General features: G+C 45.3%; 123 protein-coding genes, 1 tRNA gene and 1 riboswitch (1 of these 125 only partly in view). Of the genes, 44 read left to right on the forward strand and 80 right to left on the reverse strand.

Annotated elements, in window-relative coordinates; all coding sequences use genetic code 11:
* Positions 1–527 precede the first annotated feature (527 nt).
* From AOB49_RS12340 to AOB49_RS00010, 3 genes are all read right to left on the reverse strand, one after another.
* On the reverse strand, positions 528–656 hold the full coding sequence (locus AOB49_RS12340; RefSeq protein WP_082783992.1) for a DUF3149 domain-containing protein: 129 nt from the start codon (positions 654–656) through the stop codon (positions 528–530).
* A gap of 113 nt (positions 657–769) precedes the next feature.
* Complete coding sequence (locus AOB49_RS00005) at positions 770–1,150, reverse strand: rhodanese-like domain-containing protein (protein WP_062306413.1); 381 nt, start codon at positions 1,148–1,150, stop codon at positions 770–772.
* A 63-nt stretch (positions 1,151–1,213) separates the two neighbouring features.
* On the reverse strand, positions 1,214–1,549 hold the full coding sequence (locus AOB49_RS00010; RefSeq protein WP_062306415.1) for a hypothetical protein: 336 nt from the start codon (positions 1,547–1,549) through the stop codon (positions 1,214–1,216).
* A gap of 151 nt (positions 1,550–1,700) precedes the next feature.
* Between AOB49_RS00010 and AOB49_RS00015 the strand changes: the two genes are divergently transcribed.
* On the forward strand, positions 1,701–2,012 hold the full coding sequence (locus AOB49_RS00015) for a hypothetical protein (protein WP_062306418.1): 312 nt from the start codon (positions 1,701–1,703) through the stop codon (positions 2,010–2,012).
* Positions 2,013–2,035: 23 nt separating this feature from the next.
* Complete coding sequence (trxC, locus tag AOB49_RS00020; protein ID WP_062306420.1) at positions 2,036–2,455, forward strand: thioredoxin TrxC; 420 nt, start codon at positions 2,036–2,038, stop codon at positions 2,453–2,455.
* 25 nt (positions 2,456–2,480) lie between these two features.
* Here trxC and AOB49_RS00025 read toward each other — a convergent pair whose 3' ends face one another.
* Positions 2,481–2,789 carry an ArsR/SmtB family transcription factor gene (locus tag AOB49_RS00025; protein WP_062306422.1) on the reverse strand — a complete coding sequence of 103 codons (309 nt, stop codon included), beginning with the start codon at positions 2,787–2,789 and terminating at the stop codon, positions 2,481–2,483.
* Between the two features lie 100 nt (positions 2,790–2,889).
* On the opposite strand from AOB49_RS00025, the gene AOB49_RS00030 reads away from it, so the two are divergent.
* The 4 genes from AOB49_RS00030 to AOB49_RS00045 are packed head-to-tail and all read left to right on the forward strand — an operon-like array spanning position 2,890 to position 8,448.
* Positions 2,890–6,108, forward strand: a complete 3,219-nt coding sequence (locus tag AOB49_RS00030) for an efflux RND transporter permease subunit (protein ID WP_062306423.1) — start codon at positions 2,890–2,892, stop codon at positions 6,106–6,108.
* 19 nt (positions 6,109–6,127) lie between these two features.
* Entirely contained in the window at positions 6,128–6,337 is a 210-nt protein-coding gene (locus AOB49_RS00035) for a YgaP family membrane protein (RefSeq protein ID WP_062306426.1), read from the forward strand.
* Between the two features lie 15 nt (positions 6,338–6,352).
* Entirely contained in the window at positions 6,353–7,735 is a 1,383-nt protein-coding gene (locus AOB49_RS00040) for a TolC family protein (protein ID WP_062306427.1), read from the forward strand.
* Between the two features lie 38 nt (positions 7,736–7,773).
* Positions 7,774–8,448 carry a class I SAM-dependent methyltransferase gene (locus AOB49_RS00045; protein WP_062306431.1) on the forward strand — a complete coding sequence of 225 codons (675 nt, stop codon included), beginning with the start codon at positions 7,774–7,776 and terminating at the stop codon, positions 8,446–8,448.
* 43 nt (positions 8,449–8,491) lie between these two features.
* Here the strand turns inward: AOB49_RS00045 and AOB49_RS00050 are convergent, their stop codons facing one another.
* The 4 genes from AOB49_RS00050 to AOB49_RS00065 all read right to left on the reverse strand — a co-directional run bounded on the left by AOB49_RS00050 (position 8,492) and on the right by AOB49_RS00065 (position 12,458).
* Positions 8,492–9,211: a Crp/Fnr family transcriptional regulator gene (locus tag AOB49_RS00050; protein ID WP_245640573.1), complete on the reverse strand. Its 720-nt coding sequence runs from the start codon at positions 9,209–9,211 to the stop codon at positions 8,492–8,494.
* Positions 9,212–9,314: 103 nt separating this feature from the next.
* Entirely contained in the window at positions 9,315–10,331 is a 1,017-nt protein-coding gene (locus AOB49_RS00055; RefSeq protein ID WP_062306434.1) for a cytochrome d ubiquinol oxidase subunit II, read from the reverse strand.
* 3 nt (positions 10,332–10,334) lie between these two features.
* Positions 10,335–11,699, reverse strand: coding sequence for a cytochrome ubiquinol oxidase subunit I (locus AOB49_RS00060; protein ID WP_062306437.1), 1,365 nt, complete (start codon positions 11,697–11,699; stop codon positions 10,335–10,337).
* Positions 11,700–11,813: 114 nt separating this feature from the next.
* Positions 11,814–12,458, reverse strand: a complete 645-nt coding sequence (locus tag AOB49_RS00065) for a peroxiredoxin (RefSeq protein ID WP_062306440.1) — start codon at positions 12,456–12,458, stop codon at positions 11,814–11,816.
* A 133-nt stretch (positions 12,459–12,591) separates the two neighbouring features.
* On the opposite strand from AOB49_RS00065, the gene AOB49_RS00070 reads away from it, so the two are divergent.
* Entirely contained in the window at positions 12,592–13,083 is a 492-nt protein-coding gene (locus AOB49_RS00070) for a hypothetical protein (protein ID WP_062306442.1), read from the forward strand.
* Positions 13,084–13,346: 263 nt separating this feature from the next.
* Here the strand turns inward: AOB49_RS00070 and AOB49_RS00075 are convergent, their stop codons facing one another.
* Positions 13,347–13,595, reverse strand: coding sequence for a helix-turn-helix domain-containing protein (locus AOB49_RS00075; protein ID WP_062306446.1), 249 nt, complete (start codon positions 13,593–13,595; stop codon positions 13,347–13,349).
* 144 nt (positions 13,596–13,739) lie between these two features.
* Here AOB49_RS00075 and AOB49_RS00080 point away from each other — a divergent pair, with 144 nt between their 5' ends.
* Positions 13,740–14,105, forward strand: a complete 366-nt coding sequence (locus AOB49_RS00080) for a hypothetical protein (RefSeq protein ID WP_062306450.1) — start codon at positions 13,740–13,742, stop codon at positions 14,103–14,105.
* A 7-nt stretch (positions 14,106–14,112) separates the two neighbouring features.
* Here the strand turns inward: AOB49_RS00080 and AOB49_RS00085 are convergent, their stop codons facing one another.
* The 6 genes from AOB49_RS00085 to AOB49_RS00110 all read right to left on the reverse strand — a co-directional run bounded on the left by AOB49_RS00085 (position 14,113) and on the right by AOB49_RS00110 (position 21,100).
* A complete protein-coding gene (locus tag AOB49_RS00085) occupies positions 14,113–14,538 on the reverse strand; it encodes a hypothetical protein (RefSeq protein WP_062306454.1) in 426 nt (141 codons plus the stop codon).
* Positions 14,525–16,513: a hypothetical protein gene (locus tag AOB49_RS00090; RefSeq protein ID WP_062306457.1), complete on the reverse strand. Its 1,989-nt coding sequence runs from the start codon at positions 16,511–16,513 to the stop codon at positions 14,525–14,527. The genes AOB49_RS00085 and AOB49_RS00090 overlap by 14 nt, the downstream gene beginning before the upstream one ends.
* Positions 16,506–18,014 carry a site-specific integrase gene (locus tag AOB49_RS00095; RefSeq protein ID WP_062306458.1) on the reverse strand — a complete coding sequence of 503 codons (1,509 nt, stop codon included), beginning with the start codon at positions 18,012–18,014 and terminating at the stop codon, positions 16,506–16,508. Before AOB49_RS00095 ends, AOB49_RS00090 begins: the two co-directional genes overlap by 8 nt.
* Positions 18,007–19,266 carry a site-specific integrase gene (locus AOB49_RS00100; protein WP_062306460.1) on the reverse strand — a complete coding sequence of 420 codons (1,260 nt, stop codon included), beginning with the start codon at positions 19,264–19,266 and terminating at the stop codon, positions 18,007–18,009. The genes AOB49_RS00095 and AOB49_RS00100 overlap by 8 nt, the downstream gene beginning before the upstream one ends.
* 144 nt (positions 19,267–19,410) lie before the next feature.
* Entirely contained in the window at positions 19,411–19,866 is a 456-nt protein-coding gene (ssb, locus tag AOB49_RS00105; protein ID WP_062306461.1) for a single-stranded DNA-binding protein, read from the reverse strand.
* Between the two features lie 49 nt (positions 19,867–19,915).
* Positions 19,916–21,100, reverse strand: a complete 1,185-nt coding sequence (locus tag AOB49_RS00110; RefSeq protein ID WP_062306462.1) for an MFS transporter — start codon at positions 21,098–21,100, stop codon at positions 19,916–19,918.
* A gap of 37 nt (positions 21,101–21,137) precedes the next feature.
* Between AOB49_RS00110 and uvrA the strand changes: the two genes are divergently transcribed.
* Positions 21,138–24,026 carry an excinuclease ABC subunit UvrA gene (gene uvrA, locus AOB49_RS00115; RefSeq protein WP_062306464.1) on the forward strand — a complete coding sequence of 963 codons (2,889 nt, stop codon included), beginning with the start codon at positions 21,138–21,140 and terminating at the stop codon, positions 24,024–24,026.
* Positions 24,027–24,045: 19 nt separating this feature from the next.
* Here uvrA and AOB49_RS00120 read toward each other — a convergent pair whose 3' ends face one another.
* On the reverse strand, positions 24,046–26,025 hold the full coding sequence (locus AOB49_RS00120) for a monovalent cation:proton antiporter family protein (protein ID WP_062306466.1): 1,980 nt from the start codon (positions 26,023–26,025) through the stop codon (positions 24,046–24,048).
* Positions 26,026–26,036: 11 nt separating this feature from the next.
* Between AOB49_RS00120 and AOB49_RS00125 the strand changes: the two genes are divergently transcribed.
* The 9 genes from AOB49_RS00125 to rapZ all read left to right on the forward strand — a co-directional run bounded on the left by AOB49_RS00125 (position 26,037) and on the right by rapZ (position 32,483).
* On the forward strand, positions 26,037–27,029 hold the full coding sequence (locus AOB49_RS00125; RefSeq protein ID WP_062306470.1) for a KpsF/GutQ family sugar-phosphate isomerase: 993 nt from the start codon (positions 26,037–26,039) through the stop codon (positions 27,027–27,029).
* A gap of 29 nt (positions 27,030–27,058) precedes the next feature.
* Positions 27,059–27,631 carry a KdsC family phosphatase gene (locus AOB49_RS00130; RefSeq protein ID WP_062306473.1) on the forward strand — a complete coding sequence of 191 codons (573 nt, stop codon included), beginning with the start codon at positions 27,059–27,061 and terminating at the stop codon, positions 27,629–27,631.
* 8 nt (positions 27,632–27,639) lie between these two features.
* A complete protein-coding gene (gene lptC / locus AOB49_RS00135) occupies positions 27,640–28,281 on the forward strand; it encodes an LPS export ABC transporter periplasmic protein LptC (RefSeq protein ID WP_062306475.1) in 642 nt (213 codons plus the stop codon).
* Entirely contained in the window at positions 28,281–28,838 is a 558-nt protein-coding gene (gene lptA, locus AOB49_RS00140) for a lipopolysaccharide transport periplasmic protein LptA (protein ID WP_062306478.1), read from the forward strand. Before lptC ends, lptA begins: the two co-directional genes overlap by 1 nt.
* Positions 28,835–29,602 (forward strand): LPS export ABC transporter ATP-binding protein, encoded by a 768-nt coding sequence (lptB, locus tag AOB49_RS00145; protein ID WP_062306480.1) that lies wholly within the window; start codon positions 28,835–28,837, stop codon positions 29,600–29,602. Before lptA ends, lptB begins: the two co-directional genes overlap by 4 nt.
* A 187-nt stretch (positions 29,603–29,789) precedes the next feature.
* A complete protein-coding gene (hpf, locus tag AOB49_RS00150; protein ID WP_062306483.1) occupies positions 29,790–30,113 on the forward strand; it encodes a ribosome hibernation-promoting factor, HPF/YfiA family in 324 nt (107 codons plus the stop codon).
* A gap of 33 nt (positions 30,114–30,146) precedes the next feature.
* The gene (locus tag AOB49_RS00155) at positions 30,147–30,605 is read left to right on the forward strand and encodes a PTS sugar transporter subunit IIA (RefSeq protein WP_062306484.1); all 459 of its coding nucleotides are present in this window, start codon (positions 30,147–30,149) and stop codon (positions 30,603–30,605) included.
* A complete protein-coding gene (gene hprK / locus AOB49_RS00160; protein ID WP_062306488.1) occupies positions 30,605–31,591 on the forward strand; it encodes an HPr(Ser) kinase/phosphatase in 987 nt (328 codons plus the stop codon). Before AOB49_RS00155 ends, hprK begins: the two co-directional genes overlap by 1 nt.
* Before the next feature lies 1 nt (position 31,592).
* Entirely contained in the window at positions 31,593–32,483 is an 891-nt protein-coding gene (rapZ, locus tag AOB49_RS00165) for an RNase adapter RapZ (protein WP_062306490.1), read from the forward strand.
* Here rapZ and mutY read toward each other — a convergent pair.
* Complete coding sequence (gene mutY / locus AOB49_RS00170; protein ID WP_062306493.1) at positions 32,428–33,600, reverse strand: A/G-specific adenine glycosylase; 1,173 nt, start codon at positions 33,598–33,600, stop codon at positions 32,428–32,430. The two genes, rapZ and mutY, sit on opposite strands and share 56 nt — an antisense overlap.
* Positions 33,585–34,421 (reverse strand): bifunctional DNA-formamidopyrimidine glycosylase/DNA-(apurinic or apyrimidinic site) lyase, encoded by an 837-nt coding sequence (gene mutM / locus AOB49_RS00175; protein WP_062306495.1) that lies wholly within the window; start codon positions 34,419–34,421, stop codon positions 33,585–33,587. The genes mutY and mutM overlap by 16 nt, the downstream gene beginning before the upstream one ends.
* A gap of 35 nt (positions 34,422–34,456) precedes the next feature.
* Between mutM and AOB49_RS00180 the strand changes: the two genes are divergently transcribed.
* The 6 genes from AOB49_RS00180 to pth all read left to right on the forward strand — a co-directional run bounded on the left by AOB49_RS00180 (position 34,457) and on the right by pth (position 39,401).
* Positions 34,457–35,944, forward strand: a complete 1,488-nt coding sequence (locus AOB49_RS00180) for a lipoprotein insertase outer membrane protein LolB (RefSeq protein WP_062306498.1) — start codon at positions 34,457–34,459, stop codon at positions 35,942–35,944.
* The gene (gene ispE / locus AOB49_RS00185; protein WP_062306500.1) at positions 35,937–36,827 is read left to right on the forward strand and encodes a 4-(cytidine 5'-diphospho)-2-C-methyl-D-erythritol kinase; all 891 of its coding nucleotides are present in this window, start codon (positions 35,937–35,939) and stop codon (positions 36,825–36,827) included. Before AOB49_RS00180 ends, ispE begins: the two co-directional genes overlap by 8 nt.
* 5 nt (positions 36,828–36,832) lie before the next feature.
* Positions 36,833–36,909 (forward strand) — tRNA-Gln (locus AOB49_RS00190).
* Between the two features lie 72 nt (positions 36,910–36,981).
* Positions 36,982–37,938: a ribose-phosphate pyrophosphokinase gene (locus AOB49_RS00195; RefSeq protein WP_062307290.1), complete on the forward strand. Its 957-nt coding sequence runs from the start codon at positions 36,982–36,984 to the stop codon at positions 37,936–37,938.
* Positions 37,939–38,075: 137 nt separating this feature from the next.
* Positions 38,076–38,714: a 50S ribosomal protein L25/general stress protein Ctc gene (locus AOB49_RS00200; RefSeq protein ID WP_062306502.1), complete on the forward strand. Its 639-nt coding sequence runs from the start codon at positions 38,076–38,078 to the stop codon at positions 38,712–38,714.
* Positions 38,715–38,804: 90 nt separating this feature from the next.
* The gene (gene pth / locus AOB49_RS00205) at positions 38,805–39,401 is read left to right on the forward strand and encodes an aminoacyl-tRNA hydrolase (RefSeq protein ID WP_062306504.1); all 597 of its coding nucleotides are present in this window, start codon (positions 38,805–38,807) and stop codon (positions 39,399–39,401) included.
* Positions 39,402–39,404: 3 nt separating this feature from the next.
* Here the strand turns inward: pth and AOB49_RS00210 are convergent, their stop codons facing one another.
* Genes AOB49_RS00210 through AOB49_RS00230 form a run of 5 tightly spaced genes read right to left on the reverse strand, consistent with a single transcriptional unit; the run spans position 39,405 to position 43,555 of the window.
* Complete coding sequence (locus AOB49_RS00210) at positions 39,405–39,671, reverse strand: YfhL family 4Fe-4S dicluster ferredoxin (protein WP_062306506.1); 267 nt, start codon at positions 39,669–39,671, stop codon at positions 39,405–39,407.
* Positions 39,672–39,688: 17 nt separating this feature from the next.
* Positions 39,689–40,186: a pantetheine-phosphate adenylyltransferase gene (gene coaD, locus AOB49_RS00215; protein WP_062306509.1), complete on the reverse strand. Its 498-nt coding sequence runs from the start codon at positions 40,184–40,186 to the stop codon at positions 39,689–39,691.
* A 36-nt stretch (positions 40,187–40,222) separates the two neighbouring features.
* Positions 40,223–40,858, reverse strand: a complete 636-nt coding sequence (rsmD, locus tag AOB49_RS00220; protein ID WP_062306512.1) for a 16S rRNA (guanine(966)-N(2))-methyltransferase RsmD — start codon at positions 40,856–40,858, stop codon at positions 40,223–40,225.
* Positions 40,836–42,182 carry a M16 family metallopeptidase gene (locus AOB49_RS00225; protein ID WP_062306514.1) on the reverse strand — a complete coding sequence of 449 codons (1,347 nt, stop codon included), beginning with the start codon at positions 42,180–42,182 and terminating at the stop codon, positions 40,836–40,838. Before AOB49_RS00225 ends, rsmD begins: the two co-directional genes overlap by 23 nt.
* On the reverse strand, positions 42,182–43,555 hold the full coding sequence (locus tag AOB49_RS00230; RefSeq protein ID WP_062306517.1) for a M16 family metallopeptidase: 1,374 nt from the start codon (positions 43,553–43,555) through the stop codon (positions 42,182–42,184). The genes AOB49_RS00225 and AOB49_RS00230 overlap by 1 nt, the downstream gene beginning before the upstream one ends.
* Before the next feature lie 41 nt (positions 43,556–43,596).
* On the opposite strand from AOB49_RS00230, the gene ftsY reads away from it, so the two are divergent.
* On the forward strand, positions 43,597–44,487 hold the full coding sequence (gene ftsY, locus AOB49_RS00235; protein WP_062306519.1) for a signal recognition particle-docking protein FtsY: 891 nt from the start codon (positions 43,597–43,599) through the stop codon (positions 44,485–44,487).
* 93 nt (positions 44,488–44,580) lie between these two features.
* Entirely contained in the window at positions 44,581–45,516 is a 936-nt protein-coding gene (gene rpoH / locus AOB49_RS00240; protein WP_062306522.1) for an RNA polymerase sigma factor RpoH, read from the forward strand.
* A gap of 21 nt (positions 45,517–45,537) precedes the next feature.
* Here the strand turns inward: rpoH and AOB49_RS00245 are convergent, their stop codons facing one another.
* From AOB49_RS00245 to AOB49_RS00265, 5 genes are read right to left on the reverse strand one after another with little or no spacing between them, the layout of a single operon-like run.
* The gene (locus tag AOB49_RS00245) at positions 45,538–46,122 is read right to left on the reverse strand and encodes an SCO family protein (RefSeq protein WP_062307292.1); all 585 of its coding nucleotides are present in this window, start codon (positions 46,120–46,122) and stop codon (positions 45,538–45,540) included.
* A gap of 7 nt (positions 46,123–46,129) precedes the next feature.
* Positions 46,130–47,023, reverse strand: coding sequence for a heme o synthase (cyoE, locus tag AOB49_RS00250; RefSeq protein WP_062306525.1), 894 nt, complete (start codon positions 47,021–47,023; stop codon positions 46,130–46,132).
* Positions 47,020–48,147 carry a COX15/CtaA family protein gene (locus AOB49_RS00255; RefSeq protein WP_082783994.1) on the reverse strand — a complete coding sequence of 376 codons (1,128 nt, stop codon included), beginning with the start codon at positions 48,145–48,147 and terminating at the stop codon, positions 47,020–47,022. Before AOB49_RS00255 ends, cyoE begins: the two co-directional genes overlap by 4 nt.
* A complete protein-coding gene (locus AOB49_RS00260) occupies positions 48,147–48,803 on the reverse strand; it encodes a hypothetical protein (RefSeq protein ID WP_062306529.1) in 657 nt (218 codons plus the stop codon). Before AOB49_RS00260 ends, AOB49_RS00255 begins: the two co-directional genes overlap by 1 nt.
* Positions 48,800–49,588, reverse strand: coding sequence for an SURF1 family protein (locus tag AOB49_RS00265; RefSeq protein ID WP_245640574.1), 789 nt, complete (start codon positions 49,586–49,588; stop codon positions 48,800–48,802). Before AOB49_RS00265 ends, AOB49_RS00260 begins: the two co-directional genes overlap by 4 nt.
* Before the next feature lie 15 nt (positions 49,589–49,603).
* Between AOB49_RS00265 and AOB49_RS00270 the strand changes: the two genes are divergently transcribed.
* Positions 49,604–49,816 (forward strand): twin transmembrane helix small protein, encoded by a 213-nt coding sequence (locus AOB49_RS00270; RefSeq protein WP_062306532.1) that lies wholly within the window; start codon positions 49,604–49,606, stop codon positions 49,814–49,816.
* A 50-nt stretch (positions 49,817–49,866) separates the two neighbouring features.
* Here the strand turns inward: AOB49_RS00270 and AOB49_RS00275 are convergent, their stop codons facing one another.
* The 7 genes from AOB49_RS00275 to AOB49_RS00295 form a co-directional block, all read right to left on the reverse strand.
* A complete protein-coding gene (locus AOB49_RS00275; RefSeq protein WP_062306533.1) occupies positions 49,867–50,721 on the reverse strand; it encodes a cytochrome c oxidase subunit 3 in 855 nt (284 codons plus the stop codon).
* 29 nt (positions 50,722–50,750) lie between these two features.
* A complete protein-coding gene (locus tag AOB49_RS11800; protein ID WP_082783995.1) occupies positions 50,751–50,915 on the reverse strand; it encodes a DUF2970 domain-containing protein in 165 nt (54 codons plus the stop codon).
* A 26-nt stretch (positions 50,916–50,941) separates the two neighbouring features.
* On the reverse strand, positions 50,942–51,526 hold the full coding sequence (locus tag AOB49_RS00280; RefSeq protein WP_062307299.1) for a cytochrome c oxidase assembly protein: 585 nt from the start codon (positions 51,524–51,526) through the stop codon (positions 50,942–50,944).
* A gap of 14 nt (positions 51,527–51,540) precedes the next feature.
* Positions 51,541–51,756 (reverse strand): cytochrome oxidase small assembly protein, encoded by a 216-nt coding sequence (locus AOB49_RS12405; RefSeq protein WP_407070220.1) that lies wholly within the window; start codon positions 51,754–51,756, stop codon positions 51,541–51,543.
* Positions 51,656–53,275: a cytochrome c oxidase subunit I gene (gene ctaD / locus AOB49_RS00285; RefSeq protein ID WP_062306536.1), complete on the reverse strand. Its 1,620-nt coding sequence runs from the start codon at positions 53,273–53,275 to the stop codon at positions 51,656–51,658. The genes AOB49_RS12405 and ctaD overlap by 101 nt, the downstream gene beginning before the upstream one ends.
* 42 nt (positions 53,276–53,317) lie before the next feature.
* Positions 53,318–54,475: a cytochrome c oxidase subunit II gene (gene coxB, locus AOB49_RS00290; protein WP_062306538.1), complete on the reverse strand. Its 1,158-nt coding sequence runs from the start codon at positions 54,473–54,475 to the stop codon at positions 53,318–53,320.
* 180 nt (positions 54,476–54,655) lie between these two features.
* The gene (locus tag AOB49_RS00295; RefSeq protein WP_062306540.1) at positions 54,656–55,456 is read right to left on the reverse strand and encodes a methyltransferase domain-containing protein; all 801 of its coding nucleotides are present in this window, start codon (positions 55,454–55,456) and stop codon (positions 54,656–54,658) included.
* Positions 55,457–55,980: 524 nt separating this feature from the next.
* On the opposite strand from AOB49_RS00295, the gene AOB49_RS12225 reads away from it, so the two are divergent.
* Positions 55,981–56,223, forward strand: coding sequence for a ComF family protein (locus AOB49_RS12225; RefSeq protein ID WP_245640575.1), 243 nt, complete (start codon positions 55,981–55,983; stop codon positions 56,221–56,223).
* Between the two features lie 11 nt (positions 56,224–56,234).
* The gene (trmL, locus tag AOB49_RS00305; RefSeq protein ID WP_062306545.1) at positions 56,235–56,705 is read left to right on the forward strand and encodes a tRNA (uridine(34)/cytosine(34)/5-carboxymethylaminomethyluridine(34)-2'-O)-methyltransferase TrmL; all 471 of its coding nucleotides are present in this window, start codon (positions 56,235–56,237) and stop codon (positions 56,703–56,705) included.
* A 7-nt stretch (positions 56,706–56,712) separates the two neighbouring features.
* Here trmL and AOB49_RS00310 read toward each other — a convergent pair whose 3' ends face one another.
* The 4 genes from AOB49_RS00310 to AOB49_RS00325 are packed head-to-tail and all read right to left on the reverse strand — an operon-like array spanning position 56,713 to position 58,967.
* Positions 56,713–57,735, reverse strand: coding sequence for an NAD(P)H-dependent glycerol-3-phosphate dehydrogenase (locus AOB49_RS00310; RefSeq protein WP_062306548.1), 1,023 nt, complete (start codon positions 57,733–57,735; stop codon positions 56,713–56,715).
* A 24-nt stretch (positions 57,736–57,759) separates the two neighbouring features.
* Complete coding sequence (gene secB / locus AOB49_RS00315; protein WP_062306550.1) at positions 57,760–58,263, reverse strand: protein-export chaperone SecB; 504 nt, start codon at positions 58,261–58,263, stop codon at positions 57,760–57,762.
* A gap of 22 nt (positions 58,264–58,285) precedes the next feature.
* Positions 58,286–58,540: a glutaredoxin 3 gene (gene grxC, locus AOB49_RS00320; RefSeq protein ID WP_062306552.1), complete on the reverse strand. Its 255-nt coding sequence runs from the start codon at positions 58,538–58,540 to the stop codon at positions 58,286–58,288.
* A 13-nt stretch (positions 58,541–58,553) separates the two neighbouring features.
* Entirely contained in the window at positions 58,554–58,967 is a 414-nt protein-coding gene (locus AOB49_RS00325; RefSeq protein WP_062306555.1) for a rhodanese-like domain-containing protein, read from the reverse strand.
* Positions 58,968–58,989: 22 nt separating this feature from the next.
* Between AOB49_RS00325 and gpmA the strand changes: the two genes are divergently transcribed.
* The 3 genes from gpmA to AOB49_RS00340 are packed head-to-tail and all read left to right on the forward strand — an operon-like array spanning position 58,990 to position 61,908.
* Positions 58,990–59,679, forward strand: coding sequence for a 2,3-diphosphoglycerate-dependent phosphoglycerate mutase (gene gpmA / locus AOB49_RS00330; protein ID WP_062306558.1), 690 nt, complete (start codon positions 58,990–58,992; stop codon positions 59,677–59,679).
* A 14-nt stretch (positions 59,680–59,693) separates the two neighbouring features.
* Positions 59,694–61,127 carry a S41 family peptidase gene (locus AOB49_RS00335; protein ID WP_062306560.1) on the forward strand — a complete coding sequence of 478 codons (1,434 nt, stop codon included), beginning with the start codon at positions 59,694–59,696 and terminating at the stop codon, positions 61,125–61,127.
* 25 nt (positions 61,128–61,152) lie between these two features.
* Entirely contained in the window at positions 61,153–61,908 is a 756-nt protein-coding gene (locus AOB49_RS00340) for a HesA/MoeB/ThiF family protein (RefSeq protein WP_062306561.1), read from the forward strand.
* A gap of 19 nt (positions 61,909–61,927) precedes the next feature.
* Here the strand turns inward: AOB49_RS00340 and ptsP are convergent, their stop codons facing one another.
* The 8 genes from ptsP to AOB49_RS00380 all read right to left on the reverse strand — a co-directional run bounded on the left by ptsP (position 61,928) and on the right by AOB49_RS00380 (position 69,470).
* A complete protein-coding gene (gene ptsP, locus AOB49_RS00345) occupies positions 61,928–63,679 on the reverse strand; it encodes a phosphoenolpyruvate--protein phosphotransferase (protein WP_062306564.1) in 1,752 nt (583 codons plus the stop codon).
* Positions 63,680–63,681: 2 nt separating this feature from the next.
* A complete protein-coding gene (locus AOB49_RS00350) occupies positions 63,682–63,951 on the reverse strand; it encodes an HPr family phosphocarrier protein (RefSeq protein WP_062306567.1) in 270 nt (89 codons plus the stop codon).
* Positions 63,952–63,959: 8 nt separating this feature from the next.
* On the reverse strand, positions 63,960–64,394 hold the full coding sequence (locus AOB49_RS00355) for a PTS sugar transporter subunit IIA (RefSeq protein WP_062306570.1): 435 nt from the start codon (positions 64,392–64,394) through the stop codon (positions 63,960–63,962).
* A 2-nt stretch (positions 64,395–64,396) separates the two neighbouring features.
* Positions 64,397–65,338: a glutathione synthase gene (gene gshB, locus AOB49_RS00360; protein ID WP_062306572.1), complete on the reverse strand. Its 942-nt coding sequence runs from the start codon at positions 65,336–65,338 to the stop codon at positions 64,397–64,399.
* Between the two features lie 27 nt (positions 65,339–65,365).
* The gene (gene gshA / locus AOB49_RS00365; RefSeq protein ID WP_062306575.1) at positions 65,366–66,664 is read right to left on the reverse strand and encodes a glutamate--cysteine ligase; all 1,299 of its coding nucleotides are present in this window, start codon (positions 66,662–66,664) and stop codon (positions 65,366–65,368) included.
* 107 nt (positions 66,665–66,771) lie between these two features.
* Positions 66,772–68,196: an ammonium transporter gene (locus AOB49_RS00370; protein WP_407070222.1), complete on the reverse strand. Its 1,425-nt coding sequence runs from the start codon at positions 68,194–68,196 to the stop codon at positions 66,772–66,774.
* Positions 68,197–68,248: 52 nt separating this feature from the next.
* Entirely contained in the window at positions 68,249–68,587 is a 339-nt protein-coding gene (locus AOB49_RS00375; RefSeq protein ID WP_011903792.1) for a P-II family nitrogen regulator, read from the reverse strand.
* 25 nt (positions 68,588–68,612) lie between these two features.
* Positions 68,613–69,470: a TorF family putative porin gene (locus AOB49_RS00380; RefSeq protein WP_062306579.1), complete on the reverse strand. Its 858-nt coding sequence runs from the start codon at positions 69,468–69,470 to the stop codon at positions 68,613–68,615.
* A 262-nt stretch (positions 69,471–69,732) separates the two neighbouring features.
* Between AOB49_RS00380 and AOB49_RS00385 the strand changes: the two genes are divergently transcribed.
* Entirely contained in the window at positions 69,733–69,993 is a 261-nt protein-coding gene (locus tag AOB49_RS00385; protein ID WP_062306581.1) for an accessory factor UbiK family protein, read from the forward strand.
* Positions 69,994–69,998: 5 nt separating this feature from the next.
* Here AOB49_RS00385 and AOB49_RS00390 read toward each other — a convergent pair whose 3' ends face one another.
* Genes AOB49_RS00390 through AOB49_RS00425 form a run of 8 tightly spaced genes read right to left on the reverse strand, consistent with a single transcriptional unit; the run spans position 69,999 to position 75,982 of the window.
* A complete protein-coding gene (locus tag AOB49_RS00390) occupies positions 69,999–71,297 on the reverse strand; it encodes an MFS transporter (RefSeq protein ID WP_062306583.1) in 1,299 nt (432 codons plus the stop codon).
* A gap of 2 nt (positions 71,298–71,299) precedes the next feature.
* Positions 71,300–71,917 (reverse strand): hypothetical protein, encoded by a 618-nt coding sequence (locus AOB49_RS00395; RefSeq protein WP_216634586.1) that lies wholly within the window; start codon positions 71,915–71,917, stop codon positions 71,300–71,302.
* A complete protein-coding gene (lipA, locus tag AOB49_RS00400; protein WP_062306586.1) occupies positions 71,880–72,890 on the reverse strand; it encodes a lipoyl synthase in 1,011 nt (336 codons plus the stop codon). The genes AOB49_RS00395 and lipA overlap by 38 nt, the downstream gene beginning before the upstream one ends.
* 2 nt (positions 72,891–72,892) lie before the next feature.
* Positions 72,893–73,531 (reverse strand): lipoyl(octanoyl) transferase LipB, encoded by a 639-nt coding sequence (gene lipB, locus AOB49_RS00405; RefSeq protein WP_062306588.1) that lies wholly within the window; start codon positions 73,529–73,531, stop codon positions 72,893–72,895.
* A 9-nt stretch (positions 73,532–73,540) separates the two neighbouring features.
* A complete protein-coding gene (locus tag AOB49_RS00410) occupies positions 73,541–73,810 on the reverse strand; it encodes a YbeD family protein (protein WP_062306590.1) in 270 nt (89 codons plus the stop codon).
* Between the two features lie 18 nt (positions 73,811–73,828).
* Complete coding sequence (locus AOB49_RS00415) at positions 73,829–74,545, reverse strand: alpha/beta hydrolase (RefSeq protein ID WP_062306593.1); 717 nt, start codon at positions 74,543–74,545, stop codon at positions 73,829–73,831.
* 21 nt (positions 74,546–74,566) lie between these two features.
* On the reverse strand, positions 74,567–74,875 hold the full coding sequence (locus AOB49_RS00420; protein ID WP_062306594.1) for a (2Fe-2S) ferredoxin domain-containing protein: 309 nt from the start codon (positions 74,873–74,875) through the stop codon (positions 74,567–74,569).
* Between the two features lie 12 nt (positions 74,876–74,887).
* Positions 74,888–75,982 carry a VanZ family protein gene (locus AOB49_RS00425; RefSeq protein ID WP_062306596.1) on the reverse strand — a complete coding sequence of 365 codons (1,095 nt, stop codon included), beginning with the start codon at positions 75,980–75,982 and terminating at the stop codon, positions 74,888–74,890.
* 37 nt (positions 75,983–76,019) lie between these two features.
* Between AOB49_RS00425 and AOB49_RS00430 the strand changes: the two genes are divergently transcribed.
* Together AOB49_RS00430 and AOB49_RS00435 are read left to right on the forward strand one after the other, a co-directional pair.
* The gene (locus AOB49_RS00430; RefSeq protein ID WP_062306599.1) at positions 76,020–76,820 is read left to right on the forward strand and encodes a biotin--[acetyl-CoA-carboxylase] ligase; all 801 of its coding nucleotides are present in this window, start codon (positions 76,020–76,022) and stop codon (positions 76,818–76,820) included.
* Positions 76,817–77,638: a type III pantothenate kinase gene (locus AOB49_RS00435; protein WP_062306602.1), complete on the forward strand. Its 822-nt coding sequence runs from the start codon at positions 76,817–76,819 to the stop codon at positions 77,636–77,638. The genes AOB49_RS00430 and AOB49_RS00435 overlap by 4 nt, the downstream gene beginning before the upstream one ends.
* A 24-nt stretch (positions 77,639–77,662) precedes the next feature.
* Here AOB49_RS00435 and rfaE2 read toward each other — a convergent pair whose 3' ends face one another.
* A complete protein-coding gene (gene rfaE2, locus AOB49_RS00440; RefSeq protein ID WP_062306604.1) occupies positions 77,663–78,154 on the reverse strand; it encodes a D-glycero-beta-D-manno-heptose 1-phosphate adenylyltransferase in 492 nt (163 codons plus the stop codon).
* An 89-nt stretch (positions 78,155–78,243) separates the two neighbouring features.
* Here rfaE2 and AOB49_RS00445 point away from each other — a divergent pair, with 89 nt between their 5' ends.
* Entirely contained in the window at positions 78,244–78,822 is a 579-nt protein-coding gene (locus AOB49_RS00445; protein WP_082783996.1) for a glutathione peroxidase, read from the forward strand.
* A gap of 22 nt (positions 78,823–78,844) precedes the next feature.
* Here the strand turns inward: AOB49_RS00445 and AOB49_RS00450 are convergent, their stop codons facing one another.
* From AOB49_RS00450 to argS, 3 genes are read right to left on the reverse strand one after another with little or no spacing between them, the layout of a single operon-like run.
* Complete coding sequence (locus tag AOB49_RS00450; protein WP_062306607.1) at positions 78,845–79,501, reverse strand: thiol:disulfide interchange protein DsbA/DsbL; 657 nt, start codon at positions 79,499–79,501, stop codon at positions 78,845–78,847.
* Positions 79,498–80,112: an SPOR domain-containing protein gene (locus AOB49_RS00455; protein WP_062306609.1), complete on the reverse strand. Its 615-nt coding sequence runs from the start codon at positions 80,110–80,112 to the stop codon at positions 79,498–79,500. The genes AOB49_RS00450 and AOB49_RS00455 overlap by 4 nt, the downstream gene beginning before the upstream one ends.
* A 52-nt stretch (positions 80,113–80,164) precedes the next feature.
* Positions 80,165–81,910 (reverse strand): arginine--tRNA ligase, encoded by a 1,746-nt coding sequence (gene argS, locus AOB49_RS00460; RefSeq protein WP_062306612.1) that lies wholly within the window; start codon positions 81,908–81,910, stop codon positions 80,165–80,167.
* Positions 81,911–81,945: 35 nt separating this feature from the next.
* On the opposite strand from argS, the gene AOB49_RS00465 reads away from it, so the two are divergent.
* Positions 81,946–82,263, forward strand: a complete 318-nt coding sequence (locus AOB49_RS00465) for a DUF1840 domain-containing protein (RefSeq protein ID WP_062306614.1) — start codon at positions 81,946–81,948, stop codon at positions 82,261–82,263.
* Positions 82,264–82,295: 32 nt separating this feature from the next.
* On the opposite strand, the gene metH is transcribed toward AOB49_RS00465, so the two are convergent.
* The gene (gene metH, locus AOB49_RS00470; protein ID WP_062306616.1) at positions 82,296–85,043 is read right to left on the reverse strand and encodes a methionine synthase; all 2,748 of its coding nucleotides are present in this window, start codon (positions 85,041–85,043) and stop codon (positions 82,296–82,298) included.
* Complete coding sequence (locus AOB49_RS00475) at positions 85,040–86,104, reverse strand: homocysteine S-methyltransferase family protein (protein WP_062306619.1); 1,065 nt, start codon at positions 86,102–86,104, stop codon at positions 85,040–85,042. The genes metH and AOB49_RS00475 overlap by 4 nt, the downstream gene beginning before the upstream one ends.
* Before the next feature lie 115 nt (positions 86,105–86,219).
* Between AOB49_RS00475 and AOB49_RS00480 the strand changes: the two genes are divergently transcribed.
* Complete coding sequence (locus AOB49_RS00480; protein ID WP_245640576.1) at positions 86,220–86,627, forward strand: PhaM family polyhydroxyalkanoate granule multifunctional regulatory protein; 408 nt, start codon at positions 86,220–86,222, stop codon at positions 86,625–86,627.
* Here AOB49_RS00480 and AOB49_RS00485 read toward each other — a convergent pair.
* The gene (locus AOB49_RS00485) at positions 86,539–87,618 is read right to left on the reverse strand and encodes an MBL fold metallo-hydrolase (RefSeq protein WP_062307306.1); all 1,080 of its coding nucleotides are present in this window, start codon (positions 87,616–87,618) and stop codon (positions 86,539–86,541) included. The genes AOB49_RS00480 and AOB49_RS00485 overlap by 89 nt on opposite strands.
* A 61-nt stretch (positions 87,619–87,679) precedes the next feature.
* Here AOB49_RS00485 and AOB49_RS11805 point away from each other — a divergent pair, with 61 nt between their 5' ends.
* From AOB49_RS11805 to AOB49_RS00500, 4 genes are all read left to right on the forward strand, one after another.
* Complete coding sequence (locus AOB49_RS11805) at positions 87,680–87,850, forward strand: DUF1289 domain-containing protein (protein ID WP_082783997.1); 171 nt, start codon at positions 87,680–87,682, stop codon at positions 87,848–87,850.
* A gap of 107 nt (positions 87,851–87,957) precedes the next feature.
* Positions 87,958–88,251 carry a hypothetical protein gene (locus tag AOB49_RS00490; protein ID WP_062306624.1) on the forward strand — a complete coding sequence of 98 codons (294 nt, stop codon included), beginning with the start codon at positions 87,958–87,960 and terminating at the stop codon, positions 88,249–88,251.
* Between the two features lie 10 nt (positions 88,252–88,261).
* Positions 88,262–88,765 (forward strand): flavin reductase family protein, encoded by a 504-nt coding sequence (locus tag AOB49_RS00495; RefSeq protein ID WP_062306627.1) that lies wholly within the window; start codon positions 88,262–88,264, stop codon positions 88,763–88,765.
* Positions 88,762–89,424 (forward strand): glutathione S-transferase family protein, encoded by a 663-nt coding sequence (locus tag AOB49_RS00500; RefSeq protein WP_062306629.1) that lies wholly within the window; start codon positions 88,762–88,764, stop codon positions 89,422–89,424. Before AOB49_RS00495 ends, AOB49_RS00500 begins: the two co-directional genes overlap by 4 nt.
* A gap of 81 nt (positions 89,425–89,505) precedes the next feature.
* Here the strand turns inward: AOB49_RS00500 and AOB49_RS00505 are convergent, their stop codons facing one another.
* The 12 genes from AOB49_RS00505 to AOB49_RS00560 all read right to left on the reverse strand — a co-directional run bounded on the left by AOB49_RS00505 (position 89,506) and on the right by AOB49_RS00560 (position 103,529).
* Positions 89,506–92,541 carry an efflux RND transporter permease subunit gene (locus AOB49_RS00505; RefSeq protein ID WP_062306633.1) on the reverse strand — a complete coding sequence of 1,012 codons (3,036 nt, stop codon included), beginning with the start codon at positions 92,539–92,541 and terminating at the stop codon, positions 89,506–89,508.
* 8 nt (positions 92,542–92,549) lie between these two features.
* On the reverse strand, positions 92,550–93,689 hold the full coding sequence (locus AOB49_RS00510; protein ID WP_062307309.1) for an efflux RND transporter periplasmic adaptor subunit: 1,140 nt from the start codon (positions 93,687–93,689) through the stop codon (positions 92,550–92,552).
* Between the two features lie 169 nt (positions 93,690–93,858).
* A complete protein-coding gene (locus tag AOB49_RS00515; protein WP_062306634.1) occupies positions 93,859–95,394 on the reverse strand; it encodes an efflux transporter outer membrane subunit in 1,536 nt (511 codons plus the stop codon).
* A gap of 143 nt (positions 95,395–95,537) precedes the next feature.
* Positions 95,538–96,401, reverse strand: coding sequence for a pirin family protein (locus tag AOB49_RS00520; RefSeq protein WP_062306636.1), 864 nt, complete (start codon positions 96,399–96,401; stop codon positions 95,538–95,540).
* Positions 96,402–96,432: 31 nt separating this feature from the next.
* Positions 96,433–96,990 carry a flavodoxin family protein gene (locus AOB49_RS00525; protein WP_062306639.1) on the reverse strand — a complete coding sequence of 186 codons (558 nt, stop codon included), beginning with the start codon at positions 96,988–96,990 and terminating at the stop codon, positions 96,433–96,435.
* 24 nt (positions 96,991–97,014) lie between these two features.
* Complete coding sequence (locus AOB49_RS00530) at positions 97,015–97,425, reverse strand: DoxX family protein (protein ID WP_062306641.1); 411 nt, start codon at positions 97,423–97,425, stop codon at positions 97,015–97,017.
* Between the two features lie 25 nt (positions 97,426–97,450).
* Positions 97,451–97,867, reverse strand: a complete 417-nt coding sequence (locus tag AOB49_RS00535) for a MarR family winged helix-turn-helix transcriptional regulator (RefSeq protein WP_062307311.1) — start codon at positions 97,865–97,867, stop codon at positions 97,451–97,453.
* Positions 97,868–98,026: 159 nt separating this feature from the next.
* Positions 98,027–99,859, reverse strand: coding sequence for a glutamine--fructose-6-phosphate transaminase (isomerizing) (gene glmS / locus AOB49_RS00540; protein ID WP_062306642.1), 1,833 nt, complete (start codon positions 99,857–99,859; stop codon positions 98,027–98,029).
* Positions 99,859–101,334 carry a bifunctional UDP-N-acetylglucosamine diphosphorylase/glucosamine-1-phosphate N-acetyltransferase GlmU gene (glmU, locus tag AOB49_RS00545; RefSeq protein ID WP_062306643.1) on the reverse strand — a complete coding sequence of 492 codons (1,476 nt, stop codon included), beginning with the start codon at positions 101,332–101,334 and terminating at the stop codon, positions 99,859–99,861. Before glmU ends, glmS begins: the two co-directional genes overlap by 1 nt.
* Positions 101,331–102,239, reverse strand: coding sequence for a tRNA 2-thiocytidine(32) synthetase TtcA (gene ttcA, locus AOB49_RS00550; RefSeq protein ID WP_062306645.1), 909 nt, complete (start codon positions 102,237–102,239; stop codon positions 101,331–101,333). Before ttcA ends, glmU begins: the two co-directional genes overlap by 4 nt.
* Positions 102,240–102,266: 27 nt before the next feature.
* On the reverse strand, positions 102,267–102,662 hold the full coding sequence (locus tag AOB49_RS00555) for a dihydroneopterin aldolase (protein WP_062306647.1): 396 nt from the start codon (positions 102,660–102,662) through the stop codon (positions 102,267–102,269).
* Between the two features lie 45 nt (positions 102,663–102,707).
* On the reverse strand, positions 102,708–103,529 hold the full coding sequence (locus AOB49_RS00560; protein WP_062306651.1) for an SDR family oxidoreductase: 822 nt from the start codon (positions 103,527–103,529) through the stop codon (positions 102,708–102,710).
* 25 nt (positions 103,530–103,554) lie between these two features.
* Here AOB49_RS00560 and AOB49_RS00565 point away from each other — a divergent pair, with 25 nt between their 5' ends.
* Complete coding sequence (locus tag AOB49_RS00565) at positions 103,555–104,742, forward strand: class I SAM-dependent methyltransferase (RefSeq protein WP_062306653.1); 1,188 nt, start codon at positions 103,555–103,557, stop codon at positions 104,740–104,742.
* 5 nt (positions 104,743–104,747) lie between these two features.
* On the opposite strand, the gene AOB49_RS00570 is transcribed toward AOB49_RS00565, so the two are convergent.
* Genes AOB49_RS00570 through AOB49_RS00580 form a run of 3 tightly spaced genes read right to left on the reverse strand, consistent with a single transcriptional unit; the run spans position 104,748 to position 108,782 of the window.
* Positions 104,748–105,887 (reverse strand): polynucleotide adenylyltransferase, encoded by a 1,140-nt coding sequence (locus tag AOB49_RS00570; protein WP_062306656.1) that lies wholly within the window; start codon positions 105,885–105,887, stop codon positions 104,748–104,750.
* A 4-nt stretch (positions 105,888–105,891) separates the two neighbouring features.
* The gene (locus AOB49_RS00575; RefSeq protein WP_062306658.1) at positions 105,892–106,800 is read right to left on the reverse strand and encodes a complex I NDUFA9 subunit family protein; all 909 of its coding nucleotides are present in this window, start codon (positions 106,798–106,800) and stop codon (positions 105,892–105,894) included.
* Positions 106,801–106,823: 23 nt separating this feature from the next.
* Positions 106,824–108,782: a lytic transglycosylase domain-containing protein gene (locus AOB49_RS00580; RefSeq protein WP_062306661.1), complete on the reverse strand. Its 1,959-nt coding sequence runs from the start codon at positions 108,780–108,782 to the stop codon at positions 106,824–106,826.
* A gap of 55 nt (positions 108,783–108,837) precedes the next feature.
* On the opposite strand from AOB49_RS00580, the gene AOB49_RS00585 reads away from it, so the two are divergent.
* Positions 108,838–109,455 carry a 5-formyltetrahydrofolate cyclo-ligase gene (locus AOB49_RS00585; protein ID WP_245640578.1) on the forward strand — a complete coding sequence of 206 codons (618 nt, stop codon included), beginning with the start codon at positions 108,838–108,840 and terminating at the stop codon, positions 109,453–109,455.
* An 8-nt stretch (positions 109,456–109,463) separates the two neighbouring features.
* Here AOB49_RS00585 and metF read toward each other — a convergent pair whose 3' ends face one another.
* From metF to metK, 3 genes are all read right to left on the reverse strand, one after another.
* Positions 109,464–110,294, reverse strand: coding sequence for a methylenetetrahydrofolate reductase [NAD(P)H] (gene metF, locus AOB49_RS00590; RefSeq protein ID WP_062306666.1), 831 nt, complete (start codon positions 110,292–110,294; stop codon positions 109,464–109,466).
* A gap of 48 nt (positions 110,295–110,342) precedes the next feature.
* Positions 110,343–111,794 carry an adenosylhomocysteinase gene (gene ahcY / locus AOB49_RS00595; protein ID WP_062306668.1) on the reverse strand — a complete coding sequence of 484 codons (1,452 nt, stop codon included), beginning with the start codon at positions 111,792–111,794 and terminating at the stop codon, positions 110,343–110,345.
* Positions 111,795–111,855: 61 nt separating this feature from the next.
* Positions 111,856–111,961: riboswitch (S-adenosyl-L-homocysteine riboswitch) on the reverse strand.
* 79 nt (positions 111,962–112,040) lie between these two features.
* Positions 112,041–112,374, reverse strand: partial view of a methionine adenosyltransferase gene (metK, locus tag AOB49_RS00600; RefSeq protein WP_062306671.1) — the 3' end only. 833 nt of this gene lie beyond the right edge of the window; the window shows 334 of its 1,167 coding nt (coding positions 834–1,167); its start codon lies beyond the right edge, outside the window — the gene reads right to left on this strand; its stop codon occupies positions 112,041–112,043.

Genomic DNA, 112,374 nt, shown 5'->3' on the forward strand with positions numbered 1-112,374 from the left:
GCCACCGCTCCCACATTAAAGCCTTCTGGGTGGCCGTGTAATAGATTCGAGGTCGTTGTTTCATGAGCAACACTCCTTGCGCTTACGCAGTTTGTAGTGTGTTGCATCGATCGGTTGAATTCAAGGCCGATATGAGACTTTGGGCCAGTTTCTAGCGTTAGGCAGCTGCCGACCCATAAGAGACGGTCGCAGATAATAAAATCAGCCGAAGATGGTTTAAGCGCTTCTTAGTGGCCCGTCATGACTTGAACCTGGGACCAAAGGGTTATGAGAGCAGAAATCCAAAGAAAAACACTGGGATTTTGTGTGGTTACGCCTCCAAAATATCGGTGCGTGTATTTGTGTGACTAATTTGATAAGAGGAGAAGAAACTCAAGTTCACCCATTGGATTTCAAAAAAAGTGCTTTGGAGCAATGATCTCAATACCTCGCTACTCCAGAGCACTTTTAAAGAATGCGCCAGGCGTTACTTAAAGTAATGCTTCTTTGAAGTCTGGCAAAAACCCAGACCGATGTTGGTAAATAATCTATCCGCCCTCAGCACTTTTTTTAACAAATAGTCTGATAAAGAAAATAGCCATCCCAATCATAAATAAAATTACAGCCAAACTTAACTGACCAGCAAAAGATCCAAATAGTTCTATCCACATTTTCATTTTGACCTACCTCCTACTTTATGACTATAGAACTTTCAAATAAAGATCAATTTGACTGATATCAAAAAAATTGCCTATATCAACATGAGAGTGATAAATATTTTATGATGGTATTACTCGAATTTAATGGCTTCTGGCTTTGCAATAGGTTCGCCTGCTGCTGCCCAAGCATCGAATCCACCTGATATAGACTGCACATGAAGATAGCCCATTTCATGAAGGGCCTTAGATGCAAGTGCTGCCCTACCGCTATTCTTGCAGTACAACACAATTTTCATGTCTCGAGCGCTAAAACTCGGATCATTGCTTAACTTAAACTCCAGTAGCCCTCTAGATATATGGATTGCACCTGGGATATGGCCACTTGCATACTCATCTGTCTCACGGACGTCTAGCAATACATCTGCATCCTGAATAGCCTGCGTTGCATCAGCTAATTCAACTTCCTTTATTTCAGACTTTGCTGCTGCAACCAAATCATGTGCCGTCTTCATCTCAATCCTTATTAAATGGTGTAATTATCATTATATGATAATATATAATGATAAGCAAGAAGGTTAGACCTGAGGAAGTTCAACATCTTCCATTGGATAAGCATCAGCAACATATGCTGGTCCCTTCATCACCTTCACCAAAAATGCCCCAATGGCTATAGTAAGGATTGTGAGCCAATACACCACTAGGGTACCAATCACCAAAATATCAATTAACTTGATAGTCGATCCTGTAACCTGAATATAGTCATATGCAACTAGGGCCCTGGTCACAATAGATGGAAGGAGAATGATTAAACTTCCGATGCCCAATATTGCAGGCACGCCATGAAGAATCTTTCGCTCAACCCCAGGAGGGCATGTTACAAAGCCAGGAAGAATATTTAAGAGAGTATTCATAGGCTCTTACTCTAAGCTCAATTCATTCACGCCACTTTGTTTTAAATCAAACATATTTCACCGCCACCCATTAAGAGCGCCAACCCCACTAAGAGGAGAATTTGATCAAATACCCTATAAATTCATTCCCTGCCCGCTACAATAAAAAAATATGAATACAATTTCAGGACCAGTACAAGAAAATGATTATGAGAAAACAATTCATGAGCTTAATCGTGAAATTGTCAGACTTGCCTTTGCCTTGAATTTGGATTTATCCAATCATGCGTACTTGCATGAGTTCTTAACGGCCGATATTGATCGCACGCACGATCATTTTCATAAACGCGAAACATTGAAAGGTCTGATTGTCTTAAGAGGACAAATCTGCATGCAGGTCGGAGACGCTGGTATGGAGCCCCTACCTGGACCAATTCACGAATCAATTTATAAACTACTGCAAGTACATCAATCTATTGGGTGATTCAATAATTAAAAGGTGAAATCATGCTGATCAAGTGCCCTAGCTGTCATAAATTTAATCGCTTACCACTAGATAGAATTAATCAAAAGCCCATTTGCGGGATTTGTAAATCGAGCCTACTCTTAGGGCCTATCGACGCCGACCAAGCGAGCATTAAGGAAATCTTGAGCCAAAGCAAGATGCCTGTCCTTGTTGATTTTTGGGCTCCTTGGTGCGGTCCCTGCAAAATGTTTGCCCCCACCTTTCTATCTAGCGCTAAAAAGCATGGTGAAAGTATTCTTCATATCAAACTAGATACCGAAGCAAATCCAGCTATTGGCCAGGAATTTTTAATTAGATCCATTCCTACGCTAGCAGGCTTTAAAAATGGCACTGAAATAGAGAGGCTGAGTGGAGCGCTTTCTCCCCAACAGTTAGATCAGTTTATTTTGCGACTGCTGTAAAAAATCACATTAAACCAATCACTTACTACTGATTGCAGTAACTCTTGTAAAGAATACCCATTACATCAAGTGCAACCTCACTAGATAGCGAGTAATAAATCTGCTTGCCTTCTCTCCTAGTTCGAACCAAACCCTCATTGCGCAATATAGTTAATTGCTGAGAAAGTGTGGGTTGATGTATTCCTAAGGCACTCTCAAGATCTCCAACACACTTTTCACCCAGACTTATCTGACACAACAATAGCAATCTATCGCTATTTCCTAGCGTTTTAAGTAGCCTACAAGCCTCATTTGCAGATTCCTGCATTCTTTCCAGATCCATATTCACACCCATATCAGGCCCCAAAATTTTTGTAGAACAAACTCACACACATCATTCATTTTACTTTATTATATAATATAATTAAATAAATTAAAGAACAGAGTGCAGAGTCATGGATAACAAACTAGGGATTTCAGGCCGAATTGCAGCATTCTTTCAAGGGGCACAAATTACACCCTTGCTAGCGATCCTTGCTTTGCTTTTAGGTCTATTTGCCATTATCGTGACTCCGCGTGAAGAAGAGCCTCAAATTAATGTCACGATGGCTAATGTCATCATCCCCTTTCCCGGTGCAAGCGCTAAAAACGTAGAGGAGATGATCTCGATTCCAGCTGAGCAAGTGCTATCGCAGATTGCCGGCATCGAACATGTCATGTCGATGTCTCAAACAGGTCTTTCAGTGATCACCGTTCAATTCAAGGTTGGCGTCCCAAGAACAGAAGCTCTGGTAAGGCTGCACGATACCGTAGCAGCCAACTCAGATTGGTTGCCAAAAGGTCTCGGGGTCATGCCCGCCATCATTAAGCCCAAGGGAATTGATGACGTTCCAATACTCTCACTGACGCTATTTTCAAAAAATCCTTCAATCACATCGTATGAGTTGGAAAAAATAGCCAATGAAATTGAAATTGATTTAAAACGAGTGAAAGGGACGCGAGAAGTCACCACAATTGGCGGCCCAAAACGGGCAATCCGAATTGAGGTCAGCCCTGAGAAAATGGCACTCAAGGGTGTCACCATTCCAGAACTCAGAATGGCGCTAGAAACTGCCAATCTAGGCATGCCAGTTGGCGATCTTCTTACAGAACAAGGGACCGTTGCCATTGAAACTGGCCCTTTTCTAAGAAACTTAATAGATGTGGAGAGCATTGCCTTAGGAGTTCGCCAAGGCAACCCCGTTTACGTCAAGGATGTGGCTACAGTCATTGAGGGGCCAATGCAAAATCGACGCTTAGTTTGGCATGCGGACGTTGCTGATAAAGGCCCTGCAGATCATCCAGCGGTCACGATTTCAGTCACCAAAAAACCTGGTGAGAATGCCGTCGATGTTTCCAATCAAGTACTCAGCCAATTGCAATCCCTAAGGTCCACCCTAATACCCAAAGATATTGAGATAGCAGTCTCGCGTAATTATGGTGAAACTGCTAATGAAAAAGCTAGCAAACTCATCCAGAAACTCATTTTTGCAACATTGTCAGTAGTGGCTTTGATTTTCTTTGCATTAGGTCGTAGAGAGGCGATGATTGTTGGATCGGCGGTTGTACTTACCTTAGCCGCAACATTATTCGCCTCCTGGGCTTGGGGATTTACCATCAACAGAGTCTCCCTATTTGCCTTGATATTTTCAATTGGAATTTTGGTGGATGATGCCATTGTGGTGGTTGAAAACATTCATCGACATCAACTGCTATTCCCCAATAAACGCTTAAAAGAAATTATTCCTGGCGCAGTGGACGAAGTTGGCGGGCCCACCATTTTGGCAACACTTACCGTGATTGCTGCACTACTACCTATGGCCTTTATTAGCGGTCTGATGGGTCCATACATGAGCCCCATTCCTATTAACTCGAGTATGGGCATGCTGCTATCACTTGCAATTGCCTTCATGGTTACACCTTGGATGGCAAGAATTTGGCTTGCTCAACACTCAGATAGTCAAAAGGCACACTTTAATCTCGCTCAGTGGATCAGCCCAAAGTTTAAGAAAATATTTGATCCCCTACTGAGTGATCAATCTGGAAAAAGAAATAGGAAACTTCTCGCAGGCGGGGTGATCGGAGCAATCTTGATTTCACTCTCACTACCAATGACAGGCTTGGTGGTATTAAAGATGTTGCCATTTGATAACAAATCAGAATTTCAAGTGATCTTGGATATGCCGCCAAGTACTAGGGTCGAAAAGACCTCAGAGGTTTTGAGAGAAATGGGTGTAGCCCTATCTAAATCTCCTGAAGTAAGCAGCTACCAGATTTATGCAGGCACTTCCGCCCCGATAAACTTTAATGGCTTGGTACGCCAGTACTACTTTAGGCAAAGCCCAGCATTGGGCGATATTCAAGTTAACCTCGTAGATAAGCACCATCGGTCAGATCAAAGCCACCTCATTGCAAGCCGCATTCGTCCTGCATTGCAAGAGATAGCAAAAAAATATAACGCCAATGTCAAGGTGGTAGAAGTACCTCCAGGACCTCCAGTGCTTTCTCCTATCGTTGCTGAGATCTACGGCCCTACCCCAGAGGGCAGACTGAGTGTAAGTAAATCAGTGAGATCCGCTCTTGAGAAAACCGATGGCATTGTCGATATTGATGACAGTAGCATCGCAAAATCGCCAAAGCAGTTCTTGCTAGTTGATCGTCGGAAGGCAAGCTTAATGGGCGTTTCTCAACAAGCGATTGTGACAACCTTAAGGGCTGGTCTTGCTGGAGAAAATGTTGCTTACGTTCATGACGAATCCAAATACTCTGCGCCTACAGAAATCAGACTCCCAGAAAATAAACAGGACTCATTAAAAGAGTTGCTGAAATTGACTGTCAGAAACTCACAACGGGAGGCAGTGCCTCTTAGTCAATTAGTTTCTATCGTAGACGCGGACAGAGAGCAAACCATCTATCGCAAGGATCTTCTGCCGGTAAGCTATGTTATTGGAGATACCGCCGGAAAAGTGGATAGCCCTTTGTATGGCTTATTTAAGGCCAGATCGCTGACCAAAGAAATTAAAGATCCAAACGGCAAAGAAGTGGAAGAATTCTTTACTGCCGCCCCAAGTGATCCCTACCAAAGCTATGCCATCAAATGGGATGGTGAGTGGCAAGTTACTTATGAGACCTTCCGTGATATGGGCGCTGCTTATGCGGTTGGCTTAATACTCATATATCTACTAGTTGTAGCGCACTTTGGCTCCTATCTCACGCCACTCGTCATCATGGCGCCGATTCCCCTCACGATTGTTGGGGTGATGCCTGGGCATGCTCTGCTCGGCGCGCAATTTACAGCAACCTCCATGATTGGCATGATTGCACTGGCTGGCATCATTGTGCGTAACTCAATACTGCTGGTTGATTTTATTAACCTTCAGGTTCGCCAAGGCATTGCATTTAAGGATGCCGTGGTGGATGCCGCCATCACGCGAGCCCAACCTATTGCACTTACAGGGTTAGCAGCAATGCTGGGGGCATTCTTTATATTGGATGATCCGATTTTCAATGGCCTTGCAATCTCATTAATTTTTGGAATTCTGGTATCAACAGCGCTCACTTTGGTAGTGATTCCCCTGCTCTATTACTCAGCTTATGCACATCGAGTAGACAAAATTCTCCAATCAACCCATTAATTCATTTAAGGAATTCATCATGACATCTTGGCAAATTGTTCGCATCATTGCAGGCACATTTATTTTCATCTCAGTAGCGCTTGGCGCTCCCGGAAGTCCATGGTTTGCAAATGAATGGTTCTTAGCCTTTACCGCTTTTGTTGGCGTCAACATTTTGCAAAGTGGTTTAACTCGCTGGTGCCTCATGGAAACAATTGTTCGCAAGTTGGGCGCTAAAGCTGGCGCATAAATTCAAAGGTTACCAATGAAACTCCTCGATATAAAACCTTTTGCAGCGGCTGCGATGGCATTGCTAACCATTTCATCCAATTCGGCTATGGCAACAAGCTTAATGGAGGTATGGCGTGAAGCCCAAAATAGAGACCCAGAATTCATTGCCAGTCGCTATGAGCAGATGGCTGGAGAGAAGAGACGCGATCAGGGAACTTCCTTATGGCTTCCAAGCGTTAACTTAACCGCCCTCACCGGCAGCATGAGCTACAACACCTCAACCACTGGCGCGCAATTCTATGCACCAGGTATGGGCACCTTTAATGGGGCTAATTTCAATACCTCAGTCAATAATGGTTTCGTTAACCGATATACCGTCGGCGCTACCCAATCAATTTATAACCGCGAGCGCCTCGCCCAAAGCCGACAGCTCAATCTCTCAGCCGATGCCTCCAATCTTGGTGCTCAAGTAGCGAACCAAAATCTGATCTTGTTGGTTGCCGAACGCTATTTCGATGTCCTTAGTGCCGAAGAGTCTGTTAGATTGGTCAAAAAACAAGAAGCAGCAATTGCCAATACGCGCCAACAAATTGAGAAGCGCTTTAGGCTTGGCGATGCCAGTCAAACTGATATGCAAGAAGCAAACGAGAGATTGGACACGGTAAAAGTACGCGCTCTAGATGCAAGTAATAATCTTGCAGTCAAAAAACTTGCATTACAGGACTTATTCGGGGGCGTAGTTAATATTGAGAAATCAAAAATCAACTTAAATGTTGCGCAACTATCACTTCCAAACCTCGAAACTCATGTAGGAAAGCTTAAGTCCCAGAATATCCAACTGCAAATGCTTTCAACGCAAGAAAAAGCTGCGAAAGAAGAGGCTGAAAAGTACGGTGCAGCAGCCTCACCTAAGTTGGATGCGGTTGCACAGTCCTCTAAAGATAGTTTAAGTGGATCTGGCAATTTTGGCCCCGCTAACAATACAGCAACCAATAATTATCTCGTTGGATTACAGCTTTCAATCCCTCTATATACCGGCGGCTACCGCACGGCTAAGCAAGAAGAGTCATTGCTCTTGGTTGAAAAGATTAAAGCCGAGTACAACAAGTCTGAGCAGAATCTAGAGAGAACCTTAAGATCAGTTTGGTATTCACTCAATAGCGCAAAGGATAAGCTGACGGCATTATCAAGTGCCCAAAAGACTGGCGAAGCAAGGTTAAGCTCTACTCGGGTCGGGTATGCGCATGGTTCTCGCACCACGATGGAACTTTTGGGAGCCGAAAGCGACCTTATTGCCAATGACTATGCGCTTTATATGGAAAAAGTGAACTATCTTCTTAATCGATTACGCCTAGCTGCGCTTACGGGTGAAATCTCAGAGCAGGATCTTTCAATGGTAAATGCATACCTTAATTGATCCAACAAAAGCAAACTTAGAAGAACGAAGGAAATCAGATGAAGAATTTAGAAGCTAAAAAAATGTGGGATGACCGCTTTAATAGCGAAGACTTTCTATTCGGAACTGAAGCAAACACATTTTTACAAGAGATGGCCCCAAAGCACCTCAAAGAAAATGCCCGAATTTTGTGTATTGCAGATGGCGAAGGCAGAAACTCTACTTGGCTAGCCCAGCAGAATCACCAAGTTGATGCGTTTGACTTTTCTGATATCGCAATTGAGAAAGCAAAAAAGTTTGCGAGCAGTAAAAATGTAGAGGTCAATTACGTTGTATCTGATTGTCAGTCAATAAATTGGGAGGCGGGCGATTACGATGCAATCATTGCGATATTCATTCAATTCTCAAACCCCAAAGAACGCTCAAGATTATTTAAAGATATGCTATTAGCATTAAAGCCGGGCGGCGTCTTAATCCTGCAGGGTTACACGCCCAAGCAATTGGAATATAAAACCGGTGGGCCAAGTCAGATTGAAAATTTGTACACAGAACGAGTTATAAAGAGTTTGCTTAAGAATACAAAAATTGAAGTCTTAAAAAGCTATGAAGCAGAATTAAGCGAGGGAAAAGCACATTCTGGAAAATCAGCGCTAATTGGGGTGGTGGCAATTAAGAAGCCAGTATCGATATGGCAGTTCGCCCTATCAGCAATTATGATGCCGATGTTTTCATAATCAGCGGTGAATTATTTTCTAGCTATTAATTACTATCAGCGAATTACATTCCTCGTTTTGCAAAATCCTTGAGCGCATTCATATTGGGAATTTGGACTGAAAGCCTTGTAACATCTGAAATCAACCCCTGCTCTGACATAGATGCTAAGGCTCTACTAATTGTTTCAAATTTGACATCCATCATCAAACCCAGATCCTCACGTCTAAAAAGAGGTGCGACTGTGTGGGAGCTCGTTTCCCTTGCCAGTTGAATAAAAAATCTGGCTAGGCGAATTTCAATGCGCCCAGTATTAATCTCTGAAAACCATGCTTCAGATTCCGAGAGCGCCTCACCCCATTTCTTCACTATCTGACGATGCAATCTTGGAGATTCCTCCCCCAGACTTGAAATAACATTTTTAGGAATCTTACACGCACGAATATTAGTAAGCGCAGTAGCAGCGTGCTTGTAATGATCACCCAATAGTGCCTCCATCCCAAATAAATCTCCCGGCTTTACAAGCCGTACAATCCTGCTGGTGCCATCAGGATTGAGATGGAGTAACTTTAAATAACCTTGACGCAAGGTATAAACATGCTGAGCAGATTCACCCTGGGAATAAATCAAAGAATTTGCTTCATACTTTAAATCGTCTATTGGAGAATGAATTTTAGAGAAATCCTCCTCATTTAACTCTGCGAACAAAGCAGAGCTCCGGATAGAGCATGACTCACAGTCGCTCTGACCCTGCCAAGCAATCTTTATATCTACAGGCTTCATCATCGCGATATTCTCAAGTTAACTCTATAGACATTATTTTATGCGTACATTTGTATATACGTTTATACGCATATACATGCTGAATAATAAATGGGGTAAAACGTTACTAATAATAAGTGAGTACGCTAGCTTTACCCTTAAAGATTCTGTATGAAAAAAGGGTATAACCAAGAATGGTAGGCAGAACTACGATTGCACCCCAAAAAATAAACCATAGGGATTCAGTAGCTGCAGCCGCTTGCCACAACGTCATTTTCCCAATAATGACATATGGAAAAATACTATAAGCAATACCAAAAAATGCCAGCCAAAAAATGGCAACAACACAGGCAAAAGGTAACCACTCCCTCTTGCTGGAGCCTTTTTCTAATGCACAAATAAAATGATTGGCGAGAAAAAATAAAATAGCGGTCGCAATGGGAATTGGGGAAAGCCAAAGAATTTGTGGCCAAGAAAACCATTTATGCATAATTTCAGGACTGAAGTATGGAGTAGCAGCAGAGACTAATGCGACCCCAAATCCAGTGAGCCATAAACTTGTTTTAGCCCATCGAAATGATTGTTGCTGAAGGGTTCCTTCAGTTTTTAAAATTAACCAGGCAGATCCCAAGAGAATATAACCTGCTGGTAAACATATTCCAACAAGGAGTGAAAAGACCCAGCCCAGAATTCCTGAATCAAAACCCACAATCAGCCGGCCGATCATGATGCCCTGAGAGACCGAGGCGATCAAACTGCCGACGTAAAACAATAAGTTCCAAAGTGGCTTTTGCTCAATATTGACCTTGACCCTAAAGTCAAATGAGACGCCTCGCAAAATTAATCCAATCAACATTGCCGCTACAGGCAAGTAAAGCTCTGTCAGTATTACCCCGTGAGCCAGAGGAAATGCAACTAGCAATAAGCCGACACCCAAAACAATCCAGGTTTCATTAGCATCCCAGAATGGACCAATCGATGCAATCATCATGTCCTTATCATGATCCGATGCCCGATTAAGGAGCATTCCGATTCCCAAGTCGTAACCATCCAGAACTACATATGACAGCATGGCAATACCCATCGCGACAAAGAAAAATAGTGGCAACCAGACTGATGCTTGGGTGAAGTCAATTGGCGTCATAACTTAAGTCCTAAAGGGGCTCCACGAGGATTCGGATTTTTTCTCAATTTGAGCATTGGGATTTTCTTTATCATCAGCCTGACGAGCCAGATAGAAAACCACCCAAATGTATGCGCTCAACAAACCTACATAAAGAGTTAAATAAGCAAAAAGTGTAGAAAAGACCATGCTTGTTGGCAAAGTTGTTGCGGCTTGAGCAGTTGTAAGCACGCCAGTAACTAAGTAGGGTTGACGTCCAATTTCGGTCACATACCAACCAGCTAAGACTGCAACCCAGCCAGAAAAGGTCATCAACACCAAACCTTTGGCTATCAACCTTGGTAGATGTCGATTTTGACGTAACTGCCACCGCCCTAACCATGAAAATAAGAGCATTAAGATACCCATGCCAACCATGATCCGAAAAGCAAAAAATACAGGGGCGACAGGAGGAATCTTCTCTCCAAATTCATTCAAACCCTTAACCTCACCATCCCAGCTATGAGTTAAGTACAGCGATGCCAACTTAGGAATACTGATCTCATAATCATTGGTGCGAGTTTGTTGATTCGGTATTCCAAAGATCACTGCAGGTACACCAGTACCGCCATTCCAAATCCCCTCCATGGCAGCTAACTTTGCAGGCTGATGATGAAGGGTATTGAGGCCGTGCAAATCTCCAAGCATGATTTGAATAGGCGTTAAAACCATGGCAACAGTGAGAGCCAACTTCATTACCAGTAAGTTTGCTGGTGAGCGACTATTCCGCAGATATCGATATGCAGAAATTCCAGCCAAGAAAAATGATACCGTCAGAAAGGAGGCCAGAAGCATGTGAGCAAGCCGATAAGGCATCGATGGATTAAAGATAATAGCCATCCAATCAACGGCATGTGCCCTACCGTCAATCATGGTAAATCCCTGCGGGGTTTGCATCCATGAATTTAAAGCAATGATCCAGAAGGCAGAAAGACTGGTTCCAAAAGCCACGAGAAAGGTGGCCAATGTATGGACTCGTTGCGAAACACGCTTTGCGCCAAAGAGCATGACTCCTAGAAAAGTTGCCTCAAGAAAAAATGCCGTTAAAACTTCATAAGCTAGTAATGGGCCAGCAATATTGCCGACTGTTTCCATATAGCCGGGCCAGTTTGTCCCAAACTGAAAACTCATCGTGATGCCACTTACGACACCTAAAGCAAAAGTTAAAGCGAAGATTTTTATCCAGAACTGATATGCCTCTTGCCAGCAATCTAATCCAGTTCGGTTATGTTGAATCTTGAAGTAAAAAAGAAACCAACCTAATGCAATCGAAATTGTCGGGAAAAGAATATGGAAGGAAATATTCGCACCAAATTGAATGCGACTATAAAGCAACGAATCGAGCACGATATCTCCAAATTAAAGTGATGCAAATATTGTGTCACTAAATTGACTATGGCGCTGGAAGGACATATTCCAAATCCTTTCGTATTAGCAAGGATTTGGAATGGTTAAGATACCAGGTTAATTTAACTTTTTAGTGCTGTAATACCAATCCACCGTGTTGTAACCTTCACTAGCGCGCTTATCAGCTGCCTCAGAAGTTTTTGGCGGAGGCACGATGACATCGCAACCTGGCGTCCAACCTTCTGGAGTGGCTACTGAATTCTTATCACTGGTTTGCATCGCTTGTAATAAACGGACAAATTCATCAATAGATCGACCATTACTCATTGGGTAGTAAACCATGGCACGCAAGATACCTTTAGGATCAATAAAAAAGGTAGCGCGTACTGCCTGAGTATCGGCTGCACCTGGATGCACCATGCCGTAGGCAGAGGCCACTTCCATCTTGATATCTTCAATGATTGGAAAGGTGATCTTTTGACCAAATTTCTCTTCAATATTTCTAACCCATGCTAAATGCGAAAAGAGGCTATCGATTGACAAGCCTAATAGCTCACAGTTCATTGATTTAAATGTCTCCGCTGCTTTAGCAAAGCCAATAAACTCCGTAGTACATACTGGCGTGAAATCTGCTGGATGAGAGAAAAGAATGAGCCACTTACCTTCATAATCAGCAAGCTTTTTATCTCCAAAAGTAGTTTTAGCGCTAAATTCTGGCGCCCTCTCATTTAATCTTGGGAACTGCATTACGATTTCACTCATGATTTTGTCCTTTGTTTATTGAACTTTAATCATACACTTATTTTATATTTTTATATAATGTATATTTATATTTGATGCTGCTGATAAGGCTTCTAGCTATCGTTACCCCTTAACCATTACCGAGAAATCTACCGTGCTGATATCCAAAAGGCTTTTTACGCTCCTAACCCTGATTACGATCACCATTAGTCCATTTTCAAACGCGCAGACCAATCCTATTCAAGTCGGTGGCTCGATTCCGCAGATGACCCTTACAGATCAGCATGAAAAGCCCTGGACAGTTCCTGCAGATACCAAGCTAGTTTTATTTAGCGGCAGTCGCGATGCCAATACGATTGCTCAAGGCCTGCTGAGCCAAAAGCCAGCGGAATACCTCAAATCTATGAATGCGGTGTATCTATCAGATATGAGCAAAATGCCGGGCTTTATCACCAGAAACTTCGCCCTTCCCTCTATGAGAGAGCTTCCTTATTCGCTAGGTGTCGTACTAAATGCCGATGAAACCAAAACATTTCCCCGAGAGGATGGAGCCCTGACAGCGGTATTTTTAAAAAAGGGAAAAATCACCCACATCGAGTTTGTGAAAACTACCGATGGTTTAGCTCAAGCCTTAGAAGCTCAGTAATTAAGGCCTATTCAATTTATGCTTAATGGGGTTTTGAAAATAAGGAAAAAAACCAGGCAGATATTGCATTCATGCTTAAATTGGCCGTCTCCTACTGGCCGGACTCGGCCGATCAAAACCCTAAAAATAGTCTCATTTGACTGTCTGCAATAGGTCAAGAGGAAGACGGCGAATAGGAGTTACAACGCCCCACTAGATTTCAATGGGCGGCTCTTTTAAATAATTACAGGTAGCCCTTTTCGCCTTAATACTCACAAGTTTGATTAAAGCTTATCTGAATTAAATTTGAGCAACTCTGACGGATCAAGCTTCAATGCTTCAGCTAATTTGCAAATATTGATGATTGCAATATTTCGTTGACCTCTCTCAACCCCGCCCAAATAACTTCTAGCGATTCCACTTTCCAGCGCCAACTGCTCTTGAGAGATGCCAATCTCTTTCCGTAATTTTGCAAGGTTTGAGCCGAATAACAGTCGGGGGTCTTTTTTGCTGACATTAATTTGTTTAGCCATGTTTTGATGCTATGACTATGATTACTATAAGACCACTCTCTATGAGTGACAATTTAGCCAAATTAGTTTAAATTTGTGGCCAATCAGGCGCGACTTTTGAAGCCCTTAATAGGAGCCCTGTAGATCTAAGTCAGGAGATGGGTTATGGAAAAAAGCAATATGGAGAGACTAAGTAAAGAAGTCTTAAAGCAAGGAGCAGAGGCAGCTTTGCCATGCAATCTCACCGATGAATGGTTAGATTTACTTGAGAGGGATTTGGAGATGATCCTACAAGAGGGGGATCACAGCTACTTAACTGCGCCATTGGCGATGGTTGTCCATCTTATATTTCACAAGCATGGCGGGAAGGGCAAGAAGGTCACCTTTTCCGAGGAAGATCTATTTAACTACCTGCGGTATCTTTACTTTGAGATTTCACTTGAGACGGTGCGGCGCAATACAAACATTGCTCCAGCGCCTGCAACACTGGAAACAATTCTTACAAATCGAGACGTGAGTTGGGAAGAGTAACTATCAACTATCTATGCACTTTCGGTAGTGCTCTATTTAAAATCTCTTCTGGGATTCCTTGGGTATGGGCGTTGTATGCCCACCTAGTAAATTGCTCTAAAAGTCGTTGATTCTCACTTTCAAGCCTTGCATTTTCAGCAACCAGCCTGGCGTTACGCTGACTTTCTGCAATATCTTCAGGGCTATAGAGTTTTTTTGCCCCCTCCTTTAGATAGGGCAATCTGCCTTTTTGCAATTGAAAGGCACCCTTAACTCTCTCATAAGAAGATAAGGCCTGCCTCGTGTAGGTCTGATGAAGCCTCTTTGAGACCTCGTCTATTAAGAGTTCCCAAGTTAACTTCCCTGACCAGCCATCGAGTATTTTCACGATAGCCTCAATTGTTTCAGAGGTTAAATTCTTGGATCTTTTGGATGCCGTGTTAATTTTTCTCATTCTTAATCTCCAACTTTAGCGCCTCTTGCTCAATTAAGGTTTTTGGTTTTGATAACTGAATGACTGTGCCATTGGGAATGGTCGGATTATCCAACAGCTCATTAAGCTGTGCATACCGCTTATTCACTTCCATTTGATGCGATAGCCATCGGTCAGCTCCAAAGAAGCCCTCATCAACAGCGGCCTGAGATTGCTTTAATAAAGTATTTGATTCTTCCAGCCTCAATCGCAAACTATCTTGAGCTTTCTTATCGCCCTTGATGCAGACCATCTCCTGGCAGTTAATGCAATCGAGATGAAGTTGGCATGGCGATGCTACAAAGTTATGCAAGCAATATCCAATATCAGTGGTATGCACCGTTTCCACAATAAGCTGCGATATCTGGTCCCTCGTAATGAGGTTGCTTCGACCTAATCTAGAGATTGGGCCGAATGACTTATCTGGGTTACCTATTGCACCCCTAATTTGCTGCACTATCTCAGAGCTAGTTCGGTGATCATACGCTGAAGTTTGTTTTACATCTTTTCTACCGGACCATTTAGAAACTTCAATTTCGCTCATGCCGCCAGCCAAAGCCAGAGTATTTAGGTAGTGCCTAAATTGGTGGGTCTTAACTGAAATTGGCCCTCCATTTGGCTCAAAAAAATCAAAGGCATCAAAAATTGAAGGGATTCCACTTAAGCTTCTTGTGCCTAAATATGAATTAATTTTATTAACATCAATACATTCAAATAGGCATATATATGTAGCCTTCTTAGGCCTAAATTGATTTCTTAAGGCAATATAAAGTGCCTCACTATATTTCAGATCAGAATCTTGATCATAAAATGGAAATTCGCTTGGCAGCTGAGATATCACCCAATTTTCAAGGGCTTCAAATTCAACATAAAGCTTTCCATCAATTTTTTTAGTTTTAAACGGAAGCTGGGACTCCCGCTTGGGTCGATCAGTACCCCATAAAATATGCGCAGCCTCTTTAACGGATAACAATTCCTTAGATCTTAAGCACTCCATCTCCGGTCTTAAAAATACTTTTGCAGGATTATCTTCATACCATTTAGCAATTGCTCTTGCCGTTTTGGTTTCATATCTAATCTTATTTAAAGCCTCTTTAACAACATCAACCATGGAGCTAATAATCTCTTTGATCGTTGAGTCCCCTCCTTTTGAGCCTCGCCACCGCAGTCCGTATATATCTCCACCCTGCTTGTTTTTCCGAATGACCTCACACTTATCCTCGAGCCTAAGCACCTCATTAATTCGATCAGGAGATGCCAAAAGAATTGCAGTTGTTGCACTAACGATGACATGAATATCTTTTGTTGCCATTCTAAAAATCTGCGGCAATGCGTCTAATGCTGCTGGTGACGGCATTTTTTCTTCACGCCTTTTATCCGCCTCCTCACCAATTCTCTGGCTGTCAGATGGTCTTTTAATTGGATTTCGCCACTGAAATGGTGTAGCAAGCAACTTATTTTCCGATATGACAACAACCAGCCTCTCCAACTGAGCGCCAAGCCTATACGTAAGACTTTTGGAGTAGTTCTCAACAGCTAATTGAGACGCTCTATTCATAATGTCTTGATTGATATGGATTGGACTAAGAAAGCCATATTCGGATAAAGCCTGTTCCACAAGCCTCAATACCGCCAACCTATGATTTATTGCCTTCTTAGGGCTTAAGCCATGCATATAACGTACATAGGCCTTAGAAAAACTTAAATATGACTCCTCCATGATTGTTCCGGCTCTTGAACGATTGCCAATACTCGTTTTGAAATTATTAAAGATACAACGCGTCTTTGAGGCTCGAGCTTTAATATTCAGGGTCTCAGTGACATCCCATGAATTCGAATCAAAATCTAGATCTACGCCAAATATAGTTAAATCCTCCCTAGCGAATCGAATAAATTCATCTAAATTTTCTTGAGCATTTGCATTTTGAATAGGGATAAAGAGGGCAAGATCATTCATTTGAAAACCCCAATTGCTTATTGCAGATTAGGATTACTTGAGATACCGCAAGGATTGTCTGATCATTCACAGCAGCAATACGTGCATCACCCCTTCCTGAAAGTCGCTCCCGTTCACCCAATAAAAAATCTAGGACTTTTTCATGGGGGCCGTCCAACCAAGGCTCAAAATTACTACATGTGTAGCAAGATAGCGGAGCCATTAAATTACAAAAACCGAATTCGCCGCAGCTTCCCATTGGCTTATATGCTGGATCAAACCTCGGGGAACGAATCAAGCTACTTGGATCTGCCCCTCTTGTAGCTTGAGAGACTCCTTCAATTAATTTACCTTTAAATGCCTGCGCCATTGGGGCCAACTTAAAAGCTACGGCCTTATCAATCTTATCAATCATTGTTGAGGTTGCTTCTACATAAACGCCCACATTCTGGGTATCTTCATGGTCTAGCAAGGCCGCTACAGTTAATAATCCGTGGCCCTCTTCTACAGCCCGAGTACCAATAGATCTTCTGAAACGAACTCCAGAGATGTTGATTGTCTTCCCAGTTCTTTCGGAAACTACAGCCAGTTTTTTCTCGATCCCACTTAAAATGCATCCAATTTGCGCTGACGTTGAATGGCCATAAAAATCATTCACTTGATCAGAGGTGAATCTGCCTGGAAACAAAGGCAACAATTCGATATCTTGCAGCTCGTCACTAAATTTGGATCGAACCTGATTTGCATATTCGAGAATCATGGCACCCGCCTCTGGGTTTAATCTCATTTCTAGGAAAGACGACCTTGGAATAACCCTTTTCTTTCCCCTAGGAATTTTTACCAAGTAAGTGTCCGCACCATCTATGCCATTGATATATTGAATATCGCAAACCTTCATTTGCGCATATTGAATATTTCTCATCCCAAAGGCCAAAAAGAGAGAGAACAGCGAATACTCCTTGAGGGAAATTTCTTTTGAATGAAACTTATTCTTGAGCTCTCGGAATAGTGCCTGGGTTTCAATTTCGGTATAGGCACCAATATCTGGATCGGCAGTACGTACTGCCTCACCCTTTTTATTGCCTTTGATTTTTATTTGAGAAAGAAGGTCAACCACTGATTTTTCAACACCAGGATAACCAGATCGATGAATCTTTTTGAAAAATCCACCCAAAGTTCCAAGATACCAAGCCGTGGAATCATTCAATACACCTCTGTAATTCAATATGTCTGCGCTAGTTATATATTCACGCTGCGAAGCTTGCCAATTCTTAACAAAATGCCTAAAACGCATATAGATGTTAGTTACATGTCCAAGGGAATGGTTTTCGAGGTACCAGGCGAGCGTTTTTTTAATTGACCCCCTTAACTCAACACCTATAGCTAAATCATCAAAAGAAAATTTAATATTTTGTCCAACACCACGAAATATCCATGGATCAGCTTCAAAAAAGATAACTCCGCCACCCTTAACCTGGATAACCCTCTGAGAGGAAGCTAGCAGATCTATCTCTTCACTCATCGCCGACCCCCCAATGTTTTCTCTGCATTCCTTCGGAGGCTTTTCTTGCAGCCTCTCTAGTATGTCTTTTTGAGTATCGTGCAGCCATCTTTGAGTTCGGACTCCAGCCCATTATGCTATTTCGTATGCGCTCTTCTTCAGATTGGCCTGTCTTCTTTGAGTCGCAATAGTCAGAAAAATTATCGTTCCATGTGTGTCTAAGTATGTGAGGGCTAATCTGCTCATCCACATCTTGCAAAGCAGCTTTTATGACTTTAAAAACCTTGCTTAAGCTATTGATTGCCATTGGTGAGCCTGTGCCCAAAGCCGTAAATAGAAATCCATGTTTTTTTGCTTGAAAATCTTTATTTCGATTTGTGCTTATATATTCTCTTATAAGCAAACAAAGCTTATCGGAAATAGGAATCTCTCGACTTAAAGTTTTGACTACAGGCTGATCTAATCTAGGATCGTTAGGGTTATCAGGCCTTCTAACAACCTTAACCGTATGACTTTGAAAGTTGATATCTGGCACCATAATGTTGAGCATCTCACCACGGCGCATTCCCGTCTCCAGCAAGAACCGAATAATCAAAAAGTTTCTAAGTTGTACTCGGCTATTTACCCAAGGATTACTTTTTCCACCCACTTTAATTAATTCGTTAATTTTTTCCTGCACTTCCTTACTTAGCCCCAATCTCTCAGATATGGAGGCTTGTAATTTCGGGGCTCGCTCTTTTAGGTATTGATCAATAAGCTCTTTTGAGCGACTTAAATCGTTCGCCCGAGATTGATTGCCTTGTGTGCGGTGAATCTGATGCATACAGCAATATTGAAGGAAATCACGAACATAGGTAATTCGTGTAAGGGCAGTATTAGACGAAATCTCGACCCCCACCTTGGGGCTTCCCATCCTTACGGATTCCCCGCCTTTGAAACTCTTTTTCCTTTGCCCTGCTGAATGCTTTTGTTCTTGCCTAATATCCGCAATTGGTTTTTTTAAAAAGCTAAGAAGGTCGTCTAACTCTGCGTTTGTAAAGAGAGGGCCTTGAGATAACCGATCGTCCAGATCTATGCCTTTGTTTGAAAGGTAGGTGTATAGAACCTCAATTGACTGAACGGCCTGGTAGAGCGTGTTGAAAGCAAGCCCCCTGCCTCTATACGAGGTTAATAGCCATATTGTCGGCAAAAACAAAGGAATGCCAGCTTCGTTAACCAAATTAACAAAACGCTCTCCACTTTCAAACCTTATCTTTTTGATTGAATATTTCATCTTTATTTACACTTTTATTAAGGGTATTTAACTTCACAATAGTACGCTTAATTAAATTAATGTAAATAAAGCTAAAAAGCCTTATAGATTATGAGTCTATAAGGCTTTTATTTGATACTTGTTTACAGTATTCTTGGGGACTTCCTAGAATGGAATATCGTCATCCATTGCGCCAAGCGATGCAGCACTTGAAGATGCTGGAGCAGATTGCTCAGCCGGCTTTGAGCGACTATAGCTCTCGCCACCATCACCGCTTCCGCCTACTGGCTTACCACCAAGCATTTGCATTGTTTCTGCAACGATCTCGGTTGAGTATTTTTCTTGACCGCTTGCATCAGTCCATTTACGCGTACGCAAACGACCTTCTACATAAACCTGCGACCCTTTTTTGAGGTATTGACCAGCGATCTCAGCAAGCTTCCCAAAGAACGCAACGCGGTGCCATTCTGTGGTTTCCTTCATTTCGCCAGTTTGCTTATCTTTATAGCGATCTGATGTCGCCACTGAAATGTTCGTGACGGCGTCGCCACTTGGCATGTAACGTGTTTCTGGATCGCGCCCTACGTTACCTACGATGATGACTTTATTTACCGAAGCCATGTTGTCTCCCGAAGAAAAATGATGATATGAATTAAATGTACAGCTAAGGTTATGTCTTTGCAGTTAAATCTTTTGAATCTACTACCTTTGCAGGTAATTCGCGCATCGACCAAGCAATTATAAGCCAGCATAAAAGCAATATCGCCCCCATAACAAAGACTGATAAATCACCATGACTATCCATCAGCCAACCCCCAATAACAGCCCCTGTAAAGAGGCCAATCGACTGAGTGGTGTTGTAAACGCCTAAGGCAGTACCCTTGGATTCTTTGGCAAAACGGGAAACTAAGGAAGGCTGTAAAGCCTCCAGCAAGTTAAATCCTACGAAATAAATCAATAAAGCAATTGCAATGGACAGAACCGAAGCGGTGTTCGTAAACAAAACTTCTGCAGCAAGCAATAAGATGATTGCCAATAAAAGAATGGTGCGCAATTGCTGCTTCTTTTCACCAAAAATCAGAATAGGCGCCATCAAGAAAAAAGAGAGTAGCACCACCGGCAGATACACCTGCCAATGTGATGCGAGTGGCAAGCCTGCCTGCACCAGCAAACGAGGTACCACTAAGAACATCGCAACCTGAGTTGCATGCAATACAAATACACCCACATTCAAGCGCATCAGCTCAGGACGAAAAAATACCTCTTGCAAACACGCCTGCTGAGTTTTGATTTCTGGCTTAGTGCTGGGCAGAAGGTAGTAGGTTACGAACATGGCCACTACACCCAACGCCGCCAGAACGACAAAAATTCCACTCAAACCAATCACGCGGTAGATCGGCGCTGCAATAACTAACGACAGTGCAAAAGAAAGAGCGATGCTACCGCCTACTAAAGCCATGGCGCGGGTGCGAACTTGCTCTCGAGTCAGATCAGCAACCCAAGCGGAAATCGCTGCTGAGACCGCTCCAGCGCCCATCACCCCACGCCCAACAGCAATCCATAAGAGATCGTCTTGGGCGGCGCAAATTAGGGCTCCTGCAATAAATAAGGAAAGTCCCCATAAAACCACTGGTTTTCGACCAATTCGGTCAGAAAGCCGACCTAAAGGAATATAGAAGCAGGCCTGAACAATGTTGAAAATTCCTAAAGCCAATCCCACCCACAGAGCGTGCTCACCACCCGGTAAACCACGTGCATGAATGCTAAAAACGGGCAGAAGCAGGAAAAGGCCCAACATACGGAGGCCAAAGATGCCTGCTAAGGCTAGAGTTGAGCGAAGTTCAGAAGGATTCATGGGAAAGGGCTATATTAACAAGTTACGCTAAAAAATCATGAATAACGAAATTAAGATCCGTGGTGCACGTACGCACAACCTCAAAAACATCAATCTAGACATCCCTAGAGAGAAATTGGTCGTCCTAACAGGGCTGTCAGGCTCAGGCAAAAGCTCACTCGCTTTTGATACTCTCTATGCCGAGGGCCAACGTCGCTATGTGGAATCACTCTCTGCTTATGCCCGCCAATTCCTGCAGCTCATGGAAAAGCCAGACGTTGATACGATCGAGGGTCTATCACCCGCTATTTCGATTGAGCAAAAAGCGACTAGTCATAATCCACGCTCTACTGTAGGTACAGTCACCGAGATTCACGATTACTTGCGCTTGTTATTCGCGCGGGCAGGCACACCCCACTGTCCTGAGCATGACCTACCACTGGAAGCGCAAAGCGTTTCTCAAATGGTTGATACCGTTTTAGCAATGCCCGAAGACACTAAGCTCATGATTCTGGCACCCGTAGTCAGTGAACGCAAAGGTGAGTTTGTTGACTTGTTTCAAGATCTTCAGGCCCAAGGTTTTGTGCGTTTCCGCGTTCGCTCTGGCGGCGGCACAACTAACACTGCTAAAGCAGAAATTTTTGAAGTCGATCAACTTCCCACACTCAAGAAAAATGATAAACACTCTATTGAAGTAGTTGTTGATCGCATCAAAGTACGCCCTGATATTCAACAGCGCTTAGCAGAGTCTTTTGAAACTGCGTTACGCCTTGCTGATGGTAAAGCCATGATTGTCAATATGGATACGGGTAAAGAAATGATTTTCTCAAGCAAGTTTGCTTGCCCGATTTGTTCATATTCATTACAAGAGCTTGAGCCACGCCTCTTCTCATTTAACAACCCGATGGGTGCATGTCCCTCTTGTGATGGCCTTGGCCATCAATCGTTCTTTGATCCAAAACGCATCGTTGCCCATCCCGACCTATCACTCGCCTCAGGCGCCATTAAGGGCTGGGATCGTCGCAATCAGTTTTACTTCAAGCTATTACAAACATTGGCTAAGCATGGTGGTTTCGATGTGGAGAAACCATTCGAGACATTGAGCAAGAAACAGCAAGACCTCATTTTGCTCGGCTCTGGCGACGTCACCATACCTTTCGAATACATCAACGAACGTGGCAAAAATAGTATTCGTGAGCACGCCTTTGAAGGCATCGTAGCGAACTTTGAGAGACGCTATCGTGAAACGGATTCAATGACCGTTCGCGAAGAATTATCTCGCTATCAGAATGTACAAACATGCCCAGAATGTAGTGGCAGTCGTTTACGCAAAGAAGCGCGCTTTGTCAAAGTAGGTGAAGGCAAGCAATCACGCGCCATATTTGAAATCAGTGCTCTTCCACTAAAAGAAGCAAAAGAGTATTTCGAATCACTTGAACTCAAAGGCGCCAAACGTGAGATCGCGGATAAGATCGTCAAAGAGATCGGCTCACGCCTGCGCTTTCTCAATGATGTGGGCTTAGACTACCTCTCATTAGAACGAAGTGCAGATACGCTCTCAGGCGGGGAAGCTCAGCGCATTCGCCTAGCCTCTCAAATTGGATCCGGCTTAACCGGTGTGATGTACGTATTAGATGAACCCTCAATTGGCCTGCATCAGCGAGATAACGATCGCCTGATCGGCACACTTAAACACTTACGCGACTTAGGAAATAGCGTTTTAGTGGTTGAGCATGATGAAGATATGATTCGCGCATCTGACTATGTGATTGATATTGGCCCTGGTGCTGGAGTACATGGTGGTGAAATCGTCGCCGAAGGCACTCCTGAAGAAGTTGAGGCTAATCCCAAGTCCTTGACTGGCGCTTATTTGTCCGGCCGTGAATGTATTGCGGTTCCAGAAAAGCGCATCCCTGTCGGGGAAAAGTTCTTAGAAATTATTGGCGCTCGCGGCAATAATCTGCAATCCGTTCACGCAAAGATTCCCGTGGGTCTACTTACCTGCGTGACTGGGGTATCCGGCTCTGGTAAATCCACTCTCATTAACGACACACTGCACCACGCAGTAGCTCAGCATATTTATGGATCTAATGCTGAACCGGCCGCGCATGATGCCATCAAAGGCCTGGAATATTTTGATAAGGTCATTAGCGTAGATCAATCTCCAATTGGTCGCACACCACGCTCCAACCCTGCAACCTATACCGGGGTATTTACTCCGATTAGAGAACTATTTTGCGGCGTGCCTGCGGCGCGCGAGCGTGGCTATGAGGCAGGGCGTTTCTCATTCAACGTCAAGGGTGGACGTTGTGACGCTTGCGAAGGCGATGGTGTTCTTAAGGTAGAAATGCACTTCTTGCCCGACGTCTATGTCCCATGCGATGTATGCCATGGCAAGCGCTATAACCGAGAAACACTCGATATTCGCTACAAGGGTAAAAATATTCATGAAGTGCTAACGATGACCATCGAGCAAGCGCATGAGTTTTTTGAAGCAGTGCCTATCGTGAAACGCAAACTCAAAACCCTGCTTGATGTTGGCCTTGGTTACGTCAAACTCGGTCAAAGCGCCACGACACTCTCCGGTGGTGAGGCGCAACGCGTCAAACTCTCGCTAGAGCTTTCTAAGCGAGATACCGGTAGAACACTTTATATCCTAGATGAACCAACCACTGGTCTTCATTTTCATGACATTCAGCTACTACTAACAGTTCTACAAACTCTCAAAAAGCAGGGCAATACGATCGTCATTATTGAACATAATTTAGATGTCATCAAAACCGCTGATTGGATTATTGATTTAGGCCCCAAAGGTGGTGCTGGTGGTGGTCAAATCATTGCAACAGGGACGCCTGAAGATGTTGCGAAAAATGAAGCGAGCTTTACTGGTCACTATTTAGCACCTCTATTGACTCGCAAAGTCGCTGTCGCTAAAAAGAAAAAATAATTTAATATTTGATTGGCTATCAGAGCAATTTAGATTCGGCTAAATCAGTCGCTTCTGAATTGCCTGATAAGACCAAAATATCATTAGCCTGCAAGCGCAATCCTGGAGTGAGCTCTAGTTTGACGTAATCAGAGCCGCCTACTTTACGTCTTACCGCCTGCACGCTCACCCCTTCATTTTCCAGATGCAATTCTTCGAGCGTCTTGCCAATACTGGCTGACTCTGGCAATAAGGTTACCGAGTGTAAGCGCCATGATTCATTGGACTCAGTATCATCAGCAACACCCCGAAAATAACCACGTAATAGGCTATAACGCGCCTCGCGTGCGGCGGTGATCCGACGCACCACCTTGCGCATCGGAACGCCCATCATGAGCAGCACATGGGATGCCATCATCAAACTTCCTTCAATTAATTCGGGCACCACTTCCGTTGCTCCTGCCGCTTGCAACTTTGCTAAGTCAGCATCATCCTTGGTGCGCACTAATACCGTCATACCGGGACGCAAATGCTCCACTTGATGCAATACTTTTAAGGTAGCAGGCGTATCAGCATATGTAATAACAACTGCTTTTGCTCTTGCTAATCCAGCGGCGACTAAATAATTTTCGCGACTAGCATCGCCATAAACCACGTTATCTCCCGCACTCGCAGCCTCTTTCACGCGATCAGGATCCATATCTAAAGCAAGATAAGGAATCTTTTCTTGATCAAGCATGCGCGCAAGACTTTGGCCAGAGCGGCCAAAGCCGCAAATAACAACATGGTTTTCTGTGCGCACACTTTTAGCAGCAACACGCGTCAAAGCCAAAGATTGCAACAACCACTCATTGCTCGAGAAGCGCATCGCGATACGATCGCTGTATTGAATCAAGAAAGGTGCGCCAAACATCGATAGCAGCATCGCAGCAAGTACCGCTTGACTCAAGGCGGGATCAATTAAATCTAAGCCATCGATTTGATTCAGAAGAACAAAGCCGAATTCACCGGCCTGCGCAAGGCACAATCCAGTCCGAATGGAAATACCAGGACTGGAGCCAAATACACGTGATAACAGGGCAATCAAGCCAAACTTGAAAATCAACGGACCAACAAGTAGAAGCAAGACTAGCAACCACTGCTGATATATCACTTCCAAATCGAGCAACATACCAATCGTAATAAAGAAAAGTCCCAGCAATACATCTCTAAAAGGCTTGACGTCTTCCTCTACCTGATGACGGTAGGGTGTCTCTGCAATTAACATACCCGCCAAGAAAGCGCCCAGCGCTAATGACAAGCCAAAGTGCTCTGTTAGTCCAGCCATCCCCAAGACGATTAATAGGAGATTGAGCATGAACAACTCTTGAGAGCGTAATTTAGCTACCAAACTAAACCAACGACTCATTAGGGTTTGACCAATAACAAAAATCAGCACAAGCGCTACGGAAATCTTGATAGAGGCTGTAGTTAAGGCAATAAATAAATCCCCAGGATTTTTACCTAAAGATGGCAACAAAATTAACAGGAAGACAACTGCCAGATCCTGAAACAGCAAAATACCAATAATGTTGCGGCCATGCTCCGTTTCGATTTCAGAACGATCTGAAATCAACTTAGTCACAATGGCAGTAGAAGACATGGCTAAGGCGCCACCAAGGGCGATCGCTGCCTGCCAAGAGATGGGGTAAATCCAATTCATCAACAGACTTGCTGGCACTGCCAAGAGCATCGTCAGGATGACTTGGCTACCCCCCAGGCCAAATACGATCGATCGCATAGCTCGTAATTTATGAAGGTTGAACTCCAGTCCAATCGAGAACATCAAGAAAACCACCCCAAACTCCGCTAAATACTTCACGGTAGCTGAATCATTGGCTAATCCAAGGGCATGGGGTCCAATCAGGACGCCAATGGCTAAATAGCCCAAAATAGGGGGTAGCCCAAAATAGCGGAAAATAACTACCCCGGCCACTCCAGAGGCCAGCAAGATGAGAGTTAATTGAAGGACTGACGGCATATACTCACCCCATGATAGCTAAGACTCGTGAACGAACCCTAAAGCTTGCACGCGACACCCTCACTATCGAGGCTGCTGCGCTGCACACAATGCGTGATCGCCTTGAGGGGCCTAACGCTGATGCCCTAGTATTGGCGATTGATTTGCTGCACTCCTGCAAAGGTCGAATCGTGGTTTCTGGTATCGGCAAATCCGGGCATATTGCTCGCAAGATTGCCGCTACTTTTGCCTCCACAGGCTCCCCTGCCTTTTTTGTTCATCCAGCTGAAGCCAGTCACGGTGATCTAGGTATGGTGACCCGGGATGACGTTTTTGTTGCCCTATCTAATTCTGGGGAAACGGATGAGCTGCTCACCATCGTGCCTATTGTGAAGCGGACTGGCGCAAAACTGATTGCCCTTACTGGCGCGCCAAATTCATCGTTAGCGAAGTTAGCGGATGCGCATTTAGATACCAGTGTAGAAAAAGAAGCTTGCCCTCTTAACCTTGCGCCGACTACGAGCACCACGGCAGCGCTAGCCATGGGAGATGCGCTAGCAGTAGCCCTATTAGATGCTCGGGGTTTTCAAGCTGAAGATTTTCAACGCTCTCATCCTGGCGGACGCTTAGGTCGCAAGCAACTGATGCATGTCAGTGAAGTGATGCGCAGTTTTGACCAAACCCCTAAGATTTCTATTTCAGCATCGCTGCAAGATGCTTTACTAGAAATGACAGCCAAGAGAATGGGAATGGTAGTCGCTCTAACGACAAATAATCAAGTTGCTGGAATCTTCACTGACGGTGACTTGCGTCGCTTACTTGAGAAAAGTACCAATCTTGATGGGATGACCTTAAAAAATGCCATCACCTCAACACCGCGCACCATTCCACCAGAGCTGCTAGCTGAAGAAGCTATTGAAATGATGGAAAAACATCGCATTAATCATTTAGTAGTGACCGACCCTAAGGGCGCCTTGCTTGGCGCCCTCAATCTGCATGATTTATTTGCAGCCAAGGTCATTTAAGAAAACCAAATCCTCATTCATCTATTTATATGCCTAGCGCCTTTAATGCTCATAACACCAACCCAACAAGCCAATTTCCGCAAGCTTGGGATCGTGCCAGCACCGTAAAGCTTCTCGTGCTAGATGTTGATGGAGTCCTCACCAATGGGCAGGTATTTATTGGGGATAACGGTAAAGAGTCCATCAAAGCATTTGATATCCAGGATGGATTAGGGATCAAACTGTTGGAAAAAATTGGCATTCCTACTGCAATTATTACCGGCCGCAGCTCAAAGATGGTTTTAACTCGCTGCGAGGAGTTGGGCATCAAACATGTTCATATGGGCGTAGAAAACAAGGCCCTAGCATTACAAAATATTCTTCAAGCGCTGAACCTAAGATCATCTGATTGCGCTGTAATGGGTGACGATTGGCCGGACTTTCAAATGATGAAAGCTGCTGGCTTAAAAGTCTGTCCCGCTCAGGGCCATGAGGCCGTTAAAGAAATTGCTCATTTTGTTACTGCTAAATCTGGTGGTTGTGGCGCCGTTCGTGAAGTCTGCGATCTCATCCTAAAGGCGCAGAATCGCTATGAAGAATTACTGAATCAGGCGCGCGCCTAAGACGCTCCATGTTACTGAATGCTCAACAAATCAAAGTAGGGTTATGGCGTGGATTGCTACGTCTGATGCCCTTGATTTTGATGGGCATTCTGACGCTCGCAACATTTTGGTTGGTCAAAAAAAATACTCCCAGCGAAAAATCCACCATTGAACGCATTCGCCTTCATGAGGCCGACTACACCATTACCAATGGTGCGCTATCAGCTTTAAATGAAGCCGGGTTTACAAAGTATCGAGTGCTGGGTAAAAAAGTAACTCACTATGATGACGATGCTTCTATCGACATTGAAGCGCCACGTATGCGCCTCTTTCCTCCCGAAAAATCTCCCGTGACCGTGAAGGCAGATACTGGCCATCTAGATGGCGATCTCACGATATTGGATTTATTTGATAACGCTGAGATCTTTCGTCCAGCTCAAGCCGCAACTGCGAGTGAATCAGCCAAGCCCCGGATGCTTGCGCGCTCATCCTATTTCAAGGTGCTAATCAATGATGATGTTATTGAAACCAATAAACCAATCACCCTTGAGCAAGGGGCATCCATTATGCGATCAAGCGATGGCGGAAAATTTAATAATATTGAACAAAGTATGGTCTTATCAGGGCAAGTAAAGGGGCGTATCGAACGCACCCAACCCGGGACACAATAATGATCCTATTTCAACGATCCGTCATTCTGCTTTTGCTCACAAGCGTCTGCATCTTGCCGTCTGCGTTTGCAGAAAAAGCAGATCAAGATAAGCCGGTGATTTTGGAAGCGGAAAAAGTTTCGGTGAATGATGTACAGCAAGTTTATGAATTAGAAGGCAAGGTCCTTTTAATTAAAGGGAGCATTCTGGTCACCAGCGAAAAAGGGAGCATTAAAGTAGACCCTGAAGGTTATGAATTCATTGATGTTCAGGGTAATTCCAGCTCAAATGCCAGCTTTAGACAAAGGCGTGAAGGGCCAGCAGATGAATACATGCAAGCACGCGGCCAAACCGTTACCTACAATGCAAAAAATGAGTTACTCACAATTACTGGGGATGCCAGCTTAAAGCGCCTCCATAATATGCAAATGATTGATCAGTTACTCGGATCAAAAATTGAATATGATGATGTACAGCAATACTATCGAGTATCTCCACCCGAAAATGCAACAGCGGATGATTTACCCCTAGCCAGAGCCATCCTTTCACCGAGAAGAAAAGCTACATTAGAGAAATGACAACGGATTTAGGAAATCAAAACAGCATTCCCACCCTTAGCGCTGAGCACCTTCAAAAGCGCTATGGATCCCGCACAGTTGTTCGTGATGTTTCCGTACAAGTCAAATGCGGTGAGGTGGTTGGACTACTTGGCCCTAACGGTGCAGGAAAAACAACCTCTTTTTACATGATTGTTGGCTTGGTGCCGCTAGATGGGGGGAATATTTCCCTAGACGGCACCGACATTACACATCTTCCTATCCATGAACGGGCTCGCATGGGCTTGTCATATCTTCCTCAGGAAGCCTCCGTCTTTCGAAAGCTGAATGTTGCCGAAAATATTCAAGCCGTACTAGAGCTTCAGGTGCAAGACAATAAGCCCCTGAGTAAGGCGGAGATTGCCCATCGTCTCGATGAGCTCTTGGGCGAACTACAAATTAGCCATTTACGAAATAATCCTGCTTTATCGCTCTCTGGCGGAGAGCGGCGGCGCGTAGAAATTGCGAGGGCCTTAGCTTCTCAACCAAAATTTATTCTGCTAGATGAGCCCTTTGCAGGTGTTGATCCAATTGCAGTAGGTGAAATTCAGCGAATCGTACGCTTCTTAAGGGATCGCCAAATTGGCGTCCTAATCACGGATCACAATGTCCGAGAAACTCTGGGCATTTGTGATCACGCATACATTATCAGCGAGGGCAGCGTTCTTGCTGCTGGCAAGCCCGACGAAATCATTCAAAACGACGCTGTGAGAAGAGTCTATCTAGGTGAAAACTTCCGCATGTAAGTATTCCGGGGATTTTTGAAATTTATTAAATAAAAATGATCTATCCCCTTGGTTTTCAGCAAAATCGCTGATACGCTGGAGGTTCATGAAATTCAATTCCAAATAGATTCATAGATTGTTAAAGGGGCTTGCTGCGCACCCCGGGCAATTATTTGCGCATGCATGATGCTTTGAATAGGAGCTGCTGATGAATTTAAAAATTAATAGCCGTCATGTCGAAGTTACTCCAGCCATGCGCACCCATCTTGAATCTGGGTTAGCCAAAATTCGCAAGCACTTTGATCATGTCCTAGATGCCTCCGCCTTCCTTATTGTAGATAACGCCAAAGAAAAGAATCTTCGCCAAACGGCTGAGATTACGATTCACCTCAAAGGCAAGGAGCTTTTTGCCGAGGCTCATCATGCCGACCTTTATCACGCCATGGATGCCGTGGTCGACAAGCTGGAGCGTCAAGTGGCAAAACATAAAGAAAAGATTCAAGATCATCATCACGAAAAGCATTTTGAGTAATCTCTGGGGTCAGGACACCTATAATCGTTTGACATGAATGCCCTGACTGAACTTTTTACCCTAGACCGCATTACCTTAGACAACCCTTCTAAAAGTCGGGCTGAGGTATTTGCGGCCGTGGGGGAGCTATTTTCGCAACAGGCTGGCCTTGAAGCCAATGCCATTGTTGGCTTTCTAAATGCCCGTGAGGATTTAGGCTCTACTGCACTTGGCGCCGGTGTCGCCATCCCTCATGGCCGCGTCAAAGGATTAAAGCAACCTATTGCCGCCTTTGTGAAATTAAAAGATCCCATCGAATTTGCCGCACCTGATGGCGAACCGGTTTCTATTTTAATTTTTCTATTGGTACCAGAAAAAGCTACCCAACAACATCTTGAAATCTTGTCTTCGATTGCCCAGCTTTTATCAGATGCTGATGCGCGTAAATCGCTAGCCTCTGAAAATAATCCGGAGCAGGTGTGTCGTCTTCTACAAACCTGGGGGTCAGCCTGATGACTCAGCCTCTACTTCTCGAAGGGCTAACTGCGCAGCAGATTTTTGATGACAATGTTTCAGATTTAAAGCTTTCCTGGATCGGGGGCCTCGAGGGAGCTGACCGCACCTTTCCTCCCGAGGCAGTTAAAGCAGCAGCAGCTAGCTCCGACTTGGTTGGTCACTTAAATCTCATTCACCCAAGTAGAATTCAGATCTTTGGAATTCAAGAAGTCGACTACCATGCCGAGCTTGAGCCAAAACAAAGACAAGAGCAGATCTCTAATTTAATCTCGAAAACCCCGCCATGTGTCATTGTGGCTGACGGTAAGGCAGCTGACCCAGATTTGCAGCTCTTCTGCCAACGATCTTCTACACCCTTATTCACAACAAGTATCTCTGCAGCCGAAGTCATTGACCACCTCCGTACCTACCTAACCAAAATTGGCGCACCTCAAATTACGATGCATGGCGTGTTCATGGATATTTTGGGCTTAGGGGTGCTGATTACCGGCGAGTCTGGACTGGGGAAAAGTGAATTGGGTCTAGAGCTCATCTCTCGCGGCCACGGTTTAGTGGCGGATGATGCAGTAGATTTTGCCCGCCTTGGGCCCGACTACATTGAAGGTCGCTGTCCAGTCATTTTGCGCAACCTTTTAGAGGTACGTGGTCTGGGTTTATTGGATATTAGAACCATCTTCGGCGAAACGGCTGTCAGACGCAAATTAAAGTTGCGCCTAATTGTTCAACTCGTCCGTCGTAATGATGGCGAATTCGAGCGCCTACCTTTGGAAGCTCAGCATATCGATGTACTGGGAATTCCTATTCGGACAGTCAAAATTCAAGTAGCTGCAGGCCGTAACTTAGCGGTGCTAGTAGAAGCGGCGGTGCGCAATACCATTCTGCAATTGCGTGGCATCGATACCCTCAAAGAATTTATCGAGCGCCAACGTGTACAAATGAATGCCGAAACTGATTCCGCCAAGTCCCAAGGTAGATTGCTTTAACATGCAAATCAATCTGATTACTGGAATTTCGGGTTCGGGTAAATCGGTTGCTCTCAGAGCTTTTGAAGATGCGGGCTATGACTGTGTCGACAACTTACCAGTCACCCTCCTTGAAAATTTAGTCTCCACATTAGAGGCTGAGAACTCTGAGCGTATTGCAGTGGCGATTGATGCAAGGCGCGGAAAATCGATTGCAGAATTACCCAAAATACTAGAAAACTTACGACGCACTCACCAAGTTCGTATTGTTTTTCTTAATGCAAATACCAACACTCTGATTCAACGCTTCTCAGAAACTCGCCGCCGTCATCCACTTTCCGGAAAAACCCAGCAAAGCCACGAAGCTACACTGATAGAAGCGATTGATAAAGAGCGTAGCCTCCTCGAGCCTTTGCGCGCCCAAGCACACTCCATTGACACCAGCAATCTCCCTGCGCATGCGCTTCGGTCCTGGATTCAAGATTTACTCAAAGATAAGCCGGTCGGCCTTACTGTGGTCTTTGAGTCTTTTGGCTTTAAGAATGGTCTGCCAAGTGAAGCCGATCTCGTCTTTGATGTACGCTGCCTACCTAACCCTCACTACGACAAAATCCTAAGACCCTTATCCGGCAAAGATCAGCCTGTAAAAGAATTCTTAGAAAAAATACCCGAAGTTGTCAGCATGGAGTCCGACATTACTCAATTTATTGAGAAGTGGCTACCTCATTACATCGCAGATGGCCGTAGTTACCTGACTGTTGCGATTGGGTGTACGGGCGGACAGCATCGCTCGGTATATATCGTAAGCCGCCTCATGAATCACTTTTGCGCGCAAAAAGATTTAGCTGAGTTGCAAATCATTTTCTTAACTCGACATCGCGAGTTAGACTCAATCCCTGCAACAGTAATTTGATTGGTTGCGGTAAGCCGTACCTTCCAAGTTGATGCAGGGAGACCCACTTTAAATCACTAGCCAAGAGCTTTGGAGTCTCGTTGATTGATAGACTCCATATTTGCATCCATAGGCGTCGGTGAGTAAAGATATGCTTGATCTGCTGGCCCCGTTGAACTACTTGACTCTTTTTTAATGCGCTAGGAAGTTTTTCTTGTGGCAACACTAGATCAAACAATGCTTGTGCGGTGAGCTCGGCATTATCTTGCTCGATACTCTTGCTGGATTTTTTTTCTGTTGTAGAAAATGGACGCCAAGGGGATTCTGGCAAAGACCATAAGCCACCCCAAATTGCTTTTTCAGGCCGCCTTTGCAATAGCACCGAGTCCCCAAAACGCAATATCAACATATCACAATGAAATTCAGGCGATTTTGCTTTCACAATCTTACGCGGCAAAAATAGAACTCGATCGCTTAAGTTGGCTTCACAGTCCTTCGCAAAAGGACACTTTCTATCACCACTTAGGCATACCGGTTTTCGGGCAGTGCACCAGGTGGCTCCAAAATCCATCAGCGCCTGTGTATAAACCGGCATTTGCTCGGGTGCATTAGGCAATAATTTTTTCGCCAAGAGCCATAACTGATCATTCACAGCCTTGTCTTGAACTGCACCCTCAATCCCAAATAAACGAGCCAAAATTCTTTTGACATTAGCATCGAGAATAGGTGCTCGCTCATGAAATGCAAAAGCTGCAATAGCGCCGGCAGTTGATCTTCCAACTCCTTTGAGCTGCTCAAGCAAGACGGGATCGCTAGGAAACTTTCCCGCAAACTGTTCCATAACCTGATTTGCGCAAGCATGTAAATTGCGCGCACGCGAGTAATAACCGAGCCCAGCCCATTCAGCCAACACATCATCAAGCGGGGCAGCAGCCAATTTTTTGACCGATGGAAAACGCTTCATAAAACGCGGGTAACGCTCCAGAACAGTGGCCACTTGAGTTTGTTGCAGCATGATTTCAGAAACCCAGACTGCGTAGGGATCACGAACGCTTTGCCAAGGCAATCCTTGACGTCCATCCTTGCCATGCCAAGCAATCAGCTTGGGAGCAAAGTTCTTAATCAACGCTTCTGACATTGGGGGCAAAAATAAGTAGATCGTTGACCTTGAACCATTTGCTTGATTGGCGTCTTACAAACCTTGCATGGCTGATCTTTACGATCATAAACTTTCGTTTGCACCATGAAGTGTCCAGGGTCACCCTCGCTATTGACGAAATCTTTTAATGAACTACCGCCCGCATCAATCGCCTTTTTCAAAATAAATCTAACGGCACTAGCCAAGCGCGAACACTGTGGACGAGTTAACTTTCCAGCCTCCTTGGCAGGATGAATCCCGGCCTCGAACAAACTCTCAGAGCAATAAATATTGCCAACACCAACCACGGCTTGCCCAGCCAATAAAAATTGTTTAACAGCGATAGTACGTTTACGCGAGCGTTGATACAAAACCTCTGCGCCTTGCTCTCCAGAAAACTCGGGTGAGAAAGGCTCTACGCCAAGTTTTTGCAGCAAAGGATTTCCCTCTATAGGCCCTTTCGATTTCGGGTGCCATAGAACTGCTCCAAACTTACGAGGATCATGCAGGCGCAAACTCAAGCTACCAAATTCAAATGTAATGCGATCATGCGGCTTGAGAACCTCTTTACTAGGCAACACTCGTAAAGTGCCCGTCATCCCCAAATGAAGGATCAAACAACCGGTATTCATCTCTACCAACAAATATTTACCCCGTCGTTTAATTCCGATGACAGTTTGGCCAGGAAGCAACTGAGGCAAGTTTTTGGGGACAGGCCAACGCAAGCGCCCGTCAATTATCTTCACGGCGCTCAATATCCGCCCCTCCAAGTGGGGCTGAATACCTAATCGGGTAACTTCGACTTCTGGGAGTTCTGGCATAAATGGATTGTAGATTCGCGGATTAGAATGTGCTTATGACGAAATTTTCACCAATGTCGGTCTTAAGGGGCCTATTGCTAACCTCTGCCATTAGCAGCAGCCTATTGTCTGGAGTGGCCCTCGCCCGGACCAACAGCCTTGAGAGTGGGCAAGCGGTTTTTGAAGTGCTGGCATCTGAGATCGCCTTGCAGCGGGGAGAGGCTGGGCTTGCTTACAACACCTATCTCGAGCTTGCGCGCCAAATAGGCGACCCTCGTTTGGCACAAAGAGCAATGGAAATTGCCATTACTGCTGGAGCCCCCGATTTAGCGCTTCAAGCCGCCCAAACCTGGGACGATCTAGCGGGAGTCCAACAAACTAAATCAAAAGAGGTTCTCATTACTCTCTTGATTTTGAATCAGCGTTGGTCAGATGTAGTAAAGCCTACGATTACGCTACTCAATCAACAAAATTCTACACAACGAGAAAATACTCTATTGCAAATTCAGGCACTACTGTCAAAGGCGAAAGATGAGTCAGAAGCCTTACGTGCCTTCTATGCAATTGTCTCCACCTTAAAGCCCGCACCAAAAGATCCAAGCATTCTTTACACCTATGCCATGTCTGCTGAAAAATCTGGGCATCTCGATGTAATGGAAAAAACCTTGCGTGAAATCTTGCGCAAGAATCCAAATGATGTGAACAGTCTTAATGCGCTTGGGTACTCCCTTGCAGACCGCAATCAAAACTTGCCAGAAGCATTCAAGCTCATTACTAAAGCGCACCAATTGTCACCAAGGGATGGCTTCATCCTCGATAGTCTTGGGTGGGTGAACTTTCGCATGGGTAAAAATGCACTGGCACTAGAGCAGCTCCAACAAGCATTCAATATAAAACCGGAGGCGGATATTGCAGCACATATCGGGGAAGTATTGTGGGTCATGAATAGGCCAGCCGAAGCAGAAGATATGTGGCGCAAAGGACAACAACTTGATGCCAACAATCCCACGCTCAAAGAAACATTAAAGCGTTTAAAACCCGATTGGTCAGTAGCGGATACAGCCCTAAAAGGCACGTGGGATGGTCGTTTCGCAGTGAAAGTAACTGGACTTACCGAAGGTAAAAATCAAGGTGGATCTGGTGGGTTTACCTTGACACAAGATGCTCTTACAGACGTATTAGAGATCCGTAATCCAGTTGGTGGATCTATTGCAAAAATCACTATTAAACCTGGTGAAGCAATTTTGGAGCGTGATGGTCAAGTGACCAGTGCAATTGATGCAGACACATTGGTTCAGAGCACATTAGGTTTGCCACTTCCAGCTCGCGGACTATCAGATTGGTTGCGCGGCAAAACCCGTCCAGGCAGCAACGCTAGTGTTGAGCGAGACGCAAAGGGTCAAGTAAGTAAAGTCATTCAAGATGGGTGGACCTTGAACTACAACTGGGACAATGCGCAGCGTTTGGAGAGATTAACAATGACGCGTAGCTCTAACATTGGTTCAATAGATATTCGCCTGATATTCGACACCCCAAATGAGTGAAGCCGCAACCTCAAAGAGCATTCTTGAGCTGCAGTGTCCAGCAAAGCTCAATCTTTTCCTTCATATTGTTGGGCGTCGCCCAGATGGCTATCACCTCTTACAGTCAGTCTTCCAATTGATTGACTGGTGCGATTCTCTTACGCTCAGACTTATTCCAGAGCCAGAGATTCGTCGCATCAACCCCATTCCCGGGGTTCCTCCTGAGGAGGACTTAGTGGTCCGAGCAGCGCAATTATTAAAAGAATTTTGTAGTACCAAACAAGGCGTTGAAATTCACCTTCAAAAAAGGATTCCCATGGGTGCCGGACTTGGAGGTGGATCCTCTGATGCGGCATCCACTCTAATTGGGTTAAATCAGCTGTGGAATCTCGGCTTAAATACTGAAACCCTCAGCCAACTAGGCCTAAAGCTAGGAGCAGATGTGCCTTTTTTTATTTTTGGCCACAATGCCTTTGTTGAGGGGATTGGGGAAAAAATGTACGGAATTTCACTAGAAACCCAAGACTTTCTCGTGATCTTCCCCAACCAAGGGATCGCAACTGCGAAGATTTTTCAAGATCCTCAATTGACCCGAGACCACGCTCCGATTACAATAGATCGCTTTATTGCATCGCCAAGGTCATTTCAGTCAAATGATTGTCAGGCAGTAGCGGTGCAAAATTGTCCTGAAGTGAAGCAAGCTTTAGATTGGATATCCAAGGAAGTGCCTAATTCGGCGCCTCGGATGTCTGGCTCTGGAAGTAGCGTGTTTACCGCCTTAAAGCCTAAGACGGACACCGCAAAACTAGAAAATCTTCTGCAAAATCTTCCAAAAGGATGGGTAGGTCGAATTGTTCGAGGGCTAAATAAAAATCCCGCTTACAATTTGATTTCTTCAGATTGACCTGTAGGGGAATCGCCAAGCTGGTTAAGGCACTGGATTTTGATTCCAGCATGCGAAGGTTCGAATCCTTCTTCCCCTGCCAAACACTGTAGATACGACCAAAAGACACCCTTTCGAACCTACCAAAATTCCAAAATCACCTATGTCCGCCCCAATGAACGCTGATTTACTGACTCTTTTTACCGGCAATGCAAATCCGGTTTTGGCCCATGCCGTTGCTAAAGAGCTCAACCTCCCAATGGGAAAAGCATTTGTTGGCCGCTTCTCTGATGGTGAAATTCAGGTAGAAATTCAAGAAAACGTTCGCGGTAAAAATGTCGTAGTTATTCAGTCAACCTGCGCTCCAACAAATGATAGTTTGATGGAGTTAATGATCATGATCGATGCGCTAAAACGTGCATCTGCAAGCCGTATAACCGCAGTGATCCCTTACTTCGGTTACGCCAGACAGGATCGCCGCCCACGCTCTGCCCGTGTTGCGATCTCAGCCAGAATCGTCGCTAACATGCTCCAATCCGTTGCGGGCATTGAGCGTGTTTTGACCATGGATCTGCATGCAGACCAAATCCAAGGCTTCTTTGATATCCCGGTAGATAACATCTACGCTTCCCCAGTTTTGCTTGCTGATCTCCAAGCCCAGAAGACTCAAAAAGACCTCATCATTGTTTCCCCAGATATTGGTGGCGTTGTTCGCGCCCGCGCAATGGCCAAGCAATTAGGTACAGATTTAGCGATTATTGACAAACGTCGCCCCAAGGCCAATGTCTCAGAAGTAATGCACCTCATTGGTGAAGTAGAGGGTCGTCATTGTGTCATCATGGATGACATCATTGATACCGGTGGCACCCTCTGTAAGGCCGCTGAAGCCCTCAAAGAGCGTGGCGCTAAGGGCGTAACCGCTTACTGTACTCACGCCGTGCTTTCAGGCGGTGCCGTAGCTAGAATCGCAGCATCTGAGCTTGATGAGCTCGTTGTTACCGATACCATCCCATTAACTCCAGAAGCCATGAAAGTGGCAAAAATCCGCCAACTAAGCGTTGCGCCGATTCTGGCCGAGACACTTTCCCGCATTAGCAAGGGTGATTCAGTGATGTCGATGTTTGCTGAATAAGCTCAAAATAGCGTTTCTAGCCCCTTTTTTCATAGTTTTAAGGCTTTTCTAGGCAAAAACTGGCATTCCCACGATATAATCAAAGGCTTTTCTGTTTGGTCGCGAACGGAAATTAACCTTAATTTTGGGAATTAAATATGAAAGTAGTAGCCTTTGAAAGAAGCGTACAGGGAACGGGTGCGAGCCGCCGTCTGCGCAACTCCGGTAAGACTCCGGGCATCATTTATGGCGGTAAAGACGCCGCAACTGTAATTGAGTTGGATCACAACGCACTGTTCCATGCTCTCCGCAAGGAAGCATTCCACTCATCAATCCTTGATCTCGAAATCGACGGCAAAGCACAAAAAGTGTTGTTGCGCGATTACCAGATGCATCCATTTAAGCCTTTGGTTTTGCACATTGACTTCCAGCGCGTATCTGCGACTGAGAAAGTTCATATGCGCGTTCCATTGCACTTCATTAATGCTGAAACTTCAGCTGCAGTGAAATTACAAGGCGCCGTAGTGAGCCATATCGCAACTGAGTTGGAAGTTTCTTGCTTGCCTGCAGACTTGCCAGAATTTATTGAAGTGGACTTAGCCAATATCGAAGTTGGTCATGGCATTCACGCCAAAGACCTCACGCTACCAAAAGGCGTTAGCTTGGTATTGCATATTGAACAAGAAAACCCAGTATTGGCCAACGCACGTATTCCAGCAGTGAAGTCTGCTGATACTGAAGCTGCTCCTGCAGCTGCTGCGGCTCCTGCTGCTGAAGCTCCAAAAGATAAAGCTTAATATTTAACTTTTATCTTTGCGACAGAGAAGGCCCGCTTAAATAGCGGGTTTTCTTTTTTGTGGAAATGCTTTTATCCTTAAGCAAGAATCATGACTAAATTAATTGTTGGCCTCGGCAACCCAGGTGATGAACACGAAGAAGATCGGCATAACGCTGGCTTCTGGTTTTTGGACGCCCTTGCAAAACAATTAAGTACCCGCTTTGAAACCGAGAAACGTTTTCATGGAAAAGTTGCAAAGGCTAAGTGGCATGGCGAAGATCTCTATCTGCTAAAGCCCAGTACTTACATGAACCTCAGTGGCCAAGCTGTTGGCGCTCTGTGTCGCTTTCATAAAATTATCCCCAAAGATATATTGGTAGTGCAAGATGAGTTAGATTTAAAGCCAGGCACAGCCCGCATCAAACTAGGCGGGGGTACGGGTGGCCACAATGGCCTCAAAGATATACAGGCTCATCTCAGCACACCTGAATACTGGCGCCTACGCCTAGGTATCGGTCACCCACGAGATCTCGCTGCCGAAGGGGCGCGCCCAATGGATGTTGCTGACTATGTACTCAGAAGACCCCTGCAAGCAGAACAAAAACAAATTGACGCTAGTATTGAGGATGGATTACACATCCTCCCATTATTTCTCAAGGGTGATACACAAGCGGCAATGCTCGAACTACACTCCAAAACCCATTAGCGCTTATTTGACTTGTGCTTTTTTGGCGGCACTCAAGGCTTGATACTTAGCCATGAGCTGAGTTTGATTCTCCGGGAAAGCAGGATTGAGCGGAATGCAATCTACAGGGCATACCTGCTGACACTGAGGGGCATCATAGTGACCCACACATTCCGTACATTTATTGGGATCGATCTCATAGATCTCAAGACCCATGTAAATAGCATCATTAGGGCACTCAGGCTCGCACACATCGCAGTTAATGCATTCGGCGGTAATCATCAAAGCCATATTGTTTACCGACAGCCCTACTCTTTGTTTTGATTGGCAATAGCAATCTTTTTAACAAGCCACTTTTCTACTGAAGGAAAAACGAACTTACTAACATCTCCTCCCATGGAGGCAATTTCACGAACAAAAGTGCCTGAAATAAATTGATATTGATCTGACGGCGTTAGAAACAAAGTTTCAACATCGGGCAATAGATAGCGATTCATGCCGGCCATTTGAAACTCATATTCAAAATCTGATACCGCACGTAGGCCACGCACAATGACACGCGCATTATGCTCGCGAGCAAAGTCTTTTAATAAACCAGAGAAACCAACAATCTTGACGTTAGAGTAATGACCGAGGACTTCCTTGGCAATATCAATACGCTCATCTAAAGTAAAAAATGGTCGCTTGCTTCGGCTATCAGCAACGCCAACAATGAGCTCGCCAAAAATACTAGAGGCGCGACGTACCAAATCCTCGTGACCACGAGTAAATGGGTCAAATGTTCCAGGGTATACAGCGACAGTCATAAGGCTCCTAAGGCTTTCTCAGCTACAGGCAAGAGTTTAGCCTCTTCTAGAGCGAAATAGACAAGCTTTTACTTGACCGGCCTCTAAGTGCTTTCCACAATACCAATCAGGAAGCAACAGCTCAATCTCTTCTAGCGAGCGGATAGCTGGAAACTCCACGTAGATCCCCCCGCCAACCGAATCATCACAAATACGGCCAGCCTCCTTTAGCGCCTGATTTAGCAAATCCCCCTGCTGAAACGGAGGGTCAATAAAAATGAGATTATTGGAGCTATCAGCCTGCTGACGCAAAAACTCCAACGCATCCCCTCGTAAAATTTGAATTACCCCTCTAACTGGAGAGGATTGAAGCAAGGCCAAATTAGCAATTAAATTTGAATGGGCATTTTTGTCTTTTTCCAGCAGGGTGACGCTATCAGCATGCCTTGAAGCTGCCTCAAAGCCTAAAACGCCAGTGCCAGCAAAAACATCTAGACACTTCAGGCCAGTGAGATCTTGTCCCAGCCAATTAAATAGCGTTTCTCGAATACGATCCGTAGTTGGGCGCAGACCCGGTAAATCCAGCACATTTAACAAACGGCTACGCCAAACCCCTCCAATAATGCGAATCTTTTTAGGAGGCTCGGAACGCTGCCCTGACTTTGTTGGCTTATTTATTTTTTGCCCCCACAATCACAATTTTCATGCGATCCATTGCTAAATACTTTTGGAATGCGCTCTTTACTTGATCAAGAGTCACATTTTCAACCTGCTTAGTCCAAACATCCATTGTGTCTAAAGGCAAATTATTCCAGGCAATGGATGAAACGTTATCCAACAACTTGCGATTGTTATCAATTCTCAGTGGGTAGCCATTGATTAAGTTGGCCTTCGCAGCCTCAAGCTCTGATTGCGTAGGGCCCTTTGCAATAAATTCACCAATAGTTGAGCTCATGACCTCGAGCGCCAAACTTGCTTGATTATTTTTTGTCTGCAATCCTGCCTGAAATATTCCCGCATCTTTTCCAGGAGCGAAATAACTAAACACACTATAGGCAAGTCCTCGCTTCTCACGCACTTCAGCCATCAGACGCGATACAAATCCACCGCCGCCCAAAATATAATTTCCGACTAGCAAGGGAAAGTAATCAGGATTATCGCGAGTGATCGCGGTCATACCCATCGCAATATGGGCTTGCTGGGAATCAAAGGGGATCTGGATTTCGCGCTGACTCAAAGGCTCCACAGCTGAGCGAGTAAATGCAGGAAGCGACGGAATAGCGGAACCAGACTGCGGAATATTCTTCAATAAGCCCTGAACTATTTCAGTAGCCTCTGATTTACTAACATCACCAACAATACTCACAATCATTCGCTCACCGCGATAAAACTGCTTGTGAAATTGCCGCAAATCCTCTGTACTAATATTGGCAATAGATTGAGTTGAAGGTGATAGAGCTAGCGGGTAACTTCCATAAACCGCTTTTCTAAATCGACGCTCCAACACTGACTCCGGCTTTGTCTCCGACTCCAACAAGGCAGTGGTCATCCTCTGTTTTTCGCGCGCCACAATCTTCGGATCATATGTAGGGGCACTTAGCATTGCCGCTGCCAATGCAACTGCACGATCACGCAAATCTTTCCTACTCAAAGTTCGAACGCGCATAATGGCACGCTCACCCCCTACTGAAACGCCAAAGTTTGCGCCAAGATCCGCAATCTCATCAGCGATTTGAGCTTCAGTAATCAAACCTTGATTTGATTTAACGCCATAGTTGATTAACTGTCCCGCTACGGTTGCTAAGCCACTTTTGCTAGAAGGGTCATATCGGTCGCCTGCATCAATACTAATTTCAATATCGACCATTGGTAATGATTTAGTCTGCACCAAATAGGCTTTTGCACCCCTAAAAGAGTCCAACTGCTCAATTGGCAAAATAGCAAAGGCCGACGATAAAAACGCTAAATTTAATAAAGCGGGAACTAAAGTCTGCTTGAGTAGCGTCCTCACTCGCATCACTTGCCCTCCAAATTAACTGGTTTGGATTGGCGAACCTGTGGATCTAAAACTGCAATCGTTAAGCTATCATCCACTAAATATTTTTTAGCAACCTCCTGGACCTGAGTCGGAGTAATGGTTTGCATTTTCTCCAATATCAAATCAATATCACGCCAAGAGAACTCTGCCATCTCAGTAGTACCAATTTCCATTGCCTGGCCAAAAATAGAATCGCGCTTATAAATTTGATCGGACAATATGCGAACCTTGAGTCGCCTTAACTCAGATTCATGAACTCCGTTTTCAACTAAATCTCGCAGAGCTTTACGAATGCTTCTTTCAGCCTCTGCGACCTTTTTGCCCTTTGCCATACTGACATTCACCATGAATAACTCTGGGCCTCTAGAAATCATGTCATATCCAACACCCACATCATTGACCACTCGCTCTTGCTTAACAAGTATCCGATTCAAGCGCGCGTTGTCGTAACCATCAAGCACAGCAGCCAACAACTCCAGAGCATAGGGCTCGGGGTCATCTAATTTGCCAGGATGCAATTTTGGAACTTTCCACGCCATTGCCAATTGGGCGCTATCAGCAGGCGCCTTGACCTCTACGCGCTTAATCCCCTTTTGAGGCGGCTCAATCTGCGGCTTGCGAACTGGTAACTCGCCTGCTGTAGCCACTCCATAGTATTTTTCGACTGCTTGCAAAACAACTTTAGGATCAACATCGCCTGCAATCACTACCGTTGCATTGTTAGGCTTATACCAATTGCGATACCACTCACGAGCATCAGAAGCCTTCATATTTTCAAGATCATTCATCCAGCCCACTACTGGATGACGATAGGGCGAACTCATAAAAGCCGTTGCCATTAAGGACTCATTCAATAGGCTGCTGGGATTGTCTTCGGTGCGCAAACGGCGCTCCTCCATTACTACCTGAATTTCCTTGAGAAACTCAGCATCATCAAAATTGAGGTTAGTCATACGATCCGCCTCAAGCTTCATCACGTCATCTAGCTTTGATCTTTCAACCTGTTGAAAATAAGCAGTGTAATCACGAGAGGTAAAAGCATTTTCACGCCCCCCTACTGCGGCAACCAAGCGTGAGAACTCGCCGGACTTGACTTTATGGGTACCCTTAAACATCATGTGCTCTAAGACGTGAGCTACTCCAGTGCGACCATTGATCTCATCCATAGAGCCGGCACGATACCAAACCATATGAGCAACAGTAGGAGCGCGATGATCTTCACGTACGATTAACTTTAAGCCATTTGAAAGTAAAAACTCGTGGGTGCTAGGCAATTCAGCGCTTGGCTGAGCCCAAGAACACTGAATAAGCGCCATGAATAAGAAAGAAATTCGCAGTAAAGTAGAGCGCATCTGTAAGATCACTATATCCTTAAAACTAAATTGTATCGATTATGTTCGGCCTACGTAAAACCCTCGGATCCTTATTCAAGTCAAGTCAGACTGATGAAGCTTGGTTTGATTCGCTAGAAGAATCTCTGATCCTGAGCGATGTCGGATTACCTACGACCGAGCAACTGATGAGCAAACTCCGTAAGGCAGCCAAATCGGAGAAAGCCAACAGCCCAGAAGATCTTCAACACCTATTAATACAAGAGGTCGCTAAGCTACTAAAGCCCTTAGAAGCAAACCCCAATCCTTTGTACACTCATGGCCAAAAGACTGCGCCTGAAGTTTGGCTGGTGATTGGTGTCAATGGTGCAGGCAAAACAACCACAATAGGAAAGCTTTGCCGACTTTTTCAATCTCAAGGTAAATCGGTTCTTTTGGCGGCAGGCGATACTTTCAGGGCTGCTGCTCGTAATCAGCTCCTTGAATGGGGCGGCCGCAATCAAGTGGATGTCATTACTCAAGAAAGTGGCGATGCCGCAGCTGTAGCACACGATGCTATTCATTCAGCCATCTCTCGCAAAAGCGACATTCTGATTATTGATACTGCGGGAAGGCTAGCTACCCAGGAACACCTTATGGAAGAACTAAAAAAGGTTAAAAGGGTTATTGGGAAGGCTCTTCCTGGGGCTCCACACCAGACTTTGCTTGTTCTTGATGGCAATACTGGTCAAAATGGTTTGAGCCAAGTGAAGGCCTTCCATGCGGCCCTAGGCCTTACCGCCTTAATTGTGACCAAGCTTGATGGCACTGCTAAAGGCGGCGTCATTTGCGCTCTAGCGCACATCCTTAATGAGGGTACTAAACCCGCAGTATTAGCCTTAGGCAAAGGAGAGGGAATCGAGGATTTAGCCCCCTTCACAGCTGAGCAATATTCCTCTGAATTCTTCAACTAAATCAATAACTTATAGGTTTAAAAAACCATTAGCACTCTCTTGACAAGAGTGCTAAAATGGATCCCTATAAACACCAAAAACAGATAAAAGAAAATGGTTCAAAAGAAAGCATACAAACCGCAATTGCAAGCAGGGCAGACATTGCCAGCAGCGCAGACTGCTGCGGCTTCGCTCGCCTTTCCAATGCTGCCATCCCTTGGGGTTGGCACGCTTGACTCCTACATTGCCTACGTTAATCGCGTACCGATGCTCAGCGCCGCTGAAGAGCTTCACTTAGCGCAAGAATTCCGTCGCACTGAAAATGTGGACGCCGCCAAAACTTTAGTCCTGTCACACCTTCGTTTAGTGGTGTCTGTTGCACGCCAGTATCTCGGGTATGGCATTCCTCATGCCGACCTGATTCAAGAAGGCAATGTAGGCCTCATGAAGGCTGTTAAACGCTACGATCCTAGCCAAGGCGCTCGTCTAGTGTCTTATGCCATCCACTGGATTAAAGCTGAGATTCATGAGTACATCCTCAAGAATTGGCGTTTAGTTAAAGTAGCTACCACTAAAGCGCAACGTAAATTGTTTTTTAATTTACGCAGTAATAAACCGACCTTAGCTGCGCTCACTCCTAATGAAGTAGAGGCACTAGCGAAAGCGTTGGATGTAAAAGGCTCAGACGTTAAAGAGATGGAAATGCGTCTAGCCGGTGGTGATGTGGCGCTAGAGAGTGATGACAGTGATGATGAGTCTGCATATGCTCCAATTCAGTGGCTAGCCGATAGCTCACAAGAGCCAACCGAGATGATTGCTGCTGCCGCAACTGATGCCTTGCATGGTCCACAGTTAGACCAGGCCTTGATGGCTTTAGATGAACGTAGTCGTAATATCGTTCAATCACGCTGGCTGGCGATGGACGCCGAAGGCAATGGCACAAAAACATTGCACGACTTAGCAAATGAATATGGCATCTCTGCAGAGCGTGTTCGACAAATTGAGACTGCTGCCCTCAAAAAAATGCGTGGTCTCTTGCAAGCTGCATAAGCTACATAAGCTGCGCCAGTCTTACTTTAACAACTCTTTTAAATCATGCGCCAAGGTCTCAGGGCCTTGCGCATGTTTGATGTATAGGCGCAATCGTCCCTCTGGATCAAAGGCATAACTCCCTGCGGTGTGATCCATGGTGTAAGAACCAGGAGTTGTACCGGGTACTTTCTTGTAATAAATCTTAAAGTCTTTAGTCACTTTTTCTAAAGCAGCTTCATTGGCAGGGCGCAAGCCTAAGAAGCGAGAATCAAATGCAGGAACATACTCCTTCAAAATTTCTGCAGTATCTCTTTCCGGGTCTACAGTAACAAATAAGACCTGTACCTGATCAGCTTTTGGTCCAAGCAAAGTCATGACCTGCTGCATCTCAGTCAAAGTAGTAGGACAAACATCTGGACATTGGGTGTATCCGAAGAACATGACCACCACTTTACCCTTGAAGTCGGCAAGTGTTTTTACATTACCAGCGGGATCAAGCAAGCTGAAATCTTTTCCAAAAGCGGTGCTACCCGTGATATCCACATTCTTAAATTCGGGTTTTGGACTGCATCCGAAAAATGCACAACAAAGAATGGCACTACAAACAATTCGTATAAAGTTCATATGCATTTCAAATGAAATAGTGATCTATTAACAAGGCCGCAAAGAGCAAAGACAAATAGGTGATAGAAAAACGAAAAGTTTTCTTGGCCAAAGCATCGCTATAAGAAACAAATAACGCAATGGCATACGCCAAAAACATCAAACCAAGAATAATGGCCGAAACTAAATACACCATTCCACTCATGCCATAAATATACGGAAGCAAAGTTGCTGCAATCAATATGATGGTGTACAGCAAAATATTTAGAAGTGTAAAACGTTCACCATGAGTCACAGGCAGCATTGGCAAACCAGATTGCACATAATCTTCGCGACGATATAGTGCTAAAGCCCAGAAATGGGGCGGAGTCCAAACAAAAATGATGAGCACTAACAACCAAGCTTCTGCTGAAAGGGTATTCGTTACGGCCGCCCAACCTAACGCTGGTGGCATAGCACCCGATAATCCACCGATCACAATGTTTTGAGGCGTGGCTGGCTTGAGTAGCCAGGTATAAATCACCGCATAACCCACAAACGTAGCGAGTGTTAGCCACATAGTTAATGGATTACAAAAATTCCATAAGATAATCATTCCGAGCGAACCCAAAATGATAGAAAAAATGATGATGTGAAACGGCGTAACCTCGCCAGTCGCTGATGGGCGCCAAGAAGTGCGTTTCATCTTGGCATCCACTGCCTGCTCAATCAAGCAGTTCATTGCAAAGGCTGCACCAGCCAACAGCCAAATACCAACAATGCCACCAAACAGCACTGAATAGGGAACCATGCCAGGCGTGGCCAAAAACATTCCAATCACAGCGCAAAAAACGGCGAGCAGAGTTACTCTAGGTTTAGTTAATACCCAATATTGACGCCAACGTGGCATCACTACTGGTGGATTTGTTTTAGAGCTACTCATATTAATGACATCTTCTTTTGAACAAAGGGCTTCCAAGATGCCCAATAACTCATTCTGACCAGACAGAATACCAAAGCGGCGGAGCCAGCAGTATGCAATAGAGCTGCCAACAAAGGCCATTGGAATACCACATTAGATATCCCCGTAATGAGCTGCAACAAGAGCAAACTCAGCAGAAGTTTGGATATCTGTTTTAATCCCGATAGAGCTGGGGTCGCCAGCGAAAGCGCCCTCCAACCTAAACCTCCAAGTACCACCAATACTAGAAGCGCAAAGAGACGATGAGCCCAATGAATAGTTTGCAAAGCAACGGGAGAAATAAATTCTCCCTGTGCATTCAAACCCAGCTGACGCCACAAAGTAAACCCTTGTGTCCAATCAGTCTCTGGCCAGGCATTTCCCATGCAAGTCGGAAAATCAGGGCACGCCAACACAGCATAATTCGTACTCACCCAAGCCCCAAGAAATACTTGGATAAATAAAACGCTTGCGGCAAGTATTACTAACTGCATCGACAGTGGACGGATATGAATCGCACGAACTACGGAATTTTTTTCTTCCCAAGATTGTTGGGCATAAACGGTTAAGCAGGCTAATAACACTAAAGCTAACATTAAATGAATTGTGACGATGATTGGCTGCAACTTAAGAGTCACAGTCCAAGCGCCAAACGCACCTTGAACACAAACCAAAAATAGCAACCCCAAACTTCCGAGCAAAGGTTTTTTTCCCAAGGATTTCAGCTTGCTAAAAGCAGTTGTAACTTGAATCAAAATTAGCGCGCCTACGGTCATCGCTAAGTAGCGATGAATCATTTCAATCCAGGCTTTGATGACCGTCACAGGTCCTGTAGGCAAAGCGCTCTCGGCCTGCTGTATATCGCTAAGCGCATGAAATGGATTGGAGGCTCCATAACATCCAGGCCAATCCGGACAGCCAAGCCCAGAATCAGTTAACCGCGTAAATGCGCCAAACACAATCAGATCAAAAGTCATAAAGACTAATATCCAATTGAGCTTTTGGAAAAAGCTAAAGCCTGGCTTTTTCCAAAGATATAGGAGTGGAATGCCAGCGAAGATTATGGCAATTGCAGCCAGCTCCAGAAACAAAGTCAAACTTGGCATTACAAATTCTCACCCTTGTGATTTAACTTCAAGAGTTTTTCTAAATCCTTCTTCATGCCAGAAAATTCCTTGGGGGAGTTTGTGACTGGGAAGTACATCATCTTGGCAGGACTCGGATCAATCAACTGAATCTGTTGGCCAGCACCTTCTTTATTGAGCCAGAACTCAAATTCAGACCTCAACTTTGGATCAGAAGGAAGCGCAACTACTTTTAAACCGGCAGCATTTTCGTCATAAACCTTGATCACCTCAGGATCTACAAGCTTACCGTCAGTATTGACCCAAATTAACTGCAAGCGTCGACTCTCTCTACCCATGGCAACCCGCACCTGACGCATTAAGAATAGAGCCTCGATGCATTTTTCATCTTTGATTTGACACTCACCAGCTGGACGAGCAATCAAGAGGGTCCACTTCCCCTGCATGGGAGTATCGAGCCATGCGGCATTAAATTCTTGGGCTGGATAAACAAGCGTTCCAAGATTAGTTTTACCGCCCTCAGGCCTTATAACGTAGTAAGCAAAATAAGAAGCAATGACCGGGGAAGCACACGCTAACAATAACAACAGCATCTGAATGCGGCCACGACGAGTGCGCGCATTAATTGCAGATGAGTCTATCTGTGAAGCTGGAATTAATAACTCTTTATCACTCACTTTTGATCCCCATTCACAAATCCCTGACGTTTATATTGCCGCAGACCACTAACCAACCAAAATATAAACCCCGCAAAAGCCAAAGCAAACCACTGGAATGCATAAGCATAATGGCGATCGACTCCGTTTGTCAGGGGTGCCCATTCACGCAGCAACCCATCATCTGCGCCTGCTTCAACTTCACGCAAAATAAAGGGTGCCTGCTTCCATCCCCTCAGCTTACCTTCAGCTACTAAATCAAAGTTTTGCTCAATCCTAGGCTTATTAATTTCAGCAGAAATCTTGCCGCCCCCTAATTCATATACCCTACCAGGGTGAGCGAATACGATGCCTTCAATATTGACTACATGATTTGGCGTAGTTACAGGTGGCAAGGTCTCACGATTTTCATTATTACGAGGAGCCCAGCCTCGATTGATCCATAGCACCTCATCCCTTCCATCAAGTTTCAAGGGCATCATGAGATAAAAGCCTGACTGTGCAACATTGCTTCCGGCAAGGGGAATAGGTCTTGGTCGGTTATCTAACCAAATGGCCGCCTGTGCAATGTATTGACCACGCGCAGTCATGCGGCGCTCACTCGCCTCTTCGAGTGTCCAGGGGCCTTGATTGGCACTCAAAATGGGCATTTGTTGACGAGCCAATAAATTAGCCGCCAAAACAATTTTGGCATTTCCCCTGCTAAGCTGCCAAATTCCTGCCCCACAGCCGATTGCAATGACCAGCAAGGCTGATACAGTAGCAACTACGCGCTTGGCAACGAGGGCAGAAAACAGTTTATTCAAGATAAGGGTTTTGAAATGAAGTGGATTATTCCGATTGTCCTACTAATGATCGTTGCTAGCTTGGGATCTGCGCTTTATTACATGATGAAAGATAGGGGCAATAGTGCCCGTATGGTTCACTCGCTCATGTTACGAATTGGGCTATCGATCGCTTTATTTATAGCCATTCTTTTGGCTCATTACTTTGGTTTTATTGAGGCCACCGGGATTAAAGTTGGGACAAACTAAAACGGCGCCTAAAAAATAAATCGGGGCTTAAAGCCCCGATTGTTATTGAATTACATCCAGTAAACAGCGATGTAGAGACCCAACCAAACGACGTCAACGAAGTGCCAATACCAAGCAGCACCCTCAAATGCAAAGTGATGCTTAGAAGTAAAGTCGCCACGAATCATACGACGCAATACAATTGCCAACATAGTACCACCGAGGAAAACGTGGAAGCCATGGAAGCCGGTCAACATGAAGAAAGTGGAACCATAGATACCTGATGTTAACTTGAGGTTGAGCTCATGGTAAGCATGGTAGTACTCGTAAACCTGGAAGCCCAAGAAGATAGCGCCCAAAGCTACGGTAGCAGCCAAACCATAAATGGCTTTTTTCATGTGATTCTCTACCAGCGCATGGTGAGCGATAGTAATTGTCACGCCCGAGCTCAACAGTAACAGCGTGTTGATTGTTGGAATTGGCCATGGACCCATTGTGGTGAATTTCTCAACCAAACCAGCTGGGCCATCGTTAGGCCAAACTGCAGTGAAATTTGGCCAAAGCAATTTGCTTTCAACATCACCCATCCAAGGCATCGCAATGTTGCGTGCATAAAACAGGGCTGCGAAGAACGCGCCGAAGAACATAATTTCAGAGAAGATGAACCAAGCCATCGACCAGCGATAAGAAATGTCAACGTTGACACCATTTTTTCCCGCATTGGACTCTGCGATCGTATCGCCGAACCAGTTATAGAGTACGTAGAGCACAAATGCCACGCCCGCAAGGGTTAGAGGGCCGCCCCATGAGGTGCCGTTAACCCATCCGGAAATACCAAAACCAAAGGCGATTAAGCCAATAGCAGCCATCACAGGATGTCTAGATAGTCCGGGGACGAAATAGTATGGGGTTGAATTGGATGACATCTTATTCTCTCTATTCAATCAAAAAATAATCAATGGGACACAACTGCTTTCACTATCAACAGGAGAACACCCATAAAAATCAAGGCGCCAACAACACCTGCAATGATAATGTGAACAAAACTTAATGACGCTACATCTTCCTGCAAACCTGATTTCTTACGCACCCCTAAAAAGCCCCACATCACGGCCCTCATGGACTGCCAGAAACTACTTTTCTTTTTCACGAAACCACCTTTGATTTAGGGGCTGGAGGTGTACCACCCAAGCCCAACTCAAAGAAGGTATATGACAAAGTAATTGTTTTTACATCATCCGGTAAACCTGCATCGATCACAAAGACTACCGGCATCTTTTTTGTTTCATTTGCTGCTAATGTTTGCTCCTGGAAGCAAAAACACTCTAATTTAGTAAAAAACTCAGTCGCACTTTTAGGCGCATAACTTGGTATTGCTTGTGCCCGCACTGGACGATTTTGATTGTTGGTTACTTCATAAACAATCTCGGTCATTTCGCCGGGATGCACTTCTAAAAAATTCTTTACTGGCTTAAACGTAAACGGGCCACGGCTATTAGAGTCAAACTCAATCGTTACCGTACGAGCATAGTTAACTTGTGTATTGCCAACCTTATTAGGACTAAAGGCTCTAACACCATAATCATTCTTACTCGTCACTACGTTAATTCCGGTGACCTCACACAAGGCCTTGTACATCGGGACCAACGCGTAACCAAAACCAAACATCATTACCGCTGCAATTAAGAGCTTTAATAAAATTTGGCGATTCAGTGATTGAGTTGAAACCATCGTCATCGAGGGGATTAACCCAACATACTCCGTTTAATCACAATACCAATAAAAAAAGTTACTACAACACTCAACAGAATGAAGCCCATCCTGCGATTATTCGCAGCAAGGGCTCGCTTCTCTGAAGAATTAAATTCCTGCTTCACGCATCTGCTCTGCACTAGGCGGAGTTTCAAAAGTGTGATGTGGCGCTGGTGAAGGCACTGTCCACTCAAGACCTTTGGCTCCATCCCAGGGCTTCATTGGTGCTTTTTCACCCTTACCGCTATACGCTGGCAATACTACGAATAGCAAGAAGTAAACCTGCGCCAAACCAAAACCCAAGGCTCCGATGGAAGCAATCGCATTGAAATCAGCAAACTGGGTTGGATAGTCAGCGTAACGACGAGGCATACCCGCTAAGCCCAGGAAGTGCATTGGGAAGAAGGTGATGTTAAAGAAAATCATGGAAGCCCAAAAATGGATCTTGCCACGAGTTTCATTAGCCATATAGCCAGTCCACTTAGGACACCAGTAGTAGAAGCCAGCAAACATCGCAAACAATGAACCAGCAACCAACACGTAGTGGAAGTGAGCCACAACGTAGTAAGTGTCTTGTACGCCGATATCAATTGGAGCCATCGCCAAGATCAAACCAGTGAAGCCACCCATTGTGAAAACGAAGATGAAGCCGATAGCCCACAACATTGGAGTTTCAAAGGTCATTGAACCTTTCCACATTGTTGCAACCCAGTTAAAAATCTTCACGCCAGTTGGGACAGCGATCAACATGGTTGCGTACATGAAGAACAGCTGACCTGTTACTGGCATACCAGTTGCAAACATGTGGTGAGCCCAAACGATAAATGACAAGATTGCAATCGATGCGGTTGCATAAACCATTGAGCTGTAGCCAAACAATGTTTTTCTAGAGAAAGCAGGAACAATTTCACTGATAATTCCGAAAGCTGGAAGAATCATGATGTAAACCTCTGGGTGACCAAAGAACCAGAAGATATGCTGGAACATGATTGGGTCACCACCGCCAACAGCGGAGAAGAATGAAGTGCCAAAATGACGATCAGTCAGCACCATCGTAATTGCGCCAGCCAATACAGGCATCACCGCAATCAATAAGTACGCGGTAATCAACCATGTCCAGCAGAACATTGGCATCTTCATCAATGTCATGCCAGGAGCGCGCATATTCAAAATGGTCACAATGATATTGATCGATCCCATGATGGAAGAGGCACCCAACAAGTGGAGAGAGAAAATCGCCATATCCATGCCAGGACCCATTTGCGAGGTCAATGGCGCATAGATAGTCCAACCACCTGATGGAGCGCCGCCAGGAACCAAGAACGAACTGAGCAACAATGTTGCAGCCACCGGAAGAATCCAGAAGCTGAAGTTGTTCATACGGGCAAATGCCATATCAGAAGCGCCAATTTGCAAAGGCACCATCCAGTTAGCAAAACCAACGAAAGCCGGCATGATCGCGCCAAACACCATCACCAAGCCATGCATGGTAGTTAATTGATTGAAGAACTCAGGGCGCAAAAATTGCAGTCCTGGTTGGAATAACTCCAAACGAATTCCTAAAGCCATTACGCCACCAGCAAGCAAGCTGATAAACGAAAAGATCAAATACATCGTGCCGATGTCTTTGTGATTGGTCGCGAACAACCAGCGACGCCAACCGTGTGGCGTGTGATCATCATGCGCGTGATCGTGTGCGTGATCAATGGATGTAGAGACTGTGCTCATGGATTACTCCGGTTTCGTTTTATCTGTATTAGTTAATCTGAATTACTTGCCACCGCGTGCAGTAATAATGTCTTGGGTCTGAATCACTTCACCCGTCTTATTACCCCATGCGTTACGTGTATACGTCATGACCGCAGCAATATCCCCATCGGAGATGACGCCAGCCCACTTCGGCATCGCGCCCTTACCATTAATGAGAATGTTGTATTGCCCATCTTTTGGACCCAATACAACTTTGCTGCCATCCAATGCCGGGAATGTGCCTGCGCCCTTACCATTTGGCTGGTGACATGCAGCGCAATTAGCTGCATATACTTTTGCGCCACGTTCTTTTTGCTCATCTAAGGTGTAAGTCTTAGATGGGTCATCGCCAGCGGCGCCCATTTCTTTTTTCTTCTCTTCAACCCATTTGGTGTAGTCCTCTTGGGAAACTACTCTCACCACGATAGGCATAAATGCATGCTCTGCACCACACAACTCAGAACATTGACCGCGGAAGGTACCAATAGTGTCAGCCCTAAACCAAGTATCGCGAACAAAGCCTGGAATCGCATCTTGTTTTACGCCAAACGCCGGAATTGTCCAAGCATGAATCACGTCGTTAGCTGTAGTGATTAAGCGAATCTTTTTACCAACTGGCACAACCATTTCATTGTCCACTTCCATCAAATATGTATTTGATTTTGGTGCCAAATTATTGATTGCTTCGCGTGATGTCGATAGGGTGGATAGGAAGCTAATACCCTCGCCCTCGCCTTTAATGTAGTCATAACCCCATTTCCACTGATATCCAGTGGTCTTAATGGTGATATCTGAATTCGTAGTATCTTTCATCGCCACAACCGTTTTAGTTGCAGGCAATGCCATACCAATAACGATAAGCAGTGGGATCACAGTCCAAATAATTTCAACCGTTGTGCTCTCATGGAAAGAGGCAGATTTGTGGCCCAATGATTTACGGTGCTTCAAAATGGAATAGAACATCACCCCAAATACACCGATAAAAATTAAAGCGCAGATGACCAACATCATCCAATGCAACCAATGGATTTCTTGCATGATTTTGGTTGCTGGAGGAGCGAAATTCAGCTGATTAACAGCTGGGCCGCCTGGCATATTTTCTGCTGCATTAGCAAATGCAGTGCCGAAGGCTGCTACTAAATAGAGCGAAGCCCCTGTGACTTTTCCAAATAAATTCATCTTATTCTCTGTTTATTGTCGTGAACTTCTGCGGCAATACAGCCCCAGGCAGTCCAAAAAAAGCGGTATCAAGCCAATACTTACAGCGGTGATTATAGGGTTAATTAATCGCAACAACAAACAGGATTAACCAGCACCCTCAATCTTAATAAAGGTTTAAAAGATAGTAAGCACTTACACTTAAGCAGAATCACTCCTAGTCTTACGCTGGATTTGATTTGGATCAATATAAGCCACATGATCCTTAGCTTTGGCCAGGTGCTTGCCTATGACCCAAGCGTGCCCGTAAACCACCTCTAGAGTTAAATTTTGAGGTAATTTCACTGAATTGAGCGTTGCTTGATCCACGGGTTTAATCAAATTTAGAGCCTTGGCATCGGTGAGTATGACCTCATCAGACTCATAGCTTAGATTTAAAAACTCCATGTCCATCACGGGATCTGAAAAACGCTCTCCTTGCAAAGCATCACCCATATCGTGCATATCCCAAGGGCTGGTTAATTCTTTCAGATGCCCCTGATCAATGACTGCAGAACGAAGTTCTTTGCCTGTATCCGGCCCAAGGTAGCTAAAACAAAGTAATCCACCCTCTTTAAGCACTCGCCAGCACTCTTGCAAAAAATGCTTTGGATCAAGCAAATCCTGCATCAATAAAACACTGAAAATCAAATCAACAGAGCTATCTGGCAGGTTAATCCTGCCCGTTTTTTGGTATTCATCCACCGATGCCAAGGATGCCCCTTTAAGTCTGGAGGCCCACAAACGAGAAAGTTTTAATTTCAATACCTCTGGTTTAGATAAACCCATCTCTGGAGCGCAATGAAAATAAGCCCTTGGAAAACGCTTCGCCAGAAACCGCGCATGAACCCCTGGAAAATCTGGGATAAGCAAAACATGTCTTGGTTGCAGCTTCACAATATCCAATTTTTGCAACATACGGTCTGCAATTTCTGCTTGAAGCCATCTTATTGGTTGGGTCATTAGCTCAGTATACTCAGCGTCCGATGCAGCTATTTGCGAATTTTCTACAGGTTATTAGCTCACACATCTTGCCGAGCGCATGCATCTCATGCGAGACATTCCAGCGACATACTGTATGTCCAGCATGCATCAACCTTATCGCTCAAGAGCAGTTATCAAATTATGAATGCTGCAGACAATGTGGCATCACTCTTCTAGAGCAAGAAATTGCCCTGCTGAGATGTCAAGATTGTGTGAGCAACCCACCCTATTTTGATCAAACCTTATGCTTAGATCGCTATGATGGAAGATTACAAAAAGCACTTATTCAGCTCAAATACCAACGGCGCCTTTCTTTCGCACATGGACTAAGCCATATCTGGAACAAGCTTGTTGATAAAGATTGTAAAAATTTCAAAGCCGATTACTTATTTCCAGTTCCCCTCAGTCAAGAAAAACTGTGTATTCGAGGTTTTAATCAAAGCTGGGAATTGGCCAAAAGAATTAATTGTGGATCTCATATCCAAAAGACTCCTCATATTTTGATGCGGCATCATTATGAACATCCTCAGGCTAGAGAAAATCGAGTCAACCGACACAAAGCGATTCATGAAATGTTTTATGTCAACCCGAAATTCCAAGCCGCTTTGCAAGGGCGGACAATCATCGTATTTGATGACGTCATGACAAGTGGAGCAACCTTAAATGAGATCGCTCGTATTCTGAAGGACAATGGCGTACATCAAGTCATCAACTGGGTTCTTCTCAGAACACTTCATCAACGATAAAGATATGGCACATGTTTAACATTGTTTTATTTGAACCAGAAATCCCTCCAAATACTGGAAACATTATTCGCTTATGTGCGAATACAGGCGCAAAACTACATCTCATAGAGCCGCTTGGATTTCCCATGGAGGATGCCAAACTTCGCCGTGCAGGACTGGACTATCACGAGTTTGCAAAAGTCAAAGTACATTCAAATTGGGCACAATTTCTGGCAAACGAACAGCTCAATCCTGAGCGTATTTTTGCCTTAACTACAAAGGGGTCTGGCAAGTTTCATGACGGCATCTACCTACCGGATGATTATTTTATTTTTGGCTCTGAAACCAAAGGCATCACTGATGAGGTCAGAAGCTCGATTCCCACAGCCAATCAAATGCGCTTAGCAATGCAGGACAACAGTCGCAGCTTAAATCTTTCAAATACTGTCGCGATTGTGGTTTATGAGGCCTGGCGTCAAAATGGACTGGCTGGCGGTAAATAAGGCCAGATTAAGTCTCAACTTTGGGATCGCGACCCATCAATTTCTTGACGGCCTCTTTAGGCGCGAGTTTTCCTGACAAGACATCACACATCATTGCAGTAATTGGCATCTCAACTTTCAAGCGATCAGCCAGACTGCTAACAGCAGATGCACATAAAACACCTTCGGCCACATGTCCTAAGCCGCCCAAAACATCTGGCAAAGATTTGCCTGCAGCCAAAGCAAGGCCAACACGACGATTGCGAGAAAGATCGCCAGTGGCAGTCAAAATTAAGTCGCCAACACCCGTTAAACCCATACAGGTTTCAGGTCTGCCGCCTGCTGCCTTCACTAAGCGCATCATTTCAGCAAGGCCACGGGTCAAAACAGCAGCGCGTGCATTGAGACCAAGATCCAAGCCATCGCCGATACCAGCGGCGATGGCCAAAACATTTTTAATGGCACCGCCTAGCTCAACACCAATCAAATCATCACTGGCGTAGATGCGCATATTGCCGTGGTGGAAAGCGTTCTGCACAATGTCGCACAAAGCACTTGATTTACTTGCAACGGTTAATGCACAGGGCATACCATTGCCTACCTCTTGCGCAAAACTAGGTCCAGATAAAGCGCCATAGGAGTGAAATAAGCCATGACTATGCAACTTGTGTTCGCGCTCTACTACTTGATGAGGCAACAAAGTTGTCACAGGCTCTAAGCCCTTGCATAGCCAAACAATATTGAGTGGATGTTTGGCAAGACGTAATACATTGGCAATAGTCTCAGATAACCCCGACATCGGAGTGGCAATCACAAGAAGATCCGCTGGCGAAAGGCGCTCAATTGCATGCTCAAAGCTAGCCTCTAACTTCAAACTCTTGGGTAAAGCAACGCCCGGCAAATACGCAGAATTCTCACCCGTATTTTTAATTTCCTCTAACTGCTGAGAATTACGAGACCACAAACAAACATCACCCTCCTGAAGATGGCGCGCAGCCTGCGCAGCCATAGCAGTACCCCAGGATCCAGCTCCAAGCAGCGTCACTTTCATGATCTGTGGGCCTTTCGTGCAGAGTTAGTTAGGAAGAGTTCCCTTACTTTCCTGGACAGCAGCTTGCTGCGCTTGCATGATGCGGTGCTCATACATGCCATGGAAATTAATTTCGTTCAGATGAATTGGCTGGAAACCAGCACGACTGATGGTGTCGGCAATATTCGAGCGCAAATAAGGGTACAGAATTGTTGGGCACGCAATACCCAACATTGGGTCGATTTGCTCAGGCGGAATATTGCTAAATTCAAAAATACCCGCTTGCTTAGCCTCAACTAAAAAGAGTGTCTTGCCCTCAACTCTTGCAGTTACTGTGGCGATTAGAGCGACTTCAAAAATTTCATCACTCAAGCGTGTCACCGCAACATCTACCTCAACCTCTATTTGAGGCTCAGCTGGAATTAAGAGAATCTGAGGGGCATTAGGCTGCTCTAAAGATAAATCTTTGAGGTAAATGCGTTGAATCCGAAACCCAGGTTCTTTAGAGTTATCAACACCATCCGCATTTGAATTGGCTTGTTCAGTCATAGCAAACTTTCTGATTAAATTTTTAAGCTAATAGCAAATCGAGTTGGCCGGCGCGATCTAATGCCGCTAAATCGTCATAACCACCAACATGCGTTTCGCCAATATAAATTTGAGGAACCGTACGGCGTCCAGTACGAGTCATCATGATTTCACGCTGAGCAGGATCTCGGTCAATCAAGATTTTTTCTAGGTTGGTCACACCCTTTTTTTGCAAAAGTTTTTCTGCCATGACGCAATAAGGGCAGACTTGAGTGCTGTACATGATTACTTGAGGCATTTTGCTCGCTCGATTATTTAACTAAGGGAAGGGCTGCTGCCTGCCAGGCCTGAACACCGCCCTCTAAGATGCCAACATCGGCAAATCCTAGTTTTTGGGCTTCGGCAAGCGCTTTACGGGAGCTAGCCCCTGTTTCGCAAACCAAAATCAATGGATTTTTTCGGTCTAGTTTGAGCTTTTCAACCCCAGATGCAATCTGGGCTGAGGGTAGATGTTTAGCACCTGGTAGATGGCCAGTTTTAAATGCCGCTTCTGGACGAAGATCCAAAACAGCTGCTTTACGGCGATTTATCCAAATAGTCGCTTCGGTGGGCGATAAGCCCTTTCCGCTAATAAGCGTAGATAATGTAGGTAGGAAAAGCGCTAGGCCCGAAACTAACAAGAGGGCGATAAGCGCTAAATTATCAATTTGCGTGAGAAAGTTCATCACCGGATTATAGAATGGCTCTATGAAACAACTTGTCCTTATTCGTCATGGCGAATCCGCCTGGAACCTCGAAAACCGCTTCACTGGCTGGGCGGATGTTGACTTAACCCCAAAAGGCACCGAACAAGCGCTTACCGCAGGTGAAAACCTTCGAAAAGCAGGTTATGAATTTGATATAGCCTATACCTCTGTTCTGAGAAGGGCAATTCGAACCCTTTGGCATGTGCAAGACACCATGGATTTAATGTGGCTCCCCGTTGTGCATAGCTGGAGACTCAATGAACGTCACTATGGCGCTTTAACCGGACTAAATAAGGCGGAGACTGCCGCGCAATACGGAGATGCGCAAGTTCACATTTGGCGTCGCTCTTATGATGTACGCCCACCATTGCTAGAGCCGGGTGATGAGCGCAACCCTCAAAATGATCGCCGCTATGAAAAACTGAGCGCATCCGACATCCCTTTGGGTGAGTGCTTAAAAGATAATGTGGAGCGCGTACTCCCTTTATGGAATGAATCTATTGCACCAGCACTCAAAGCTGGTAAGCGCGTTTTACTAGTAGCCCATGGAAACAGTATTCGCTCACTCATTAAATATTTAGATCAAGTTTCTGATGAGGACATCATGGAAATTAATGTTCCCAATGGAGTGCCGCTTGTTTATGAGCTTGATGACAACCTCAAACCCATTCAACACTTTTACTTGGATTAGGGCAAAAGCAAAACATGCGCATATTTTTTAAGAATTTTGCCCTAGTCGCTGTTGGCTTAATCGCCGGGGTTGCCGCAACCATTCAGTTATCGGCGACCGCCCAGCAAGGCTCCACGCTGCCTTTAGATGAGCTTCGTACTCTATCAAATGTCTTTGCGCAAATTAAGCGCGAGTATGTTGAACCCATTGAAGACAAACAGCTACTCACTGACGCGGTTAAGGGAATGGTGAGCAGCCTTGATCCGCACTCCACTTATTTGGATAAAAAAGACTTCTCAGAGATGCAAGAGCAGACTACTGGTAAGTTTGCTGGTCTTGGCATTGAGATCACCTCCGAAGATGGCGTGGTCAAGGTGTTAAACCCGATTGAAGATAGTCCCGCAGCACGTGCCGGTCTTCAAGCTGGTGACCTCATCACTCGCTTAGATGACAAACCCGTTCGTGGCATGTCCTTAGATAAGGCTGTGCGCACAATGCGTGGCGCACCGGGAACAAAAATTACTCTGACCGTATTCCGTAAGAGCGAAGAACGCAGTTTTCCAGTCACCATTACTCGCGCTGAAATCAAGGTCCAATCAGTAAAAGCCAAAATCCTAGATAAAGATATTGCGTGGGTACGAGTCACGAGCTTTCAAGAGCGCACCGTACCCGATCTCGCTAAAAAATTAACTGATCTAGCAAATCAAGATCCTAATCTCAAGGGTGTAATTCTTGACTTACGAAATAATGGTGGCGGCTTACTGCAAGGAGCTGTAGGAGTTGCGGCAGCCTTCTTACCTGCTGATGCGGTAATCGTTTCCACTAAAGGTCAAACGCCCGACTCCAAACAAGTATTTAATGCTACGCCAGCAATGTATCGCCTGAGCGAGCCGGGAGACCCTTTGGCAGGAGTTCCTGCAATTTTTAAAAAACTCCCTATGGTTGTTTTAGTAAATGCCTACTCGGCATCTGCATCTGAAATTGTTGCCGGAGCATTACAAGACTACAAGCGCGCTACGATTATTGGCAAGACTACCTTCGGCAAGGGTTCTGTGCAAACCGTACGCCCCCTCACTAATGATTCGGCCCTAAAAATTACTACCGCGTATTACTACACACCTACAGGTAGATCTATTCAAGCCTATGGCATTAAACCGGATATTGCAGTGGATCAAAATAAAGATGGTGATCCTGATGACGTTTTAATTACCCGCGAAATTGACAGTGAAAAGCATTTACGTAACAAGCAGTCTTCAGAAGAAAAACTGATTGCTGATCGCGAAAAACGTCGTCTTGAAGAGCTACAGCGCATTGAAGAAAAAAATGCCAAGAAGACCCCTGAAGAGAAAGAAAAAGACAAGGCCAAAAAACCTGTTGAGCTTGGAAGCGCTGATGACTTCATGCTTTCTCAGGCGGTAGCATTTATTAATGGCGATCCTGTGAAACGCTCAGCATCAAAGCTCGAGTAATCCTCTCGAGCCTGATGATTTGTTTATGAATGACGAGCAATTACTTCGCTACTCGAGGCATTTACTCTTAGAAGAAATTGATGTTGAGGGGCAAGAAAAGCTTTTAAGCTCTCATGTGCTCGTCATTGGTGCTGGCGGCCTCGGTAGTGCCGCCGCACCATACCTCGCGGCCGCAGGAATAGGAAAAATCACTTTGCTTGACCATGACCAAGTTGATCTCACCAACTTGCAGCGTCAAATCATGCATAGCCAGAACTCCATTGGTAAAAGCAAGGTGGAATCAGGCAAACAATTTCTGCAAAATATGAATCCCATGCTTGAAGTAAACGGTATCGAAAGCAAGGCAACAAAAGCACTTTTAGACTCTCTTTTGCCAAGCGTTGATATCGTTTTAGACTGCACTGATAATTATGCAAGTCGCCAATTAATTAATTTCGCCTGCTTTGATCATGGTGTGCCATTAGTTTCAGGATCAGCATTAAGGTTTGATGGGCAGCTAAACGTGTTTGATTTTTCTAACCCATCATCCCCCTGCTATGCCTGCCTCTTCTCCCCAGAAGAACAATTTGAAGAAGTGAGTTGCTCCAGCATGGGCATCTTTTCCCCACTCGTTGGCATTATTGGGGCTATGCAAGCTGCTCAAGCCTTACAACTACTGATTGGCTTCGGTCAGCCTATGATTGGCAGAATGATTCTTTGGAATGCGCTCAATACTCAGCTCAACGAGATTCGTATTTCCAAGAATCCTGAATGCGCGATTTGTGGGAAACACGCAAAGTAATACTCGTAGCAAAAATATACTAAGCGAGCAATTGATCAAGCGCCCGAGCTTGATCTTCAGGCTCAATCGCCTGCAACACCGCTCCAATGCGTGACTTTAACAATCCAACATCCGCCTTGAGAATCTCACGCTTGACTAACAAAAGCTGACTAAAGTGCATTGAGAAATCCGTCAATCCAAGTCCCAACAATAATCTCGTCATCGTAGGGTCGCCTGCCATCTCTCCGCAAACCGCCACTGGAATATTGGCGCGCTTAGCCTGATCAATAATATTGAACAATAAATTCAAAATTGCGGGATGTAATGGGTCATAGAGGTGAGCAACAGCATGATCCGCACGGTCAATTGCTAATGTGTACTGAATTAAATCATTCGTACCGATTGATAAAAAATCAAACCGATTAATAAACAAGGGCAATACCAAAGCAGCCGCCGGAATTTCAATCATGGCACCCACTTGAATATTGGGATTAAAAGCCTGACCACGTTGATGTAATTGATGCTTTGCTTTCTCAATCAAGCGCAATGTTTCATCAATCTCTTTCACATGCGCTAGCATCGGAATCATGATGCGCGCTTGGCCATAAGCAGATGCCCTTAAGATAGCGCGCAATTGAGTTAAGAAAATTTCTGGCTCAGTCAACGACCAGCGAATGGCTCGCAAACCCAAAGGAGATGTACCTGTTTGCGATATATCGGAGCCTGAGCCTAGGGCTTTATCAGCACCCACATCAATAGTCCGAATATTGACCGGCAGACCATGCATCAGGTCAACTACACGGCGGTACTCCCGGAATTGCTGCTCTTCATCTGGAAGTGCTTGATTACGATCCATAAACAAGAACTCGGAGCGAAATAATCCAACTCCAATTGCGCCTAGGTCGACTGCTTGTGTCGCATCTTCTGGCAATTCAATATTCGCCAAGAGCTCAATAGAAACATCATCTACAGTGGTAGTACGAGAATGCTTCAGCTCTTGTAACTTACGTGTCTCTTCAATCGCTTTTGCTTGAAGCAAACGATACTCTGAGAGTAATTGCTCATCGGGAGCAACTACCACTACACCATGCTCGCCATCAATTACAAGCCAGTCGCCATGACGAATCATTTCACTGGCATGCCGCACGCCGACTACTGCCGGAATTTCCATACTGCGTGCAACGATTGCGGTATGAGAAGTTTTACCACCCAAGTCGGTAACAAAGCCTGTAAAAGCATGCTCCTTAAAGCGCAACATATCGTGGGGCGCAATGTCATGAGCCACAATAATCGCATCAACCCCTACATCACTTGGCGATAGAAGTTCAGATTCTTCGATCGTATCTTTCTTTTGCGCATTGAGCGCTTTAAGCACGCGCTCAGCTACCTGTCGAATATCATTAGCACGCTCTTTAAGATAGGCATCTTCAATTTCAGCAAACTGCTCGAGCAGATCATTAAGCTCCGTAGTCAATGCCCAGGCAGCATTCAAGCGCTGTGCGCGAATGAGCTTAAGGGGTTTCTCAGCCAAAGCAGGATCTGCCAAGATCATGCCATGCACATCCAAGAAAGCGCCCATTTCTTGTGGGGCATCTTTAGGCAAACCTTGTCGTAGCTGCGCTAGCTCAAGGCGAACTTGCTCGAATGCATCTAGTAATTTTTTTGCCTCAAGCTCTTCTTTGCCAGATTCAATTAAATAATGGCTTACTTCCAATGCTGCGCGCGAAATCAGTACCGCCTTGCCGATGGCAATGCCTTTGGATACTGGGATTCCATGCAAAGCAAAGGTCATTCTTATTCACCCTCACCGAATCGATCATTAATCAAATCAGTCAAGGCTTTCATTGCCTCATCTGCTTTTTCACCAACGGTCTCAAGCGTCACTGTGCTACCCATTCCAGCGGCAAGCATCATCACCCCCATAATACTTTTAGCATTGATTTGACGGCCGTTGCGGGACAAAAAGATTTCACAGGGAAACTCTGCGGCAAGTTGTGAGAGCTTGGCAGAAGCGCGAGCATGTAAACCTAACTTATTAATGATTTCTATTTCAGCAACTGGCATAACCCACCTTATTTGTCAGTAGTTTCTTGTGAGGCTTTAGCGCCTAAACGCAAAATTCCATTTTGACCACCCTGAAGGGCTTTCTGAGCAAGCTCTTCTAAGCCTTCGCCACGATGAGAAATGCAACGCATCAACATCGGTAAATTTAAGCCAGCTAAAACGACTACTGGGGTATCAAGTCCAGATAAGGGTCCTAGCGCTTCAAGCTTAGAGGCTACATTAGCTGGGGTAGCACCCATCACATCCGTCAAAATTAAAACGCCATGCCCAGTATTAACACCATAAGCCGCTTTTAAAACACGATCAAAACTAGCCTTAGTATCCTCATAAGGGGGAATATCTACCGCTCGAACTCTTTCAGGAACGACTCCAAACGCATGCTCTGCAAAACCAAGCATTGCACTTGCTACTGGCGTATGAGCAACGATAACAATTCCAACCATGTTTATACCAATGTCTTTTCAAGCGCTGTTAACCAAAATCTTGCAACATCAAATCCAGTCTGCTCTGTAATTTCCACAAAACAAGTTGGACTTGTCACATTAATCTCGGTGACGTAACCGCCAATTAAGTCTAATCCTACCAAGAACAAACCACGCTCATTGAGAAGCGGAGCCAAACGACTTGCCACCTTCATTTCATTATCAGTCAGCGGCATAGCAACACCTTTGCCACCGGCAGCCAAGTTTCCGCGAATTTCACTTCCCTGCGGAATGCGAGCCAACGCAAAAGGCACCACCTCACCACCAATCAACAGCACCCGTTTATCGCCCTGCTTAATTTCAGGCAAAAAACGTTGCGTCATTAAAGTGCGGGCACCGTTCTCGCCTAAGGTCTCAACGATACTTGCGAGATTCAAGCCGTCTGGCCCAACACGAAATATCCCCATTCCACCCATGCCATCCAGTGGCTTAATCACAATGTCTTGATGCTCTTGATGAAAAGCTTCGATCGCTGAAAGCTCACGAGTCACTAAAGTAGGCGGAATCAGCTCCGGAAACTCAGTGATAGATAACTTTTCTGAGTGATCACGAATTGCACTAGGGTTGTTAAAGACTCTGGCGCCCTGTCGAACAGCAGCCGAAAGGAGCCACGTAGTATTGAGATACTCAATATCAAAAGGGGGATCTGTACGCATCAAGACTGCGGAAAAATCTTTTAAGGCAGAACTCTCAAGCCCTCCCAACTCAAACCAAGATGTACTGCTTGGTTTAATTACTAAAGACTGGCAATCCGCAGACACCAGATTATCTCTCCACAGCACATTGCGACTCTCACAAAACCACAACTGATGTCCTGCTTCTTGTGCAACTCGCATCATTGCCAGGGTTGAATCTTTATGAATCTTAAAAGATTCGAGCGGGTCGGCAATAAATAGAAGATTCATCTTTATGTCCGAAAATCGAAAAATAAATTAAGCCGCATCAGCATTAGGATCGGAGCGCTCCAACTCCAGCGAAGCCGCTAACAAAGCAAGGCGAGCCACTACACCATAAAGATAAAAGCGATTTGGTGGAGCGCTACCAGGCTTAGCTCCTAGGTCTGGCATGGTATTTTGCTCAAACGCTAAAGGAACAAAATGCATTCCAGGAGCATTGAGATTTTCATTGGGTCCACGATCGGTATGTACTCGATAAAAGCCACCAATGACATAGCGGTCAATCATATAAACCACAGGCTCGGCAACGGCCTCATTGACCTTCTCAAAGGTATATACACCCTCTTGAATCAATACATCACTGACCTCAAGACCTTCTTTGACCACACTCATCTTATTGCGGTCTTTGCGATTGAGTCCCTTAAGTTGAGCGGGATCATTCACCACCATCACACCCATGCCATAAGTACCTGCATCGGCCTTCACTACAACATAAGGCTTTTCTTTAATACCGTACTCGCGGTATTTCTTAGCTGTTTTTTTCAATATCTTTTCAACAGCATCCTGCAGCTCTTCTTCGCCTTTGCGTTCATGGAAATTAACATCAGAGCAACTAGCGAAAAATGGATTAATCATCCAAGGATCAATATCAACAACTTTTGCAAACTTCTTAGCAACTTCATCATAGGCAGCAAAGTGATTCGATTTACGACGCACATGCCAGCCTGCGTGCAGCCCTGGCAATAAATATTGCTCATGTAAGTTTTCTAAAATGGGTGGGATACCTGCTGATAAATCATTGTTTAATAAGATCGAACAAGGATCAAAATCTTTTAAACCTAAACGTTGCTTCTTAAGACCCAAACGAGATAAAGGCTCCATCAGGAGTCGATTGCCATCTGGCAACTCTATCCAAGTAGGCTTTTTGATTTCGTCGGATAAGGTTCCCAAACGAACATTCAGACCCGCTTGACGCAGAATGGAAGATAAACGCGCAATATTCTGCAAATAGAAAGTGTTACGCGTATGGCGTTCAGGAATTAATAATAAATTTTTTGCTTCTGGGCAAATTTTCTCAATAGCAGCCATCGCAGCCTGAACTGCTAACGGCAACATCTGCGGCGAGAGGTTATTAAAACCACCTGGGAATAGATTGGTATCTACCGGCGCAAGCTTAAAACCTGCATTACGCAAATCTACCGAGCAATAAAACGGCGGAGTATGCTCCTGCCATTCAAGCCTAAACCAGCGCTCGATAGTCGGGGTTGCTTCCAAAACCTTCGACTCGAGCTCGAGAAGAGGTCCGCTAAGGGCAGTAATAAGATGTGGAACCATTCCACCATTGTAAGATTTTTAAAAGAAAGACGCGGAATCCGAGGATCCCGCGCTTAAAAACTGGGCAGCCATGCTTAGACCACCCAGTGAGGGGTAAAACAGCCTAATTAAGACTCATATGCAGACTCGCCATGAGAGGTGATGTCCAAGCCTTCACGCTCAGCATCCTCTTTAACACGCAAGCCAATCACAATATCCACTAATTTAAAGGCAATAAATGAGACCACGCCAGACCAGATCAAGGTAACGATGACGCCTTGGCTCTGAATCCATAGCTGGCTGGCAATCGAATAATCAGGGGCTGCAGCATTTGCCACATAATCCCAGATACCAGTTCCACCCAATGCTGGATCCGCAAATATGCCGGTTAATAATGCCCCCAAGATACCGCCAACACCATGGACACCGAATACGTCCAAGCTGTCGTCAGAGCCCAACATCTTCTTCAGGCCGGAAACACCCCATAGACAAATTACGCCAGCAAGAGCACCAATAACCAACGCACCCATTGGACCAACAAAGCCAGCAGCTGGCGTAATGGCAACCAAACCAGCTACGCAACCCGATGCAGCGCCCAACATGGAAGGCTTGCCTTTTGTAATCCACTCGGCAAATGACCAGCCCAATACTGCGGCAGCTGTTGCCAATAAGGTATTCACGAAAGCCAAGGCAGCGCTACCGTTTGCCTCAAGAGCGGAGCCGGCATTAAAGCCAAACCAACCGAACCACAAGAGTGAGGCGCCAATCATCACAAATACCAAGTTATGTGGCTTCATGGCTTCTTTGCCATAACCCAAGCGTTTACCGATCACAAATGAACCTACCAAGCCTGCAATCGCAGCATTGATATGAACTACAGTGCCACCAGCAAAATCGAGCACACCCTTCTGCCATAACCAACCAGCACGCGCCGTAATTGCCTCGAGCGATGCAGCATCTTTGATGTCATCAGGACCAGGCCAGAACCAAACCATGTGAGCGATGGGTAAGTAGCTGAAAGTAAACCAAAGAATCACAAACAAGATGATTGCGGAGAACTTTGCTCGCTCGGCAAACGAACCAATGATTAAACAGCAAGTAATAGTGGCAAACGCAGCCTGAAATGCCATAAATACAAATTCAGGAATCACAATACCTTTACTAAAAGTAGCAGCAACTGAATCTGGTGTCATGCCTTGTAAAAATAGACGATCTAAGCCACCGATAAATGCCCCACCTTCAGTAAATGCAAAGCTATACCCATAAAGTGACCACAATACCGTCACTAGCGAGAACACAAACATACACTGTACGAGCACAGAGAGAATGTTCTTACTGCGCGTTAAACCGCCGTAGAACAAAGCCAAACCCGGCAACGTCATCAAGATTACTAATGCAGTACACACTAACAACCATGCTGTATCAGCCTTGTTAGGAACTAATGCTGGCGCTGCCGCTACCGCCGCAGCTGCGGCACTAGCAACTGGCTTGGCTTCATCAGCAAAGGCTGGTGAAGCCACCATGACACTGGTTGCACCAATAGCCAAGGCCATTGCGCTTCCAGCTAGGAGTCGTTTCATCCAAGTTAACATTTTGAACCTCTCTTTAAAGTGCTGACGCGCCGGTTTCACCGGTACGAATGCGAATGACGTGTTCAACTGGTGAGACAAAAATCTTGCCATCACCAATCTTGCCAGTACGAGCAGATTTTTCAATTGCTTCAATCGCTCGCTCCAAGATGCCATCTTCAACAGCAGCTTCAATTTTTACCTTAGGTAAAAAGTCGACTACGTACTCAGCACCGCGATACAACTCGGTGTGACCCTTTTGACGACCAAAGCCTTTAACTTCTGTGACGGTAATGCCCGAAACTCCCACTTCTGAGAGAGCCTCACGCACTTCGTCAAGCTTAAAAGGCTTGATGATTGCGGTAATTAATTTCATACGTTTCTCCGTTCAGAGGAAAGAATTAGAAAGTTTTTGTGAGTGAAAAATTCACACCACCACGGCCAGACCATGTTGATTGATTTCCACCAGTTGTATACCAACTTGGATTCGCATTAGTTTGAATATATGAAACTTGAGCAGCTAAACCGCCACCAAAGTCCTTAGTCATACCTAATTTCCAATCTGTGTAACTAATATTATTTTGCGCACCGCTATAGCCAGTTGTTGTAAATGGTTGACCAGCAATATATTGATAACCAATATGGCCGTTGGCAGTTAATCCCCAAAAACCGGTGTCGTAGTTCAATGTCAAGTCTGGATACATCGAACCAGCGCTATTAGGAATACCGAAGAGTGTCGTTACTGCATATGAAAGTTTTACAAAGCCAGTTAATGGGCCAAATGTAAAGTTTTGAGCCGCGTACAACTCAGTTGAATTTGGGTTCTGCATAAAGGTTGAGTTAAAACCTTTAGTTGGATAGTAGTACTGCAGTACACCAAAGTCAGATGCGAATCCTGGAGCAATTAATTCTTTCTTGAAACCACCGTAGAAGTCCATTTCAATATTGCTACTCACATTGTTACCAGCTGTACCGCCAGCAGTACTATTTTGGTCACCAATCCAGCTAATGGAGCTATTCCAGTTGCCGATGTAGAAACCACTTTCATGTGCATAGTCAAAACCGCCTTGAATAGCCGGCTGATAGTTGGACTGAGTAAGACCACGGTAGCGATAGTCATTAGTGATAGTCACGTTAGCTGTAATTGGACTTGCTTCTGGAGCCTCAGGCGCGGCAGCAGGCGCTGTTTGTGCAAAGCTTGTCGCTGTAAATAAGCCAGAAGCTGCTAGAGCGATGGCTGTTTTTTGAATCGTTTTCATAATATGTAGCTCCTTAGTGGTCATGAAAAAGTGGTAAATGCCGATTGCATGGTGTGATCATGAATCTGCACCCCCTCCACCCACTGCTAGCAATTCACCGAAATAAGGCTCATGCTTATGATTGGTGCGTCAATTTGCACCATTTTTGTACATTTTGATGAATTTCCGGAATTTAAGGGCCTTTTTGCATCAATTAAGAGCTACAACTTAAAATAGTCTCATCAATATTTTACGTAACTATCCATAGATCAGCGAGGCCATCATGCAAAAACCAGGCGAAATCCTAGAGCAAATCCAGCGTATTGCTAGCGATATGCAAAACAAGGTTGGGGATGCCATTCGCAACTCCCCAGCACAAGAGATTGAAAAGAATGTGCGCGCCATGATGACGCAAGGATTTCAAAAAATGGATTTGGTTACTCGTGAAGAGTTTGAGTTGCAGTCTAAGGTGCTATCTAAAACTAGAGAGAAGCTTGAGACATTGGAGGCCAAAGTAGCCGCTTTAGAAAAGGCTGCCTCGTAAATTCTTTATTCTTTAATTGTTGGGGTGCTAGGGAAAAATTTAGGTGATACTAAAAACCAGATGTACCCCAATGCCTGTATAGCTAAATAAACACCTAGAGCAACATCAAATGCACTCGTGCGTGACCATCCGGCACCAATGCCTAGGTCTACCAGATATCCTATCCCCCACTGCACAATAAAAGCGCCAATAAAAAGAGTGAGGTTATAGCTTGTGCTAACCCGCCCAGAAAATGTTTTTGGGAAATAGGAAACAATGAGGCTCTGTGCCAACACATAGGAAGCGCACGCTACCGCAAGTAAGCACCACCAAACCCAAACCCACGAACTCCTCAAATAAAAAGCGCACCCTTGTAAAACCAATGCGGCACCGACCATCCAAATGAGATAACGCAAAGTAGTAATACCGTACCTTGCCAGCTTGGGCAAAAAAATGGCATTCATGGCATACGCAAACAACAGCACTGCATTAAATAAAAATAAAATTTGAGATGCCGTCTCAGCTGGATACTCCATGACAATCGTCAACCATGGGCCCAGCCACAATGTTTGAATTGCAATAAATCCGCCGTAACAAAATGTACCTAGAGGAAAAATTCTCCAAAAAAATGCATTGGTCAAAATTGGCTTATAACTACTCCATGAAAATGTTGGTTTCTCGCTAAGATTTTGGCCCTCAGCATGAGACGATGTTTTTGTTTTGATTGGAAGTCCAAAGTAAAGCCCAATAATTGCGAGGCCGGATAGAGTCGCCATGGCTATAAAGATTCCCCGCCAGCCCAAATAGGGCAATACAGCATGTACTGGCCAAGAAGTGATCAGAGCCCCAGAGGCTCCAAAAACCAACATGCCAGAAGCTAACTGCCCCTGTCTTTCCACGGGAAACCAAGTGCGAAATCCCGAAAATGCAGCCATCAAACAGGAAGAGACTCCAATTCCAATAAGCACTCTTCCTATTAATAGGCCAGTGAAATCATCTGCCCAAGAAAATACCAACGCTCCAAGAATGGCAAACATCATCAAAGAGATTTCGGTTAATCTCGGGCCAAATCGATCCAAACATAAGCCCAGCGGAATTTGCGTAGCACCAAAGCCCACAAAATATGCTGCCGATAACAAGCCTAGCTGGGAGTTACTGATATGAAGATCGTGCATGAGCTCTGGAGCAATAACCGCATTGATAGAACGAAATGCATACGAGATCAAATAAGCAAAAGCAAAACTTAAGAATAGTTTTGTGGCAACCTTGGTATCCAGAGGTAAGGCAATCGGGGTATTAGGGCTTCTTCGCCAATGAAAAGACATACTTAATCTGGGCGGAATCCATCGAAGAAATTGGCATACGCTTCTTCAGAAAAAAAACTTCTTGCGTCTACGCGAGCAGGAGCAGAATGCAAAACAGACAGTTGATAAATCCAGGATCCTCCGTCTGATTTGGGTCTAATGATCCAACGAACACGCATGGATGTCTCTATGGCACCTGTTGAAGGAAACTCCAAGTAAAAATCTTGAGTAGAAATCTTCTGGTGGCTAGCAGTCTCATAAAATTGGGTCGAAGAAATTGCCGTCTCTAAACTAACATTTGCTCTATTAAACAAATTATTTTGTAGTTGCAATAACAATTGAGGCAAAAGATGAGTTTGGTCTTTACTCAAATCAATAACACTAACGGCATAAATATCATCGTCAATCTTAACCGCCTCTAAACTTTGCGGGACTTCTTGACCGTTATATGAAATTCGCCTATCAATCTTTTCAGGCTTACCAGGAAATAATGCAATGTAACCCTGTTGTGGAGACTGAATAGTTCTCCAATCTAACTTGGGGCTACATGCAGCCAGCAACAATGCAAGCGCTAGAAAAAGCCAAAACTGTTGAAAGCCAGATTTAGACAACTCCAGCCCCATGGGCTTGTTGATCTGCATGGTAACTAGATCGCACCATTGCTCCTACCGCGGCATGCGAAAAGCCCATCTGATAGGCCTGCTCTTCAAAATGCTTGAATACATCTGGATGAACATAACGGCGAACCGGCAAATGATGTCCTGAGGGTGCCAAGTATTGGCCAATCGTGAGCATGTCGATATTGTGCTCGCGCATATCGCGCATCACCTCCAGGATCTCTTCATCCGTTTCACCCAAGCCAACCATCAAGCCACTTTTTGTTGGAATATGAGGAAAGCGCTCTTTAAAATCTTTCAATAATTTCAAAGAATGTGCGTAATCTGCGCCAGGCCTTGCCTGCTTATATAAACGAGGCACGGTCTCAAGATTGTGATTCATAACATCTGGCAATCCAGCAGGAGCATGCTGGCTAAAAATATCCAATGCCTTGTCTAAGCGCCCACGGAAATCTGGGACCAATACTTCAATTCGAGTATTGGGTGATAGCTCTCTTGACTGAGAAATACAATCCACATAATGCATCGCACCGCCATCTCGCAAATCATCGCGATCCACGCTAGTAATTACAACGTAATTTAATTTCAAGGCAGCAATTGTTCGCGCTAAATTGGCGGGCTCTTTTTGATCCAGCGGATCAGGTCTACCATGACCAACATCACAAAATGGGCAGCGACGCGTACATTTATCGCCCATGATCATGAATGTGGCCGTGCCTTTTCCAAAACATTCTCCAATATTTGGGCAACTAGCCTCTTCACAAACAGTTACCAACTCGTTTTCACGCAGAATCGCTTTAATTTCTGAAAAACGAGAATTGCCAGAGGCTGCCTTAACCCGAATCCAATCTGGTTTCTTCAACACCTCTTCAAGCGGCACGATCTTGATCGGAATGCGGGCAGTCTTTTCGCTCGACTTCTGTTTGCGTGAAGCGTCGTAATTGACATCCTGACGAGAATGGGTAGAAATTTCGAGATCCGGCTTATTGGTAGTCATGATTAAATCAATTGCTCGCGCAAGTGCGCCAGCAGAGCTTGGCTAATAATGTCCCTATTGTCCTTGATCCCAAGGGTTTGCATATCAATTGTCTTCAAGCCCTCGTACCCACAAGGGTGAATCCGACCAAAAGCCTCTAAATCCGTAGCTACATTGAGGGCCAGCCCGTGATAACTACACCCTTTCGAGACCTTTAGCCCCAAAGCGGCAATCTTGGCGCCATGATGCTCAGGCGCCACACCACTATCTTGAGAAATGTAAATTCCAGGGGCTCCGGCATGCCTTTCAGCTTTGATTCCAAAATCTGCCAAAGTCTCAATCAAGGCCTGCTCAATCCTGATCACTAACTCCTTAACAAATATTCCCAATCGCCTTAAATCTAACAAAAGATAAACCACAATTTGCCCGGGGCCGTGATACGTAATTTCACCGCCACGATCAACTCGAACCAATGGAATTTGACTGCTGGGTGAATGCAAATTACCTGGATCACCAGCTAGTCCTAAAGTAAAAACAGGGGGGTGCTCTAAGACCCAAATTTCATCTGGAGTGTCACTAGTTCTCATCTGGGTAAAGTCACGCATCGCCTGATAGGTCGACTCGTAACCTGCAACCCCTAAATGTTTTACCAAGAGATTCATGTGAACAAGTTAAAGAACAATGCTCACCAAAGGATGCGTAGATAGTGTGCGATAGAGCTCATCCAATTGCTCACGACTAGTCGCAGTAATTGGTAAGGTAATACCTAAATAGTTTCCATCTTTTGATGGCCTTTGTTCAACTTTACTTTCATCAAAAGTTGGATCAAATTGATGGGCAATATGCAAAATAGCAGGAAGGTATTCGGGGCTGGCTTTACCCATTACCTTAATCGGAAAAAGTGAGGGATACTCAATTAATGATTTTTTTTCTTCTGTCATAAATACTCTTATATATATTTAACTATTGCGGTGATCGGGCATACCTAACCACGCACCAGTAATGATGTTGCGAATGCAATGTAAGCGACGGTGAAAAAAATGATCGGCACCAGGCACCACCTGCACTGTTAACTCCTGTGGACGAGCCCAATCAAAAACATCAATCAAAGGAATGGTTTCATCCATTTCGCCATGAATCAAAATGGTATCTGTTGGCGCAGGCGCTAAATTCCACTTTCCTGCCGCGCTACCAACCATGACCAAGCGCTCCGCAGGACGACCAAGCTCGGCCAACCTTTGCACAAGATGAGTGCCCACATAGCTTCCAAATGAAAATCCAGAAACAACTAATGGCAAAGTATTCGCCATTTGAGTCCAAGATTGATGCGCAGTAGCATCAAATTGAGTCCAACTTGATGGGGTACGCATCCAGTCCGTAACATGGAGCAAATCTTCCATCTCGCCGACACCATCATCGTGCACACCGGCAGTTGCACCAACCCCGCGAAAGTTTGGTCGCACGCTAATGTAACCCAGCTGGTTAAATGTACGTGCCATGGTTTGTGCGACCTTGTTATCCATTGTGCCGCCCATCAGCGGATGGGGGTGCGCTACCAAGGCCAACCCTCTTACAGAAAAATCTGGATTGTTTTTGAGCTCATCAGGAAGATCAATAGACATCTCAATTTGCCCAACGATGCCCTCTATCTGGATTATTTTTGTGCGACTGTTCATGTAATGCGCTTTCTAAAACGACTAAGCCAACTGCAGGCGAGCAACTGGACGCCCTTGAATTAAATGAGACTGAATAATTTCTTCAATATCCTCAACATCAATAAATGTGTACCAAATACCCTCTGGATAAACCACCATCACCGGACCATCAGCACAACGATCTAAACATCCGGCCTTATTCACTCGAACTTTACCTGGGCCTGCAAGTCCAAGCTCTTTAACGCGACGTTTGGCATACTCAAATAATTCGAATGCATTGTGCTGATCGCAGCATTCTTCCCCGCTCTTGCGTTGATTTAAACAGAAAAATAGATGGTGTTTAAAACTCATAAGCAATATCAATCAATCTTTTAATGTAAATGCTGATTTATGGCTAATAAGCCAAATTAAGGCTAAGGGCAACCATGCCACTGAAACCCACTGCGTCAACTCATGAAAGTGTATTAGCCGCCCTTGATTCCAATGTCTTAATGTGAGAATAAAGTATGGATTATCAGGCAATACATTAATCGCAATTGTTGCACTCAAGAGGCAAGACAAAGAAATCCAGAACTTGGTAATGCCCGTGAAATTTAAAGCCCATTTTAAGAAAATACTACCCAGCACCATACCCCAAATTGCCCCTGCAGTTAGCCAAAGCAAACCAAATTCCACTCCAAATTGCAAGGCTGTAAAAATTACTTTGATTATTACCGTTAAACACAGCAGGATATTGAGGATTTTCCACTGTGGCGCTTTAGCACGCATTCCCAAGGACAGTAGGAGAGCGGTGCCCACCCAACACAATGCGGTGATCACTGCCTCCTGAAGGACATGATTAATCACCATGGTTCCCCAATCCACTGAAGCGAATATAGCGTGCCCCCAGACCCCCGTCCCAAGCCAAGAGCTCTGAGGGTAAATCTGGGACCAAGGAAATAATAAAAGCAATGCGCAGCCTGACCAATTTAATCCGAACCATTGATCAAACCGACGTCGAATAGCGCTACCAGATAACCATTGAGGTCCCATGGGGATCGCCAGGAGGCCGCCCAGTAGAGCCCCCAAAACATTAGCCCACCAGTCCATTTGACTCGGAATGCGAGTTGGCAGCCAGGTTTGCAAGGACTCCACACTCATAGCCAAGATGGCACTGAGACCCAATGCCACTCCTAAAGCAGTGAAATTTCGCCAACGAGGGTAACAAGCAAACACCAGCAAGAAGCCTAGGGGGATATAGGCCAGGATATTGACCGACACATCAAACAATGTAATAAAACGTGGCAAAGGGGCATCTAACCAGGCCCAAGGCGGAATCCCATTCTGAAAGTTGAAGTCAAAAGGAGTTAGGCTGATATATACGATTAAAAGCGCATAACTAAGACTCATGGCACGCGCCAAAGGCATGGCCTGCAGGGGCCAAATAAACTTGCGGGGACGCTGATCTTCCGAGTGCATTCTCCAATTCTAGGTCAGACCTTTCTACAATGGTGAAATGAACTGGAATTGCATCCTAGAACGCGTTGCCAAAACTCAATCTACTAATGATGATTTATTGGCTCGTTGGCGTGCAGGTGAATTAATCGACCCTGTAGCTAGAATTGCGCATGAGCAAACCAAAGGTAAAGGTAGGGTAGGAAGAACATGGCTCGCTGAGCCCGAAAATACCCTTTGCTTTTCCTTAGCCTACCCATTTGATTGCCGTCCCCATGAATTGAGCGGCTTAAGCTTAGTCATTGGCATTGCTGTCATTTCTGGCATTGCAACAGCGCTCAATCTCGAAGAAACAGAGCTATATCAACTTGGGCTCAGATTGAAATGGCCAAATGATCTCCTGTTAAATAATGCAAAACTTGGCGGCATTCTGATTGAAGGGGGTCAAGCAAATCCAAGCGCCCCCACTTGGATGATTATTGGCGTCGGATTAAACGTACATCTCACCAATACCATTAAACAAAGTTTGGATAATCATTTATCTTTAAGAGCTGCCGCCCTAGAAGATTTACTACCTAAAGAAAAGCCAATCCCCGATATGGAATTTATTTGGCTAAAACTCATTGAGTCATTTGAGAAACATCTGAATGCGTTTAAGCAATACGGCTTTGCGCACTTTAAAAATCGCTGGTCACTTTGGGATGCATTTCATGATCAAGCCGTTTCTATCTCCAGCTTAGGTAATGAGCCCATTATTGGCATATCCAATGGGGTAGATGAATTTGGAGCATTGCTACTCAAGCAAAACAATACAATCATCACAGTACATGCAGGTGATGTTTCTTTGCGAGCACAATCATGAGTCTCTATTTATTATTTGATGTCGGCAATACACGCTTAAAATGGGCGGCAGTTGAGTCAACACAAAATACTGCTGATCGCAATAAAAAGCTATGGGCCTACTCTGGTTCAATTAGCAGTAAATCACTACAAATCCCGGAGCTACGCGAAGAGCTTTCGCTCTACATCAGCAACACATTGCCTAAACCAGATGCAATTGGTTTTTGTTGTGTAGCCGGAGACGCTGCAATTGACAATCTTCAATCTCTATTTTCACAATGGAAAGATGTTCGCTGGCAACAGCTAAGAGGTGACAGCATCTATGAAGGGATGCGCACCCTCTATCAAGAGCCCAGCAAACTTGGGGCTGATCGCTGGGCGGCACTCATTGGCGCAAGAGCCTTATCTAGCGTCAATACACTAATCATCAATGCTGGGACCGCTAGTACCATAGATCTACTGGGTGGAAACGGCATTCATTATGGCGGTTGGATTTTGCCTGGCCTAAGCTTGATGCAAGAGAGCCTGCAGAATAATACGGCTCAACTACCATCAGTGGAGCGTCAGGTTAATACCTTGAGTGCGCTAGGTTTTGGTATCACGACCAATGAAGCGATCATTGGCGGATGTGATGCTGCACAAATCGGAGCCATACTACATGCACTGCATTTGGCAAAAGAAATCAATCACCCAGTTGAACGTATTTGGCTTGACGGTGGCAATGCCAAAATTTTGGCAAATGAAATGAAGAAATTTTCACACTTAGCCAATTTACCTATTGAGCCAATCGAAGGGCTTGTGCTACGTGGTCTTTGGGCTTGGCTACTACAAAACCTCTAATAGAATCTCTGCTTTGAACCCTGCCTAGTTAGTGCGAATCTTGCCCAACAAAGTAGTTGTAGAGCGCTCATATAAAAATGGGATAGCAATTGCTTTACCACCCCAAGTTTTTACTAACTTGGTTTCTTCTAGAGTATCAATTTCATAATCTCCGCCCTTAATATAAATATCGGGGCGAATCTTCGCAATTAAATTCACAGGTGTCTGTTCAGAAAAAACCACTACCAGATCTACACTCTCAAGCGCAGCTAATAAGGCCTGACGATCCGCCTCGGTATTAATCGGTCGATCATCCCCCTTGCCGAGCATTTTGACTGAGGTGTCCGAGTTCACGCCAACCACTAGACTTGCGCCCAATTCTCGCGCCTGAGCTAAATAGCTGGCATGTCCGCGATGCAGGATATCGAATACGCCATTAGTAAAAACTAGCGGCCTAGGGAGCTTAGCGATCCGAGCTTCCAGCTGATCAGAAGGGCAGACTTTAGCCTCGAATGGAGGTAGGGGAAATTGCGTCATAACGCAATATTAATCGCATTAGACTTACCCAACGATATTTCCTAGAATGTCTTAGACTGACTCATGCTCGACTAAACCCAAGGCTTAAGATGATTCGCAATACCACTCGTTACTTTCTGGCGGCACTTTTATTGGTGCCAATGCTGACATTGTCAGAGGTAAGTCTGGCAGCACCGGATACTTGCAGTCCCCTGCTATCCCATAGCTTTCCAAGACTTCAGGACGAAGTGCCACAGAACTTATGCCAATATCAAGGTAAAGTTATTTTGGTGGTGAATACCGCTAGTTTTTGCGGATTCACCAGCCAATATGAGGGACTAGAGCAACTCTACGCAAAATATAAAGATAAGGGCTTGGTTGTCCTAGGCTTTCCCTCAAACGACTTTGGGCAACAAGAGCCTGGAAGTAATAAAGAAATTGCCGATTTCTGCAAAAATACCTATGACGTCAAATTTCCAATGTTTGCGAAAAGCGTAGTTAGCGGAAATAATCCCAATCCTCTATTTAAGATGCTAATTGCCAAAACAGGTACTAGCCCAAAGTGGAATTTTTATAAATACCTTATTGACCGAAATGGCAATGTAGTAAAGGCTTATGGAAGCATAACTAAACCCACAAGCAATAGTCTTGTTAGCGAGATTGAAAAACTACTCGAAGAAAAAAGATAGGCGCCTGCGAGCGCCCCATTAATTACTTGTACTTATCCTTGCGGATTTTTTGCTCCAAATAATCCATTACCGTGATAGCCTTAGATTTTGTTCCAGCAATTGATGGCGAAGTTACATAGCGCCCTTGCATCACAATCGTTGGCACACCATCAATACGATAAGCATCGGCCATCTGCCTAGCGGCACGCGCTTTTGAAACCACCGCAAATGAGCGATAGGTTGCCAAGAAAGAATTGCGATCAATGCCCTGGGATGCCACCCAATCAGCAATCTCATTTTCAGTCATGAGACGCTTATTTTCCTTGTGCATGGCATACATCACTTTTTCATTGAGCGCATCACCCTTACCCAACGCTTCAAGGGCGTAGAACAGCTGACTATGCGGCATAAAGTCATCACGAAAAGCAACAGGCACTCTGCGAAACACCACATCCTTAGGCTGACGCTTTACCCAAGCACTTAACTCTGGCTCAAAGTCGTAGCAATGTGGACAGCCATACCAAAAGAACTCGATGACCTCCACCTTGCCTTTAGTCTCGACAGGCTGCGGCATGGGGAGAATGCGGTAATCAAAACCCTCTTCGATCTTAGTGCTTTGGGCAGTTGCGATACCAGCAACAGAGAGAGCAAGCATGAGGCCTACCATTGAAAATAGAGCTCTTTTGGATAATGAAATCATGATTTGCTTGACTTAATAACGGTTGGTTTAATTCCCATATTACTCAACTTATCCCGCACGGGATTACTCTCTTCAACACTGTTGTAAGGTCCGACGCGAACGCGCCACAGTGTATTGCCTTCACTGCTAATTTCACTCAATTGAGACTGGATACCTTGAATAGCTAAGCTTGCCTTTTGAGCATCAGCATCAGCGCGCTTATTAAAGGCGCCAACCTGCAAAAAATAAATAGCGTCCGATTTTGCGGCGGGAGCTGATGTCACTTCTGCTGGTTTTTTTCCTGCAGCCAAATCTCCAATTGGATCTGGAGAGGTAGCAGCAGGCGTCGAGGATTTTCCATGCAATGGCTTGTTTAAATCCAAAGGTTCTGCGGGCGCTGCGTTCTCACCTTCTATGGGGGCCTGCGACGGCTTGATGGTTAACGGAAGGTTAGGCGCTCTGACGCCAGGGCGCTCCTGAGGGGTATTTTTAGAAAGATAAAAAGCAATAACAAAAGCAATCCCCAAGCCAGCGGCTAGACCAAAAATAAACCCAAGAATGGTACCGCCAAATTGCGGGTGTGCATTGTCCACCTTTGGCATGAAGCTGATTTTTTGATTCACTTTTTTCATCGCGTCCCCATCCTTCTTATTTGCTTCTACAGTAATGCTCAGTACCCCTAGCTTACATCTTAGCGGGCGCAGACACACCCAATACTTTCAAACCATTTTCAAGCACCTGGCGAGTTGCAGATAGTAAAGCTAGGCGTGCCAACTTCAAAGCAGGGTCATCCACCAAAACACGGTCCGCGTTATAGAAGGCATGGAAATCGCCAGCTAAATCACGCAAGTAAAAGGCCAAAGCATGTGGCGCCAAATCAGCGGCAGCATCCGTTAAAACCTCAGGGTACTCAGCCAAACGACGCAATAAGTGATCCGATGCCTTGCTTTGCAAGAGGGATAAATCGGCCGACCTTAAATCAGATGTCTGACCACCCCATTGGGTCAATATAGAACAGATACGAGCATGCGCATACTGGACGTAAAACACTGGGTTCTCATCGTTTTGCTGTAATGCCAGGTCAATATCAAATACAAATTCTGTATCCGCTTTTCGCGAGATTAAGAAAAAGCGTACGGCGTCGCGCCCACGCTGCAAGGCAAGTTCGCGCTCAGCAGGGGTCATTTCTGGAGTAATGCCTCCGGACCATTCAACAAGATCACGCACAGTCACATAAGAGCCAGCCCGCTTAGAAATTTTTACTTCCTCGCCATGACGCATTACCGTCACCATCTTATGCAATACATAGTCTGGATAAGTTTTAGGAATATTCCAATCCCGCTTTAGGGCAACACCCTGCAAGCCTGAGCGGACGCGGGCTATCGTGCCATGGTGATCGCTACCCTGCACGTTAATGACCTTCTTAAAGCCACGACTCCATTTGCTTGCGTGATAAGCCACATCCGGCACAAAGTAAGTAAAACTACCATCTGACTTGCGCATGACTCGATCCTTGTCATCACCATCATCTGTAGTCTTAAGCCAAAGGGCGCCTTCAGCTTCATATGTCTTGCCAATACTTTGTAAGTCCTGAACAATTTGCGCAACACTACCATCGGTATAAAGAGAAGACTCTAAGTAGTAGCAGTCAAATTTCACACCGAATGTTTTTAAGTCAATATCTTGCTCATTGCGTAAATAGGCAACCGCAAATTGACGAATAGCCTCAATCGCTTCCGCTTCAGAAAGATCATTACGATAATTGGGGGCTAATTTGTATGCATTAGCAATCTCAGCGATGTACTCACCGTTATAAGCCTGTTCTGGCCAATTAGGGTCGCCTGGCTTTAAACCATTCAAACGTGCCTGGACTGAAAGTGCTAAGTTCGCAATTTGCACACCTGCATCGTTGTAATAAAACTCGCGATGCACTTTGATACCTTGAGTCGCCAATAAATTAGCAAGCGCATCACCCAGCGCCGCCTGACGACCGTGACCCACATGTAGAGGTCCAGTAGGATTTGCCGAAACAAACTCAATCATCGCGCTTGCTACGGGAGCCGATTCAGGACTTAGGCGCCCAAACCGTGGTCCAGATGACAAAACTTCTTGCACAACAGCAGTTTTCGCGGCATTACTTAGGCGAAAGTTAATAAATCCTGGGCCGGCAATGTCACAAGAAGCAATCAAATCGCCGTATCCCGGTTGTTGCTGCAAGCGCTCCACCAATTCCTGAGCCAATTCCCGAGGATTGATTTTCCAGGCCTTGGAAAGCTGGAGTGCAATATTACAAGCGATATCCCCATGGTCAATAGCCTTTGGGCGCTCTAAACGGGGCTGCGGAGCCTCTCCCAAACCACGCTCTTGAGCCAAACCTTGCAGGGAGGCTCCCAGCATGTCAATTAATCGATTTTTATTAGTTAACAACATAGATGAGTGAGTTTATCAGGTGGTAAGCTATCGAAATGATCTATCAATTTCGCTCCAAAGCGGGTCCAGATGTCATTATGTTGGCCGATCTAAGCCAGCGAATATTCGATATATTAGGGCGCCCATTAGAGTCCAGAGGAATTTTAACGGCCGAACAATTGCCAAACTACATCACCGCACTTGAAACTGCCATCCTCAAAGATCTCGAAGAGCGAGCAAATGCCAATTTGAGCAAATCAGAAGATGTAGAAAAACCAAAAATGGCTGATCGACTAGGTCAGCGAGCCTACCCCTTCTTGGAGCTAATGAAACAAGCTAAAGCCAAAGATGAACCCGTGATGTGGGGCGTGTAAGACACCCCACTCCAAGCAACACTTGGACTCAATCAGTCTATTGAGCTAGCCAACTGGCGACGGATATCTTCAACAGATTCCTCTCGACGTTTAGCCAGATCTTCAATCTGATCCGCAGAAATCTTACCGACATTAAAATAGCGCGCATCCGGATGAGCCAAGTAAAAGCCGCTGACACTAGAGGCTGGATTCATAGCCATAGATTCGGTCAAAGTCATACCAATATCCTCTGAGCCGATCACGCGCAATAAATCTTTCTTTACCTCATGTGCAGGGCAGGCTGGATATCCAGGCGCCGGGCGAATACCGCGGTACTCTTCATTAATCATCTGATCGTTGGTCAGAATTTCATCTGTAGCGTAGCCCCATAAATCAGTACGAACCCGATGGTGCATGAGCTCAGCAAACGCCTCTGCCAGGCGATCCGCTAAGGACTGCAACATAATCGCGCTATAGTCGTCGTGCTTCGCATGAAACTCCGCAACCTTCTTCTCCACTCCATGACCTGTGGTGACCGCAAAGCAACCAAGGTAATCGGCAACATGCGAATCTTTTGGTGCTACATAATCAGCCAAGCAACGATTAGGACGGCGGATGCCATCAACTACAGGTCGCTCAGATTGTTGACGTAAGTTATGCCAAACAAATAGCGGATGCTCGCGAGACTCATCACTATATAAAACGATGTCATCGCCAACGGTATTCGCGGGATAGAAAGCAACCACAGCATCCGCTTGCAACCACTGGCCTTTAATTAACTTATCAAGCAACACCTGGGCATCTTCATACACTTTACGAGCTTCTACGCCAACAATCTCATCATCAAGAATTGCTGGGAACTTACCAGCCAAATCCCAAGTCTGGAAGAAAGGTGTCCAGTCAATATATTTAGCAATATCACTTAGTGCGAAATTCTTAAAGACGCGACGACCAATAAATTTAGGCTTCTCAGGTACATAGTTAGCCCAATCAATTAACTCGCGATTCTTGCGCGCTGCCTCTAGTGAGATTGTTGGGGCAACTTTCTTATTCGCATGTTGCTCGCGAATACGCGCATAGTCATCACGTAAATCTTGAATGAATTTCTTAGCGCTTTCATCGGACAGCAAACTAGAGGCAACCGATACAGAACGGGACGCATCCGGAACGTAGACCACCGGACCATCGTAGTGCGGGGCAATCTTTACCGCGGTATGCACGCGGGAGGTAGTCGCTCCACCAATCATCAACGGAATTTGACGCTCACGGAAATAGTCATCACGCTGCATCTCTTGTGCGACATAAGTCATCTCCTCTAAAGAGGGAGTAATCAGACCTGATAAGCCAACGATGTCAGCCTTTTCTTCTTTGGCGCGCTTCAGAATTTCTGCACAAGGCACCATGACGCCCATATTGGCGACCTCAAAGTTATTACACTGAAGCACCACCGTCACAATATTCTTTCCAATATCGTGCACGTCGCCCTTCACGGTAGCCATCACAATCTTGCCTTTGGCTTTTGCCTCCCCACCTGAAGCAATATGCAAACGCTTCTCTTCTTCAATATAAGGAATCAATATGGCAACAGCTTGCTTCATGACGCGCGCGCTCTTGACCACCTGAGGCAGGAACATCTTGCCGGCACCAAATAAATCGCCAACAACATTCATACCATCCATTAGCGGGCCTTCAATCACCTCAATCGGCCTACCACCTGCGCCCATGATCTGGGCACGCAGCTCTTCGGTATCTTCTTCGATAAAGGTTGTGATGCCATGCACCAATGCATGCGTTAAACGCTCACGTACTGGGCCTTCACGCCAAACTAAGTTTTCTACCTGCTTAGCGCCACCACCTTTAAATTGATCGGCGATATCTAGCAATCGCTCCGTTGGTGTCTTACCATCTTTTTCTTTAAAGCGATTTAACACAACATCTTCAACGCGCTCACGTAACTCCGGATCCAAATCTGCATACACGCCCAACTGGCCAGCATTGACGATGCCCATATCCATGCCCGCCTGAATGGCGTGATACAGAAACACAGTATGAATTGCTTCACGAACGCGATCATTGCCGCGGAAAGAAAAACTTACATTAGATACACCACCGCTAACTTTTGCACCTGGTAGGTTTTCTTTAATCCAACGGGTGGCATTAATAAAATCAACCGCATAGTTGTCATGCTCTTCAATACCAGTGGCAATAGCAAAAATGTTCGGATCAAAAATAATATCTTCGGCAGGAAATCCAATTTCATTCACCAAGATGTCATAGCAACGCTGGCAAATTTCTGTCTTACGCTTAAAGGTGTCCGCTTGACCAACTTCGTCAAACGCCATGACAACTGAAGCAGCACCATAGCGACGAATTAAACGTGCTTGCTTTCTGAAGGGCTCCTCACCCTCCTTCAAGGAAATCGAATTCACAATCGGCTTACCTTGAATACACTTAAGGCCAGCCTCAATCACACTCCACTTAGAGGAGTCGATCATGATTGGTACACGGGCAATATCTGGCTCTGAAGCAATGAGATTTAAGAAGCGCGTCATAGCCGCTTCAGAATCTAGCATCGCTTCATCCATATTGATATCGATGATTTGAGCGCCATTCTCAACCTGTTGTCTTGCTACCGCAAGCGCCTCATCAAACTGATTATTCAAAATCATGCGCGCAAATGCTTTTGAACCGGTAACGTTAGTACGCTCGCCGATATTTACAAACCCAACATCAGCTGTAACATTGAATGGTTCCAAGCCAGATAATTTCATGGCTGGCATTGATTTCTTATTCCCGCTCATACTGATACCTCCACACCTTCGCGATAGAAGGCTCGTGGCTTGCGCTTAGCAACAGCATTGGCAATCGCACGAATGTGATCCGGCGTAGTTCCACAGCAACCGCCAACTAAATTGACTAAGCCATCTTTTGCAAATCCATCTACTAAACCAGAAGTAATTTCTGGGGTCTCATCAAAACCAGTATCACTCATAGGATTTGGCAAGCCCGCATTTGGATAGCAAGAGACCGCGGCGTCACAAATACGGGCCAACTCGGCAATGTATGGGCGCATGAGCGCCGCACCTAAGGCGCAGTTCAAACCAAATGTCAGCGGCTTGATATGACGCAAACTATTCCAGAAGGCTTCCACTGTTTGACCAGACAGAATCCGGCCGGATGCATCAGTCACTGTCCCTGAAATCATCACCGGCAATCGCTCACCAGTTTCTTCAAAGAATTCATCTAAGGCAAATAATGCCGCCTTAGCATTTAGCGTATCGAAAATTGTTTCAACCAAGAATAAATCAACACCACCCTCAAACAGCCCCTCGATCTGCTCGCGATAGGAGGCGCGCAATGCATCAAAGGTCACATTACGGGCACCAGGATCATTTACATCCGGCGAAATACTAGCTGTCTTTGGAGTAGGCCCAATGGCACCCGCTGCAAATCGCGGCTTATCTGGCGTGGAGTATTTTTCACATGCAGCACGGGCCAATTGAGCAGAGATAACATTCATCTCACGAGCTAAGCCAGCCATTTTGTAATCTTCTTGGGCCACAGATGTTGCGCCAAAAGTATTGGTCTCAATAATGTCCGCACCAGCATCTAAATACTGCTCATGGATCTTGCTGATGATTTGGGGTTGAGTCAGCGCCAATAGTTCATTATTTCCCTTGATATCACCTGGATGATCGGCAAAGCGTGTGTTGGCAGGCAAACCACGGTAGTCAGCTTCATTTAACTTATATTGTTGGATCATGGTTCCCATGGCGCCATCCAAAATCAGAATGCGCTGCTTTAGTAACTCGGGAAGTGCCTGACCGCGGGTGTAAGGCTGGGACAAACCATTAGATTGCATTGCTTAACCGGGAATAATCTCTAGAATCTCTTATTGTATTGGCAATAAGCCACTTTTATCTGACCCGGAGCCCTCTATGTTTGGAACTATCCCCGAATTTAACCAAAGCCTTGAAATGATGAAAACCATGTGGGGTCAAGCGGCGGCGGGACAGGCCCCCGGGCAATTTCCCTTTACTACCGATGCCTCTAAGGCGGCCGGGGGATTTGGCGCTGCCTTTCCCGGGCTAGATACGGATGAGTTGGAAAAACGCATCAAAGACCTTAAAAGCGTCGAAAATTGGCTGAATCTTAACCTCAATATTCTGAAATCGACTATTCAAGGCCTAGAAGTGCAACACGCTACCATGATGGCGCTCAAATCTTTTGGGGATGCAGTTTCTGCTTCAGCCGCAGCCGCTACCGGATCTTCCGAAGAATCTGGAGCAAAGGCTGCTAAACCACGGAAAACCGCAACACGCCGTCGTCGCAAAGCTGGCGATGCAACTTTCCTCGACGAAGTAGGTAATTCAGATGAGCGATAGCCTCGCCCATCGCAAATGTCAGCTGGTGAATATCTAATTCACGCTTAAATAAAACAGGTACTAGCTCACGAGCAGTAGCCGGTTTTTCGCATGCCTGCAGCGTATCAGCTAAGCGCTCATCATGGTGCGCTTTTAGCTGGGCAATACGCGGCTTCATTCCGGTAAACGGCTTACCATGGGATGGCAAGACCAAGGTGTCATCAGGCAATGGCAAATATCGGTTTAAGGAGCTGAGATATAGGCCCAGGGGATCGGCATCTGGATCAGCATCGAAAACACTTACATTTGTGGAGATGCGCGGCAATAACATGTCCCCCGAAATCAACACTCCCAAGTCCTTGCAAAACAATGAAGCATGCTCTGGCGCATGACCATATCCCATAATGATTTGCCACTCATGCCCACCAATCAGAATCACTTCGCCATCGAGGATGCGGCGATACTGTCTTGGAACACCAGGCACCATATTGCTATAGTAATTCGATCGCGCTCGAATTTTTTCCAAATCATCTTGCGCACTTAAGCCGTGTTTCTGAAAATGGTCCGCAGATCCTCCGCCACCTGCACGAGCGCCAATTGCTGCCCCACCCTCTTTGTGGCTAAGCCACTGCGCAGTCAGATAGTCCGTCATAGAAATCCATAGTGGCGCCTTCCACCTCTCACATAACCACTGTGAGAGACCCACATGATCTGGATGCATGTGCGTCACAATCACTCTGAGTACAGGTAAGCCCTCTAACTGCGTGGAAAATACCTGCTCCCAAGACGACTTAGTCTCATCATTGGCAATTCCACAATCAACAATCGTCCACCCCTGCACCCCATCTAATTGATCCCGTAAAAGCCATAAATTAATATGATCTAGAGCAAAGGGAAGGCGCATACGCAACCAACGAACGCCGGGCGCAACCTCAATTGAACTACCCACTTCCGGTAAAGCATCGGCTAAGGGATAATCAATGGGATTAGTAGGGTTTTGATGTGTATTCATTAGGATCGTTTTAGCTTCTAATTTACTTTTCTCAAATAATTCAGTTTTGACTAGGCTTAATGTGACAACAGTTCCATCCCCTTGCGTCAATTGGTGCGAGATCAACCCAAATGATGGATATTGCCGTGGTTGCTATCGTACGCTAATTGAAATTGCAAGCTGGTCTGAGCTTTCCGATCTCGATAAACTGGCAATCTGGGACAAACTGGAAGCACGTAAACCAAATTCATAATATAAAAGGCTCTCGCCCATAGAGCCACTTCATAAAAATACTCCATTTTGCACACCAACCTTCTAATGGGTTTATCCTAACGAGCATTGCTAATGATGGAGATTTCCATGAAAAAAGTTTTACTAACGGTTGCAATTTCTAGCCTCAGCATTGTCGGTTGTTCTTCAACCCAAATGAGCATGTCTATGGGCAATATGCGCCTGATCAATTCCAGCGCGGCGCCGCAAGATGTGATGAATTTTGCCAATACCGCCTGTAAAAATGATTTTTACCAGGGCGCGAGCTTTCTTTCGAAGGCTGGCAAGGAATATCGATTTAAATGTGTGAAGGCTGAAGAGAATGAAATTTTGACTCCGATTCCCGGGACAACCATCCCCACAGAACCAGCTAGCAGCAAATAAGCGCAAGAGTATGGCCCCGTTTACGTCACATGAACTACGCAAAGGATTTTCTTCTTTTGCAACCGGGGTTACTGTTATCACGTGCCTAGATTCCAACCAGAATCCTCACGGCATCACCATCAGCTCTTTCAATACCGTTTCCCTCGAGCCAGCATTAATCCTCTGGAGCCTAAAAAAGCATTCCAGATTAATGCCCTCTTTTGAGGTTGGTCATAAACAATTAATTCATGTGTTGGAGCGCTCGCAAGAAGCAATGGCAATGCATTTCGCCACAGTAAAAGAAAACCAATTCGCCGATATTCCCCATAAGATTTCAGCCAGCGGCCTCCCACAAATTGAGGGCTGTGCTGCTTACTTTGAATGTGAAACCGTTTCAGTTCATACGGGTGGTGATCACAACATCATCGTTGCCAAAGTACTCAATCTGAAACATGATCCTCAAAGTCATCCACTTATCTTTGCCCATAGCCAATTTATGGGCTTAGATTTTTCAACCTCAAAGGAGTCTTCATGATGCGTTTATGGGGTAGAAGAAGTTCTATCAATGTTCAAAAAGTTTTATGGTGCCTTGCAGAGCTAGGTCTTGAGGAGGGTAAAGACTTTGAACGCATTGATGCGGGACTTCATTTTGGCAAAAATCGTACGCCAGAATTTTTAAAGCTCAACCCGAATGGTTTAGTACCCACTCTCGAAGATGGCAATCTAGTGCTATGGGAGTCCAATACCATTTTGCGATACCTGATTCGCCAACACGACCCCGCAAATAGATTCGCCAAAGACATTGCTACTCAATATCAATCCGAGAAATGGATGGACTGGCAATTAGGGACTATGTGGCCCACCATACGCATCGCCTTTCTTGGGCTTACACGCGCTCCTGAAAATGAACGGAATTATGAGGTTATTCGAAAGTCATATCAGGATGCAAATCAACTGCTCGGCTTACTAGATCAACAGTTAGCAAGGACAACATTCTGCTCTGGGAATTCCTTTCATATCGGAGATATCACATTAGCGCTTTGCGTAAGCCGCTGGATTCTTTTACATCAAACCTTTCCAGATAAAACTGGGGAGCGGCCACAATTGCACAATATCGATTCCTGGATGAAGCGCATAGAAACTGAAACCAAATACAGTATGGTGGCAGAGAAAGAGCTCAATATCGTGAAGTAGTCATGATCTTTAGTGATCGCGAGGCAGTAACAAAAAAGGGTGAACCATGTTCACCCTTTTTTTGTCATCCTGAGGAACGAATTACTGTTGCTTAAATTTCTTCTCATGATGATCAGCGCCAATAAATAAATACATGGCAGGCACAACAAACAGAGTAAATAAAGTGCCAATTGAGAGCCCTGTGAAGATCACAATACCCATAGACTGACGACCAGCAGCGCCTGCACCAGAGGCGACTACGAGTGGCACTACACCCAACACCATCGCAGCAGTAGTCATCAAAATAGGCCGGAGGCGCACGCTGCTAGCCTCCACAATCGCATCTAACTTACTACGCCCAGCCTCTTGCAACTCATTTGCAAACTCCACAATCAAGATGCCATGCTTACTAATCAGACCCATTAGCGTGACAAGACCAACCTGGGTATAAACGTTTAGAGTCGTGAATCCCAGATTAATAAAAATCAACGCCCCAAACAATGCCAGTGGCACTGAAACCAATATCACAATAGGATCGCGGAAACTCTCAAATTGAGCCGCCAACACGAGGAACACAATTAAGATCGCAAAGAACATCGTGACCAAGAACCCGCCAGACTCAGCCATAAACTGACGCGATGGTCCTGCGTAATCCATGGTGTAGCCACTAGGAGCAACCTCTTTAAGTGTTTGACGCATAAATTCAAGTAAATCTGCTTGAGATATAAACGGCGTGCTAACACCAGAAATCGTCGCAGAGTTCAGCTGTTGAAAGTGATTGATTGATTGAGGGACTACCTTTTGCTTAATTGTCGCAATCGTGCGTGCCTGAATCATCTGACCACTTGGCGTACGAATGTAGTAATCCAAAATTTGATCAGGATTAAGACGATCTACTTGTTTCACCTGCGGAATGACACGATACGAGCGACCTGCAACAGAGAAGTAATTGACATAACCACCACCCAAGGCTGCTGACAAGGCGCTACCAACTTGCTGCTGTGTCATGCCGAGCGCCGCAACTTTTTCGCGGTCAATCTCCAAAACATCTTGAGGCTTATCAATCTTCAAATCTGAATCTACGAAAAAGAAATTGCCGCTACGACGTGCTTTATCCAATACAGCTTGCGACACCTCATTGAGTAATTCATAAGACTCGGTAGTGTTAATCACCACCTGAACAGGCAAGCCTTGAGCTCCTGGCAAGGCAGGGAACTGGAAAGCAGCCACACGCGCACCCGCAATCGAATTCCACTTATTTTGCATATCCTCTTGGAACTTAGTCGCATTCCGACTACGCTCACCCCAGTCCTTTAGAAGCACGCCACCAAAACTACTGGTAGGGCTGGTAATTTGAAAGATCTGTTCGTACTCCGGCTCTGCAGAAGATATTTGATAAATCTGGTCCGCATACGTTTGCATTTGATTGACTGTGCTGTTTGGAGGGCCTGAGGCTTGCATCAGCACAATACCCTGGTCTTCAGTTGGAGCCAGCTCAGATCTAGCAGTGGCATAGAGGTATGCAACTCCACCCAGCAAAATAACACCCATCACAATAATGACTTGCCACGTACTCAATAACTCACGCAAGGTACTCTGGTAGCTGTGATGCACCTTATCAAAGATACGGTCAATCTTTTGCACAAACGAAGAAGCTTCTTGTTCTTCAGTAAAAATGCGTGAGCACATCATTGGTGAAAGCGTCAGAGCAATTAATCCTGAAACTGCAACTGCACTGGCTAAGGTAAAGGCGAACTCCGTAAAGAGGGCGCCCGTTAATCCGCCCTGAAAGCCGATGGGAATATAAACAGCAATCAATACAATAGTCATCGCCAAAATTGGTCCGCCAAGTTCACGAGCGGCAATTAAAGAAGCCTCTAATGGAGACTTACCTTCTTTCATATGACGGTCTACGTTCTCCACCACAATAATCGCATCATCTACCACCAAGCCAATCGCAAGAACGAGAGCCAGCAGTGTCAGCAAGTTAATTGAGTAACCCAATACTTGCATTAAGAAAAAGGTACCGATTAAAGAGAGAGGCATTGCAATAACTGGCACCGCAACAGCACGAGCACTTCCCAAAAATAGATAGATCACTACGGTCACAATTAACAACGCCTCTAAGAGCGTTGCAACTACCTCGTCTATAGAGGTGGTAATAAATTTTGTGGAGTCGTAAACAATCTTGCCAGACATTCCAGTTGGCAACTGTTTTTGGATCTCGGGTGTGACAGCACGAACGCGCGCAGCAACATCAAGTAAATTTGCTTGCGGGGCAACCTTAATCGCAATAAACACTGACCTCTTGCCATTAAATGCCACATTGGTGTTGTAATCTTCAGAGCCCATGCTCACAGTAGCAACCTGGTCCAAATACACGATATTGATGCCGTCTTTTTTAACGACTAATTTGCGAAACTCATCAAGCGTATGAAGATCAGTTCCTGCCACTAAGTCCACGGCAACCATATCACCCTTAGTGCTGCCAACTGCAGATAAATAATTATTAGCAGCCATTGCGCTATAGACGTCATCAGCTCCAACTCCGAGGCCGGCCATCTTCTCACGATCAAGCCAAGCCCGTAATGCAAACTTCCTACCGCCAGTAATCTCAGCGTTTTGCACGCCATCGACAGCATCCAGCTTAGGTTTTACTACACGCAACAGATAATCAGTAATCGCATTATTTGGGATTTCATCACTATAAAAACCCATATACATTGCAGCTGTAGATTGGCCGATTTGGACGGTCAATACAGGCTGTTGCGCCTGCGGAGGTAACTGATTCTTTACTGAACTAATTTGCGTCTGAATCTGTGTCAATGCAGCATTGGAGTCGTAATTTAACTTCAAAGTAGCGGTAATAGTGGAAAGCCCACTGACGCTTGCAGACGATAAATAATCAATTCCTTGAGACTGGGCAATGGCAGTCTCAAGTGGCTGCGTAATAAATCCTGCAATCGTCTCTGGGTCGGCACCGTAGTAAGCCGTTGTAATCGTCACGATCGCATTTTGAGTTTGAGGATACTGATTAACCGGCAAAGAGCCGACCGCCTTCAAACCAAAAACCAAAACAAGCGCACTCACAACCAGTGAGAGCACTGGCCTACGAACAAATATATCAGTCCAATTCATCTAAGGATCTATTCTTGTGGCTGTGGGTTTGGTGAATTCGCAGGCTGAACTTTGTTGTTCACAATCAGAGGCGTACCATTCTTCAGCTTGAGTTGACCACTAGTTACTACCGTAGCTCCCTCTTCAACCCCTTTCAGAATTGCCACCTGATCACCTCGGGTGGGACCAGTAGTTACAAAGACTTGCTGAGCCTCAAGCGCAGGATTTCCTTGTTTGTCCTTCTTGCCCGTTGGCTTGGCAATAAATACAGTTGATCCGTACGGGTTATAGGTGACAGCTGTCTGCGGCAATGTCAGTAATTTCACTTCATCGCCTAAATTGATATTCACGTTAGCAAACATTCCGGGCAGTATCTTTTTGTCTGGATTGGCCAATTGCGCTTCAATCTGAATATTGCGAGTATTAGTATCCACCTTGGGGCTCACGGCAGTAATCTTTCCAACAAAACTGGCATCTTTGAATGCATCCGTTGTCACCACAATTTCTTGCCCAACCTGAATCTGCGCAGCATTACCTTGAGGTAAGTTGAAATCAACAAAAATAGGGTCCAAAGTCTGCAAAGTTAGCAACTTATCGCCTGGATTGACAAACTGACCGGGGTTAATCATGACAATACCAACACGCCCACTAAAGGGTGCCCTTAAATTCTTCTTGGCGACTAGGGCCGTCTGTTGCTCTACTTGTGCTTGCTTTGACTTTGCATCGGCCTTGCTTGTATCAAAAACGTTTTTACTAATCGCCTGAATAGCTAGCTGCTGTTTATCGCGCTCATTAATGACTTTAGCTAAATCTGCCTGGGCTTTGAGTGAATTCAGTTGCGCGACATCAGAAGCATCATTTAATTTAATAAGTAGCTCACCCTCTTTCACGTCCATACCAGATTTAATAGGCACGGTTTGCACAAGACCACCGATCTCAGTGCTGAGCTCTACACCTCTAAAGGCACGCACATTACCAACGCTAGAGAGCTTAGGCTGCCATGCCGTCGTTTCCACCACCATCGTAGAAACTGTTGCTGGCGGTAATCCCATTCCAGCAATGAAATGTTTGATCATGAAAGTCTTGAGTTGATTGAAGCCAAAGATCAATCCAAGCAATAAAAATACACCGCACAACATCACAGTCATCCGACGCTGTAATGGACTCATTTCCTGTAGTTTGGCGTATGCCTTGGTTCGCATAAAGCGGGCCTGTAAACTTGCCCAAAATGCTTTTGCTTTTTCCCACGCAGCAATAAGCTTCTCACGAATTTTCCACTCGTCGGCCTTGGCAACTGACCAAGCCCATAAGGCAAGCGTAGCGGATATTATTTTTGCTTTAATTTTTTTCAGAAGTTTCATTTTGCTCTTTGCTCACTATGGCTTTTGGCTGAAATGCTGGGCCAGTACGATTCCACCAGCCGCCGCCTAATGCTGCAAATAAGGCTGCTGTATCTGCAAAACGTGTTGCTTGCGCAGATACTGATTTCACTTTCGCCAATTGATATTGATTTTGATAGTAGAGAACCGCCAAATAGCTAGTAGTACCTAATTTGTATTGCTGCTGAACTAAATCCAAGGTTTCATAGGCATACCGCTCCGCATCTGAAGCGGCTTTCAAGGCTTGCGCGCCAGTTTCTAACGCGCGCAATGCATCGGCCACCTCTTGAAACGCTTTGAGCACAGTCGACTGATATTGAAAGGCGGCTTGCTCATAGTTCGCAATTGCACCACGGCGCTGGGCTAGTAGTCTCCCACCTTGAAAGAGTGGCTGCAAAATACCTCCGCCAATAGTCCATAGGGAAGAATTAGGCCCAAATAAGTTGGCCGAGGATAGCGCTGCCGATCCAATAGATCCAGTGATATTAAATTGCGGCAACAAGTTTGCCGTAGCCACACCAACGAAAGCATTCATAGCTTTGAGTTGCGCTTCAGCCGCGCGCACATCTGGACGCTGACGCACGAGGCTTGATGGTACGGAGAGTGGCAACTTCTCGGGAAGATGCAGGCTGTTTAAATCAAACTTGGCAACATTGGCATTGCTAGGCAAGTCACCCACTAGGACAGCCAGTTGATTTCGAGCGAATGCTAAGTTTCTCTCATAATTTAATAGGTCCACCTGTGAATTCGACACTAGAGTTCTTTGTGAGGTGACGTCCACCTTAGAAACAGTGCCAATAGCCAATTGCTTTTCTGTTACCTCGGCTAAATTAGTTTGTGCCTTCAAAATTTCTTCAGTGGCTTGCATTTGTGCGCGTAAAGCTGCTTCCCGTACTGCGCTCGTAACAATGTTAGCGGTCAAAGAAAGGTACGCGCCCTCCAACTGAAACTGAGCAATCTCTGCCTGGGCTCTAGCGCCTTCAACCGCTCGACGGGCGCCGCCAAATACATCCAGCTTATAACTAACATTCACGGAAGTGTTAAACAAGTTATAGGTATCTGATCCATATTGCATGCCATAGATAGAAGATGGCTGGAGTTGACGAGTGACACCAGCCCCTAAGCCAACCGCTGGAAAATATTGCCCGCCAATTTGGGCATTCACGTTTTCTTGAGCAGCGCGCAAAGCAGCATCAGCTGCACCTAAATTAGGACTCTGCTGTAATGCCTTTTTAATTAGCGCATCAAGCTCAGGAGACTTATAAAGCTCCCACCATTGCGCCTCAATATCAGCACCTTCGACAAACTCTTGAGCCGTACCGCCCGGAACACCTGGCGCAGTAGCAAGCTCTTTGGATAACTTGGTCTCGGTATAAGAAGAAGTATTGGGCGCCTCTGGCTGCTTAAAGTCTGGACCAACTGCGCATGCAGAGAGTAGCCCTACACAGACAAGCAGCAGTAAACGATCAATAGTGAAATTATTTTGGCCGAACATCAACAGTGACAAATATCCTTTTCTACATCAGACATTAGAACATACTTTTCCGGATATATGTTCGTAACATATTGATTTAATTAGCTATTTTCTTGTACACAGCTAAACAAAGAAGTCAAATAGAATTTTGACGTCCTTGATTTTTAATGGGAAATTTTTCCAAAAGTGCCGCTATTAAAATCTTCCATAGCCTGCGCAATCTCTTCTTTGGTATTCATAACGAATGGGCCGTAACCAGCGATAGGCTCATTAATCGGTTCGCCGCTCAGTAGCAAGGCAATAGAGTCTTCTAGCACATTCACTTGAATATCCTGACCCTGATTACTAAACATCAGCATCTGAGCGTCTTTAGCAAGCACTCCCTCACCAGCCTCAACGACACCCTTGAGTACAACCAGGGAGGTATTCCATCCCTCAGGAATAGGAATACTTGTTGAACCCTTCTTCAACTTCAGATCAATCACACTCAGTGGAGTAAAGGTGTTAGCTGGCCCTGTATGACCATTAAACTCCCCAGCAATGATGCGTGCTTGTCCTGCGCCATTCTCCAAATTAATCTGAGGAATCTGCTCATCCAGGATTGCTTGGTATCCCGGTTTGGTCATTTTGAATTTTGCTGGCAAATTCACCCACAACTGCACCATATTCAGAGTGCCGCCTTTCTTGGCAAAACCCTCAGAATGAAATTCTTCATGCAAGATGCCAGAGCCAGCAGTCATCCACTGCACATCACCAGGACCAATCACACCACCCTGACCTGTTGAATCCTTATGAGCCACCTCACCTTCATAAACGATGGTGACTGTCTCAAAACCACGATGCGGGTGTGAGCCCACGCCTTTACGCTCAGTGGTTGGGGGAAACTCTGCTGGACCTGCATAGTCCAGCATCAAGAATGGGCTCATTTGTTTTCCCAGGTCTTGATAGAAGAACAAGGTGCGCACAGGGAAACCGTCGCCTACCCAGTGACCTCGATCATTACCTCGTAAACCAATGAGTTTTTTCATGATGCCCCCAATTTCTTTTAAATAAAACTGCTTACTTCGCTTTTAGTTCGCCAGCAATCTTCGCGATACGCTCGCCATATAGACGTGCCGTCTCTAAATCACCTGCATTTACCTCATCAGCACTTGCGTCTGAAGGGGTCTGCATCATTGCACCAGCAAAAGAACCAACGTAGTTAACATCATCACGCTTTGCCGATTTAGCATTAGAAGGCATCAAACCAGTGCCAACCCAAATGCCTGAATGCTGCATAGCCAATGTGAAAAAATAATGTAATGTGGAATGCTTATCGCCATTCATTGTTGCAGAGTTAGTAAATCCACCAAAAATCTTATCCTTCCATTGCTGAGTAAACCATGGCTTAGAGCTTGCGTCTGCAAACTTCTTAAACTGCCAACTCACTGTACCCATATAAGTTGGCGAACCAAATACGATTGCATCAGCAGTATTTAATGTCTCCCACTGCGCATCAGAAATATTGCCCTCCGCATCGATGGCCACTAATGTGCCATTCGCACCTTTAGCTACTGCCTCAGCTTGCTTAACAGTGTGTCCATAACCACTATGAAAAACCACAGCTACTTTAGTCATTTTCTTCTCCTTAAATAAATGGAATTACTTTGCCGCTTTACGGCCATCGACGCTAAAACTACCAGCGCCAGCAGAAGCTAGAATGAATAGTCCACCCATCACGGCGATGTTCTTAAAGAACAATAATTGAGCGATAAATACAGCATCAGCAGGGGCGGCCCAATATGCATGTCCAGTAAGAGCTGCCACTAATGTGAAGATAGCCATGATGATTGCAACTGCACGTGTTTGAAATCCTACGAGCAAGGCAATGCTTCCAAGCACTTCAATCACAATCGCTACTACTAATACGAAGACCGGCGCTGGAATTCCTAGGGAAGCGAAATAGCCTAATGTGCCCTCAATTCCAGTCAACTTTGCGATTCCTGCCGGCAAGAATAAAGCTACGATAAACAGTCGACCGATAAAATTCATTGCGCTCTGAAATGTGTTCATTAGATATTCCTGATTAATAAAATGATTAGTTAAATATATTTTTTACTTGCTTTAAAACTGTTACCGCTTGCTCTAAATCTTTTTTGCTCAACCTTCCAAAGGCTCTACCGAGATACTCCACATGCTCTGGAAATACTTTCTTAAATAGCCTGTCACCCGCTTTAGTTAGTCCAATCTTGTAGCTACGACCATCCTGCACATTCACAAACTTTTCAATTAATCCCTTAGCTTCCAACCTCTCTAAAACACCCGTCATCGTTCCTTTGGATACGAGCGTTTTTTCACCTAGCTCCTTGCAAGTCATTGGAGGTTGATTTCCTAGGGTCGCAACAATATCGAACTGGGTCATGGTGAGGCCCATTTCTTTAATGTGAGACGCAGAATGGGCCTCAAAAGCCTGATAGGCTTGGACCAGCTCCTTAACTACCGATAAATGGTTCACCAAGATACCTCGCAATTTAGTCTGTATGCGTACTAGTTTAGTACTAGTTCGTACTAATTGCAAGGCCTTATTAATAAAAAGGGTATTAAGCGCAATCGCTCAATCTAGGTTTGATAAAAGATTTATTAAATCGACGTGAGCGCTACCCAGCTCATGGCATTACTCGACGGTAACGCTCTTAGCCAAGTTACGCGGCTTATCTACGTCCGTCCCAAGCGCGCATGCCGTGTGATACGACAGGAGCTGCAAAGGGACAACATGCAATATCGGGGAGAGATTGCCGTAATGTTCGGGCAAACGAATGACATTAATGCCTTCGCTACTGGTGATCTCTGTATCTTGGTCCGCGAATACGTATAGTTTTCCACCACGCGCCTTCACTTCTTGCATATTTGATTTTAGCTTTTCCAATAGATCATCCTTTGGCGCTACAGTAACTACCGGCATCTTTTCAGTGACCAAGGCAAGAGGGCCATGCTTAAGCTCACCAGCAGGATATGCCTCAGCATGAATATAAGAGATTTCTTTTAACTTGAGGGCGCCTTCGAGTGCAATCGGATAGTGCATCCCACGGCCTAAGAATAAAGCATTCTCACACTTGGCAAATGCTGCACTCCACGCAATGATCTGTGGCTCTAGCGCCAATACCGCATGCAGTGCCTTTGGCAGGTGTCGCAACTCTCTTAAGAGTTGCCTTTCCTTTTCTGGACTGATCCTACCTTCGCGCTTAGCCAATGAAACGGCCAGCAAATAGAGTGCAACGAGTTGGGTGGTGAATGCTTTTGTCGAAGCAACGCCAATCTCTGCGCCAGCCTTAGTTAAAAAATTCCACTTAGTCTCGCGAACCATTGCACTGCTAGCCACATTACAAATAGCGAGGGTGTACTGATGTCCTAATGCCTGCGCATGACGCAATGCAGCCAATGTATCTGCCGTTTCTCCTGACTGAGATACCACTACTACTAAAGCCTTTGGATTGGGAACGGTCGTACGATAACGATATTCACTCGCAATTTCCACCTGCGTTGGAATACCCGCAATATCCTCCAACCAATACTTTGCTACACACGCAGAGTAGTAACTAGTACCGCAAGCCAAAATCAAAATTTGGTCAAACTGCTTCCACTCTTCTGGATCGGCGTTAAAGAGATCAGACTCAAAACCAGCAATGTTTGCGAGAGTGTCTCCAATCGCCCTAGGCTGTTCAAATATCTCTTTTTGCATGTAATGCTGATAAGGGCCCAGATCTACTGAATCAGCCTGAGCTGGCATTGGCTTTCGGTCTCGCTGGGAAATCTGTCCAGCCCGATCAATAATCTCTACGCTGTCAGATCTCAGAATCGCAACATCACCCTCATCTAGATACATCATCGAATGGGCTTTACCGGCAAGAGCCAAGGCATCAGATGCAAGAAAATTTTCTTGCTCGCCAAGAGCTACCACTAAAGGAGAGCCTGCCCGCGCACCCACCAATATGTCAGGACAGTCTTGTGCAATCACACCAATTGCATATGCACCGTGTAACCGCGGCAACACGGACCTTACAGAAGCGACTAAATCAGCTTGCCTACTCGATGTATAAGCTTGATGAATTAGATGCGCAATCACCTCCGTATCAGTTTCAGAAGTGAATTGATACCCAGCAGACTGCAATTCCGCACGTAGTGATTCGTAATTTTCGATAATGCCGTTATGCACTACTGCAATTAATCCACCAGAGATATGGGGATGGGCGTTTTGGGTATCAGGCTTGCCGTGTGTTGCCCAACGGGTATGTGCAATCCCCAAGGTTCCGATAAATTCTTTTCCTTGCTCAGCCAATTCAGAGACTCGAGCGGTAGTTCTGGCGCGCTCAATGGGATGATTTGCATCATCACGATTGATTACCGCAAAACCGCAAGAATCATACCCACGATATTCAAGGCGGCGAAGACCTTCAATCAGAACATCAACAATATTTTTGCGCGATGCCGCGCCAACAATGCCACACATTATTTTTTAACCTTGCCAGATTTTTTGCTTGTCAGCTTTTTAGATGCCGCTTTCTTAACCGCCACATTCTTTTCTTTTTTTACCGGGCGTTGCCACTGCAAAGAAATTTGTTTAGCGCGCGATACCGTTAATTGGTTCGGTGGGGCATCTTTAGTTAAAGTCGTTCCAGCACCTAAAGTAGCGCCACGACCAACACGAACTGGAGCAACCAACTGAGTATCAGAGCCAATGAAGACATCATCCTCAATAATGGTTTGATGTTTATTTACGCCGTCGTAGTTACAGGTAATTGTCCCTGCACCAATATTAACTCTCGAACCCACAAGTGAATCACCAACATAAGCCAAGTGATTTGCCTTGCTATTGGCGGCAATCTTACTGTTCTTCACCTCGACAAAATTGCCAATATGAACATCGTTTGCTAGATCAGCACCAAGACGCAATCGGGCGTAAGGCCCAATTAAAGAGTTGGCACCAACTTTAGCGCCATCAATATGGCTATAAGGGTGAATAGTGACATTCTGCGCAATCACGCTATTACGAATAATGCAATAAGGGCCAACTTTTGTGCCAGCAGCTAAAGTCACGCAGCCTTCGAATACACAACCGACATCAATAAAAACATCAGTACCGCACTCCAGAGTTCCACGGATATCAATGCGTGCTGGGTCAGCCAAAGAAACGCCGGCATCCATTAATACATGCGCCTGATTGAGTTGATGCACTCGCTCTAATGCAGCCAACTGATCACGACTGTTAACGCCAACAGTCTCATATTCAGCATCAGCTTGTGCAGTACGAATTGGCACACCATCCTTAACCGCCATGGCGATGACATCAGTTAAATAGTATTCACCTTGTGCATTGCTGGCACGTAAGGACTTCAGCCATCTCTTCAAAGAATTGGTCGGCAAAATCATAATGCCGGTATTAATCTCTTGAAGACGCTTTTGCTCAGGTGTTGCATCCTTCTCTTCGACAATCGATGTCACAGAACCATCGGTATCTCGCACAATGCGGCCATAGCCCGTTGGATTGCTGAGGTTTTGAGTCAGCAGCGCTAAAGCGGAATCTTGACCTCGGACACCATCAGCTAATTTGACTAACTTAGCAAGGGTCTTCTTGCTTGTAAGCGGTACATCGCCATAAAGAACCAATGTAGGTTCATTTACATCTAGTTTGGGCAAGGCCTGCAATAAAGCGTGCCCCGTTCCTTTTTGCTCAGCCTGCAATGCCGTACCGACTTTGCCAAAGCGAGAGTCCTGGTCGCTGGCGAGCTCAAGAAATTGTTTAACATCTGCAGCACCATGTCCAACAACAACAATTGGGCCAGTTTTAGCACTTTTACCCTGTAGGTCCAGAGCCGTATTGAGTACATGCTGAAGAAGCGGTTTCCCAGCCAAGGTTTGAAGAACCTTGGGTAATGCGGACTTCATCCGCTTTCCCTGCCCAGCCGCCAAAATAACGATGTTCATAAAGAGGGATTATAAGACCCCTGAATCAGTGTTCCGCAGGCTATTTCATCGATTTGCGTCTCGTCAATTGCCTTATCACCAGACGATCGAGCGGCAATGCCCATCATTTCCGTAGAAATCTCTAGATTCTTGAAATCAAATGCTTCCCCATCCATCAAATGCGAGGGAACGATATGGTGCATTGACCGAAATAAATTCTCAACTCGACCAGGATATTTCTTTTCCCACTCACGAAGCATTTCCTTCATGGCCGCCCGCTGTAAATTAGGCTGACTGCCACATAAATTACATGGAATGATCGGAAAGCCCATATCTACCGCATAGCGCTCAAGAAGCTTTTCAGGAACATAAGCTAAAGGACGAATCACAATATGCTTACCGTCATCCGATCGTAACTTAGGCGGCATGCCTTTGAGCTTGCCCGCAAAGAACATGTTCAGCATCAACGTTTCTAAAATGTCATCACGATGGTGACCTAAGGCTATCTTAGTGGCACCCAACTCATCCGCAACTCGATACAAAATGCCACGACGCAAACGAGAGCAAAGACCGCAGGTAGTTTTCCCTTCTGGAACTACGCGCTTGACGATGCTATAGGTATCTTGGTTTTCAATATGGTACTGAACACCCAAGGCCTCTAAATAGTTCGGCAAAATTTCTGCCGGAAATCCGGGTTGCTTTTGATCTAAATTGACGGCAACAATTTCAAAATCAATTGGGGCACGCTCGCGTAACTTGAGCAGAATATCGAGCATGGCATAGCTATCCTTTCCACCTGACAAGCACACCATCACTTTGTCACCATCTTCGATCATGCCGAAGTCGCCAATTGCTTGGCCAACCAAACGACATAGCTTTTTCTCTAGCTTATTTTCTTCGAAGACAGCTTTACGGATATCACTCATGACTATTGAATTCTTCTCTCAATACTTTTAGGCCTGCTTCATGCGAAATACTTCAACCCCAACCGAGTGGCAATCTGGATAGACATCTGGTTTAGCGGTACTAACGCGAGCAGCAATGACTTTTGGATGTTGCAGCATGGCAGTCACGATGTCATCACAGAAAGTTTCTTGTAAATGAATATGCCCCTGGGAAGACCGCGCCTTAATGGTCTCACGCATGAAGTCATAATCTACAACTTCCTCCAATAGATCTTTAGAAGGGGTGTTCATATTTAAAGGAATGTAGAGATCAACATTCAGAATGACACGCTGCTCAGCCTTCTTTTCAAAATCATGCACACCGATATTGATGTAGATTTCATAGTCACGCAAAAATAAGCGGCGGCAATCAGCAAGTGCTGGGTGAGAAAGAATGGCATGCATAAATTTGTATTAACTCTTTTTAACTTTTGATTCTGGATTGAATTCTTAACTTGTCTTAAACATCACATCGCGTGAAGACGGAAGCAAGTGTTGGCCGCCATCCACATATAAAGTAGTTCCAGTGATCGCGTTTGAACTAGCCAAAAATACTGCTGCCCTAGCGATATCGCTCGGCGTTGAAGATTTTCCTAAAGGGGTCATTTGATGCGCCTTGGTAAAGCCTGCTTCAGTTTGATCGCCCGAAGTCAGCGTAATACCAGGAGCCAAACCAATCACCCGCAAGTGCGGAGCAAAATCTACTGCTAGCACCTCAACTGAAGTGAGCAGCGCAGCTTTAGATAATGTGTAAGACAAATAATCTGGATTGAGATTAATTAATTTTTGATCGAGCAATTGAATAACTGAAGGAATTGATAAGTCACTCTTACTTGCATTCTTTGTCCAGCTCTTTTGATATTCAAACATCAGCTGTGAGAGCAGGATGGGAGCAGCTAAATTGACTTGCATATGCTCTTGCAAACTTTTACTACTGAGCGGAATATCTGAATTTGCGCGATCGTATTCAAAGATCGAAGCGCTATTCACCAGACACTGGAGGCTTTTAAACTCAGTTATCACCGCGGTAAACAGGGAGTGGATTTCTGCTTCGCTAGCGAGGTTAGCCTTAAATGCCACAGCCTTACGCCCAAGAGCCTGGATTTCTGCGATGGTAGCCTGAGCATCTGATGCAGACTGGCCATAGTGAATCGCAATATCCCAGCCCTGACGAGCAAATTCCAAGGCAATTTCTCGACCAAGACGCTTGGCAGCGCCCGTCACTAAAACTGCTTTATTTTGCTCAGGTTGTAGGTTTGAACTCAAGTTCACTTAAATTCTCTTAGACTAGCGAGCTATGGATATTACCTTGACCAGCCTTGAAACGGCTCATACCGAGCTTCTTAGTCAAAAAATAATGGCAGAAATCGCCTCTAATGGCGGCTGGATGCCCTTTTCAAGGTACATGGAAATGGCTTTATATGAGCCAGGCATGGGTTATTACAGCGCTGGAGCCCATAAATTGGGCGCAGGCGGTGATTTCACTACAGCCCCTGAGCTCTCCCCTCTATTTGGCGCTGCGATTGTAGAAACCCTGTTGCCGATTCTGGAGGGCCTTCAAGCGCAAGGGCTTCCCTCCCAGATTCTGGAGTTTGGCGCCGGCACCGGGAAACTTGCTGAATCCATTCTCATCAGACTGCACGATCTAGGCTTTTCCTTAGATCGCTACGACATCATCGAGATCTCGGCAGACCTAGCTCAAAGACAAGAAGAACGCCTCAAGCAACTTGCAGAAAAGTTTGACCTACCTACTCAATGCAGCTGGTTAAGTTCCTTGCCTAACAACTTCAAAGGCATCATTCTGGCTAACGAGGTAATAGACGCCATTCCTTGTGAGGCCATCATTTTTCAAAATGGCTTTTGGTATCAACAAGGGGTCGCGGTAATTGATGGCAAGCTTGCTTGGTCGACAGGAAAGCCCGTTGAGCAGTCTCTGCTTCCAGAGACCCTGCTAACTGGAAACTTTTCTGAAGGCTACGTTACAGAATTGCATGCAGCTGCAAATGCTTGGATGCGCGAAGTAGCCAAGCAAATCGATACCGGACTCTTTCTCACATTTGATTACGGATTTCCGAAGAGCGAGTACTACCACCCACAACGCCTAGAAGGCACACTCATGGCGCACCATCGCCATCATGCCATTCAAGATCCATTTCACCTGCCGGGACTATGTGATTTAACAACCCACGTCGAATGGTCACAGATTGCACGCAGCGCACTCGAGGAAGAAGTGGATGATGTGTATCTAAATAACCAAGCAAGTTACCTACTAGATGCCGGCATTGGCGATATTGCGCTAGAAGTTGGCGACCCTAGCAATCCAGAAACTTTCTTACCCATCTCGAACTCGCTACAAAAACTATTATCTGAAGCGGAGATGGGCGAGCTCTTCAAAGTCTTTGCATTCTCAAAGAAAATATCTGATGTCTTGCCAGACTATGCCTTAGAAGACTTGCCTGGCCTTCGAGGCAGGAACCGACTGTAAATTGGTTAGGTAGTTAACGCTGCAGTAATTGCCGAGAGTCTTGCGGCATCGACTGCGTCCCGAATTCTCTCGCCATTCGTACGGTCATTCGCAGGAATGCCAGCAATAATTTCGGCCGTGTTGAGCGATTGAACATTTTGCATTGCTGAAATTAAAACGCTGACATTCAGGCCAATACGCTTTGCTAAATCCAATAAAGCATTTGCACGATCAGGCTTACGCCAAACGTCTGCACGATTAAACCAAGCTAATATATCTGCAGACTGATATGTGCCACTTGCCTTACCAGCCGTCTTATCAATTAGTGAATTGAGCTCACTAAATATTTCACTGAAATCACGAACTTCATTTGGCATCTTGATGCACTCTGCCCATGAGCGAATTTCACTAGCAGGCAAATGCATGAGTGTTACAGCGCAGCGATCTTCCAGACAATTGTCTGCTCCATGCAAATTTGCAATGAGCTGTTCACGAAATTCTTCTTTAGCCAAACAGGATGTCAGTGTTGACGGTAGTAATACCTTGGCTGCATCAGCATCTAGCAGAACTTGGAACATTCGCATTGGCTTACTAGCAGTGAATCCTCTAGCCAACTCCTGCCAGATTCTCTCGGCTGAGAGTGCTGATAATTCATTAGATTGAACAATAGCCAGCAAAGCATCCATTGTTTCTGGAGCAACCGTGAATTCCGGAAAACGCGCTGCAAAACGCGCAATACGTAATAAACGCAATGGATCTTCCGCAAATGCATCCGAGACATGACGAAATACTTTCGCAGCCAAATCTTGCTGCCCATTAAAGGGGTCCAGAATTGGGCCAATCCATTTGCCCTCCTCATCCACTTCTTGCGCCATAGCATTGATTGTCAAATCTCGGCGCTCTAAATCCTGCTCCAAAGTAACGCTAGGATCGGCATAAAACATAAAACCTTTGTAGCCCTTGCCTGTTTTTCTCTCTGTACGAGCTAAAGCATATTCAGCTTGAGTATCTGGGTGCAAAAAAACAGGGAAATCCTTGCCAACTGGACGATAGCCTTGGGCAATCATCTCTTCTACGCTAGAACCCACCACTACATAATCAATATCATGCACTGGTAAACCCATGAGGGTATCCCGAATGGCGCCACCAACAGCGTAGATCTTCATGGACTTATTTCATGCCTTCTAGGGTACGGCGACTTATACCAAACACCGTAGTCAAAGCGTCCACACTATGAAGAGGAAGGATATTAGGCAGCTGCATTGAAGCAATATTGTCGCGAGACATTAATGTTGGCACAGGCAAGAACTCAAATGCTAAGGCTTGCAAATATCCCACAAATGCAGGAACAGGGATAATCATGCAACTTGTATCCACCTTACGTGCGGCAAACTCCACGATCTCTTTCATGGTGTACACAGTAGGCCCCACCAAATCATAAGATTGATGAATGGTCGATGGCATTTTCAGAGACTTGGTAAATGCGCTAGCTACATCGTCCACGCTCACCGGCTGAAACTGTGCCCCAGAGTTTGCCAAAGGCATCGCCGGAAATAATTTAGTGAGCTTCGAAAATAAATTAATAAACTGGTCTTGCTCGCCAAAAATTACCGATGGCCGGAAAATAGTCCAGTCTAAATTACTGGCTTTAACCGCTTTCTCGCCATCACCCTTGCTGCGCTGATACATTGATGGGCCATTTGAATCCGCACCTAATGCGCTCATGTGCAAGTAACGTTTGAGGCCATGCAGCTGCATAGCAGTAATGATATTTTTTGGGAGCTCTACATGAGCCGCTTTAAACACTTTGCCATAAGGCTGAGCAGGCTTGTCATGTAATACGCCCACCAAATTAATGACTGCCCCACCCGGTTTAATTCGTGAGCAAAGTTCTTGCAAGGAATCAAATTCATGCACATCAGCATCTTCCAAATGCACTTTCGGCAACATACGCAATTCACGCGCGGATGCTAAGTGTCTAGTCGGCAATAGAACAGAATATCCGGCCGCCTGTAATTGAGCGGCTAGTACCCGGCCTACAAAACCGTTACCGCCAATTAGCAGAATGTCATATTTCATAAAACTCCAATGTAATTGAAATACTAAGGTAGCTCAGATGTGTTTGCCGCTTTAGGAGTAATCACACCTAAACGCTGCTTTAAAGACTGTGCCTGACCATGCATCACTGATGAATAATACGTTGCATTGGCTAAAACATTTTTTACATAGGTGCGCGTTTCATTAAATGGAATTGTTTCCGCAAAGATCGCGCCCTCAGTAGGGCTGGTGAGTTTTTCACGCCAGGACTTGGAGCGTGATGGGCCGGCGTTATAAGCTGCAGAAGCCAGAACCCAGGAACCATCCAAATCAACCAAAACCATATTTAAGTAATTGCTACCCAAAGTGAGATTGGTGTTGGTGTCAGCAAGCTTGTCATTAGTATACGAGGTCATACCAATTTTCTTAGCTACATACTTTGCCGTATTGGGCATCACCTGCATCAAGCCTGAAGCACCAACTGATGAGGAAGCGTTCATGATGAAGCGTGACTCTTGACGAATCAATCCATAAGCCCAAGCCAAGTTCAAATCAATTTGCTTGGCAATCGGGGATAGCTCATCACGGAAAGGCGTTGGGTAGCGCAAACTAAAGTCATGCTCCTGCTTAGTACGATCCGCCGTGTTTACAACACGGTCATATAAGCCGATGCGCTTAGCATACTCAGCTGCTGCGAGTAATTGCTTATCACTCATATTCCGCAACTCCCAATTCCAGTCGCGATTACCTTCAAAACGTAAATTCATGGCATAAAAGCGTTCGCCACGGATAAAGCCCTTACGTTGAGACATAGCATCAATGTCAGCCTCGCTAACTTTAGTACGCGCAGGCGCATGATTCGATTTACCCAGATCCTCCCGTGCAAGCTGCCCATAAAAGTTGTACTGGTCAGCCACGAGCTCGAGATTTTCACGAGCCTTTTCATTTTGGCCCTCTACTTTTAATGCGCGCGCATACCAATAAGTCCAGGCAGGATCTTTGCTACGCACCGCCGGATTCATACCTTCAATTGCATTCTTAACCAGCGTCCAATCCTTAGCACGCAAACCTGCACGCACCTTCCACTCCTGACTTTCGGTAGATAAGAGTTCGTTGTAGCCTAGCTCCTGTTGAAGACGATATGCATCATCTGCATTGGGATCCAATTTTTTTGCGAGGAATTGACCAATTACGCCCCAAGCTACCGCCTGATTTTCCTTGCTATAGCGAGAGGCATTTTGTGAAAAATCTTTAAACGCTTTTGCAGGGTCGGCTTTAGCAGATTTAACAATCTCAGCAATAGGATCCTCACCACCCAAGCGTCGTGACATAGTGTCAAAGCCCATCTCGCTAGCAGCGCGACCAATCGCTTTTGCTTCGCTCGGCGTCATACCTCCGGCGCCAACCAAAATAGGCACTAACTCTTGGCAAGCCTGACCAAAATAACGTGGGTCCAATAATATGGCGCGCGCATCAATTGCAACTTTTGTAGGATTCTCACCTTGAGCCAGCTTCGACTGCAAGGAATAGCATTTCACTTGAGTGTCGTCATCCAAAACAAATTTGGAATATTCAGCATCAAAGCGAGACCAATCTTTACGCTTACCCAGAACAAGCAACCAGTCATTGCGCATCCGATCGGCCAGCGCAGTACCTTGGTATTGATTTAAAAAAGCTACAACCTGAGAGTCTGCATTGCTGTCCGACCGAGCGCCGCCAGCACTATCAAATAACTGGGGTTTGATGCGGAAATAAGCTACGTAATCATCATATGGGTAATTCGTGAGGCTGGCAGCCAAGGTTTGTGCACGAGCCACATCATTTCTTTTGGCGGCCTCACGTAATTCAATAAAGGTACGATCACCTTCTGTAATTTCAAAGGCGGAGGCTCTACTTTCTTTGGCGGGAACAGCTTTCTTAGCCTTTTCTGCAGAAATGCTAGGCGCAGAAACTGCCAGAGCCAGAAATAAAATTCCGCCCACTCTTTTTTGCCAGCCACTAAAAACATCAAACCTCTTTTTCACCGTCTTGCCTTATCGATTTACTATATCTCTTAATTTTCGCCTGATAATGGTTGATATGCACGGCAATTCTCCAAAATCGCTACGGCAGGACTTACTGGCCCAAAGGAAGCAGTTTGCGGCTAGCGTAAGCTATCCCATGGCACGAGAAGCCATCCTAGCTAGTCTAGCTAGTTTTCTAGGCGCTTATGATGCTCAAATTCAATCCATTGCCCTGTATTGCCCTATACAAGATGAGCTTGACCTACGACCCACTCTATTGGCCTGGACCGAGAGTAGTGCAGGCAAAACACTGGCTCTTCCTTTTGCGCGCCCCGATAAACATTTGGATTTTTATGCCTGGCAAGAGGGCGACCTCCTTATTCCAAGTCGCCACGGTGTACCAGAACCTGATCCCAATAACCCTCGTAGACCTCAAGTCACTCCAGACTGTATTTTGATTCCCTGTGTTGGATGGTCTCAATCTCAAGAAGGCTCTAAGACCCAATATTGGCGTCTAGGCTATGGTGGCGGGTACTTTGATAGAACTCTAGCCCAGCTCAGAAAAAAAAATCCCGAGCTGATTTGCATTGGGATTGGATTTGACTGGCAAAAACTCAATGATGCCCAATGGGCAGCTCAAACTCATGATGAGCCCTTAGACATGCTTCTAACGGAATCAGGATTGCGTTGCTAGGCAATAGCCTACTTTGTTAAATCCAAGTTATCAGCAATTGCCAATACGGCATCTGCCTGATTTAGGGAGTAAAAATGTAAGCCAGGAGCGCCTGCGGTTAAAAGCTGATCGCAAAGATCCGTTACCACCTCTTCGCCAAATGCGCGAATTGAGGCAATGTCATCCCCATAAGACTGCAAACGTAAACGAATCCAACGCGGGATCTCTGCGCCACAAGCATCTGAAAAACGCAGCAGCTGAGTGCTATTGGTAATCGGCATAATTCCAGCGATCACTGGCTGAGTAACACCCAAGTCATAGGCCTCATCTACAAAGCGGAAATACGCATCACTATTGTAAAAATATTGAGTCACAGCAGAGTCAGCGCCCGCTTTCACTTTCTGAACAAAAAAATCCACATCACTTGCAGGTGACTTCGCTTGAGGGTGAGTTTCTGGGTAAGCAGCAACATCAATATGAAACCAATCGCCAGTTTCTGTGCGGATAAATTCGACCAACTCATTTGCGTGATGAAACTCACCATACTGACCCATCCCAGATGGCAAATCACCACGTAATGCCACGATACGCTTAACGCCCAAAGCCTGATATTGCTTCAGCATCTCGCGCACGCTTTCGCGTGAGCTACCAACACAAGATAAATGGGGAGCAACAGCCGCACCAGCGGCATGAATATCGCTCACTACTTTTAATGTGCCAGATTGCGTAGAGCCACCGGCACCAAAAGTCACAGAATAAAACGCGGGCTTGAGTGTTTCAGTCAAACGCTCACGCACGAGATGCAACTTACTCTCACCCTCAGGTGTTTTTGGGGGGAAGAATTCGACGCTTAATTCCATGATCTTGGGCCTGTGTATCTAATTAACAATATCGAGCGCTAACGCAGATTAATAACGATAGTGGTCAGCCTTGTATGGGCCTTCCTTCGTTACGCCAATATAGGCAGCCTGCTGATCAGACAATACTGTCAATTCTGCATTTAGAGTCTTCAGCTGCAAACGAGCAACTTTCTCATCCAAGTGCTTAGGCAAGGTATAAACACCGATCGGGTACTTATCTGTGCCAACAGCATTCCACAATTCGATTTGGGCAATCACTTGATTTGCAAATGAAGAGCTCATAACGTATGAAGGATGTCCAGTACCGCAACCAAGATTTACCAAGCGACCCTTTGCTAAGATGATGATGCGCTTCTCAGGCATACCATTACTCGCTGGGAAAATTACATGGTCTACTTGGGGCTTAATCTCTTCCCACTTGTACTTTTCAATGCCAGCAACATCAATCTCGTTATCAAAGTGGCCAATGTTACAAACGATGGCTTGATTTTTCATTTTCACCATATGGTCATGTGTAATGACATGGTAGTTACCAGTTGCTGAAACAAAAATATCCGCTTTATCAGCAGCATAGTCCATTGTTACAACACGATAGCCTTCCATTGCAGCCTGCAAGGCGCAGATTGGATCTACCTCTGTTACCCAAACCTGAGCAGATAAAGCGCGAAGAGCTTGTGCAGAGCCCTTACCCACATCACCGTAACCACAAACTACGGCAACCTTACCTGCAACCATCACATCGGTAGCACGCTTAATCGCATCAACCAAAGATTCACGGCAACCGTAGAGGTTGTCAAACTTGCTCTTAGTAACAGAGTCATTCACGTTAATTGCTGGGAACTTTAATTCACCTTTGGCAAACATCTGATACAGACGATGTACACCAGTAGTGGTTTCTTCAGTAACACCTTTAACTTTTTCCAAGCGTGTGGAATACCAAGTTGGATCTTGCGCCAATTTCTTTTTGATGGCTGCAAATAGGATTGTTTCTTCTTCGCTGGTTGGATGATTTAAGCAAGCCTGATCTTTCTCAGCGCGCGCTCCAAGGTGTAACAATAAAGTGGCATCGCCACCGTCGTCCAAAATCATATTAGTGAAGCCACCATCAGCCCATTCGAAAATACGATGGGTGAAATCCCAGTATTGCTCAAGAGTTTCGCCTTTGATGGCAAATACAGGCGTGCCGTTTGCAGCAATCGCGGCGGCTGCATGATCTTGGGTTGAGAAAATATTGCATGATGCCCACTGCACTTCAGCGCCAAGCGCCTCAAGCGTCTCGATCAACACCGCAGTTTGAATGGTCATGTGCAATGAACCAGTAATACGTGCGCCACGCAATGGTTGCTGTGAAGCAAACTCATCTCGAATTGCGATCAAGCCAGGCATTTCGGTTTCAGCAATGGCGATTTCTTTGCGGCCAAAATCAGCCAAAGAAATGTCCGCAATTGCGCAACGAGTTGCCACAAAATCTTTTAAATTGAAATCAGAAACGGTATTCATGAATGCTCCAGCTAAATACGATCCAATGCTGGAGTGGAAACTCGCTAGCCATTGAATCATGGGTTAGCGAGCGCAGTTGCAATTAGCAAACTCCGTTTAGGAGTCCACTCCCTTCAAGCCTGGGGAAACGCTGGTTCTCAGCATTCCTTGCAACGCTCCTTGAAGGTATGGCGAAATTGTAATCAATTTCGCCATATTTCGCTTCAATACATCAACATACTGCGAATTTGCTGCCTAGAAGGCAGATTACAGACCAGCTGCCGCACGCAATGCAGGAGCTTTATCGCACTGCTCCCAAGTAAATTCTGGTTCTTCACGACCAAAATGGCCATAAGCTGCAGTCTTACGATAAATCGGGCGTAAGAGGTTCAACATCTTCACAATACCCTTTGGACGCAAGTCAAAGTGCTCAGAGATCAATTGCGCAATCTTTTCATCAGAGACTTTGCCAGTACCAAAGGTGCTCACCATCACTGAAGTTGGCTTAGCAACACCAATTGCATAAGAGATTTGAATTAAGCACTTACTTGCCAGACCAGCAGCAACTACGTTCTTGGCAACATAACGACCAGCGTAAGCT

It is taken from the genome of Polynucleobacter sinensis, from assembly GCF_001595985.1.
Lineage (GTDB): Bacteria > Pseudomonadota > Gammaproteobacteria > Burkholderiales > Burkholderiaceae > Polynucleobacter > Polynucleobacter sinensis.

What these genes read in the sequence shown, in the direction of transcription:
- AOB49_RS00380 (WP_062306579.1), bottom strand. Translation starts at nt 69,470, where the DNA reads ATGAAAACGATTCAAAAAACAGCCATCGCTCTAGCAGCTTCTGGCTTA.
- AOB49_RS00475 (WP_062306619.1), bottom strand. Translation starts at nt 86,104, where the DNA reads ATGCAATCTAATGGTTTGTCCCAGCCTTACACCCGCGGTCAGGCACTT.
- AOB49_RS00025 (WP_062306422.1), bottom strand. Translation starts at nt 2,789, where the DNA reads ATGGGTGTGAATATGGATCTGGAAAGAATGCAGGAATCTGCAAATGAG.
- AOB49_RS00045 (WP_062306431.1), top strand. Translation starts at nt 7,774, where the DNA reads ATGAAGAATTTAGAAGCTAAAAAAATGTGGGATGACCGCTTTAATAGC.
- AOB49_RS00275 (WP_062306533.1), bottom strand. Translation starts at nt 50,721, where the DNA reads ATGTCATCCAATTCAACCCCATACTATTTCGTCCCCGGACTATCTAGA.
- AOB49_RS00525 (WP_062306639.1), bottom strand. Translation starts at nt 96,990, where the DNA reads ATGACTAAAGTAGCTGTGGTTTTTCATAGTGGTTATGGACACACTGTT.
- AOB49_RS00520 (WP_062306636.1), bottom strand. Translation starts at nt 96,401, where the DNA reads ATGAAAAAACTCATTGGTTTACGAGGTAATGATCGAGGTCACTGGGTA.
- AOB49_RS00295 (WP_062306540.1), bottom strand. Translation starts at nt 55,456, where the DNA reads ATGACCCAACCAATAAGATGGCTTCAAGCAGAAATTGCAGACCGTATG.
- AOB49_RS00515 (WP_062306634.1), bottom strand. Translation starts at nt 95,394, where the DNA reads ATGTTCGGCCAAAATAATTTCACTATTGATCGTTTACTGCTGCTTGTC.
- cyoE (WP_062306525.1), bottom strand. Translation starts at nt 47,023, where the DNA reads ATGAGTAGCTCTAAAACAAATCCACCAGTAGTGATGCCACGTTGGCGT.
- ssb (WP_062306461.1), bottom strand. Translation starts at nt 19,866, where the DNA reads ATGGCTTCGGTAAATAAAGTCATCATCGTAGGTAACGTAGGGCGCGAT.
- hprK (WP_062306488.1), top strand. Translation starts at nt 30,605, where the DNA reads ATGACTCAGCCTCTACTTCTCGAAGGGCTAACTGCGCAGCAGATTTTT.
- AOB49_RS00230 (WP_062306517.1), bottom strand. Translation starts at nt 43,555, where the DNA reads ATGCGCTCTACTTTACTGCGAATTTCTTTCTTATTCATGGCGCTTATT.
- AOB49_RS00555 (WP_062306647.1), bottom strand. Translation starts at nt 102,662, where the DNA reads ATGCATGCCATTCTTTCTCACCCAGCACTTGCTGATTGCCGCCGCTTA.
- hpf (WP_062306483.1), top strand. Translation starts at nt 29,790, where the DNA reads ATGAATTTAAAAATTAATAGCCGTCATGTCGAAGTTACTCCAGCCATG.
- lipB (WP_062306588.1), bottom strand. Translation starts at nt 73,531, where the DNA reads ATGAATCTCTTGGTAAAACATTTAGGGGTTGCAGGTTACGAGTCGACC.
- ctaD (WP_062306536.1), bottom strand. Translation starts at nt 53,275, where the DNA reads ATGAGCACAGTCTCTACATCCATTGATCACGCACACGATCACGCGCAT.
- AOB49_RS00570 (WP_062306656.1), bottom strand. Translation starts at nt 105,887, where the DNA reads ATGAAGATCTACGCTGTTGGTGGCGCCATTCGGGATACCCTCATGGGT.
- AOB49_RS00125 (WP_062306470.1), top strand. Translation starts at nt 26,037, where the DNA reads ATGATAGCTAAGACTCGTGAACGAACCCTAAAGCTTGCACGCGACACC.
- AOB49_RS00195 (WP_062307290.1), top strand. Translation starts at nt 36,982, where the DNA reads ATGAACGCTGATTTACTGACTCTTTTTACCGGCAATGCAAATCCGGTT.
- trmL (WP_062306545.1), top strand. Translation starts at nt 56,235, where the DNA reads ATGTTTAACATTGTTTTATTTGAACCAGAAATCCCTCCAAATACTGGA.
- AOB49_RS00325 (WP_062306555.1), bottom strand. Translation starts at nt 58,967, where the DNA reads ATGAACTTTCTCACGCAAATTGATAATTTAGCGCTTATCGCCCTCTTG.
- AOB49_RS00340 (WP_062306561.1), top strand. Translation starts at nt 61,153, where the DNA reads ATGAATGACGAGCAATTACTTCGCTACTCGAGGCATTTACTCTTAGAA.
- ftsY (WP_062306519.1), top strand. Translation starts at nt 43,597, where the DNA reads ATGTTCGGCCTACGTAAAACCCTCGGATCCTTATTCAAGTCAAGTCAG.
- lptC (WP_062306475.1), top strand. Translation starts at nt 27,640, where the DNA reads ATGTTACTGAATGCTCAACAAATCAAAGTAGGGTTATGGCGTGGATTG.
- coxB (WP_062306538.1), bottom strand. Translation starts at nt 54,475, where the DNA reads ATGAATTTATTTGGAAAAGTCACAGGGGCTTCGCTCTATTTAGTAGCA.
- AOB49_RS00280 (WP_062307299.1), bottom strand. Translation starts at nt 51,526, where the DNA reads ATGGTTTCAACTCAATCACTGAATCGCCAAATTTTATTAAAGCTCTTA.
- AOB49_RS00040 (WP_062306427.1), top strand. Translation starts at nt 6,353, where the DNA reads ATGAAACTCCTCGATATAAAACCTTTTGCAGCGGCTGCGATGGCATTG.
- coaD (WP_062306509.1), bottom strand. Translation starts at nt 40,186, where the DNA reads ATGACTGTCGCTGTATACCCTGGAACATTTGACCCATTTACTCGTGGT.
- AOB49_RS00120 (WP_062306466.1), bottom strand. Translation starts at nt 26,025, where the DNA reads ATGCCGTCAGTCCTTCAATTAACTCTCATCTTGCTGGCCTCTGGAGTG.
- AOB49_RS00485 (WP_062307306.1), bottom strand. Translation starts at nt 87,618, where the DNA reads ATGAATACACATCAAAACCCTACTAATCCCATTGATTATCCCTTAGCC.
- ispE (WP_062306500.1), top strand. Translation starts at nt 35,937, where the DNA reads ATGAGTGAAGCCGCAACCTCAAAGAGCATTCTTGAGCTGCAGTGTCCA.
- AOB49_RS00430 (WP_062306599.1), top strand. Translation starts at nt 76,020, where the DNA reads ATGAACTGGAATTGCATCCTAGAACGCGTTGCCAAAACTCAATCTACT.
- AOB49_RS00255 (WP_082783994.1), bottom strand. Translation starts at nt 48,147, where the DNA reads ATGCCAAGTTTGACTTTGTTTCTGGAGCTGGCTGCAATTGCCATAATC.
- AOB49_RS00090 (WP_062306457.1), bottom strand. Translation starts at nt 16,513, where the DNA reads ATGAATGATCTTGCCCTCTTTATCCCTATTCAAAATGCAAATGCTCAA.
- AOB49_RS00455 (WP_062306609.1), bottom strand. Translation starts at nt 80,112, where the DNA reads ATGAAAAAAGTGAATCAAAAAATCAGCTTCATGCCAAAGGTGGACAAT.
- AOB49_RS12405 (WP_407070220.1), bottom strand. Translation starts at nt 51,756, where the DNA reads ATGGAGCCAAAGGTCTTGAGTGGACAGTGCCTTCACCAGCGCCACATC.
- metF (WP_062306666.1), bottom strand. Translation starts at nt 110,294, where the DNA reads ATGGAATTAAGCGTCGAATTCTTCCCCCCAAAAACACCTGAGGGTGAG.
- AOB49_RS00350 (WP_062306567.1), bottom strand. Translation starts at nt 63,951, where the DNA reads ATGCCAGTTGCTGAAATAGAAATCATTAATAAGTTAGGTTTACATGCT.
- AOB49_RS00335 (WP_062306560.1), top strand. Translation starts at nt 59,694, where the DNA reads ATGCGCATATTTTTTAAGAATTTTGCCCTAGTCGCTGTTGGCTTAATC.
- AOB49_RS00355 (WP_062306570.1), bottom strand. Translation starts at nt 64,394, where the DNA reads ATGGTTGGAATTGTTATCGTTGCTCATACGCCAGTAGCAAGTGCAATG.
- AOB49_RS00425 (WP_062306596.1), bottom strand. Translation starts at nt 75,982, where the DNA reads ATGCACTCGGAAGATCAGCGTCCCCGCAAGTTTATTTGGCCCCTGCAG.
- pth (WP_062306504.1), top strand. Translation starts at nt 38,805, where the DNA reads ATGACTAAATTAATTGTTGGCCTCGGCAACCCAGGTGATGAACACGAA.
- trxC (WP_062306420.1), top strand. Translation starts at nt 2,036, where the DNA reads ATGCTGATCAAGTGCCCTAGCTGTCATAAATTTAATCGCTTACCACTA.
- AOB49_RS00225 (WP_062306514.1), bottom strand. Translation starts at nt 42,182, where the DNA reads ATGCGAGTGAGGACGCTACTCAAGCAGACTTTAGTTCCCGCTTTATTA.
- AOB49_RS00420 (WP_062306594.1), bottom strand. Translation starts at nt 74,875, where the DNA reads ATGAGTTTTAAACACCATCTATTTTTCTGTTTAAATCAACGCAAGAGC.
- AOB49_RS00445 (WP_082783996.1), top strand. Translation starts at nt 78,244, where the DNA reads ATGATTCGCAATACCACTCGTTACTTTCTGGCGGCACTTTTATTGGTG.
- AOB49_RS00390 (WP_062306583.1), bottom strand. Translation starts at nt 71,297, where the DNA reads ATGTCTTTTCATTGGCGAAGAAGCCCTAATACCCCGATTGCCTTACCT.
- rfaE2 (WP_062306604.1), bottom strand. Translation starts at nt 78,154, where the DNA reads ATGACGCAATTTCCCCTACCTCCATTCGAGGCTAAAGTCTGCCCTTCT.
- grxC (WP_062306552.1), bottom strand. Translation starts at nt 58,540, where the DNA reads ATGCCTCAAGTAATCATGTACAGCACTCAAGTCTGCCCTTATTGCGTC.
- AOB49_RS00180 (WP_062306498.1), top strand. Translation starts at nt 34,457, where the DNA reads ATGACGAAATTTTCACCAATGTCGGTCTTAAGGGGCCTATTGCTAACC.
- AOB49_RS00030 (WP_062306423.1), top strand. Translation starts at nt 2,890, where the DNA reads ATGGATAACAAACTAGGGATTTCAGGCCGAATTGCAGCATTCTTTCAA.
- AOB49_RS12225 (WP_245640575.1), top strand. Translation starts at nt 55,981, where the DNA reads ATGCGGCATCATTATGAACATCCTCAGGCTAGAGAAAATCGAGTCAAC.
- AOB49_RS00370 (WP_407070222.1), bottom strand. Translation starts at nt 68,196, where the DNA reads ATGGCCTTGGCTATTGGTGCAACCAGTGTCATGGTGGCTTCACCAGCC.
- mutY (WP_062306493.1), bottom strand. Translation starts at nt 33,600, where the DNA reads ATGTCAGAAGCGTTGATTAAGAACTTTGCTCCCAAGCTGATTGCTTGG.
- lipA (WP_062306586.1), bottom strand. Translation starts at nt 72,890, where the DNA reads ATGACTACCAATAAGCCGGATCTCGAAATTTCTACCCATTCTCGTCAG.
- gshA (WP_062306575.1), bottom strand. Translation starts at nt 66,664, where the DNA reads ATGGTTCCACATCTTATTACTGCCCTTAGCGGACCTCTTCTCGAGCTC.
- ttcA (WP_062306645.1), bottom strand. Translation starts at nt 102,239, where the DNA reads ATGAGTGATATCCGTAAAGCTGTCTTCGAAGAAAATAAGCTAGAGAAA.
- AOB49_RS00065 (WP_062306440.1), bottom strand. Translation starts at nt 12,458, where the DNA reads ATGAGTGAAATCGTAATGCAGTTCCCAAGATTAAATGAGAGGGCGCCA.
- AOB49_RS00375 (WP_011903792.1), bottom strand. Translation starts at nt 68,587, where the DNA reads ATGAAATTAATTACCGCAATCATCAAGCCTTTTAAGCTTGACGAAGTG.
- ahcY (WP_062306668.1), bottom strand. Translation starts at nt 111,794, where the DNA reads ATGAATACCGTTTCTGATTTCAATTTAAAAGATTTTGTGGCAACTCGT.
- glmS (WP_062306642.1), bottom strand. Translation starts at nt 99,859, where the DNA reads ATGTGTGGCATTGTTGGCGCGGCATCGCGCAAAAATATTGTTGATGTT.
- AOB49_RS00010 (WP_062306415.1), bottom strand. Translation starts at nt 1,549, where the DNA reads ATGAATACTCTCTTAAATATTCTTCCTGGCTTTGTAACATGCCCTCCT.
- AOB49_RS00450 (WP_062306607.1), bottom strand. Translation starts at nt 79,501, where the DNA reads ATGATTTCATTATCCAAAAGAGCTCTATTTTCAATGGTAGGCCTCATG.
- AOB49_RS00110 (WP_062306462.1), bottom strand. Translation starts at nt 21,100, where the DNA reads ATGAATCCTTCTGAACTTCGCTCAACTCTAGCCTTAGCAGGCATCTTT.
- ptsP (WP_062306564.1), bottom strand. Translation starts at nt 63,679, where the DNA reads ATGACCTTTGCTTTGCATGGAATCCCAGTATCCAAAGGCATTGCCATC.
- AOB49_RS00035 (WP_062306426.1), top strand. Translation starts at nt 6,128, where the DNA reads ATGACATCTTGGCAAATTGTTCGCATCATTGCAGGCACATTTATTTTC.
- AOB49_RS11800 (WP_082783995.1), bottom strand. Translation starts at nt 50,915, where the DNA reads ATGAGGGCCGTGATGTGGGGCTTTTTAGGGGTGCGTAAGAAATCAGGT.
- gshB (WP_062306572.1), bottom strand. Translation starts at nt 65,338, where the DNA reads ATGAATCTTCTATTTATTGCCGACCCGCTCGAATCTTTTAAGATTCAT.
- mutM (WP_062306495.1), bottom strand. Translation starts at nt 34,421, where the DNA reads ATGCCAGAACTCCCAGAAGTCGAAGTTACCCGATTAGGTATTCAGCCC.
- AOB49_RS00055 (WP_062306434.1), bottom strand. Translation starts at nt 10,331, where the DNA reads ATGACGCCAATTGACTTCACCCAAGCATCAGTCTGGTTGCCACTATTT.
- AOB49_RS00530 (WP_062306641.1), bottom strand. Translation starts at nt 97,425, where the DNA reads ATGAACACATTTCAGAGCGCAATGAATTTTATCGGTCGACTGTTTATC.
- AOB49_RS00575 (WP_062306658.1), bottom strand. Translation starts at nt 106,800, where the DNA reads ATGAAATATGACATTCTGCTAATTGGCGGTAACGGTTTTGTAGGCCGG.
- AOB49_RS00200 (WP_062306502.1), top strand. Translation starts at nt 38,076, where the DNA reads ATGAAAGTAGTAGCCTTTGAAAGAAGCGTACAGGGAACGGGTGCGAGC.
- AOB49_RS00565 (WP_062306653.1), top strand. Translation starts at nt 103,555, where the DNA reads ATGGATATTACCTTGACCAGCCTTGAAACGGCTCATACCGAGCTTCTT.
- AOB49_RS00490 (WP_062306624.1), top strand. Translation starts at nt 87,958, where the DNA reads ATGAAAAAAGTTTTACTAACGGTTGCAATTTCTAGCCTCAGCATTGTC.
- AOB49_RS00080 (WP_062306450.1), top strand. Translation starts at nt 13,740, where the DNA reads ATGGAAAAAAGCAATATGGAGAGACTAAGTAAAGAAGTCTTAAAGCAA.
- AOB49_RS00085 (WP_062306454.1), bottom strand. Translation starts at nt 14,538, where the DNA reads ATGAGAAAAATTAACACGGCATCCAAAAGATCCAAGAATTTAACCTCT.
- AOB49_RS00510 (WP_062307309.1), bottom strand. Translation starts at nt 93,689, where the DNA reads ATGAGTCCATTACAGCGTCGGATGACTGTGATGTTGTGCGGTGTATTT.
- AOB49_RS00075 (WP_062306446.1), bottom strand. Translation starts at nt 13,595, where the DNA reads ATGGCTAAACAAATTAATGTCAGCAAAAAAGACCCCCGACTGTTATTC.
- AOB49_RS00415 (WP_062306593.1), bottom strand. Translation starts at nt 74,545, where the DNA reads ATGAACAGTCGCACAAAAATAATCCAGATAGAGGGCATCGTTGGGCAA.
- AOB49_RS00500 (WP_062306629.1), top strand. Translation starts at nt 88,762, where the DNA reads ATGATGCGTTTATGGGGTAGAAGAAGTTCTATCAATGTTCAAAAAGTT.
- rapZ (WP_062306490.1), top strand. Translation starts at nt 31,593, where the DNA reads ATGCAAATCAATCTGATTACTGGAATTTCGGGTTCGGGTAAATCGGTT.
- AOB49_RS00005 (WP_062306413.1), bottom strand. Translation starts at nt 1,150, where the DNA reads ATGAAGACGGCACATGATTTGGTTGCAGCAGCAAAGTCTGAAATAAAG.
- AOB49_RS00270 (WP_062306532.1), top strand. Translation starts at nt 49,604, where the DNA reads ATGAAGTGGATTATTCCGATTGTCCTACTAATGATCGTTGCTAGCTTG.
- AOB49_RS00480 (WP_245640576.1), top strand. Translation starts at nt 86,220, where the DNA reads ATGATGAAAACCATGTGGGGTCAAGCGGCGGCGGGACAGGCCCCCGGG.
- AOB49_RS00050 (WP_245640573.1), bottom strand. Translation starts at nt 9,211, where the DNA reads ATGATGAAGCCTGTAGATATAAAGATTGCTTGGCAGGGTCAGAGCGAC.
- AOB49_RS00395 (WP_216634586.1), bottom strand. Translation starts at nt 71,917, where the DNA reads ATGCAGATCAACAAGCCCATGGGGCTGGAGTTGTCTAAATCTGGCTTT.
- AOB49_RS00245 (WP_062307292.1), bottom strand. Translation starts at nt 46,122, where the DNA reads ATGAACTTTATACGAATTGTTTGTAGTGCCATTCTTTGTTGTGCATTT.
- AOB49_RS00095 (WP_062306458.1), bottom strand. Translation starts at nt 18,014, where the DNA reads ATGAGTGAAGAGATAGATCTGCTAGCTTCCTCTCAGAGGGTTATCCAG.
- glmU (WP_062306643.1), bottom strand. Translation starts at nt 101,334, where the DNA reads ATGAACATCGTTATTTTGGCGGCTGGGCAGGGAAAGCGGATGAAGTCC.
- AOB49_RS12340 (WP_082783992.1), bottom strand. Translation starts at nt 656, where the DNA reads ATGAAAATGTGGATAGAACTATTTGGATCTTTTGCTGGTCAGTTAAGT.
- AOB49_RS00505 (WP_062306633.1), bottom strand. Translation starts at nt 92,541, where the DNA reads ATGAATTGGACTGATATATTTGTTCGTAGGCCAGTGCTCTCACTGGTT.
- AOB49_RS00465 (WP_062306614.1), top strand. Translation starts at nt 81,946, where the DNA reads ATGATCTATCAATTTCGCTCCAAAGCGGGTCCAGATGTCATTATGTTG.
- secB (WP_062306550.1), bottom strand. Translation starts at nt 58,263, where the DNA reads ATGACTGAACAAGCCAATTCAAATGCGGATGGTGTTGATAACTCTAAA.
- gpmA (WP_062306558.1), top strand. Translation starts at nt 58,990, where the DNA reads ATGAAACAACTTGTCCTTATTCGTCATGGCGAATCCGCCTGGAACCTC.
- AOB49_RS00210 (WP_062306506.1), bottom strand. Translation starts at nt 39,671, where the DNA reads ATGGCTTTGATGATTACCGCCGAATGCATTAACTGCGATGTGTGCGAG.
- AOB49_RS00495 (WP_062306627.1), top strand. Translation starts at nt 88,262, where the DNA reads ATGGCCCCGTTTACGTCACATGAACTACGCAAAGGATTTTCTTCTTTT.
- AOB49_RS00100 (WP_062306460.1), bottom strand. Translation starts at nt 19,266, where the DNA reads ATGAAATATTCAATCAAAAAGATAAGGTTTGAAAGTGGAGAGCGTTTT.
- argS (WP_062306612.1), bottom strand. Translation starts at nt 81,910, where the DNA reads ATGTTGTTAACTAATAAAAATCGATTAATTGACATGCTGGGAGCCTCC.
- metH (WP_062306616.1), bottom strand. Translation starts at nt 85,043, where the DNA reads ATGAGCGGGAATAAGAAATCAATGCCAGCCATGAAATTATCTGGCTTG.
- AOB49_RS00585 (WP_245640578.1), top strand. Translation starts at nt 108,838, where the DNA reads ATGCACGGCAATTCTCCAAAATCGCTACGGCAGGACTTACTGGCCCAA.
- AOB49_RS00385 (WP_062306581.1), top strand. Translation starts at nt 69,733, where the DNA reads ATGCAAAAACCAGGCGAAATCCTAGAGCAAATCCAGCGTATTGCTAGC.
- rpoH (WP_062306522.1), top strand. Translation starts at nt 44,581, where the DNA reads ATGGTTCAAAAGAAAGCATACAAACCGCAATTGCAAGCAGGGCAGACA.
- AOB49_RS00155 (WP_062306484.1), top strand. Translation starts at nt 30,147, where the DNA reads ATGAATGCCCTGACTGAACTTTTTACCCTAGACCGCATTACCTTAGAC.
- AOB49_RS00130 (WP_062306473.1), top strand. Translation starts at nt 27,059, where the DNA reads ATGCCTAGCGCCTTTAATGCTCATAACACCAACCCAACAAGCCAATTT.
- AOB49_RS00015 (WP_062306418.1), top strand. Translation starts at nt 1,701, where the DNA reads ATGAATACAATTTCAGGACCAGTACAAGAAAATGATTATGAGAAAACA.
- lptA (WP_062306478.1), top strand. Translation starts at nt 28,281, where the DNA reads ATGATCCTATTTCAACGATCCGTCATTCTGCTTTTGCTCACAAGCGTC.
- AOB49_RS00410 (WP_062306590.1), bottom strand. Translation starts at nt 73,810, where the DNA reads ATGACAGAAGAAAAAAAATCATTAATTGAGTATCCCTCACTTTTTCCG.
- AOB49_RS00310 (WP_062306548.1), bottom strand. Translation starts at nt 57,735, where the DNA reads ATGAAAGTGACGCTGCTTGGAGCTGGATCCTGGGGTACTGCTATGGCT.
- AOB49_RS00435 (WP_062306602.1), top strand. Translation starts at nt 76,817, where the DNA reads ATGAGTCTCTATTTATTATTTGATGTCGGCAATACACGCTTAAAATGG.
- uvrA (WP_062306464.1), top strand. Translation starts at nt 21,138, where the DNA reads ATGAATAACGAAATTAAGATCCGTGGTGCACGTACGCACAACCTCAAA.
- lptB (WP_062306480.1), top strand. Translation starts at nt 28,835, where the DNA reads ATGACAACGGATTTAGGAAATCAAAACAGCATTCCCACCCTTAGCGCT.